Source organism: bacterium SCSIO 12827 (assembly GCA_024397995.1).
In the GTDB taxonomy this organism is placed as follows: Bacteria; Pseudomonadota; Alphaproteobacteria; order Rhodospirillales; family Casp-alpha2; genus UBA1479.
On the sequence record CP073746.1, the window covers coordinates 2,352,873 to 2,465,663 of the forward strand.

Annotated in this window: 115 protein-coding genes (1 of these 115 cut by a window edge); 51 read left to right on the forward strand and 64 right to left on the reverse strand. The window is 62.2% G+C overall.

Features of this window, described 5'->3' with window-relative positions:
• The 3 genes from KFF05_11050 (at position 1) to KFF05_11060 (ending at position 2,839) form a co-directional block, all read left to right on the forward strand.
• Positions 1–1,821 carry a gamma-glutamyltransferase family protein gene (locus tag KFF05_11050; GenBank protein UTW50494.1) on the forward strand — a complete coding sequence of 607 codons (1,821 nt, stop codon included), beginning with the start codon at positions 1–3 and terminating at the stop codon, positions 1,819–1,821.
• Positions 1,822–1,941: 120 nt separating this feature from the next.
• On the forward strand, positions 1,942–2,466 hold the full coding sequence (locus KFF05_11055) for a response regulator (GenBank protein ID UTW50495.1): 525 nt from the start codon (positions 1,942–1,944) through the stop codon (positions 2,464–2,466).
• 13 nt (positions 2,467–2,479) lie between these two features.
• A complete protein-coding gene (locus KFF05_11060; GenBank protein UTW50496.1) occupies positions 2,480–2,839 on the forward strand; it encodes an Hpt domain-containing protein in 360 nt (119 codons plus the stop codon).
• Between the two features lie 26 nt (positions 2,840–2,865).
• On the opposite strand, the gene KFF05_11065 is transcribed toward KFF05_11060, so the two are convergent.
• Both KFF05_11065 and KFF05_11070 read right to left on the reverse strand, forming a co-directional pair.
• Positions 2,866–4,326 (reverse strand): sigma-54-dependent Fis family transcriptional regulator, encoded by a 1,461-nt coding sequence (locus KFF05_11065; GenBank protein ID UTW50497.1) that lies wholly within the window; start codon positions 4,324–4,326, stop codon positions 2,866–2,868.
• A gap of 110 nt (positions 4,327–4,436) precedes the next feature.
• Positions 4,437–5,669, reverse strand: coding sequence for an MFS transporter (locus KFF05_11070; GenBank protein UTW50498.1), 1,233 nt, complete (start codon positions 5,667–5,669; stop codon positions 4,437–4,439).
• Between the two features lie 42 nt (positions 5,670–5,711).
• Between KFF05_11070 and KFF05_11075 the strand changes: the two genes are divergently transcribed.
• Genes KFF05_11075 through KFF05_11085 form a run of 3 tightly spaced genes read left to right on the forward strand, consistent with a single transcriptional unit; the run spans position 5,712 to position 7,894 of the window.
• The gene (locus KFF05_11075; GenBank protein ID UTW50499.1) at positions 5,712–6,332 is read left to right on the forward strand and encodes a glutathione S-transferase family protein; all 621 of its coding nucleotides are present in this window, start codon (positions 5,712–5,714) and stop codon (positions 6,330–6,332) included.
• A 21-nt stretch (positions 6,333–6,353) separates the two neighbouring features.
• Entirely contained in the window at positions 6,354–7,244 is an 891-nt protein-coding gene (locus KFF05_11080) for an alpha/beta hydrolase (GenBank protein UTW50500.1), read from the forward strand.
• On the forward strand, positions 7,241–7,894 hold the full coding sequence (locus KFF05_11085) for a DsbA family protein (GenBank protein UTW50501.1): 654 nt from the start codon (positions 7,241–7,243) through the stop codon (positions 7,892–7,894). The genes KFF05_11080 and KFF05_11085 overlap by 4 nt, the downstream gene beginning before the upstream one ends.
• Here KFF05_11085 and KFF05_11090 read toward each other — a convergent pair.
• The gene (locus KFF05_11090) at positions 7,877–8,479 is read right to left on the reverse strand and encodes a pyridoxamine 5'-phosphate oxidase family protein (protein ID UTW50502.1); all 603 of its coding nucleotides are present in this window, start codon (positions 8,477–8,479) and stop codon (positions 7,877–7,879) included. The two genes, KFF05_11085 and KFF05_11090, sit on opposite strands and share 18 nt — an antisense overlap.
• 304 nt (positions 8,480–8,783) lie before the next feature.
• Between KFF05_11090 and KFF05_11095 the strand changes: the two genes are divergently transcribed.
• Complete coding sequence (locus KFF05_11095; protein ID UTW50503.1) at positions 8,784–9,347, forward strand: TetR/AcrR family transcriptional regulator; 564 nt, start codon at positions 8,784–8,786, stop codon at positions 9,345–9,347.
• Between the two features lie 84 nt (positions 9,348–9,431).
• Positions 9,432–10,181 (forward strand): transporter substrate-binding domain-containing protein, encoded by a 750-nt coding sequence (locus tag KFF05_11100; GenBank protein ID UTW50504.1) that lies wholly within the window; start codon positions 9,432–9,434, stop codon positions 10,179–10,181.
• Between the two features lie 11 nt (positions 10,182–10,192).
• Here the strand turns inward: KFF05_11100 and KFF05_11105 are convergent, their stop codons facing one another.
• The gene (locus tag KFF05_11105) at positions 10,193–11,422 is read right to left on the reverse strand and encodes an MFS transporter (protein UTW50505.1); all 1,230 of its coding nucleotides are present in this window, start codon (positions 11,420–11,422) and stop codon (positions 10,193–10,195) included.
• 193 nt (positions 11,423–11,615) lie between these two features.
• On the opposite strand from KFF05_11105, the gene KFF05_11110 reads away from it, so the two are divergent.
• Genes KFF05_11110 through KFF05_11130 form a run of 5 tightly spaced genes read left to right on the forward strand, consistent with a single transcriptional unit; the run spans position 11,616 to position 15,948 of the window.
• Positions 11,616–12,410 (forward strand): enoyl-CoA hydratase/isomerase family protein, encoded by a 795-nt coding sequence (locus tag KFF05_11110; GenBank protein UTW53681.1) that lies wholly within the window; start codon positions 11,616–11,618, stop codon positions 12,408–12,410.
• A 55-nt stretch (positions 12,411–12,465) separates the two neighbouring features.
• On the forward strand, positions 12,466–13,383 hold the full coding sequence (locus KFF05_11115) for a 2-dehydropantoate 2-reductase (protein ID UTW50506.1): 918 nt from the start codon (positions 12,466–12,468) through the stop codon (positions 13,381–13,383).
• A 29-nt stretch (positions 13,384–13,412) separates the two neighbouring features.
• Complete coding sequence (locus KFF05_11120; GenBank protein ID UTW50507.1) at positions 13,413–14,807, forward strand: MmgE/PrpD family protein; 1,395 nt, start codon at positions 13,413–13,415, stop codon at positions 14,805–14,807.
• Between the two features lies 1 nt (position 14,808).
• Positions 14,809–15,690, forward strand: a complete 882-nt coding sequence (locus KFF05_11125; GenBank protein ID UTW50508.1) for an NAD(P)-dependent oxidoreductase — start codon at positions 14,809–14,811, stop codon at positions 15,688–15,690.
• Between the two features lie 6 nt (positions 15,691–15,696).
• On the forward strand, positions 15,697–15,948 hold the full coding sequence (locus KFF05_11130) for a hypothetical protein (GenBank protein ID UTW50509.1): 252 nt from the start codon (positions 15,697–15,699) through the stop codon (positions 15,946–15,948).
• Here KFF05_11130 and KFF05_11135 read toward each other — a convergent pair.
• Positions 15,945–17,000 (reverse strand): Ldh family oxidoreductase, encoded by a 1,056-nt coding sequence (locus KFF05_11135; protein UTW50510.1) that lies wholly within the window; start codon positions 16,998–17,000, stop codon positions 15,945–15,947. The two genes, KFF05_11130 and KFF05_11135, sit on opposite strands and share 4 nt — an antisense overlap.
• A gap of 318 nt (positions 17,001–17,318) precedes the next feature.
• Here KFF05_11135 and KFF05_11140 point away from each other — a divergent pair, with 318 nt between their 5' ends.
• Together KFF05_11140 and KFF05_11145 are read left to right on the forward strand one after the other, a co-directional pair.
• The gene (locus KFF05_11140) at positions 17,319–18,866 is read left to right on the forward strand and encodes an MBOAT family protein (protein UTW50511.1); all 1,548 of its coding nucleotides are present in this window, start codon (positions 17,319–17,321) and stop codon (positions 18,864–18,866) included.
• 8 nt (positions 18,867–18,874) lie between these two features.
• Positions 18,875–20,002: a hypothetical protein gene (locus KFF05_11145; GenBank protein ID UTW50512.1), complete on the forward strand. Its 1,128-nt coding sequence runs from the start codon at positions 18,875–18,877 to the stop codon at positions 20,000–20,002.
• 22 nt (positions 20,003–20,024) lie between these two features.
• Here the strand turns inward: KFF05_11145 and KFF05_11150 are convergent, their stop codons facing one another.
• From KFF05_11150 to KFF05_11185, 8 genes are read right to left on the reverse strand one after another with little or no spacing between them, the layout of a single operon-like run.
• Complete coding sequence (locus KFF05_11150) at positions 20,025–21,083, reverse strand: 2-dehydropantoate 2-reductase (protein UTW50513.1); 1,059 nt, start codon at positions 21,081–21,083, stop codon at positions 20,025–20,027.
• Between the two features lie 10 nt (positions 21,084–21,093).
• Entirely contained in the window at positions 21,094–22,158 is a 1,065-nt protein-coding gene (locus KFF05_11155) for an isocitrate/isopropylmalate dehydrogenase family protein (protein UTW50514.1), read from the reverse strand.
• Positions 22,159–22,196: 38 nt separating this feature from the next.
• Positions 22,197–23,804, reverse strand: a complete 1,608-nt coding sequence (locus KFF05_11160; GenBank protein UTW50515.1) for a thiosulfate sulfurtransferase — start codon at positions 23,802–23,804, stop codon at positions 22,197–22,199.
• A gap of 6 nt (positions 23,805–23,810) precedes the next feature.
• On the reverse strand, positions 23,811–24,308 hold the full coding sequence (leuD, locus tag KFF05_11165) for a 3-isopropylmalate dehydratase small subunit (protein UTW50516.1): 498 nt from the start codon (positions 24,306–24,308) through the stop codon (positions 23,811–23,813).
• Positions 24,309–24,325: 17 nt separating this feature from the next.
• The gene (locus KFF05_11170) at positions 24,326–25,588 is read right to left on the reverse strand and encodes a 3-isopropylmalate dehydratase large subunit (GenBank protein UTW50517.1); all 1,263 of its coding nucleotides are present in this window, start codon (positions 25,586–25,588) and stop codon (positions 24,326–24,328) included.
• 53 nt (positions 25,589–25,641) lie between these two features.
• The gene (locus KFF05_11175) at positions 25,642–26,829 is read right to left on the reverse strand and encodes a CoA transferase (GenBank protein ID UTW50518.1); all 1,188 of its coding nucleotides are present in this window, start codon (positions 26,827–26,829) and stop codon (positions 25,642–25,644) included.
• On the reverse strand, positions 26,826–27,995 hold the full coding sequence (locus KFF05_11180) for an acyl-CoA dehydrogenase family protein (protein ID UTW53682.1): 1,170 nt from the start codon (positions 27,993–27,995) through the stop codon (positions 26,826–26,828). The genes KFF05_11175 and KFF05_11180 overlap by 4 nt, the downstream gene beginning before the upstream one ends.
• Positions 27,996–28,010: 15 nt before the next feature.
• Positions 28,011–28,529, reverse strand: a complete 519-nt coding sequence (locus KFF05_11185; GenBank protein UTW50519.1) for a MaoC family dehydratase — start codon at positions 28,527–28,529, stop codon at positions 28,011–28,013.
• 103 nt (positions 28,530–28,632) lie between these two features.
• On the opposite strand from KFF05_11185, the gene KFF05_11190 reads away from it, so the two are divergent.
• The gene (locus KFF05_11190; protein UTW50520.1) at positions 28,633–29,367 is read left to right on the forward strand and encodes a hypothetical protein; all 735 of its coding nucleotides are present in this window, start codon (positions 28,633–28,635) and stop codon (positions 29,365–29,367) included.
• A 12-nt stretch (positions 29,368–29,379) separates the two neighbouring features.
• Here KFF05_11190 and KFF05_11195 read toward each other — a convergent pair whose 3' ends face one another.
• Positions 29,380–30,765 carry an MmgE/PrpD family protein gene (locus KFF05_11195; GenBank protein UTW50521.1) on the reverse strand — a complete coding sequence of 462 codons (1,386 nt, stop codon included), beginning with the start codon at positions 30,763–30,765 and terminating at the stop codon, positions 29,380–29,382.
• A gap of 138 nt (positions 30,766–30,903) precedes the next feature.
• On the opposite strand from KFF05_11195, the gene KFF05_11200 reads away from it, so the two are divergent.
• A complete protein-coding gene (locus KFF05_11200) occupies positions 30,904–31,794 on the forward strand; it encodes a LysR family transcriptional regulator (protein UTW50522.1) in 891 nt (296 codons plus the stop codon).
• 38 nt (positions 31,795–31,832) lie between these two features.
• Here KFF05_11200 and KFF05_11205 read toward each other — a convergent pair whose 3' ends face one another.
• From KFF05_11205 to KFF05_11235, 7 genes are all read right to left on the reverse strand, one after another.
• Positions 31,833–32,858: a serine/threonine protein kinase gene (locus tag KFF05_11205; protein UTW50523.1), complete on the reverse strand. Its 1,026-nt coding sequence runs from the start codon at positions 32,856–32,858 to the stop codon at positions 31,833–31,835.
• Between the two features lie 18 nt (positions 32,859–32,876).
• Complete coding sequence (locus tag KFF05_11210) at positions 32,877–33,332, reverse strand: hypothetical protein (protein UTW50524.1); 456 nt, start codon at positions 33,330–33,332, stop codon at positions 32,877–32,879.
• A 97-nt stretch (positions 33,333–33,429) separates the two neighbouring features.
• Complete coding sequence (locus KFF05_11215) at positions 33,430–34,233, reverse strand: TIM barrel protein (GenBank protein ID UTW50525.1); 804 nt, start codon at positions 34,231–34,233, stop codon at positions 33,430–33,432.
• Between the two features lie 48 nt (positions 34,234–34,281).
• Positions 34,282–34,620: a P-II family nitrogen regulator gene (locus KFF05_11220; GenBank protein UTW50526.1), complete on the reverse strand. Its 339-nt coding sequence runs from the start codon at positions 34,618–34,620 to the stop codon at positions 34,282–34,284.
• 81 nt (positions 34,621–34,701) lie between these two features.
• On the reverse strand, positions 34,702–36,024 hold the full coding sequence (locus tag KFF05_11225; protein UTW50527.1) for an ammonium transporter: 1,323 nt from the start codon (positions 36,022–36,024) through the stop codon (positions 34,702–34,704).
• 247 nt (positions 36,025–36,271) lie between these two features.
• Positions 36,272–37,051, reverse strand: a complete 780-nt coding sequence (locus KFF05_11230) for an enoyl-CoA hydratase/isomerase family protein (GenBank protein ID UTW50528.1) — start codon at positions 37,049–37,051, stop codon at positions 36,272–36,274.
• A gap of 19 nt (positions 37,052–37,070) precedes the next feature.
• The gene (locus tag KFF05_11235; protein UTW50529.1) at positions 37,071–38,033 is read right to left on the reverse strand and encodes a D-2-hydroxyacid dehydrogenase family protein; all 963 of its coding nucleotides are present in this window, start codon (positions 38,031–38,033) and stop codon (positions 37,071–37,073) included.
• Positions 38,034–38,255: 222 nt separating this feature from the next.
• On the opposite strand from KFF05_11235, the gene KFF05_11240 reads away from it, so the two are divergent.
• Positions 38,256–39,200 (forward strand): diguanylate cyclase, encoded by a 945-nt coding sequence (locus KFF05_11240; GenBank protein UTW50530.1) that lies wholly within the window; start codon positions 38,256–38,258, stop codon positions 39,198–39,200.
• 53 nt (positions 39,201–39,253) lie between these two features.
• Here KFF05_11240 and KFF05_11245 read toward each other — a convergent pair whose 3' ends face one another.
• Positions 39,254–40,285, reverse strand: a complete 1,032-nt coding sequence (locus KFF05_11245; GenBank protein UTW50531.1) for a TauD/TfdA family dioxygenase — start codon at positions 40,283–40,285, stop codon at positions 39,254–39,256.
• A 214-nt stretch (positions 40,286–40,499) separates the two neighbouring features.
• On the opposite strand from KFF05_11245, the gene prpB reads away from it, so the two are divergent.
• On the forward strand, positions 40,500–41,411 hold the full coding sequence (prpB, locus tag KFF05_11250; protein UTW50532.1) for a methylisocitrate lyase: 912 nt from the start codon (positions 40,500–40,502) through the stop codon (positions 41,409–41,411).
• A gap of 15 nt (positions 41,412–41,426) precedes the next feature.
• Here the strand turns inward: prpB and KFF05_11255 are convergent, their stop codons facing one another.
• Both KFF05_11255 and KFF05_11260 read right to left on the reverse strand, forming a co-directional pair.
• Positions 41,427–41,990 (reverse strand): hypothetical protein, encoded by a 564-nt coding sequence (locus tag KFF05_11255; GenBank protein UTW50533.1) that lies wholly within the window; start codon positions 41,988–41,990, stop codon positions 41,427–41,429.
• A gap of 100 nt (positions 41,991–42,090) precedes the next feature.
• A complete protein-coding gene (locus KFF05_11260) occupies positions 42,091–42,807 on the reverse strand; it encodes a haloacid dehalogenase type II (protein UTW50534.1) in 717 nt (238 codons plus the stop codon).
• 96 nt (positions 42,808–42,903) lie between these two features.
• Between KFF05_11260 and KFF05_11265 the strand changes: the two genes are divergently transcribed.
• The 5 genes from KFF05_11265 (at position 42,904) to KFF05_11285 (ending at position 46,885) form a co-directional block, all read left to right on the forward strand.
• Positions 42,904–43,365: a GNAT family N-acetyltransferase gene (locus KFF05_11265; GenBank protein UTW50535.1), complete on the forward strand. Its 462-nt coding sequence runs from the start codon at positions 42,904–42,906 to the stop codon at positions 43,363–43,365.
• Positions 43,366–43,391: 26 nt separating this feature from the next.
• On the forward strand, positions 43,392–44,207 hold the full coding sequence (locus tag KFF05_11270; GenBank protein ID UTW50536.1) for an enoyl-CoA hydratase/isomerase family protein: 816 nt from the start codon (positions 43,392–43,394) through the stop codon (positions 44,205–44,207).
• A gap of 81 nt (positions 44,208–44,288) precedes the next feature.
• The gene (locus tag KFF05_11275; protein ID UTW50537.1) at positions 44,289–45,302 is read left to right on the forward strand and encodes an amidohydrolase; all 1,014 of its coding nucleotides are present in this window, start codon (positions 44,289–44,291) and stop codon (positions 45,300–45,302) included.
• Positions 45,303–45,339: 37 nt separating this feature from the next.
• Complete coding sequence (locus KFF05_11280; GenBank protein UTW50538.1) at positions 45,340–46,017, forward strand: RraA family protein; 678 nt, start codon at positions 45,340–45,342, stop codon at positions 46,015–46,017.
• Positions 46,018–46,129: 112 nt separating this feature from the next.
• The gene (locus tag KFF05_11285; protein UTW50539.1) at positions 46,130–46,885 is read left to right on the forward strand and encodes an SDR family oxidoreductase; all 756 of its coding nucleotides are present in this window, start codon (positions 46,130–46,132) and stop codon (positions 46,883–46,885) included.
• A 36-nt stretch (positions 46,886–46,921) separates the two neighbouring features.
• On the opposite strand, the gene KFF05_11290 is transcribed toward KFF05_11285, so the two are convergent.
• The 7 genes from KFF05_11290 to KFF05_11320 all read right to left on the reverse strand — a co-directional run bounded on the left by KFF05_11290 (position 46,922) and on the right by KFF05_11320 (position 55,244).
• Positions 46,922–47,791, reverse strand: coding sequence for a CoA ester lyase (locus KFF05_11290; protein UTW50540.1), 870 nt, complete (start codon positions 47,789–47,791; stop codon positions 46,922–46,924).
• A 137-nt stretch (positions 47,792–47,928) separates the two neighbouring features.
• Positions 47,929–49,464, reverse strand: a complete 1,536-nt coding sequence (locus tag KFF05_11295; protein ID UTW50541.1) for a M81 family metallopeptidase — start codon at positions 49,462–49,464, stop codon at positions 47,929–47,931.
• 84 nt (positions 49,465–49,548) lie between these two features.
• Positions 49,549–50,448, reverse strand: a complete 900-nt coding sequence (locus tag KFF05_11300) for an ABC transporter permease (GenBank protein ID UTW50542.1) — start codon at positions 50,446–50,448, stop codon at positions 49,549–49,551.
• Between the two features lie 12 nt (positions 50,449–50,460).
• Positions 50,461–51,432: an ABC transporter permease gene (locus KFF05_11305; GenBank protein UTW50543.1), complete on the reverse strand. Its 972-nt coding sequence runs from the start codon at positions 51,430–51,432 to the stop codon at positions 50,461–50,463.
• 86 nt (positions 51,433–51,518) lie between these two features.
• On the reverse strand, positions 51,519–53,135 hold the full coding sequence (locus tag KFF05_11310) for an ABC transporter substrate-binding protein (GenBank protein ID UTW50544.1): 1,617 nt from the start codon (positions 53,133–53,135) through the stop codon (positions 51,519–51,521).
• Positions 53,136–53,217: 82 nt separating this feature from the next.
• Entirely contained in the window at positions 53,218–54,255 is a 1,038-nt protein-coding gene (locus tag KFF05_11315) for an ATP-binding cassette domain-containing protein (GenBank protein UTW50545.1), read from the reverse strand.
• Positions 54,252–55,244 (reverse strand): ABC transporter ATP-binding protein, encoded by a 993-nt coding sequence (locus KFF05_11320; GenBank protein ID UTW50546.1) that lies wholly within the window; start codon positions 55,242–55,244, stop codon positions 54,252–54,254. The genes KFF05_11315 and KFF05_11320 overlap by 4 nt, the downstream gene beginning before the upstream one ends.
• Positions 55,245–55,502: 258 nt before the next feature.
• Between KFF05_11320 and KFF05_11325 the strand changes: the two genes are divergently transcribed.
• On the forward strand, positions 55,503–55,925 hold the full coding sequence (locus KFF05_11325; protein UTW50547.1) for a carboxymuconolactone decarboxylase family protein: 423 nt from the start codon (positions 55,503–55,505) through the stop codon (positions 55,923–55,925).
• 3 nt (positions 55,926–55,928) lie between these two features.
• Positions 55,929–56,813: an NAD(P)-dependent oxidoreductase gene (locus KFF05_11330; GenBank protein ID UTW50548.1), complete on the forward strand. Its 885-nt coding sequence runs from the start codon at positions 55,929–55,931 to the stop codon at positions 56,811–56,813.
• A 96-nt stretch (positions 56,814–56,909) separates the two neighbouring features.
• Here the strand turns inward: KFF05_11330 and KFF05_11335 are convergent, their stop codons facing one another.
• Together KFF05_11335 and rraA are read right to left on the reverse strand one after the other, a co-directional pair.
• A complete protein-coding gene (locus KFF05_11335) occupies positions 56,910–58,016 on the reverse strand; it encodes an alpha-hydroxy-acid oxidizing protein (protein ID UTW50549.1) in 1,107 nt (368 codons plus the stop codon).
• Positions 58,009–58,497 carry a ribonuclease E activity regulator RraA gene (gene rraA, locus KFF05_11340; GenBank protein UTW50550.1) on the reverse strand — a complete coding sequence of 163 codons (489 nt, stop codon included), beginning with the start codon at positions 58,495–58,497 and terminating at the stop codon, positions 58,009–58,011. The genes KFF05_11335 and rraA overlap by 8 nt, the downstream gene beginning before the upstream one ends.
• A gap of 158 nt (positions 58,498–58,655) precedes the next feature.
• Between rraA and KFF05_11345 the strand changes: the two genes are divergently transcribed.
• From KFF05_11345 to KFF05_11355, 3 genes are all read left to right on the forward strand, one after another.
• On the forward strand, positions 58,656–58,952 hold the full coding sequence (locus KFF05_11345; GenBank protein ID UTW50551.1) for an antibiotic biosynthesis monooxygenase: 297 nt from the start codon (positions 58,656–58,658) through the stop codon (positions 58,950–58,952).
• Between the two features lie 260 nt (positions 58,953–59,212).
• Complete coding sequence (locus KFF05_11350; protein ID UTW50552.1) at positions 59,213–60,901, forward strand: cache domain-containing protein; 1,689 nt, start codon at positions 59,213–59,215, stop codon at positions 60,899–60,901.
• 317 nt (positions 60,902–61,218) lie between these two features.
• A complete protein-coding gene (locus tag KFF05_11355) occupies positions 61,219–61,596 on the forward strand; it encodes a PAS domain-containing protein (GenBank protein ID UTW50553.1) in 378 nt (125 codons plus the stop codon).
• Positions 61,597–61,619: 23 nt separating this feature from the next.
• Here KFF05_11355 and KFF05_11360 read toward each other — a convergent pair whose 3' ends face one another.
• From KFF05_11360 to KFF05_11385, 6 genes are all read right to left on the reverse strand, one after another.
• Positions 61,620–62,864, reverse strand: coding sequence for an MFS transporter (locus tag KFF05_11360; protein ID UTW50554.1), 1,245 nt, complete (start codon positions 62,862–62,864; stop codon positions 61,620–61,622).
• Positions 62,865–62,886: 22 nt separating this feature from the next.
• Positions 62,887–63,774: an ABC transporter substrate-binding protein gene (locus KFF05_11365; protein UTW50555.1), complete on the reverse strand. Its 888-nt coding sequence runs from the start codon at positions 63,772–63,774 to the stop codon at positions 62,887–62,889.
• A gap of 24 nt (positions 63,775–63,798) precedes the next feature.
• On the reverse strand, positions 63,799–65,064 hold the full coding sequence (locus KFF05_11370) for an alkaline phosphatase family protein (GenBank protein ID UTW50556.1): 1,266 nt from the start codon (positions 65,062–65,064) through the stop codon (positions 63,799–63,801).
• A gap of 34 nt (positions 65,065–65,098) precedes the next feature.
• Positions 65,099–65,467 carry a RidA family protein gene (locus KFF05_11375; protein UTW50557.1) on the reverse strand — a complete coding sequence of 123 codons (369 nt, stop codon included), beginning with the start codon at positions 65,465–65,467 and terminating at the stop codon, positions 65,099–65,101.
• Positions 65,468–65,577: 110 nt separating this feature from the next.
• Positions 65,578–67,653, reverse strand: coding sequence for an acetate--CoA ligase family protein (locus KFF05_11380; GenBank protein UTW50558.1), 2,076 nt, complete (start codon positions 67,651–67,653; stop codon positions 65,578–65,580).
• Positions 67,650–68,807 carry an acyl-CoA dehydrogenase gene (locus KFF05_11385; GenBank protein ID UTW50559.1) on the reverse strand — a complete coding sequence of 386 codons (1,158 nt, stop codon included), beginning with the start codon at positions 68,805–68,807 and terminating at the stop codon, positions 67,650–67,652. The genes KFF05_11380 and KFF05_11385 overlap by 4 nt, the downstream gene beginning before the upstream one ends.
• Positions 68,808–69,306: 499 nt before the next feature.
• Here KFF05_11385 and ectA point away from each other — a divergent pair, with 499 nt between their 5' ends.
• From ectA to KFF05_11400, 3 genes are read left to right on the forward strand one after another with little or no spacing between them, the layout of a single operon-like run.
• Positions 69,307–69,915: a diaminobutyrate acetyltransferase gene (gene ectA, locus KFF05_11390; GenBank protein ID UTW50560.1), complete on the forward strand. Its 609-nt coding sequence runs from the start codon at positions 69,307–69,309 to the stop codon at positions 69,913–69,915.
• Positions 69,916–69,928: 13 nt separating this feature from the next.
• Positions 69,929–71,221: a diaminobutyrate--2-oxoglutarate transaminase gene (gene ectB, locus KFF05_11395; GenBank protein ID UTW50561.1), complete on the forward strand. Its 1,293-nt coding sequence runs from the start codon at positions 69,929–69,931 to the stop codon at positions 71,219–71,221.
• Positions 71,222–71,238: 17 nt separating this feature from the next.
• Entirely contained in the window at positions 71,239–71,625 is a 387-nt protein-coding gene (locus tag KFF05_11400) for an ectoine synthase (protein ID UTW50562.1), read from the forward strand.
• A gap of 63 nt (positions 71,626–71,688) precedes the next feature.
• Here the strand turns inward: KFF05_11400 and KFF05_11405 are convergent, their stop codons facing one another.
• From KFF05_11405 to hemA, 4 genes are read right to left on the reverse strand one after another with little or no spacing between them, the layout of a single operon-like run.
• Positions 71,689–72,171, reverse strand: a complete 483-nt coding sequence (locus KFF05_11405; protein UTW50563.1) for a DM13 domain-containing protein — start codon at positions 72,169–72,171, stop codon at positions 71,689–71,691.
• 28 nt (positions 72,172–72,199) lie between these two features.
• Positions 72,200–72,982, reverse strand: a complete 783-nt coding sequence (locus KFF05_11410; protein ID UTW50564.1) for a metallophosphoesterase — start codon at positions 72,980–72,982, stop codon at positions 72,200–72,202.
• Positions 72,983–73,000: 18 nt separating this feature from the next.
• On the reverse strand, positions 73,001–73,774 hold the full coding sequence (locus KFF05_11415; GenBank protein UTW50565.1) for a creatininase family protein: 774 nt from the start codon (positions 73,772–73,774) through the stop codon (positions 73,001–73,003).
• Positions 73,775–73,784: 10 nt separating this feature from the next.
• The gene (gene hemA, locus KFF05_11420; protein ID UTW50566.1) at positions 73,785–74,999 is read right to left on the reverse strand and encodes a 5-aminolevulinate synthase; all 1,215 of its coding nucleotides are present in this window, start codon (positions 74,997–74,999) and stop codon (positions 73,785–73,787) included.
• A gap of 314 nt (positions 75,000–75,313) precedes the next feature.
• Here hemA and KFF05_11425 point away from each other — a divergent pair, with 314 nt between their 5' ends.
• Both KFF05_11425 and rimO read left to right on the forward strand, forming a co-directional pair.
• Positions 75,314–76,696 carry a sodium:proline symporter gene (locus KFF05_11425; GenBank protein UTW50567.1) on the forward strand — a complete coding sequence of 461 codons (1,383 nt, stop codon included), beginning with the start codon at positions 75,314–75,316 and terminating at the stop codon, positions 76,694–76,696.
• Between the two features lie 116 nt (positions 76,697–76,812).
• Positions 76,813–78,138: a 30S ribosomal protein S12 methylthiotransferase RimO gene (rimO, locus tag KFF05_11430; protein UTW53683.1), complete on the forward strand. Its 1,326-nt coding sequence runs from the start codon at positions 76,813–76,815 to the stop codon at positions 78,136–78,138.
• A gap of 12 nt (positions 78,139–78,150) precedes the next feature.
• Here the strand turns inward: rimO and KFF05_11435 are convergent, their stop codons facing one another.
• On the reverse strand, positions 78,151–78,522 hold the full coding sequence (locus tag KFF05_11435) for a hypothetical protein (protein UTW50568.1): 372 nt from the start codon (positions 78,520–78,522) through the stop codon (positions 78,151–78,153).
• Positions 78,523–78,677: 155 nt separating this feature from the next.
• Complete coding sequence (locus KFF05_11440) at positions 78,678–79,085, reverse strand: hypothetical protein (protein UTW50569.1); 408 nt, start codon at positions 79,083–79,085, stop codon at positions 78,678–78,680.
• 159 nt (positions 79,086–79,244) lie between these two features.
• On the opposite strand from KFF05_11440, the gene KFF05_11445 reads away from it, so the two are divergent.
• The 3 genes from KFF05_11445 (at position 79,245) to KFF05_11455 (ending at position 81,260) form a co-directional block, all read left to right on the forward strand.
• Positions 79,245–79,901, forward strand: coding sequence for an MBL fold metallo-hydrolase (locus KFF05_11445; protein UTW50570.1), 657 nt, complete (start codon positions 79,245–79,247; stop codon positions 79,899–79,901).
• A gap of 19 nt (positions 79,902–79,920) precedes the next feature.
• Positions 79,921–80,625, forward strand: coding sequence for a hypothetical protein (locus KFF05_11450; protein ID UTW50571.1), 705 nt, complete (start codon positions 79,921–79,923; stop codon positions 80,623–80,625).
• Between the two features lie 206 nt (positions 80,626–80,831).
• Positions 80,832–81,260, forward strand: coding sequence for a peptidylprolyl isomerase (locus tag KFF05_11455; GenBank protein UTW50572.1), 429 nt, complete (start codon positions 80,832–80,834; stop codon positions 81,258–81,260).
• A 31-nt stretch (positions 81,261–81,291) separates the two neighbouring features.
• Here KFF05_11455 and KFF05_11460 read toward each other — a convergent pair whose 3' ends face one another.
• From KFF05_11460 to KFF05_11480, 5 genes are all read right to left on the reverse strand, one after another.
• Positions 81,292–81,876: a YeeE/YedE family protein gene (locus KFF05_11460; GenBank protein UTW50573.1), complete on the reverse strand. Its 585-nt coding sequence runs from the start codon at positions 81,874–81,876 to the stop codon at positions 81,292–81,294.
• 3 nt (positions 81,877–81,879) lie between these two features.
• Complete coding sequence (locus KFF05_11465; GenBank protein ID UTW50574.1) at positions 81,880–82,440, reverse strand: YeeE/YedE family protein; 561 nt, start codon at positions 82,438–82,440, stop codon at positions 81,880–81,882.
• A 57-nt stretch (positions 82,441–82,497) separates the two neighbouring features.
• Positions 82,498–82,707 (reverse strand): DUF2892 domain-containing protein, encoded by a 210-nt coding sequence (locus KFF05_11470; protein ID UTW50575.1) that lies wholly within the window; start codon positions 82,705–82,707, stop codon positions 82,498–82,500.
• Between the two features lie 131 nt (positions 82,708–82,838).
• Entirely contained in the window at positions 82,839–83,498 is a 660-nt protein-coding gene (locus tag KFF05_11475; GenBank protein UTW50576.1) for a Crp/Fnr family transcriptional regulator, read from the reverse strand.
• Positions 83,495–84,778, reverse strand: a complete 1,284-nt coding sequence (locus tag KFF05_11480) for an MFS transporter (protein ID UTW50577.1) — start codon at positions 84,776–84,778, stop codon at positions 83,495–83,497. Before KFF05_11480 ends, KFF05_11475 begins: the two co-directional genes overlap by 4 nt.
• Positions 84,779–84,909: 131 nt before the next feature.
• Here KFF05_11480 and KFF05_11485 point away from each other — a divergent pair, with 131 nt between their 5' ends.
• The gene (locus tag KFF05_11485; protein UTW50578.1) at positions 84,910–85,809 is read left to right on the forward strand and encodes a histone deacetylase; all 900 of its coding nucleotides are present in this window, start codon (positions 84,910–84,912) and stop codon (positions 85,807–85,809) included.
• Between the two features lie 12 nt (positions 85,810–85,821).
• Here the strand turns inward: KFF05_11485 and KFF05_11490 are convergent, their stop codons facing one another.
• Both KFF05_11490 and KFF05_11495 read right to left on the reverse strand, forming a co-directional pair.
• A complete protein-coding gene (locus KFF05_11490) occupies positions 85,822–86,628 on the reverse strand; it encodes a hypothetical protein (GenBank protein ID UTW50579.1) in 807 nt (268 codons plus the stop codon).
• On the reverse strand, positions 86,625–87,233 hold the full coding sequence (locus KFF05_11495) for a UbiX family flavin prenyltransferase (protein ID UTW50580.1): 609 nt from the start codon (positions 87,231–87,233) through the stop codon (positions 86,625–86,627). Before KFF05_11495 ends, KFF05_11490 begins: the two co-directional genes overlap by 4 nt.
• 136 nt (positions 87,234–87,369) lie before the next feature.
• Between KFF05_11495 and KFF05_11500 the strand changes: the two genes are divergently transcribed.
• A complete protein-coding gene (locus KFF05_11500) occupies positions 87,370–89,046 on the forward strand; it encodes a thiamine pyrophosphate-binding protein (protein ID UTW50581.1) in 1,677 nt (558 codons plus the stop codon).
• A gap of 11 nt (positions 89,047–89,057) precedes the next feature.
• On the opposite strand, the gene KFF05_11505 is transcribed toward KFF05_11500, so the two are convergent.
• The 4 genes from KFF05_11505 to KFF05_11520 form a co-directional block, all read right to left on the reverse strand.
• On the reverse strand, positions 89,058–89,858 hold the full coding sequence (locus tag KFF05_11505; GenBank protein ID UTW50582.1) for an SDR family oxidoreductase: 801 nt from the start codon (positions 89,856–89,858) through the stop codon (positions 89,058–89,060).
• A gap of 35 nt (positions 89,859–89,893) precedes the next feature.
• Positions 89,894–91,051: a CoA transferase gene (locus tag KFF05_11510; GenBank protein UTW50583.1), complete on the reverse strand. Its 1,158-nt coding sequence runs from the start codon at positions 91,049–91,051 to the stop codon at positions 89,894–89,896.
• Positions 91,052–91,173: 122 nt separating this feature from the next.
• Positions 91,174–91,797 carry a DsbA family protein gene (locus KFF05_11515; protein ID UTW50584.1) on the reverse strand — a complete coding sequence of 208 codons (624 nt, stop codon included), beginning with the start codon at positions 91,795–91,797 and terminating at the stop codon, positions 91,174–91,176.
• 57 nt (positions 91,798–91,854) lie between these two features.
• The gene (locus KFF05_11520) at positions 91,855–92,154 is read right to left on the reverse strand and encodes a helix-turn-helix transcriptional regulator (protein ID UTW50585.1); all 300 of its coding nucleotides are present in this window, start codon (positions 92,152–92,154) and stop codon (positions 91,855–91,857) included.
• Positions 92,155–92,262: 108 nt separating this feature from the next.
• Between KFF05_11520 and KFF05_11525 the strand changes: the two genes are divergently transcribed.
• Positions 92,263–93,363, forward strand: a complete 1,101-nt coding sequence (locus KFF05_11525; GenBank protein UTW50586.1) for an NADH:flavin oxidoreductase/NADH oxidase — start codon at positions 92,263–92,265, stop codon at positions 93,361–93,363.
• On the opposite strand, the gene KFF05_11530 is transcribed toward KFF05_11525, so the two are convergent.
• Together KFF05_11530 and KFF05_11535 are read right to left on the reverse strand one after the other, a co-directional pair.
• The gene (locus KFF05_11530; protein ID UTW50587.1) at positions 93,348–94,442 is read right to left on the reverse strand and encodes a nitronate monooxygenase; all 1,095 of its coding nucleotides are present in this window, start codon (positions 94,440–94,442) and stop codon (positions 93,348–93,350) included. The genes KFF05_11525 and KFF05_11530 overlap by 16 nt on opposite strands.
• Before the next feature lie 101 nt (positions 94,443–94,543).
• Complete coding sequence (locus tag KFF05_11535; GenBank protein ID UTW50588.1) at positions 94,544–95,422, reverse strand: LysR family transcriptional regulator; 879 nt, start codon at positions 95,420–95,422, stop codon at positions 94,544–94,546.
• Positions 95,423–95,666: 244 nt separating this feature from the next.
• Here KFF05_11535 and KFF05_11540 point away from each other — a divergent pair, with 244 nt between their 5' ends.
• From KFF05_11540 to KFF05_11575, 8 genes are all read left to right on the forward strand, one after another.
• On the forward strand, positions 95,667–96,878 hold the full coding sequence (locus KFF05_11540) for a DUF2325 domain-containing protein (protein ID UTW50589.1): 1,212 nt from the start codon (positions 95,667–95,669) through the stop codon (positions 96,876–96,878).
• Positions 96,879–96,883: 5 nt separating this feature from the next.
• A complete protein-coding gene (locus KFF05_11545) occupies positions 96,884–97,342 on the forward strand; it encodes a hypothetical protein (GenBank protein UTW50590.1) in 459 nt (152 codons plus the stop codon).
• A 97-nt stretch (positions 97,343–97,439) separates the two neighbouring features.
• Positions 97,440–98,717 (forward strand): peptidase, encoded by a 1,278-nt coding sequence (locus KFF05_11550; GenBank protein UTW50591.1) that lies wholly within the window; start codon positions 97,440–97,442, stop codon positions 98,715–98,717.
• Positions 98,718–98,823: 106 nt separating this feature from the next.
• Positions 98,824–100,332, forward strand: a complete 1,509-nt coding sequence (locus tag KFF05_11555; protein ID UTW50592.1) for a c-type cytochrome — start codon at positions 98,824–98,826, stop codon at positions 100,330–100,332.
• Positions 100,329–101,396, forward strand: a complete 1,068-nt coding sequence (locus KFF05_11560; protein ID UTW50593.1) for an imelysin family protein — start codon at positions 100,329–100,331, stop codon at positions 101,394–101,396. Before KFF05_11555 ends, KFF05_11560 begins: the two co-directional genes overlap by 4 nt.
• A gap of 2 nt (positions 101,397–101,398) precedes the next feature.
• Entirely contained in the window at positions 101,399–102,532 is a 1,134-nt protein-coding gene (locus KFF05_11565; GenBank protein UTW50594.1) for a DUF1513 domain-containing protein, read from the forward strand.
• Positions 102,533–102,666: 134 nt separating this feature from the next.
• The gene (locus KFF05_11570; GenBank protein ID UTW50595.1) at positions 102,667–102,891 is read left to right on the forward strand and encodes a (2Fe-2S)-binding protein; all 225 of its coding nucleotides are present in this window, start codon (positions 102,667–102,669) and stop codon (positions 102,889–102,891) included.
• Position 102,892: 1 nt separating this feature from the next.
• Positions 102,893–103,063: a hypothetical protein gene (locus KFF05_11575; protein ID UTW50596.1), complete on the forward strand. Its 171-nt coding sequence runs from the start codon at positions 102,893–102,895 to the stop codon at positions 103,061–103,063.
• A 12-nt stretch (positions 103,064–103,075) separates the two neighbouring features.
• Here KFF05_11575 and KFF05_11580 read toward each other — a convergent pair whose 3' ends face one another.
• From KFF05_11580 to KFF05_11600, 5 genes are all read right to left on the reverse strand, one after another.
• Positions 103,076–103,870: an ABC transporter ATP-binding protein gene (locus KFF05_11580; GenBank protein ID UTW50597.1), complete on the reverse strand. Its 795-nt coding sequence runs from the start codon at positions 103,868–103,870 to the stop codon at positions 103,076–103,078.
• Positions 103,861–104,895, reverse strand: coding sequence for an iron ABC transporter permease (locus KFF05_11585; protein ID UTW50598.1), 1,035 nt, complete (start codon positions 104,893–104,895; stop codon positions 103,861–103,863). The genes KFF05_11580 and KFF05_11585 overlap by 10 nt, the downstream gene beginning before the upstream one ends.
• 2 nt (positions 104,896–104,897) lie before the next feature.
• Positions 104,898–105,965, reverse strand: a complete 1,068-nt coding sequence (locus KFF05_11590; GenBank protein ID UTW50599.1) for an iron ABC transporter substrate-binding protein — start codon at positions 105,963–105,965, stop codon at positions 104,898–104,900.
• A gap of 116 nt (positions 105,966–106,081) precedes the next feature.
• Positions 106,082–106,516: a Tat pathway signal sequence domain protein gene (locus KFF05_11595; protein UTW50600.1), complete on the reverse strand. Its 435-nt coding sequence runs from the start codon at positions 106,514–106,516 to the stop codon at positions 106,082–106,084.
• Positions 106,517–106,633: 117 nt separating this feature from the next.
• Complete coding sequence (locus tag KFF05_11600) at positions 106,634–107,500, reverse strand: fumarylacetoacetate hydrolase family protein (protein UTW50601.1); 867 nt, start codon at positions 107,498–107,500, stop codon at positions 106,634–106,636.
• 148 nt (positions 107,501–107,648) lie between these two features.
• Here KFF05_11600 and KFF05_11605 point away from each other — a divergent pair, with 148 nt between their 5' ends.
• Together KFF05_11605 and KFF05_11610 are read left to right on the forward strand one after the other, a co-directional pair.
• The gene (locus KFF05_11605) at positions 107,649–108,323 is read left to right on the forward strand and encodes a TetR family transcriptional regulator (GenBank protein UTW50602.1); all 675 of its coding nucleotides are present in this window, start codon (positions 107,649–107,651) and stop codon (positions 108,321–108,323) included.
• An 18-nt stretch (positions 108,324–108,341) separates the two neighbouring features.
• On the forward strand, positions 108,342–109,247 hold the full coding sequence (locus tag KFF05_11610) for a TauD/TfdA family dioxygenase (protein ID UTW50603.1): 906 nt from the start codon (positions 108,342–108,344) through the stop codon (positions 109,245–109,247).
• 63 nt (positions 109,248–109,310) lie between these two features.
• On the opposite strand, the gene KFF05_11615 is transcribed toward KFF05_11610, so the two are convergent.
• A complete protein-coding gene (locus KFF05_11615) occupies positions 109,311–110,267 on the reverse strand; it encodes a helix-turn-helix transcriptional regulator (protein ID UTW50604.1) in 957 nt (318 codons plus the stop codon).
• Positions 110,268–110,617: 350 nt separating this feature from the next.
• Here KFF05_11615 and KFF05_11620 point away from each other — a divergent pair, with 350 nt between their 5' ends.
• Positions 110,618–112,791, forward strand: partial view of a hypothetical protein gene (locus KFF05_11620; GenBank protein ID UTW50605.1) — the 5' portion only. It continues 784 nt past the right edge of the window; only the first 2,174 of its 2,958 coding nucleotides appear in the window; it begins with the start codon at positions 110,618–110,620; its stop codon lies off the right edge, out of view.

The following is a 112,791-nucleotide window of genomic DNA, read 5'->3' on the forward strand; positions in this document are numbered from 1 at the left end:
ATGCCCGCGACACAGCCCTTCACAACCCGACCCGAAATTCTTGGCACCTTCGGCGTGGTCACATCGACCCATTGGCTGGCGACCGCCGTCGGCATGGCGATCCTGGAAAAGGGCGGCAACGCCTTCGACGCGGGCGTGGCGACGGGCTTCGCCCTGCAAGTGGTCGAACCACACCTGAACGGCCCTGGCGGCGACGTGCCGATCATCACCTATACGGCCAGCGACGAGAAAGTGAACGTGATCTGCGGACAGGGCGTTTCCGCCGCCGCCGCGACGATCGACAAGTACCGCGCCATGGGCCACAAGATCATGCCGGGCACGGGCCACCTGTCCGCCGTGGTGCCGGGGGCGTTCAGCGCCTGGGCCACTCTGCTTCGCGATTTCGGCACCATGCGCCTGCGCGAGGTGCTGGAACCGGCGATCAACTTCGCATCGGGTGGCTATGCCCTGGTCCCCAACATCTGCAACACCATCGCGACCATCAAGCCGATGTTCGAGGACGAATGGCACACGTCCCGCGATATCTGGCTGAAGAACGGCCAAGTGCCCCAGGCTGGCACCTTGTTCAAGAACGAGGTCATGGCCGACATGTACCGCCGGGTGCTGAAGGAAGCCGAAGCCGCCGGCGGCGGCCGCGAGGCGGAAATCAACGCCGCCCACGACGTCTGGTACAAGGGCTTCGTCGCGGAAGCCATCGACACCTTCATGCGCACGCCGGTCATGGACACCACGGGTGAGCGCCATGCCGGGCTGCTGACGGGCGACGACCTGGCAGACTGGAAAGCCACCATCGAAGCCCCGCTGACTTATGACTATCTGAATTACACCGTGTGCAAGACCGGCCCCTGGGGCCAGGGGCCCGCCCTGCTGCAGCAGCTTGCCTTGCTCAAGGGCTTCGACCTGTCGTCCATGCCCTTCACCGGACCGGACTTCGTCCATATCGTCACCGAATGCACCAAGCTGGCCTTCGCTGATCGGGAAAAGTTCTACGGCGATCCGGACTTCATCGACATCCCCATGGATGTGCTGCTGTCCGATGCATACAACGACGCACGCCGGAAGCTCATCACCGACAAGGCGTCGCTGGAACTGCTGCCCGGCGACGTGCCCGGCTTCGGCGCCGACCCGATCCTGCGCATGCCCACGGCGGACGAAATCGGCCAGCCCAGCGCGCTGGGCATCGGCGAACCGACGGTGGCCCGCTTTGACGATATGGAGGTCGCCCACGACGGCCATACCGCCGGCGATACCTGCCATTTCGACATCATCGACAAAGACGGCAACATGATTTCCGCGACGCCGTCCGGCGGCTGGCTACAGAGCAACCCGGCCATTCCCGGCCTGGGCTTCTGCCTGACCAACCGGGGCCAGATGTACTGGCTCGATGACAAGAAGCAGGACCGCCTGCAGCCCAAGATGCGACCTCGGACGACGCTCAGCCCCGGCTTCGCCCTGCGTGACGGCAAGGCCTGGATGCCCTTCGGCACGCCGGGTGGCGATTCCCAGGATCAATGGGCGCTCGGCTACTTCGTGCGCAAGGTCCATTATGGCCTGAACATGCAGGAAGCCATCGACGCGCCGGCATTCCATACCAAGCATTTTCCATCGTCGTTCTACCCGCGCCATTGGGTGCCGGGCCATCTGGTCATCGAAGGCCGCTTCCCGGCCGAGACCCAGAAGGAATTGGTGCGCCGCGGCCACAACCTGGAGGTCGACGACGACTGGTGTATCGGCCGCATGACCGCCGCCTGCAAGGAAGATGGCCTGCTTAAGGCTGCCGCCAATCCGCGCTTCATGCAGGGATACGCCGCCGGGCGCTGATCCCAACGGCGGCCTGCGCACCGCGCTTACGGCTTGGAATGAGCAATATCATATGCAAACTGGCATGGATGTTGCGTCCTGACTTTCTGTCATTCTGTGGACAGAAAGAAGCGAACCTGTATGCCAGACATTCAAGGCCTCACGGCCTTTCACAAGGGAACGAAGGCCTTGCCGCTCAGCGGCCGTTTCCAAAGTGACACCGATTTCGAGAATTTGAGCCGCTGGATCGACAGCCGCCTCGCCGGCAATGATGAAGACGTTTTGGAATGGCATGTGGTGCTTGCTGACGACGATGCGTCAAATCGCTTTGTTCTCGGCAGCTTGCTTGAATCCTCAGGCGTTACAGTGACGACCGTGGAGAATGGCCGCCTGGCGCTCGACGTCATCGGCAGCAAGCCGGTTGACCTGTTCCTGCTCGACATCAACATGCCGGAAATGGACGGCCTGCAGACCGCGCGTGCAATCCGCGCCTTGCCCGATGCCAATGCCGACCTGCCATTGATCGCGATCACCAGCGACGTGTCACCGAAACGCCTTGCCGAAATGCGGGATGCCGGGTTTGATGTCTGCATGGAAAAGCCCGTGCGCCGAGACACCCTATTCCACGTCATACTGGGCACGCTGTCACGCCGCGTCGCTGTCTGAGCGGCGGATCGTCATGCCTCTATCAAACCCGATCGACCGCCAGATTCTTATCGCACTTGAAGCCGACACAAGCCGCGAACTGATCCCCGAACTGATCCAGGTTTTCATCAAATCCGCCGACAACCGGATTTCCCAGATCACCGCCCATTTGGCGGCGGGCGATCTTGCGGGCATCGCCGCCGAAGCCCACGCCCTAAAAAGTAGTTCCGCAACCTTCGGCGCCGGTGAGGTTCGCCAGTTTTGCGCCGAACTGGAGGCGGCGGGTAAAAGCGGCGATGCCGTTGCCGCCGAACACCTTGTGGCTGGGCTAACCCTTGCCCTAGATGCTGCGAAGGCAGACCTTACGACCTACGTGAAGGATATCGCCGACTAGACGACGGGGGCTTCCGCGCTGCCGGTTTATTCCCCGATGTCACCACCCCCGCCCTCGGCCTTTTCCTCGGCCTCACGCAGCCGTCGGTATACCGTTGACGGGCTCAACTCCAGAAGTGCAGCCGCCCGCGACACGTTGCCGTCGCATTGGCTGATCGCCGCAGTGATCAGTTCCTGTTCAACCTGCCACAAGGGCCGGATGGCGATGTTGCCCTGTCCACTTCCCTTGCTTGCCGATTGGGTCTCTGTTGGTTTCTCCGGTGCCGGGGCGGGCCTGACCGCTGCGGTCGGTCTCGACTGCCCCACCCTCGCACCCAACGGCGGTGGCAACATGTCCGCGGTTACCGTCTCGCCATCGTGCAGCACGACGACATTGCGGATCACATTCTGAAGCTGGCGTACATTACCGGGCCAGGAAAACCCTGCGATGAGGGCGGCCACTTCGTCATCGAAGACCTGAAACCCTTTGCCTTCCTCTGCCGCGAATTCAGTCAGGAACTTGCCTGCGATATCCAAGATATCGTCCCCCCGATCGCGCAACGGTCGTAGGTGAATGGGAATGACGTGGAGGCGGAAATACAGATCCTCACGGAAATTGCCTTTTTCGACCTCTTCCCAAGGATCCTTGTTGGTGGCGCAGACGAAGCGGACATCGACCTTTTCCACCGTCGAATTGCCGACCTTCTGAAACCCACCGGTCTGGATGAAGCGCAGCAGCTTGACCTGCAACGACAGGTCCATCTCGCAGATTTCATCAAGAAACAGGGTGCCGCCGTCGGCCAGCGTCGCCGCTCCGTCCCGATTGGCATGGGCGCCGGTGAACGCCCCCTTCACATGACCGAAAATTTCGCTTTCCATCAATTCCTGAGGAATGGCGCCGCAGTTCAATGCGATGAACGACTTGTCCGCGCGCGGACTTTGGCCGTGCACGGCCTCGGCACAGACTTCCTTACCAGTGCCTGATTCCCCGGTGATGAACACGGTGGCCTTCGATGGCGCCGCCGCATCGACGATGCGGTAGACGGCCTGCATCGGCAGCGATTTGCCGATGAATCCGCAATAGGTATCGCGGTTGAAGTCCTTCTTCAGGATTTGGACGATGCCCTTCAGTTCCTGACGCTCCAGCGCGTTGCGCAGGGTGAAGATCAGGCGTTCGGCATTGAACGGCTTCATCAGGAAGTCGGCCGCTCCCTCGCGCATGGCGTCCACGGCCATGTTGATCGAGCCATGGGCGGTGATAACGACAACCGCCGTGCGGGAATTTTCCTGAGAAACCTTCTTCAGGATTTCCAAGCCGCTCATGTCGGGCAATTGAACGTCCAGAACAAGCGCATCAAACGAACCTTCGCCCAACGCTTTCAAGGCATCCTTGCCGGTTTCGGCATGGATGACCTCATAGGGCTCCGACTTCAGGTATTCCTGGTAAACACGCGCCAGCGGCGGGTCGTCTTCGACCAGAAGCAGGCGCTGTGTCTTCGAACTGGTCATTGGAACAGAATCCCCATCGGCGGCTGATTGTTCTTTTTTCGATTATAAGGCGAAGAACGGCGCCGATACCATAGGTCGCCGCCGATAACCCGTTGCTATACAATAAACAATTAATTGGTCGCTGATTTTGCACGCAACGCCAATGCCATGTAGATGGCCACGGCAAAGACAAACACGCCCGACGCCACGAAGGGCGCCACATAACTGCCGGTTCCATCGATCAGGACGCCGAAGATCGGCGGCATCACCGTCACGCCACCGAACATGATGAACTGGGCACCCCCGGTGGCATCGCCGATATGGGCTTTCGGGGCGATATCCGCAACCTCCGACAGCCACACCCCGTTCCAACCGTAACTGCAAAGTCCCAACACCAATGATAGAGCGCCGATGGTCCAGCTCGGCCAGGCGGGTGAAATAAATGCGGTTACGCTAAACAGACCGCAGACCAGAATGCTGACGCCGATCAGAACGGCCGTCGGCGAGAACACCTGCTTGGCCACGTAGCCCCAGGCCAGGCGCCCGCCGATGCCCCCGGCCTGCACCAGGGCATAAGAGAAACCGGCGTCGATCAGGGACCAATCCAGGGTATGGATCAGGAACAGGACGTAGAACGACCCCAGGCTGATCTGCGATCCCGCGAGGGCGAAGCCCACCAGGGATAGGGCGCGCAAGGCCGGATCGCCGAGGACCAGTTTCAGCGGCCCCCAAATCTTGATTTTCGGCCGGCCGCCGTCGCGACGCCGGTCATGGTCGAAGGTTTCGCGCACCGGTTGAATGGCAAGGGCCACCAGAATCGCCGCCACGGCGAACACCCCGAAGGCCCAGCGCCAGCCGAACAGCACCGTCAGTGCCGGCAAGGACATGCCGACAATGACACCCGCCACGGGCACGCCCGTCTGTTTGACGGAAAAGATCAAGGGCTGCCTGTTGTCCGCGCCCAGGCCACGCAGGATTTTCGAACTCGTCGGGTTCAGCGGGCCGTAGCACGATCCCATCAGAAGCGCCGCCACCGGTGCCAACCAGATCTGCGCGGGAAACAGCATGAGGATTCCCAGGGCCGCGAACAGGCAGCTGATCTGCGACATGCGCAGCGCGCCATACCGGTCCATGAAGCCCCCGGACATCAGGCCCGTGACTTGCCCCACAAGATAGGCGGTGGCGACATAGACACCGACCAGCGTCGGATCGACGCCCATTTCCGGTGCGATCACCGGGGCCAGAACAGGCACGCCGAATACCGCCGCCGTGCCCACCACCTGCACCGCCCAGGTCGCCGCCAGCCCCCACACGAGACGTTTGCCCGGCGGCATGCTTTCGCCCGCGACAGAATTTTCGCTCATGTGGTACCGTGCTTTCGGATTTAGACCAAGGGAGGATCCAGAATGCTCAGAGTGCTGGGACGTGCCACGTCCGTCAACGTACAAAAAGTCATGTGGCTGATAGACGAGCTTGGCCTTGAGGCCGAACGCGTCGACGTCGGCGGAAAATACGGCGGCAACCAGGACCCGGCTTACCTTGCCAAAAACCCCATGGGGTTGATCCCAGTTCTTGAAGACGGCGACTACGTGGTTTGGGAAAGCCAGGCCATCATGCGCTACATCCTGGAAGCCTACGGCGGCGATCCCTGGCTGCCGACCGACCTGAAGGTGCGCGGCCAGGCCCATCAGTGGATGGACTGGTATCTCACCGTCATGCACCCGCCGATGACCGTGATCTATTTCCAGATGATCCGCGCGACGGACGCCAACCGCAATGAAAAGGCCCTGGCCGACGCCAAGGAAAAAGCCGGCGAATTGTGGACCGTGCTCGACAAGCATCTCGCCGACAAGCCGTTCCTGACTGGCGACACGCTGAACATGGGCGACATTCCCTGCGGCTGCTCCGCCTACCGCTGGCACACGCTGGTGCCGGAGGGCCCGGACCTGCCGCATCTGAAAGCCTGGTGGGACCGTCTTAACGTCCGCCCGGCCTACAAGAAAAACGTGATGCTTCCCTTCGAATAAGAACAAGGCCTTTCCATTACCATGACTAAGCAGACCGTCTACCTGGGCATGACCCGGGCCGATCTTGATTTCCAGTACAACAACCGCGCACGCGTCCCCAACCATGCCGAAATCTATGCGGGTTGGGCCCCGGCCTGTGTCTCCGTGACCAAGGAGTTCGATTGCAAGCTCGACGTCGCCTATGGCGACCACACGCGCGAGAAGCTGGACATCTTCCTGCCGGACCGGACCACCCACGGTGACGGCCCCCACCCCATTCGCCTATTCTTCCACGGCGGATTCTGGATGAGCCGCGACAAGGAGGATTCCCGCTTCGTCGTGCGCGGCCAGGTCGAGGCCGGAGCCATCGTGATCTCCGCCGAATACGCCCTGATCCCGTCGGTCGACATGACCGAACTGCTGCGCCAGTGCCGTGTCGCCGTGGCCTGGGCCTGGAACAATGCGGATTCTTTCAACGGCGACCGTGACCGGCTGTTCGTTTCCGGCCATTCGGCGGGCGGGCATATCGCGGCCATGCTGCAGACCACCAACTGGACCGAATGGGGCCTGCCGGCGGATGCCGTCAAGGGAGCGGCCGCGCTGTCAGGTATCTTCGACCTGACGCCCATGCGCCATTGCTACATCGACGACACGCTGCACCTTAGCGAAGACGACGTGCGCCAATATTCGCCGGAACATTTGCCGCCCCTTGGCGGCGGATCGACCTTGATCGCCGTCGGCGGGGTGGAAACAGCGGAATTTCTGCGCCAATCGCAGGCCCTGGCCGCCGCCTGGGCCGGCAAGACGTCAGAGGTCGAATTGATCGAAGTGCCGGACGCCAACCATTTCACGATCATGAACCATTACGCGGGACCGGACAGTAACCTGTGCCGCGCCATGGTTCGCCAGATGGGATTGGGAGACGCATCATGACACATTCCGTCGACGTCTTCTGGTCCTACCGCAGTCCCTATTGCTATCTGACCCTGGACCGTTTCCGGGACTGGCAGGAAACCTATGACCTGACCGTGGAAATCCGTCCGGTCTATCCCATGGCCGTGCGCAACCCGGACTTCTTCGCCCAGGTGAACCGCAAGTACCGGACCTATCACACGCCGGATTATCACCGCGTTGGCGAATACCTGGGCATGCCCGTGCGCAAGCCCGTGCCCGACCCCATCGTCATGGACAACGAAAACTACATCATCGCCCCCGAACAACCGCACATTGGTAAGTTCACACGCGTCGGTGCCGCCGCGCAGAAACGCGGCAAGTGCTTTGCCTTCACGGACGCCATGATGCGGATCGTCTGGGACGGTCTAACCGACAATTGGAACACGGACAGTCATTATACCGCCGCCCTGACCAAGGCCGGCCTGGATGCTGCCGAAATCCTGCGCGAGGAAACGGAAGATCGTGACGGCCTCGAGGCCATCATCGCGGACAACCAAGCCGCCTTCGACACCTCTGATCACTGGGGGGTGCCCTGCATGATGTTCGACGGTGAAACCTTCTACGGGCAGGACCGCATGGACATCCTGCTGTGGCGCATGAAGCAGAAAGGCCTAGCCGCGCGCGGCTAGTTCCGCCTCCAACTCACGGATGCGGTCATACAGCGGCTGCACGGCGCGGGCGACATCGGCTTCCGTGAAGCGCGGCGTAATGTGCTGCGGACAGTTCACGTCCCAGGCCGCGATCTCGAACACCACCGCCCGCTCTGGCCTGCCCTCCGTATAATCGGCGTCGGCCAGGCGGGCGATCAGGTCCGGATCGTCCTCGACCACGTGCGCGGTGCCCCAGATCTTGATCCGCCGGCGGTTGGGATAATCCATCAGGAACAGGAAGGCCTTGGGATTATCCTCCAGGTTGCCCTGGGTAAGATATTGCCGGTTGCCGGCAAAATCGGCGAAGGCGAGAGTCTTATCGTCCAGAACTTTGAGAAACCCCGTCTTGCCGCCCCGATGTTGGATATAGGGCTGACCGTCGGCAGTTGCCGTTGCCATGTAGAAGGAATCACGGGCGGCGATGAAGGCCGCCAAGTCGTCCGTCACCCGGTCGGCCCATCCGCCCTTGTCCTCCATCCGCGCGTACCCCTTGCGCGATCCCTTGCGTTCCTGGATCGCCTTCACGGTTTCGGTGAAGGCGACGTTACTTGTGGGCTTGGTCATCTTGACCTCCGAAGAAGCAGGACCGGCGAGGACCCGAAAAGGCATAATAGGAGATGAGCATGGAACCCTCACGCAGGTCTGGATTTGGCCATCATTTGCCACATTAATAGACCGATCGGTCTATATTGTCAATTATCCACATCACCTCACAGAAACCTTCGAGAGTTAATTTATTAAATTGATTTAAATGATATTTTTTCTGACCAGAAAGAGATTGAAGACCTGGGCGTAAGGATCTCCTTGCAGAAAAACCGACAGTTGAGTACATATACTTAGACAAATCGTTCTATTTCATTGAGACACCATGGCATCGGCGAAACGTGACCACCTGATCGACACGGCGCTGCGTCTGTTCGGCCGCGACGGTTATCACGCCGTGGGCATCGATCGGGTAATCGCCGAAGCGGGGGTCGCGCGCATGACCCTCTATAATCACTTCAAGTCAAAGGATGAACTGATCCTGGCGGTCCTGCACCGGCGCGACGAACGGTTCCGCAATTCGTTCATGCGCCAGGTCGAACGCGCCGCCCCCGATCCCAAGGGGCGGATCCTCGCCACCTTCGATGCCTTGGACACGTGGTTCGCCTCCGACGATTTCACCGGCTGCATGTTCATCAATGCCGCCGCCGAATATTCCGATAAGAACGACCCGATCCACCGCACCGCCCGCGAACACAAGGACCTGGTCGTCGATTACCTTCGCGACCTGGCATCCAAGGCCGGAGCCGCCGACCCGGACGGTCTCGCCACCGGACTGGCCCTGCTGACCGAAGGCGCCATCGTCTTGGCCCATGTGGCAGGCCATAAGGACGCCGCCCGCAAGGCCAAGAAGGCGGCCGAGGTCTTGATCCGCGACGCCGGGCTTTAGGGCGACACCCAGACCCCGGACAACGAACAGATGCCCCGGCAACGCGGGCTTGCTACCATCCTCGATCACCAAAGGGGAAATTCCATGCGCCGTTTCACGTTCCTGTCCGTTCTGGCCGCCCTCCTGGCCCTATCCATATCTTCTGCCCGCGCGGCCGAATTGACCGTGGCCTTCGCCATCGCCAAGCCGCCCTTCGTCTATGCCACGCAGACCGGCCCGGCGCAGGCCGACGACAAAGGCGGGATCGAGCTTGATATCATGAAGGCGGCCCTGGCGCCCCGCGGGCACAGCTTCCAGGCGGTCTATTCGACCTATGACGCACTGACTGCCCTGGTGCTGGAAGGCCGCGCCGACGCCGCCGCCACCGTGCGCCCGGAAAACCCCAACCTGTTCTATTCCAACGAATTCGTCAGCTTCCACAATGTCGCGGTCACGCGCGCGAATGGCCCCGCCCCCACTGCCGTCGCCGATCTGGCGGGACTCAGCATGGTTGCCTGGGAAGGGGCCACGAAAGACCTGGGCCCAGCATTCGCCGAAACGACGGGCAAATCCCCGAACTATACGGAAATCGGTGACCAGAAGGCCCAGGTAAAGGCCTTTCTCGACGGCAGGTTCCAGGCCCTCATCATTGACGGCACGATCTTCCGCTATTGGAAAAAGGTCCTCGGCGGCAAGGCTGCCGATTTCCAGTTTCACTCCCTGTTCGGCGGGCACACGCCCTTCGTCGTCGGCTTCGCGGACGAGACCATCCGCAACGACTTCAATGCAGGCCTAAAGGAAATCCGGCAGAACGGCGTTTACGACGTTCTGTTCAACCACCACATCGCCGAGTAGGGCCGGCGGCCTCAGTCCTTGACCGCGTTGGGTTCCGAATTGGGGATCGCCAGCACCATCAGGTTGGCGATCAGGATCGTCCCCGCCAGCAGATAGAACACGGCGGTCAGCCCCCAGGTATCGGCGATCAGGCCGCACAAGGGCGGCAGCGCGAAGTTGAAGGCCGACTGGGTGCCGAACAACAGGCTCATGGAGCTGCCGGACAGATGCGGCGGCGTGATGTCCATCATCCAGCTGTGCATCACCGGCCGCGCGGCATACAACGAAAAGCCCAAGATCGACACGCCGACGATCAGCATCATCTGGTTGTCCAGCAGGGTGATGATCGCGAGCACGATGGTCGTGCCCGTAAAGCCCGCCATCACCACGGGCCGCCGGCCAGAACGGTCGGACCAAATGCCCGCCAGAGGTGTGGCGATCAGGCCACCGATCTGCATGGCCATGAGCGTCGCCCCCACCGCCGTCGGCGCCAGATGCATTTCGTCTGCCAGGTAAAGCGGCAGGAACATCAATAGGCCCATAAGCGTCACCGTGCGGAACCCGGACATGACGCAGAGCGCGACCACCCAGCGGTTCTTCAGCAGCAGCCGCACCCCGGCCAGGTAATCCTTGCCGGTCATCTTTTCCTTGCCCGGCGCGTCGTTGGTCGCCTTGTCGCGGGCGTTGAGGGTCAGCAGCAGCAGAAGCGCAATGACGAACACAGGAATCGAAGCCACGGTCGAGGCATCGCGCCAGCCGAGCCAGACCAGAAGGAACCCGGCGGCCAAGGGTGCGATGGCGTCACCGACGCTGGCGCCCAGGGCATGCAGGGACAGGGCATAGCCCTTCTTGTCCGGATAGGCTGACGACAGGTAGGAAATCGCCGGCGGATGCCACAGGTTGTTGGTCGCCCCGATGAAGGCCAGCAGCACGAACACGGACCAGAATCCACCGGCCCATTTCATGGCGGCCAGGGCCATGGCGCCGATGACCAGGGCGATGACCTGCAGGAACACCCGCCGGCCGACTAGATCGACCGCCGCACCCGACCCGAAATTGGCGATGAAGCTGAACAGATGGAACGAGGTCAGGATCAGGCCGGCCTCGGTATAGCTGATACCCAGATCCTGGCGCAGCCAGGGAACCATCAGGTAATAAACCGCGATAATCCAGTGGGTCCCGCCATGGCCCAGGCCGATCATCCAGGCCGGCCATTGCTGGCGCAGGGGAATACCGGTCAATCTCTCGATCGCTGCACCCAATATTCATCCTCCCCGACGAAACCGCATTCTATCCGAAGACCGACGGCGGTTAGTGATTGTATACAAAGGCCGGTCAATTTACGCTGTCGCCTCGCGCATTAGCAAGCTGGACCATGGCCCGCAAAGATCGGCCGCCTGGCCCGCCAATGAAAACCAAGAGGACTTAGAGGAACCATCCATGGACGGATTTACGATGGACGGCGTAACGGATCAGTTGGTCGTCGAGAAAAAGGACGGTGTCGGCTACGTCCGATTCGATAACCAGGCCAGAAAGAACGCCATGACGTTCGAAATGTGGCGCGATCTGCCGACCGTTCTGGATGATTTCCTGGCCGACGACGCCGTGCGCGTGGTCGTTGTTTCCGGTGAAGGCGGTGGTGCCTTCTGCGCCGGTGCCGACATCTCCCAGTTCGAAAAAAACCGGTCGTCCGAGGACAGCGTGAAAATCTACAACGCCGCCACGGAAAAGGCGTCGGAGCGCCTGCGCGAGTTTCCCAAGCCGACCATCGCCAAGATCGAAGGCCCCTGCGTCGGCGGCGGCGTCGGCCTGGCCACCTGCTGCGACATCCGCATCGCCGAGGAAGATGCCATCTTCGCCGTGCCCGCCGCCAAGCTGGGCCTGGGCTACCGCGTCGATGGGCTGAAGCCCTTCGTCGACCTGATCGGCCCGTCCTACGCCAAGGAAATTTTCTACACCGCCCGCAAGTTCACGGCGGCGGAGATGAAGGAGATCGGCTTCGTCAACCGGATCGTGCCCAAGGCGGAATTGAACGACTATGTCGCGGATTACACCCGCCGCATCGTCGAGAACGCGCCGCTGACCATCAAGGCCGTGAAGGTGGTTGTCGCGGAGTGCCTGAAGGACGATACGCTCCGCGATCACGACCTCTGCGCCAGCATCGTCAAGGATTGCTTCGATTCCGAGGACTACAAGGAAGGCCGCCGCGCCTTCATGGAAAAGCGTAAGCCGCAGTTCAAGGGTAAGTAAGCCCGGGGGCATACCCCCAAGCGACTAAGACCAAAAAGACAAAGGCAGATTTACTATGCGCATTGCAATCATGGCCGCCGGCGGTGTCGGCGGGTATTTCGGCGCCCGTCTGGCCGCCGCCGGACACGACATTCATTTCCTGGCGCGGGGCGCCCACCTGAAGGCGATCCGTGAGGGCGGCCTGCGCGTGTCCAGCGACAAGGGCGATCTTCACCTGAAAGACGTCTCCGTCACCGACAATCCCGCCGACATCGGCCCGGTCGATGCGGTCCTGTTCGCGGTCAAGCTGTGGGATACGGAAGCCAGCGCCGACCAGTGCAAACCGCTTTTGGGCCCCGATACCCTGGTCGTCCCGTTCCAGAACGGAGTCCGCAGCATGGACGTTCTGTCGGAACGCCTGGGGGCGGCGCATGTCGCCGGCGGTGTTGCTCATATCGCCGCGGTGATTGGAGAGCCGGGCCTGATCAAGCACACGGGCACCATGGCACGCATGACCATCGGCGAGCGTGACGGCACCGTCACCCCGCGCATTGAGGCGCTTAAGGCCGCGTTCGCGGACGGCGGTTTCGACCATGCCGTGTCGCCCGACATTACCCGCTCCATCTGGGAGAAATTCATCTTCCTGTCCTGCCTCAGCGGCCTGACGTCCTTGTGCCGCCAGCCGGCGGGCCCGATCCGGGAAAACCCTGAGTCCCGCGCCCTGTTCGAGGCCGCGATCTACGAAACCGCCGCCGTCGGCCGCGCCGAAGGCGTGCCCCTACCGGACGGAACGGAAGCCAAGACCATCGGTTTTCTCGACGGCCTGCCCGCCGTCATGAAGGCTTCCATGTTCCACGACCTGGAGGCCGGACGGCGACTTGAGTTGCCGTGGCTGAGCGGTGAAGTGGTGCGGCTTGGCCGCAAGCACGGCATTCCGACGCCCGTCCATGCCGCTGTCCTGGGCGCCCTGACCTTCTACGCCGACGGCGCCTGAACACGACCAACTCTGGGAGGAGAACCGCCATGTCCACCCTCGAAACCTCGGCCCTGTGGCCGTTCGCGAAATACGCCGCCGACCTGTCCTCGGACGATCTGCCGGCGGATGCCCTGCACGCCGCCAAGCGCTGCCTGCTCGATTGGTTCGCAGCCGCCCTGCCCGGCACGGTGATTGAACCGGCAACCTCGCTGACGGCAGCATTCAAAGACTGTATCGGGCGCGGCGGGGCCAGGCTCTATCCCTCGGGCGACACGACCGATGCGCGCACGGCGGCCTTCATCAACGGCGCGGCCTCCCACACCGTTGAATTCGACGACATCTACCGCAATGCCCTCTACCATCCGGGCGTTCCAGTGATCTCGGCGGCGCTCGCCATCGCCCAGGCACGGGGCGTCAGCGGCGCCCGGCTGCTGACCGGCATCGTCGCCGGTTACGAGGTCTCCAACCGTCTCGGGGCCGCCGCCAATCCGGCCCATTACGAATTCTGGCACACCACCGGCACGATCGGCACTTTCGGCGCCGCCGCCGCCTCGGCCAATATCCTGGGCCTCACCCCTGAACAGACTCTGCACGCGCTGGCCAATGCCGGCACCCTGGCGGCGGGCCTGCAACAGGCTTTCCGCGCCGACGCCATGGCCAAGCCGCTGCACGGATCGCATGCGGCGGAACGCGGCGTCACGGTGGCGCTCGCCGCCGAACAGGGCGTCACCGGTGCGCCGGACATCCTTGAAGGGCCGCGCGGCTTCGGCAACGCCATGTGCCTGAACGGTTTGGCCGACACGCAACCCGATTGGGCCCGCGCGGCGGAAACGCTGGGCCGGGACTATCTGATCAAGCAGACCACGACGAAGAACCATTCCGCCTGCGGCCATGTCCATGCCGCCGTCGACAGCGTGCTGCTGCTGGCCCGCGAGTACGGCCTGACAGCTGACCAGGTAAAAGAAATCCGCGTCGACAGCTATCAGAAGGCCGAGGAAATTTGCGGCAACACCAACCCGCAGACGGCATTCGAGGCGAAGTTCTCCCTGGTCTACTGCTGCGCCGCCGCGCTGCTGTGGGGCAGCGTGCGCATGGCCGCCTTCACGCCGGAGCGATTGCAGGACACGGCGGCACGCGACCTGATGACCCGCATCACCCTGACCACGGCCCCGGAATGCCAGGGCAATTTCCCGGCCCTGCGCTCCGCCAAGGTGGAGATCGAAACCACAGACGGCCGCGTTGTCAGTCATTACGCGCCGACCCGCAAGGGCGACCCGGACGCGCCCCTGAGCGATATGGAGCTTGAAGACAAGTACCGCGACCTGGCCTCGGCCGTGTTGGGGTCGGACGGGGCGGAAAACCTGCTTGCCGCCATCTGGTCCATCGACACCATGGACAGCGCCCGCGATCTGATCGCCGCCCCCGCTCAGGCCGCGCAATAGCATGGCACGGGCCAACACGCCGCGCCTGGGCTTCATCGGCTTCGGCGAGGCCGGGCCCCTGATCGCCAAGGGCCTGTTGGCAGCGGGCCTGCCTGCCCCCATCACGGCCCGCGATCTGCGGGAACGCCCCCCGGTCGGGGGCGTCGAGATGGCGGCCAGCATCGCCGACCTGGTCGCCACGTCGGACATCATCCTGTCCACGGTCACCGCGACGGAAGCGTTGGAAGTTGCCCAGGAAGCGGCCCGGGCCCTCAAGCCCGGCCAGATTTACATGGACCTCAACTCGACCTCGCCCATGGTCAAGCAGCAGATCGCCGAGGTCGTCAATCCGACCGGTGCGCGCTTTGTCGAGGTCGCGGTCATGGACGGTGTGCCCGGCAAGAATCAGAAAGTCCCGATGCTGCTGGTCGGCACGGCAGCGAAAGACGTGATCGAAGCCTTCACCCCTTACGGCGTCAACATGCGCGAGTTCGGCACGGAATACGGCCGGGCGGCAGCGACCAAGATGTTTCGCTCCGTCCTGGTCAAGGGGATGGAGGCGTTGCTGCAGGAATGCGTCCTGGGGGCCGAGACCTATGGCGTGGCCGACGAGGTCTTCGCCTCCATGAACCGCAGCTATGCGGGTAAGAATTTCGACGACCTGGCGCACTTCCTGATCGGCCGCACGGCGATCCATGGTGCGCGCCGGGGCCATGAACTGGAAGAAGCAGCCGACACCCTCCGCGCCTTGGGCTATGACGCCTTCATGTGCGACGGCGGTGCCAAGCGCCTGAAGTGGCTGTCCGAATTTGGGTTCAAGGAAGACTATGGCGATGATGCGCCCGAGGATTACCGCGAGGTCTTCGCCGAATTGCAGAAGCGGCGCGCGTCTGCCGGACCGTAACCCGGCATGGACCCCATCAGCCTGATGATCGTGATCAGCATCGGCAACGTGGTCGCCTGGCTTGCGGCGATCTACACCAAGAACGGCACCCGCGCCCTGTTACGGAACGTCATCACCTGCTCGGCCGGCGCCATTGCGGTCAGCTATCTGGCGTCGTTCCTGATCCCCGACTTCCAGGCGGTCTGGCTGATCCTCAGCGCCTTCGCGGGGGCCGTCGGGGTGCTGTTCATCCGGCGGCGGCCATCTCCGTCGCCCTAGGCGAGCGGGGCCGGAACGGGAATTCCGTATTTTTCCAACAAGGGCCGCATGCGGTCCATGATTTCAGGATGTAGGACGACACCCGCCTTACTCTGTTCCGCGTACACCGCTGCCGCCCGGTCGCCGGGAACCCGCACCGGCTTGGCCGGATCGCAGGGCACCGCACCTCGACACAGGTCGGCCAGCACGCCGGTTTCCCGGGTGAAGGCATCCGCACCTGCGAAGCCTCTGGGGTCGATCAGTTGCAGGTAGACCGCGTTTCCGGCGGGCGGCTTGTCCGAGGAGCGACCGAGCCCGGCCAGGCCCGAGGTCAGGGCCTCGACCAACAATCCCATCGCAAAGCCCTTGTGTCCGGCTTCATCGCCGCCTGCGGGACGGATCGCCCCCGGCGGATCGGTCTTGAGAACCGCCGGATCGTCGCTCGACCTGCCGTCGGCGGCGACCAGGGCCGGGAACGGCAGGTTTTCACCCAGGCGCTGAGCGCGTTCGATCGCGCGGTTGGTGACGGCGGCGGCACTAGTGTCGATCAAAATGGGATGATCCTGGCCCGGCATGCCGACGGCGAAGGGGTTGGTGCCGATCACCGGCGACGCGCCGCCGAAGGGGGCCACGGCCTTAGTCGTCGGGGCCGAGGCCGCGACGACGGCGAAATAACCCTTCAGCGCCGCCCGCCGGGCGTAGGTCGCGAGGCAGGAAATATTCGCTGAATTGCGAATCGCGATCCCGATCATGGGCGTATTCTTGACGCGCTCGAATGCGAGGTCGAGGGCGCGCACCATGACCCACTGCCCGGGAAGCCCCTTGCCGTCGAGCACCAGGGCCGCGCCGTTGTCGATGATGATTTCAGGCTCCCCTTCCGGGGTCGTCTTGCCCCCTTCCATGGCCGCCAGATAGGCAGGCACGAACTGCAAGCCATGGGTGCCGTAACCCAACAAATCGGCCTCAACCAAAATATCGGCGATGGCCTGGGCCACGGGTGCGGCGGCGCCCGCCTTTTCGAACAGCATCTTGGCGGCGAAGATCAGGTCTTGGGCTGCGTAGCAATGGGCCATTGGAAAAACATCTCAAATCGGTTCAATTAATAAAACCGAAGTACAGTCAAACTCGGAGCGATTGACCGTTTCCTTCGGAAGATTCATAAACTTAATGCACCAGAGCAAAATTATTCTCATACAATTCAAAGCCAAAAGCATGGAGATACAGCAATACCCTCGGCCTATACGTGCGCCCCGTTCACCCTCGAAAAAACACTGATAAAATTGTCGCGGAAAAAATCTTCGAACTGGGACGTTGTATCGTGACGAACAACCACCGCAGCACCCGAAATAATAATTATTGAAAATATAAATTTTTAACAACGGCGATAAATTATGAAATTTAATTCACTAGAATTTATATTTATATTCCTACCAATCGTCTGCACTGTATTCTATATTATCTTAAAATTAAGAAATAAAAATGATGCTATAATATTTCTTACAATTTCATCTTTTCTTTTTTATGGGTATTGGAATTTTTATTATATTTTTCTGATTGGCGGCTCGATCATCGTTAATTTTTTCCTTGGTAAATACATTTCAGCCTCCAGCCGTCGGCATTCAAAAACACTTTTGTTGATCATAGGCGTCGGATTCAATCTAGGTCTCCTTGGATATTTCAAGTATGCAAATTTTTTCGTAGAAACCATAAGTGCGCTGATCGGAAATACGTCTCAAATGGAGACGGTGATCTTGCCGCTCGCGATCTCATTTTTCACTTTTCAGCAAATCGCTTATCTCGTTGATGCCAAGAGCGGTGCCATCAGGGAGTCCAGCTTCCTGCACTATTGTCTCTTCGTTACGTTTTTCCCCCAGCTTATAGCCGGACCGATCGTACATCACCGTGAGATGATGCCTCAGTTCGCATCCCTAGACTCGATTCGGCCGTGGACGGAGAACATTACAGTCGGCGCAACTGTCTTTTGCATCGGATTGGCCAAGAAAACACTGATTGCCGACAGTCTTGCCGGTTACGCGGACCCAGTTTTCGCCGCTGCTGATGCAGGCACATCAGTCAGCATGCTCGAAGCCTGGGGCGGCATCCTGGCATATTCTTTTCAGATATATTTCGATTTTTCCGGTTATTCAGATATGGCGATCGGGCTTGGAAAGCTGTTTGGAATCAATCTTCCTTTAAATTTCATGTCACCGTATCGCGCATCCAGCATTACAGATTTTTGGCGTAGATGGCACATCACCCTCAGCCGCTTTCTTAAAAACTATTTATACATCCCGCTAGGCGGAAACCGCTGCGGTGCAACCCGCACGATCATCAGTGTCATGGGGACCATGTTGTTGGGCGGGCTTTGGCACGGGGCCGCCTGGACATTCGTAATTTGGGGAGGAATGCATGGCTGTTTCTTGCTCATCAATCGGTTGTGGCGACACATGCTCCCCGGCCTGAATCCTCATTTAGGTTGGCGTGCCGCAGGCTGGATAATGACATTCTTCTGCGTTTCGATTGCCTGGGTTTTCTTTCGTGCTAAATCCGTTGCCGGCGCTGGATCATTGCTCTCAGCCTTGTTCGGACAACAGGCGGTCATACTTCCCGAGTCCTATCTCCGGTTTTTCCACCCGTTCCAAGGCCTAGCAGAAAAACTGAATGTGCAATGGGGAGTGCTGCCGCTTTACGGCGGCAAAGAACAATTGGCCCTTCTCGCGGTCTCGGCTTTCATTGCGTTCTGCCTTCCGAACACATATCAAATTATGAATGGCTACCTTTCAGTAACGGGCTCCAGGCTGCAGCTTCCTTTCCCAGCCTTTACAGGAGCAATCCGGTGGCAGCCAATGCTCTTCCCCGCCCTACTGTTCGGTGGCGTTGCGGCCTTGGCCGTGTCAGCAATCTCTCGCACCAGCCCTTTTATCTATTTTAATTTCTGAAACACCGCATGCCTGAACACTTCACAAAAGATAATCACAGTGCCTCGTTTGCTCGTTACCTAGCTGGGCTCTGTACTGCGTTCTTCTTCGTTTTATCATCGATTGCCGCAATCAACCTGACAATCGATCCCGCCAATATCTTGCTTGAGAATGAAATTCAGAAAATTGCAGACCAATTGGAACGCGGGAATTACATATCAGGCATTTCAAACCTTAATGAGACGACGCTTCAACTAAACCGAATTGCATTGATCAAGACCCCCCCAGAAACTGTCGTGATGGGGTCCAGCCGAGCCATGGGGATCAGTCGAGCGATCTGGCCTGGAAATTTAAAGAATCACGCGATCAGCGGGGCCGGCATATTCCAGTTCTGTCGCATTATTGAGGCTTATGCCGCGCGTGCAATACTCCCTCGACGTATGATCCTGGTGATCGATCCCTGGTACTTCAACGCAAGCGGACAACGGGCAGAAGATACCAGCCTCGATGAATCCTGCGCTCGATTTGCGCCACCAAACGTACGGTTGGTTTCCCGCCCGAACATAAGGGGGCAGTCGATCAAGGCTCTTGAGTTCATCTCTTTCGGATACCTCAAAGAAAGTATCCGACGACTTCGAACCAACGGCACTGATGCCGTTGCACCTTTCTGGCATCGCCTTGGCGTGAATTCTCTTGCGACCAGAAAACCGCCATTAATCAAAGGCGGCCTGGCTCCAGACGGCTCTCGTATTTATCCGCTCAAGGAAAGGAACATTACCGCGGAAGAATTAAGAGCCGATTCTGAAACCTATGGAAAAGGCGACAATGCTTATAATCTCGGGAGATTTGATGAACTATCTCCTGTATTCGCCAGGACGTTGGAAAACACATTGGATTTTCTGACCGACGCAAATGTGACAGTCATCATCGCTCTCGCGCCTTATCACCCTGTGGCCGCAAGAAACTTAAGAAACAACCCTGCCTATGGGCCGATAATTCAGGAGACCGAATCCTATTTACGGTCGATTGCGTCACATCGCGATATTGAGATTTGGGGGGGATATTTCTCTACGATTTGTGACGAAAATGAATTTTTTGACCCCGTTCATCCACGCCCATCTTGCATGGCGAAGGTCTTCAACACCAACCTCCCATAGATTTGCCCGAAACAATCGTAGATTAGATTTCTGCCAGGGCTTCTGGGCTGGGTTTGATCTCGCCCGCCTCGATGCGTTTGATGGCCACGACGATGCCTTCGTTGGCGGGCACGGTGATGCCGTGAGCCTTAGCCGTCGCCACGACGAAACCGTTGAGGAAATCAATCTCCGTCGGCCGGCCCTTGACCATGTCCTGGGCCATCGACGGGCGCTGTTCGTCCGAGCGCTTGGCCCGCCCATCCAGCAGCGACTTGTCGCAGGCCGCCATGGCCGTCGCATCCCCCTTGCCGGCGGCCAGCACCTGTTCCGGCGCCATGCCGAGAAGCTTTTCGAGCGGATGGCCTTCAGCCATCGCCACCTCGATCGCTTCCGCGCCGATGCGGATACCGAGACGGCGAATATGATCGTCCGTGTCGCAGGCGTTGGACGCCATGCCGGACGCGGCGGAAATGGGATTGCGCATACAGTTGACGATCAGCTTGGACCAGCGCTCACCCATCAGCGTCGTCGTCACCTTGGAACTGTCGACGCTGGACAGGATTTCGGCAATCCGCTCGACTCGTGGCGTGACACTACCGTCCAGTTCACCGGCGCGGAACACGACGTGCTCCTTGCCTCCCAGTTTCACATTGCGGCGCACGGCCCCCGGCTCCCACATGGAGACGGAGATCGAGGACGCGATGCAGCCGACGGTACGGTCCCGGCCAATAACCCCGGCGATGGTGCCTTCGTTGATGCCGTTCTGCAGGGACACCATGAAGCCGCCTTCGGCGAGATAAGGCTGCATGCGCTTGGCGGCGGCCTCCGTGTCGAATGACTTCACGCAGATGAAAATCACATCGAACGGGCCGATATCGCCCGGCGGCGGCAGATCGCGGTCGAGCACGGCGTTGCAGGTAACGGTGAAGTTTTCCGGCTCCGTCAGGCCCGACAGCTTCAGCCCCGGATCGCGCATCAGTTTGACGTGCTCTTCCCAGGGGTCGATCAGGGTGACGTCCCGCCCGTCGCGGGTCATGTAGCCGCCCACGTAAGCACCAACCGCGCCGGCCCCGTAGACCGCAATGCGTTCCGTTCCCGCCATGACGCCCCCCCTATTCCTTGTCGAGGGCGGCGAGCACGGCCTTGCCGAAACCCTCCGTCGAGTTCTTGCCGCCCAGGTCGGGCGTATGGCTGGCGGGATCGTTGAGCGCCAGTTCTACGGCCTTGAACATGGAGGCTGAGGCCTGCGCCAGATCGTTGCGGGATGTGCGCCGGCCCAATTCCTCCAGCAGCATGGCCGTGGACAGCATCAGCGCCGTCGGATTGGCGACGCCCTTACCCGCGAGGTCGGGGGCCGAGCCGTGCTGCGCCTGGGCGAACACATGGCCCTTGCCGGCGTTGATGGACCCGGCGAGGCCAAGGCTGCCCGACAGTTCCGAGCACAGGTCCGACAGGATGTCGCCGAAGGCGTTGGTGGTGACGATGACGTCGAAATCCTGCGGCCGCTTGACCAGATGGGCGGTCGCGGCATCGATGATCAACTCCTCGACCTCGACGCTGGGATAATCCTTGGCCACCTCCATCACGGTCTTGAGAAACAGGCCGTCGGTCACCCGCAGCACGTTAGCCTTGTGCACGGCGGTCACCTTCTTGCGCCGTTCCATGGCCATTTCGAAAGCCTGCTTGGCAATGCGCTCACAGCCCTGACGGGTGATCTTGCGCACGCTCAGCGCCACGTCCTCGGTCGGCATGAATTCGCCGGAGCCCATGAACATATTGCGGTCGGCGTAGAGACCTTCCGTGTTCTCGCGCACGATGACCAAATCCATCTGCTTGATCACCGAGGGCACGCCCGGCCGGGTCCGTGCCGGGCGGATGTTGGCGAACAGGTCAAACACCTTGCGGAAGGATTTGGACGGGTTGACGCCGCCTTCGGCCTCCGACGGATATTCGAATGACGACACCGGCCCCAGGATGACGCCGTCGGCGGCGTCGCAGGCGTCATAGACGGCCTGGGGGATGGTCTTCCCCTCGGCCTTCAAGGCCCGCATGCCAGAGACCATGGGCACCAGTTCGATGTTTAGGCCGAACCGTTCGTCGAGTTTCTGCAACACTGGCAGGGTCGCGGCCATGATTTCCGGCCCGATGCCGTCGTTTTCCAGAACGATGAATTTCATGCGTGGTGTTTCCTTCGTGTTTTCTTATGCCCGGCGTTTTACGCCTGAGGGAATTTTTTGAACCGGGTTGTGCCGTCGCGGTCCAATTGATTGACCAGATTGATCTCCCAGCTCAGGTACTGCTTCATGGCCCCTTCCTGGGCATCGTCCATGTCATAGGGGCGGTACCAGACGTCGTTGGTTTCGTCGGCCATGTTGGTGAAGCCGGTCTGCATTTCCTTGCGGGCCGCTTTCCAAGCCTCCGTGCCGTCGACAAGCACGGCGACATGCCGCCCCATGGCCCGCAGTTCGGGTGCCGCCAGTTGCGCCAGCACGCCGTCGGGCGAGGTCAGGACGGTGTAGCGGGCATCGGGGATCTTCTTGATGCTGTCCTTCAAACGCGCGCGCACGGCAAACCAAGCATCCGGGATGTGCCCGTCGCGATAGGTCAGGCTATCGGCCAAATCGATGATGACGCAGACCTTGTCGGCGATCATGCGTACCAGCCCTTCCACCGTCACCGTTTCGGCGGCGGCGGCGTCAAGGCCATAGGTTTTCGGCTTATGCGCACCGCGCACCAAAGGCTGCCCGTCGAGGGCATTCTCCAGCACGTAGACCTCGGGCCAGCCCATCTGAACCAACCAGCTTGCCGTCATGGTCGCGCGCACACCGTCGTCGTCGACCAGGACGATGCGGCTCCCCAGCACCGCGACGTAGCGATCCCAAGCCTGAACCAACTGCCCGCCGGGCGCATGACGGCTGCCTTCCAGATGCCCGCCGGTGAATTCTTCCGGATTGCGGACGTCGAGAACGTAGGTCGTGCGGCCTTTCTCGGCCCGCCAGGCGGCAAGTTGATCGTGATCGCAGGTCGGCACGCCGAACCGCTTGGCGACGCGTTCGCGCACGGCCTTGGCCTTGGCCTTGCCTTCATCGGAAAGGTCGGGGAACCGGCGGTCGTTGCCGTATTCCAATTGAAAGCCCGCCAGATGCCAGCCCATGGTGCCGTTTTCCAGCGCCACAACCTTGTTGGGAATGCCGGCGTTGATTAGCGACTGCGCGCCGATGATGGAACGCGTGCGTCCGGCGCAGTTGACGACCACGGTGGTGTTGGGATCGGGCGCCAGATCGTGGACCCGATAGGCCAACTCCGCCCCCGGACAGTCAATGCCCATGGGGATGTTCATCTTGTGATATTCGGACATTGGGCGGGAATCGAGAACCACCATGTTCTCGCCCCGATCCATCATGGCCTTCACTTCCTCGGGCGGGATTCGCGGCGTGTCATAGGTATGTTCGACGAATTCACCGAATGCCTTGGACGGCACGTTGACGCCGGAGAACACTTCGAACCCGGCCTTGCGCCAAGCCTCGAGCCCGTCACCGAGGATATTCACGTCCGTATACCCCCAGGCAACCAGGCGTTCCGCCCCCAGGTCGACCAAGTGCTTGTCGGCCTTGCCTTCGGAACACAGCACGATGGGCGTGTCCTTCCTGGGCACGAAATCATCGATCCGGGTTTCCAGATGGCTCAGCGGACAGCTGATGGCGAACAGCAGGTGGCCGTCACCGAACACGCCCCATTCGCGCACATCCAAAATGGCAACTTCGTCGCCGGACAAAATCCGGTCGCGGACGTCTTCGGCTTCCAACAAAGTAACTTCGGTCATTCTTACTTAGCTCGCTTTCTTGAACTTCTTTTTCAGATGCGGCATCAGCCCGCCGTCGGCGACGATCTGCATCAGGTGCGCCGGCACCGTGTCGCATTTGTAGCTTTCGCCCTTGGTCAGGTTGCGGACCTCACCCTTTTCCATGTCGATTTCCAACTGATCGTCCGTCGCGATCTTGTGGGTTTCGGCACAGACCAGGGCAGGCACCGCCAGGTTGAAGCAATTGCGGTAGAAGATGCGCGCGAAGGATTTCGCCAGGATGACGCGGATGCCGCAGGACCGCATGTATTGCGGCGCCCATTCGCGGGATGACCCGATGCCCAGGTTTTCGTCGGCAACGAAGATGTCGCCTTCCTTGCAGTTGGCGGAGAAGGTCGGATCGACGTCCTTCAGACATTCGGTATAGGCCTCTTCCGGCTTTGCACTGGTCAGCGCAGAAATGGGAGCCAGCAGGTCGGTGTCGATATTGGCCCCGAATTTCCAGGCCTTGCCTTTATGTATCATCTTGCAGGTCCTTCTGATCAGAGCATGTCACGGGGATCGGCGATCTGCCCGGCGACGGCCGAGGCCGCCACCGTGTAGGGCGATGCCAGATAGAGCTTCGACGATTTGGGCCCGGCCCGGCCGACGAAGTTGCGGTTGGTCGACGAGATGCCGACGGCATCTTCGGCCAACCGCGCGTCACCCAGCCCGATGCAGCCGCCGCAGCCCGACGGCAGGACGATCGCGCCTGCGTCTTCGAGGATTTTCATGGTGCCTTCGGCGGCGGCGATTTCGCGCATCTTAATGGTCGAGGGCGCGACCAGGAACCGCGTACCGGCGGCGACCTTTTTGCCCTTCAGGACCTCGGCCGCCATGCGCAGGTCTTCCAGCTTGGCGCCCGTGCAAGCGCCCAGATAGGCCTGGTCCAGCTTCACGTTCCGGTAGTTGTCGACGTCGTCGGCGTTTTCCGGGCTGGAGGGGGCCGCGACCTGCGGCGCCAAGGTGCTGCCGTCGACGGTGATGCGCTTGGCATAGACGGCATCGGCGTCGGATTGCCAGTCATCCGCATTCACGCTGCTCACACCCCAGGCCTTAAGCAGTTCCACGGTCTTGGCATCGGGGGCGATGATGCCGGTCTTGGCGCCGATCTCGGCCGCCATGTTGGTCAGGGTCATGCGGTCCTGGGCGGACATGGCGGCAACACCGTCACCGCAGAATTCCACGACCTGATAGCCGAAGCCCATGATGCCGTGATCGCCGCAGATTTTCAGGATCACGTCCTTGGCGACAACACCCGGCTTCAACGCTCCGGTCACTTCCATGCGCACGTTTTCCGGCACGCGGACCCAGATGTCGCCCGTCGCCATGACGCCGGTGATCTCGGTCGCCCCGACGCCGACCATGAAGGCCCCGAAGGCGCCGGCGGTGGTTGAGTGGCTGTCGGCGCCGACGCAGAACATGCCCGGACGGATATGGCCTTCCTGGGGCAGAACGATGTGGCAGATGCCCTGGTTGCGGATGAAGTGCTTGACCTTGTGGGCTTCGCACCAGGCATCGCAGATGTCCTGGACATTCTTGCTTTCCGGCGTATCCAGGTTGACGTAGTGGTCGGCGATCACCACCAACTTGTCCATGTCCCAGACAGGCACGCCCAACTCATCCAGCTTTTTCCCGGATGTACGCGGTCCCGACGAATCATGGACCATGGCCAGATCGACATTGCAGGTCACAATATCGCCAGGCTTTACCGTTTCCTTGCCCGAGGCGCGGGCGAGGATCTTTTCACTAATCGTTTGGCCCAAGGTGGCATCCTCCCAATGGCATTTTTATTAAAAGCAATGCCCCCCTTCTGCCGCTAGATTACCCTTCCTTTGCGCAGTTGGGCGAGCCGATTCTGATCATAACCCAGGTCGGAGAGGATTTTTTCCGTATCTTCGCCCAGTGGCGAGGCCGGGCGGGCCGGCGTCGGAGTGGCCGAGCGCACGGGCGTGTCGATCATTCGAATCGGGCCGTGGCCCTCCAGTTCCAGTTCCTGAACGATGCCCTGTTCGGCGACGAAAGGATTGTCCAGCGCCTGCGCCAGGTCGTAGACCGGCGCCGACGGCACGACACCGGAAAACGCCTCCAGCCAATCCGCCGTGGTGCGCTCGCTCAACCGTTCGTCCAGCAGTTCCTGAACCAATTCTCGATTGGCGAGGCGTTCCTTGAAGGTTTTGAACCGGGGGTCTGAACCCCAGTCCGGCTCGCCAATCGCCTTGCATAGGGCCGGCCAGAACTTTTCCTTGTTGCACATGATGTAGATCCAGCCGTCCTGCGTCCGGTACAGCTGACAAGGCACCAACGACGCATGGCCCGAACGCGCCGTGCGGCCCTGCACATGGCCCGAATTCAAATACCAGGTGGACGTATAGACGTTCAGCATATGCGCCATGTGGAACAGGGACGTATCCAGGTCCTGGCCCTGGCCCGTGGCGCGCGCGTTGACGATCCCGGACGAGACGGCAAAGGCGAGTGCGAGCCCCGTTGCCAGATCGACCACCGACAAGCCCATGCGGGTCGGCGGGCTGCCCGGCTCGCCGGTGACGGAGAAATGGCCCGCTTCCGCCTGCATCAGGAAATCGAAGCCCGGCCAAGCTGCCCGCGACCCTGTGCGCCCATAGGCCGACAGATGGGCGCAGACGATCTTGGGATTGGCCGCCTTCAGATGTTCATAGGTAATGCCCAGCCGTTCCGCCACATCGCCCCGCGAATTGCTGGCCACCGCATCGGCGGTCTTCACCAAGTCCAGGAATACGGCCTTACCCTCGGGTTTCTTAAGGTCGAGGCTGAGGCTCTTCTTGTTGCGGTTGAAGGAATGAAAGAACTGGCTTTCGCCGTTCTCGAAAAAATGCGGCCCCAAGGCGCGAGCATAATCCCCTTCACCGGGAGCCTCGATCTTAATGACCTCGGCGCCCTGGTCGGCCAGGAACTGCGTGCCGAAGGGACCGGCGCCGTACTGTTCGACGGCGAGGATGCGCACGCCTTCGAGCGGCAGGCCGCTCATCCCTGGGCCCGTTCCGTCAACTGCCGGGCAATGATGATGCGCTGCAGTTCGTTGGTGCCTTCGCCGATGCACAGCAAAGGCGCATCGCGGAAATAGCGTTCCACGTTGTATTCCTTGGAATAGCCGTAGGCACCGTGGATGCGCATAGCCTCGATGGCGTTTTCCAGCGCCGCTTCGGTGGCGAACAGCTTGGCCATGCCGGCTTCCATATCGCAGCGCAGTCCCTTGTCATAGGCGCGGGCGGCGCTTTCCACCAGCAGGCGCGCGGCCTCGACCCTGGTCGCCATGTCCGCCAGCTTGATCTGAATCGACTGATGTTCGGCGATGGGCTTGCCGAAGGTCTTGCGGTCCAGGGCATAGGCCACGGCATCGGTCAACGCCGCCCGGGCGACGCCGACGCCGCGCGCGGCGACGTTGATGCGGCCCAGTTCCAGTCCGCCCAGAATCTGCTGCAGGCCCCTGCCCTCGTCCGGGCCGATCAGGTTGGTCAGCGGCACGCGGGTGTTGTCGAACACGACCTCGCCCGTGTCGATGCCCTTGTAACCGAGCTTATGCAGTTTTGACGTTTTGTAACCGGCGTCCTTCTCGACCAAAATCAGGCTCATGCCCTTGTGCTTGGGCTCCGTCTCCGGATCGGTCTTGGCCAGAACGGCCAGGAAGTTGCCCTGGATACAGTTCGTGATCCACATCTTGTTGCCGTTGAGGACGTATTCGTTGCCGTCCTTCTTCGCCGTCGTGCGCACGGCCTGCAGGTCAGTGCCGCAATCGGGTTCGGTTAACGCGATGCCGCCCCGCATTTCGCCCGACGCCATCTTGGGCAGCCAGTATCGCTTCTGGTCCTCCGTCCCGAAGCGTTCGACCGCCGCCGCGGCGATCAGGTGCGAATTGAAGATGCCCGACACGGACATCCAACACGACGCCACCTTCTCAACGATCTTGGAATAGGTCGAGGCCGACAGGCCCAGGCCGCCGTATTCCTCGCCGATGGTGGCTCCCATCAGGCCCAGTTCGGCCAGCTTGTCGGCGATCTCGCGGGGGTATTCGTCCGCCGCTTCCAGCTTGTGGGCGTGGGGTCGCACGTCCTGTTCGATGAACTTGTCGACGGAATCGAGGATAAGGCGTTCTTCCTCGCTCAGGTCCTGGGCAGATGCCGCGTCGGGGGCCATGGTCATCACTTCCTACTAGTAGTTTGCTTTGTCGTCGACCGCGTGGCCGCGCTTGGGAATGAGCATGGTGCGCTCGTAGCTCATGACGACCGAACCGTCCTGCTTGGTCGCCGTTGTGCGGATGGTGACGATGCCCTGGGTCGGACGCGACTTGCTTTCGCGGATCGCCAGCACCTCGCTTTCCGCATAAAGCGTATCACCGACGAACACCGGGTTCGGCATCTTGATGTCGTTCCAGCCCAGATTGCCGATCGCTTTCTGGCTGACGTCGGACACGCTCATTCCGGCGACGATCGACAGGGTCAGGCAGGAATTCACCAACGGTTTTCCGAATTCGCTCTTGGCGGCGTATTCCTTGTCGAAGTGCAGCGGGTGCTGGTTCATGGTCAGCAAGGTGAACCAGGTGTTGTCGCTTTCCGTGATGCTGCGGCCGGGGCGGTGTTCGTACACATCGCCAATCTTGAAGTCCTCAAGATAGCGGCCATAGGACTCGCGATATCGGTTGGGTCCGACCTGTTTTGCTTCAGCAACCATTTAGTGCTCCAGTTATTTTTATTTCGACAAACGAATGTAAGGGTCGCCGAAAAATACGTGTAAAATCCAAATCCACCATTTTGAGGTTCTGGAAATGCCTAGCGTGCTTGATTTTATTACCGAGGAACAACTTAGCGAAGCGCCCGACGACCCTGCACTTGCCTTCACACAACTTGTTGGCCACGCGCAAAAGCGATTGGACGACCATCTTAATGCAGCAGATGAAATGCAAAGTGGGGGCATGTACAAAGAGGCTCAATACGGCTTCATGAACGTCATTATCGCGCTTGCAAAAGCGTATAAAATCAATCCGTTCGCAACTATGGACGTTCCAAGACACCAACACTTTCAGGATCGAGATTATGACCAATTCAAAGCCGATCTTGACCACTACATAACGCAGCTTTTGGTAGCCAATTCGATTAAAGCAAAAAGCGACTCGGTTAAGCTGCCCCCAAAAGCCAAGGATACAATTAGAAGTTACGTTCATGGTCTAAAACAGGCGATCGATAATTCAGAGTTCTCTGATGCAAAACGAGAAAAATTACATGACAAGTTGAGAGAGTTTGAAGATGCCTTAGATAAGAACAGGCTATCATTTCTCGCAGTCACTAAACTTACATTTGTCATTTTGGCAGTTCCAGGAAGCCTTTGGGCTTCATACGATGTCGTTAGCAAACTGACGCACAACATTCTCCAAGTCGTTGGAGAAGCGAAAGCTGTTGAAGATGAAGACAGAAAGCTGCCTGACAATCGGCCAATGCCAATTCTGCTGCCTCCCCGAAAAGAAGAAGAAAAGCCAAAAAACCAGGGCTTAGATGACGAAATCCCCTTCTAGTTGCTTCCACCTTTAGGCGTCTCCGTGACTGAGGGCGAGGACCGAACGCAGGCTGTTCGCTTCCTCCAGGTTTAACAGGGCGCATGAGAACCGTTCCATGCCCGCCTCGGACAGATAGGGCGCGCAAAGGCCATCGAACTTGGCACGGAATTCCGCTTGGTTCATGAAGTTGGCGGGTTCGCCCTTGGGGATCTCGACGAAGCGCTCATATACCTCGCCGGACTTCATGCGGATCGTCGCCTTGCCCGCCATGTTGTCGGGAAAAGCCGCTTCGGCATCGGGATCGACGACCGTGGAGACGCGCTTGGCCAGGGCCAGGGTGTCCGCATCGTTGAGGTGTGTCTTGTAGTCATCCCACACCATATTGCCCGTGCGCAGCACCACGGCGGCGCAGAACGGCATGGAGAACTGGCCGTCGACGATGGATTTCGGGTTCTGCTTTTCCGCATCCGAATTGCCGACGATCTTCCAGCCCGTTTCCGGCACGCCGATGGTCGCACTGTCCACGTTGTCGGCGGTAATCCCGTGTTCGCCGGCCAGCTGGCGGATGGCGTCCATGGCCGCATGGGTATAACGGCAGCTGGGATAGGGTTTCACGCCGAGCGCCATGGTTTCCCAATAATCGCCCAGGTTCGCCGCCGCCTTGTCCAGGTCGGCCTTGGGCGACAGGGAATGCAGGAAGCCCCATTTGCCTTCGATGGCTTCCTTCGGGCCCTTGAAGCCTTCTGCCGCCATGGTGGCGCAGGTCAGACCGTTCTGCGCCGCCTGCCCAACGTGGGAGCGCTTGGTCCAGGCGCCATCGGCCAGGAACTGCATGGAACCCGCCGCTTGGCTGAGCGCGATGCCGAGGGCGCTTTCGATGCCGTCGGCATCAAGGCCCAGAATTTTGCCCGCCGCCGCCGCCGCCGCCATGACACCAGTGGTCGCCGTTGGGTGATAACCGCGATCGTAATGGGCGGTCGGCACCAGCGCCTTGGCCAGGCGGATCTGAATTTCATAGCCGACGACACAGGCGGTAATGACATCCTTGCCGGACGCATCGGTCATTTCCGCCGCCGCCAGAACCGCCGGCACGATGGGGGCCGAGGAATGCAGCGAGGCTTCCGCATGGGTGTCGTCAAAATCCAGAGAATGCGCCAGCGAGCCGTTGACCAGGGCCGCCGCCATGGGCGTGTAACCGCGCCCATCGCCGAGCACCGAACAATTGCCCGCGACCTGGCCCAGGCGTTCGACCGCGCTGACCAGGCTTGCCGTGCTTTCCGCGTCGTGTCGCGCACGCACCATGATCCCGGCGATGTCGAGGATCAGAAGCTTGGTGCGGGCCGCAATTCCGGCCGGCAGCTTGTCGTAGGTCAGGCCGGCCGCGAATTCAGCCAATTGGCGGGTAGTGCCCGTCATCGTTCGGTTTCCTCCATGCGTTAATACCGCGCCTGTTTTCGGCGCGGTTGCCATTTCGAAGGGCGACTACACCACAAGATTTGTGATAGGGCTAATAGCAATATATGCATTATTAATCTGGATAAGAGATCAATCGTCATGCTGCCCATGACCCTGAAACAGCTGGAGATTTTCGTCGCCGTGGCAGAGCAGAACGGCTTTCGCCGGGCGTCGGAACGCCTCAACCTGAGCCAGTCCGCCGTAACGGCCCATATCAAGCTGCTGGAATCCCATCTGGGTGTGCCGCTGTTCCACCGCACCACGCGGTCCGTCCGCATGACCGAAGCCGGGGAAAACCTGTACCGCCGCGCGGGCCGCGTGCTTGAAGGGCTGGAGGACATCGTCCGCATCTTTCACGACGAGGCCGCCATGGGCCGGGGCCGCGTGTTGCTGACCTCCGCGCCCAGCTTCGCCGCGACACGCCTGCCCGCGATCCTGGCCCGCTTCCGCGACCGCAATCCCAACATCACGGTCCACGTACGAGAGGCCTATGCCACGGATATGCTGGACATCCTACGCCGGGGCGACGCCGATTTCGCCATCGGGCCCGTGGAAAAAGTGCCCAGGGAATTCGAATTTCGCCAATTTCTGGCCGACGGCTATTGCGCCGTCGTCACCGCGAGCCACCCGCTTGCCGGGCAGACGGACATTCCCCTGGGAGCCCTCACGGACGAAACGATTCTGGCCCTGCCGTTGCCGTCACGCACCCGCATCCAGGTCGAAAGCGCATTCCAGTCCGTCGGCATGACCCTGGTGCCGCATTTCGAAATGCTGCATCACCAGACCCTGATCTCCATGGCGGAACAGGGTCTGGGCGTGGCGATCCTGCCGGAAACGGCCGTGCCGCCTGCCAAGGACGGATCCTATTGGGCTGCCCGCATCAAGCACCCGCAACTAACCCGGCGCATCGGCATCATCACCCTGCGCGGCCAGACCCTGGCGCCGGGGGCCAGCGAGCTTGCCAATCTTATTTCTGGAGGTAACGCTTGAGATCACTAAACAACTAGACACACAAATGTTAGATTAAGTTAGCGCCCAGCTTTTGTTATGCGCGACAGGGTTTTTCGCGTATGGCGATCCATTTCAGCCTTATTCCTAGTAACCAAACAATCTTCTTTGCTTGTTCTCTTACTTTTTCCGGCGCGCCCTTTTTTAACTGTGAACCGGTGCAGACCTGAAGAGGATGTGGTTTTTCGAACGACAAACTCCATGTCGCCCGCTAGGCCGTTCCACCTTGTTCCCTCGCTGATAGGTTTCTCAATCCACTCACAAGAAACTTCTACGGCTTCTAATGCATGACGCAATTCTGCCGCCGATTGGAATCGATTTAGTGGGTCAATATTTATTGCTTTATTGATTATCTTTTTAACTTGAGTAGGAAGGCAATCCCTCCAACGGTTTCTGTTGGGAAATTTACCATCTAGGATTAAATCCTCTACATCTTCACCCTTTTTCAAAACAGGCAGGTAGGCGTCCCCATTAACGAGACGATATAAAGTGATTCCAACCGCATAAATATCAGTGGCGATGCTGGTTTCTTCCTTCAAAATAATTTCAGGTGCTAGGTGCGCGATATATCCATAACCGGACGCCGTGCCAACTTCTGATACCCTTGTGGCCAATCCAAAATCTGATAATTTGGCGCTCCCGTTGGCGGGGAGAAGAATATTGGCGGGTTTAATGTCTCTGTGGATGTACCCCATGTCGTGTGCGTGTTCTACACCACGACATGCATCACAAATGATGCGAATTGCTTCCCGCAAGGGCACCACACCGCCTTTGAATTGGTCTTCCAAACTCCCTTCGGAGATGTACTCCATCGCGACATATATTCCGCCATCCCTGGTTGGGCCCGCGTCTTCAACTGCCACAATGTTCGGATGCTGCAGAGCCTTCAATGTTTGTGGCTCGGAATAAAAATTCGTCGGGTCTTTAATTTTATCAGACCGAATGAATTTTACCGCCCTTTCAGCTCCAAGGGCGCGATCAATAGCCAACCAGACCTCGCCAAATGCACCGGAACCAAGTCGGTGTTGTTGATCATAATCTGGCATCCTGGACGCCAATCCTCCTCAGTCTGGTAGAGAACAATACGCGACAAGAGCGGCTTCTTTAAAATTTGGCTTGTTCATCGCCTCAAGACCATTCCCAGATAACACTGGTTCTAGCTGATCGACTTTGCCCTTAAGCCCCAGGCTGCTGAGAAGTTGCCTTTTCACCTTGCGATCAAGATTCTTTCCAATCGCAAAGGAGTGAAATGCTTCTTGCATGACCCCCTCAAATTCGGATCGTCCTAAATCTTTTCTTTGCGCTGCTGGTTCCGCTGCTTTGAAAACAACGGCTTGAAATTTATGCTTGTTTACTAGCCCCCTAATTTCCTCTCGGAGCCAAGCCAACTCCTCAGGTCTTGTATAGTTTTTGGGCGCAGAACAATGTCCGAAATCAATAACTTCAGGGCCAGATTTTGTGCCCTCTAACAACACATAACAATAACGGTCACCCCAGCATCTAAACCCCAAAATTGCCACTGCCGCCTCCCCAAATTAAGCTGAACTGAACACTTGCGGGAAGTTTACCGCGTCTAGGGACATTGGGATTTTAAAAATAAACCCTGTTAAAAGTTTTTCAACCGATACCGTAGGCCTCGGCCCATTTCAGCGACGCCTTGGTCGCCCCTGGCTTGGCCTTGTTATGGGGGGCGTATTCGCAGCCGAGCCAGCCCTTGAATCCCAGGCGATCGCACAGGTCGAACACGAAGGGGAAGTGGATTTCCCCCTCGTCCGGCGGGGTGCGGCCCGGGTTGCCCGCGATCTGCACATGCAGGATCGACGGCAGGTGAGCCTCGAAGGTCCGCGCCAGGTCGCCTTCCATGATCTGGGCATTGTGGAAATCGTACTGGATACCGATGTTGGGAGAGCCCGCCGCCTTGACGGCGTCGACCACGCGCTGGGCCTCCTTGGTCGTCTGCACCAGATAGCCCGGGCGCGCGACCGTGTTGATCGGCTCGATCAGGGCGGTCAGACCGGCGTCGGCCAACACGGGACAGGCCCATTTCAGGTTGTCGATGAACACCTTGAATCCCGCCTCGCGGTCCCAGTTATCCATCTGCCAGCCCGCCAGCACGTGCAGATAGCGGGTGCCCAGCACCTTGGCGTAGTCAATGGCCTTGCCGATGGTGTCCTGGAATTCACCCTTGCGGCCTTTCAGCCCGGCGATCCCGTATTCGCCTTCGTGCTTTCCGGGCGGCGAATTGAACATCAGGAACTCGATCCCCGCCGCCTTGCAGGCGTCGGCCATCGCATTGGCGTCGTGGCCGTAGAGCAGCGGGCATTCCACGGCGGTGAAGCCCAGGTCGCGAACCAGTTGGAAGCGATCCAGCATGGGCACTTCCTGGGCCATCCAACCGATATTGGCGGCGAAACGGGGCATGCCTGCCCTCCCAAACCTGGGCGCACCCGGGCGCGCCGATTTTAGACGTTACAGCGCGTCGTTGTCCTGTTCGCCGGTGCGGATGCGCACGGCGCTTTCCAGATCATAAACAAAAACCTTCCCGTCGCCGATCTTGCCGGTGTTGGCGGCCCCTTTGATGGCCTCGACCACCTCGGCCGCCTTGTCGTCGGTCACCGCGATCTCAATCTTCACCTTGGGTAGGAAATGGACCTGGTATTCAGCCCCGCGGTAGATTTCCGTCTGTCCGCGCTGCCGGCCATATCCCTTCACTTCCGAGACGGTCATCCCCTCGACACCGGTCGTGGCCAACGCCTCGCGAACGGCGTCCAGCTTGTGCGGTTTGATCACCGCCATGACGAACTTCATGTTGCCTCTCCTAATGTCCTTGTATTTGCCGTTGTTCGCGGCTTGCGGGCAGAGCACCGCTGCTCCGCCCTTTATAGCACGTCAGTCGAGCCTGTACGCGGTCTCACCGTGGTTGGTGATGTCCAGGCCTTCCAGTTCATCATCCTCGCGAACGCGGATGCCATTGGTCAGCCCGGCCGTGATCTTAACCAGAATGAAGGTGGCAAGGGCCGACCACGCCACGGTGACCACCAATCCCAACGTCTGCACGCCGAGCGCGTCAAACATGGTCTTGCCTTCGGGCAGGCCCAGGCCGCCGAACATGGGCGCGCATAAGAACGCGACCAGGATGGTGCCGAGCGAGCCGCCGACGCCGTGGACGGCGAACACGTCCAAGGAATCATCCAGCTTCCAGGCGGTCTTCACGATCTGCACCATCTTGAAGCAGACAAGCCCGGCGGCGACGCCGATGATCAGGGCGCCAATGGGGCCGACAAAGCCCGACGCCGGGGTGATCGTGGCCAAACCCGCGATGGTGCCGGTAACAAGGCCGACCAGGGACGGCTTGCCGTACTTCTTCCATTCAATCAGCATCCACACCAGCGACGCCGTGGCGGCGGCGATATGGGTGACCGTCAGCGCCATTCCGGCCGACCCGTTGGCCGCCAGGGCGGAACCGCCGTTGAAACCGAACCAGCCGACCCACAGCATGCAGGCCCCCATGGCGACCATGCCCGGGTTGTGCGGCGGCGCGACGTCGTTCGGGAATCCGTGCCTGGCCCCCAGAGCCTTAACGATAACCAGCGATGAAATACCCGCCGTGGCGTGCACGACCAAGCCACCGGCGAAATCCATGACGCCCATCTGCGCAAGCCAGCCGCCGCCCCAGACCCAATGGGTCACTGGGGCGTAGACGACGATCAGCCACAGCGACGACAGGATCAGCACGGCGGAGAACTTGATGCGCTCTACATAGGCGCCGACCATGAGCGCCGGCGTGATGATCGCGAAGGTCATCTGGAACGAGAAGAACACGTTTTCGGGGATCGTACCCGACAATGCTTCCGTACCGACGCCGGCCAGGAACATGCGGGATAGACCACCGATCAGGTCGTTGGCCCCGGCCCCATCCGTGAACGACAGGCTGTAGCCGATGATCAGCCACAACACACTCATCAAACAGGCGATCGCGACGCAATGCATGAGCACGCTCAGCACGTTACGTGACCGCACCAGCCCGCCATAGAACAGAGCCAGCCCCGGCAGGGTCATGAACAGGACCAGGGCGGTTGCCGTGATGATCCAGGCCGTGTCGCCGGAATTAAGCTGATCGGCGGCAAAGGCCGCATCAGGCGTGAAAATTGTCAGAAGAACGGCCGCAAGCGAAAATGCCGGCACGGCCTGCCGGCGCAAGAACTTGAACATGACACTCCCCGTCGTTGGGTTAGGGTTTGCTTCAATGCAATTTTTTACGCGCCTAACCGGACCGGTGTGGTGAACCTGACGGGGCGGGTTGATCCCTCCTCGCGCCGGTCCCCGGCCTCTCGTTCTTAAGACATTGATCGCCCGATAATGCCCGACGGCCTAGACGATGCAAGACCTAATTCCGGCCCCGGTATCATCCCGGTATACGATCAATTCGAGATCGCGGCCGTTTTCCGCAGCAGGCAGATCAGCAAGCCTTGAAGGCCGGCTTTTCCTTGGCCAGAAAGGCGCGCACGCCTTCCTTGTAATCTTCGGAATCACACAGCGCATAGCTTGATTTCAGTTCTTCCGGGCTGATCTGCGTGGACTGCAGCAGGCGGCGCAGGATCTTTTTTGAACCGCGCGCGGCCAAGGGCGCCCCCTGGGCGACACGCCAGGCAACGGTTTCCGCCTCGTCGTCCAACTGGTCCGCCGGCACGACCCGGGTCAACAGGCCCTTGGCATAGGCCTCGTCGGTCTCCAGAATCCGGCCTTCCAACAACAGTTCCATGATCACCGCCGGCGGCACCACGACCAACGCCGCCACCATTTCCGGATAGGCGAAGGCATGGCCCAGGCGATTGATGGGAATGCCGAAACGCGATCCTTCAGCGGCAAGGCGCATATCGCAGCAGCAGGCGATCTCGAACCCACCGCCGGTGCAGGCCCCTCGGATCACCGCGATCGTCGGATGCTTCAGGTTCGAAAACGCATGCAGCGCATCAGCGACGACCTTGCCGTAGGTTTCGGCCTGATCAGCACTCATGCGCTTTTCCGGGAATTCAGAGATATCCGCCCCGGCGGCGAAATGATCGCCCATTCCCGTGACCAGCACGCAGCGCAAATCATCGTCGGCTTCCAGTTCCGCCGCCACCTCGCCCAGCCGCCGCCAGGCGGCCAGGTTCATCGCGTTGCGCTTGTCCGGGTTGTTGATGATCAGGGTCGCGATGGCGCCCTTGCGTTCGAGGCGGATAATGTCGTCGGTCATGGCTTGGTCTTCTTGTGTCTTAGTCTTCGGCGTTCAGGACCCGGACCGGCGAACCGGCCATCCAGGATTTGATGCATTCCACGGCTTCCGGGTACATCACTTCGTAGTTTTCCCGGATCACGTAGCCCGTGTGGCCGGTCAGCACGGCGTTGTCGAGCTTACGCAGGTCGTGGTCGGCAGGCAGTGGTTCGACATCATAAACGTCGATACCGGCGCCTTTGATCTTGTTCGCCTTGAGCGCCGCGATCAGCGCCGCTTCATCGATGATCGGCCCGCGCGAGGTGTTGACGATGTAGGCCGAGGGCTTCATCAGCGCCAACTCATCCGCGCCGACCAGACCCGTGGTCCGTTCCGACAGCAGGACATGGATGGTCACCACATCGGACTGTTTGAACAGCTCTTCCTTGGAAACGCGGGTCGCATTGCATTCGGCCGCACGCGCGTCCGTCAGGTTTTCCGACCAGGCGACGACCTTCATGCCCAACGCGTTGCCAAGTGCGGCCGACTGCGCCCCCAGCTTGCCCAGGCCGATGACGCCGAGCGTCTTGCCGCGCAGACCGACCGGGAAACTTTCCTGCCAACCACCGGCCTTCATGCAACGGTCTTCCTTGGGAATCTCCTTGGTCACGGCGAAGATCAGGGCCCAGGTCTGTTCGAACGCCGGATAGGGCAGGATCGCCGTACCGCAGACGGTGATGCCCATGGACCGCGCCTTTTTCATGTCCCAGGCCAGGTTGCGCATGCCCGTGGTCACCATCATCTTCAGGTCCGGCAGCTTTTCCAGCTGCGACGCCGGGAAGCGGGTGCGCTCGCGCATGCCGACCACGATGTCATACCCAGCCAGCGCCTTGGCGACCCGGTCTTCGTCGGTCTGCAGGAATTCGTTGAAGGACGTGACCTCCACGTCCGGGCCGAGACTGTCCCAGTCGGCAAGCTCCAGGGCCACATTCTGGTAGTCATCCAGGATGGCGATGCGGGTCATGATTTCGTCTCCCTTGGGTTTCTTGATGCCGGCCCTGCCGGATTCGTTAAGGCCAGGATATGGCCCAACCGGGGGCGGGGCGGCAAGTCTTTATAATCACGCGACACCGCGTCAGGTTCACATAAGCTCTGGCATTTATGGTATGTTTGATGCACATATTGCGCCCGGCAAAGGTGCCAAAGACCCATAAAACACCCCACTGGGGCCAGGCCGAGAACATCCATGCGGACCGACACCGAATTTTCCTTCTCCGACATCGTCGCCAAGGCGAACGATGCGGTCGTTGTTACCAAGGCCGCGACGGGAAAATCGACGACGCCAAAAATCATTTACGTAAATGCGGCCTTTTGCCATCTGTCCGGCTATTCGGAACAGGAAGCGATGGGCAAGACGCCCTGGTTCCTGGACGGCCCCGATACGGATGCGGAAGTCCGAGCCAAGGTCGAGGATGCCGTCAAGGCCGGGCGGCACATGCGCACCCGCCTACTGCAATACGCCAAGGACGGCACGACCTATTGGGTCGACGTCAACATCATGCCGCTGTTCGGCAGCAACGGCGAGATCACCCATGTCGCCGCCATCCAGCGCGACGTGACCGAGGACGTAAAGCGGGAAGAAGAGCTTTTGTCCCTTGCAACGACCGACGATCTGACCGGCGCCAAGAACCGCCGCCATTTCATGGAGCGGGCGGAACTTGAAGTCCACCGCCTGCGCCGCCACCGGGTACCGTTTTCCGTGGCCCTGCTGGACCTGGACCACTTCAAGCTGGTCAATGACACCCATGGTCATCAGGCCGGCGACGATGTGCTGAAGGAAGCCGTCCGACGCTGGCAATTGGGCCGCCGTCCGTTCGACACCCTGGGCCGCCTTGGCGGTGAGGAATTCGCCATTCTGCTGCCCGGTGCCGATGCCGAGGCCGCAATGACCGTGGCCGAACGCCTGCGCGCCGTCATCGCCGATACGCCTTTCGACACCATCGCCGGCCCCATCGATGTCACGGTTTCCATCGGCATCGCCGAAGCGGAAGACACGGACCAGACCATCGAAGGCACGCTGGGCCGTGCGGACGCGGCGCTCTACCTGTCCAAGCACGCCGGGCGGAATCGGGTAACCAAGGCGTCGCCGATCCCGATTGCCAAGCGCAAAGCGTCCGGCAAGAAGGGCTGATCGCCCTTCCCGCTTCTTTTCACAGCAAGGTTTTTTGAAATCGGGGCGGCGGTTTAGGCCGCACGTTCGCCCTTCAGGCGCATGGGCGTACGCGGGCCCATGTTGTAGCGGTCGGCAAATTTGGGATCGAGTTTACGCCCCCCCCGCGCGTTGAACCAGATACGCAACAGATTGCGCTTACGCGTGCCGTCGGGCCAATCCTCGAACGCGGCGCGGGAATGCAGCGTCACGTAGTTGTTAAGGATCTGGATGTCTCCCTGCTCGAATGTCATGTCATAGCGGAACCGGTCGCTGACGCAGAGTTCTTGCATGTAATCGAGCGCTTCCCGGGCAAGGTCGGAAATCGGCTCGCCGATGAATTCCTGACCTTCGATGATCGCCTTGCGCAGGTAACGGCAACTCAGCCGCCCGTCGCACCAACTGTAGACCGGCACCTTGTGGCGGGTGACGGGATGGGTTTCCCCGGCCTCGCCCTCGCCCCGCAGGTTGAAGTGAAACCCTTCGTACAGCACCGGCAGGTATTCCGGGCGGGTCATCAGAATTTCATTGTACACCGCCATGCTTGAGGCGATCTGGCTTTCCCCGCCGGACATGGACGGCTGCAGGCAAAGCAGGCTGACCATATCCAGGCCGTCGCAATGGAAATACAATTTCTGACGCGTCTTATAGCCGCGAATCAGCGGATCGTTGTAATCGAGCCCCTTGTCCGTGACCTCGCCGATCACGTCACCGTCCGGGTTGTGGTGCATGGGTTGGCCCATCAGAACAGTCAGCGCCCAGTACATGGCCTCGATCCGGGAGCGGTCATAGCGCTCGACCTCCAGCCCCTTGATCAGCACGCAACCGCGCCCGTTTTCCAATTCCTTGGCCGCCCAATCGGCCAGCGCGTTCAACACCGGGGCGTCGATATCCTCGAGCCCGAATTGCTGTGCCCCTCGGCCCTGGGCCGCCAAGTCGGCGGTTACGCTTTCGAGCGCACTCAGTTCCTCGGTGCTCAGGCGGCGGATCCAGTGGGAATCGCCGGCCAGTTCTGCGGCAGTCCAGGCGGATTTTTCGGTAATGGGGGTCAGGATCGTGTCGGTCATGGCGGTCAACATTTCGTACTAAAGGATGAGCAGGCAAGCCACCGGCGCGGCACACGCCAGGGTCGGATTGTCGATATTCGACTGTCTAGCACGCAACCACCGTTGCGTCGGCGGCAAAATAACCGTTAAGTGTGCTCCAATGACAGCGTGAAATTGTATACAGTTTGCGCGCATGATTCACAAACGACGCCCACATTTGACGGAGGATATCCCCATGACCTGGCTTGAAGGCAACGGACGCGACAAACGCCCTGCGGGCGAACGGCTGCGCGAGCTTTTGGACCGCGACGAAATCCTGCGCGTGCCCGGCGCGCACAACGCCTTTGCCGGCATGATCGCCAAGCAGGCGGGATTTGAAACACTCTATATCTCGGGCGGTGCCGTCACGGCTTCGCTCGGCCTGCCCGACCTCGGCATCATGACCCTGGACGAAATGTGCAACGTCGTGCGCAGCGTGTCGCGCACCACGGACCTGCCGCTGATCGTCGACGGCGACACGGGCTACGGCGGCGTGCTGAACGCCATGCGCGTGGTCAAGGAACTGGAATTGTCCGGCGCCGGCGCGGTCCATATCGAGGACCAGCTTCTGCCCAAGAAATGTGGCCACCTGAACGACAAACGTCTGGTCGAACCCGAAGAAGCCGCCGCCAAGATCGCCGCCGCCAAGGCAGCGTCATCGCATCTGGTCATCATCGCGCGCACGGACGCCGCCGGGGTCGAGGGGCTGGACGCGGCCATCAAGCGCGCCAACCTGTACCGCGAAGCCGGTGCCGACGTGACTTTCCCCGACGGCCTGCCGTCGGCCGAGGATCATATTGAATTCGCCAAGAAGGTGCCGGGCAAGAAGATGGCCAACATGACCGAATACGGCCGTACCCCCTTCTTCACGGGCCAGCAGTTCCAGGACATGGGCTTCGACATCGTGATCTGGCCGGCGACCTCCATCCGCGCCGCCGCCAAGCTGTTCCAGGACTTGTACGGCCATATGCGCGACCATGACGGCACCGAAGGCTTCATGGACAAGGTGATGAGCCGCGCCGAACAATACGACACGCTGGCCTATTACGATTACGAAGCACTGGACGCTTCGGTCGCCCGGACAGTTGTCCCTGAATACGGCAAATAAGCCGCGTTCACGGCGTCAATGACGTTTGACGCCGTGAATGTGGACGTCGTGGGCGGAATGTTTGGCCAGGACCGCCTTTGCCCGGTCTTCCTTGTTCTTGGTGGGCGTCAGCACCCATAGCAGCAGGCCACCGCGTTCCATCTGGTCGCGCAGAAACTTGGCATGGCTTTCGCCAATTCCGACGGCAAGAAGAACACCGATCATAGCACCGGCACCACCGGCAATGGCCGTCGCCGCAGCGGCGGCGGCCAACGTTCCCCCCGAGGCGACGATCGCGCCCGCGGTCAGGGTCGCCGGGATATAGGTCAAGATACCGATTATGCCGCCTTCCGCGTCGCCGATGCTTTCCGGCGATACATAGGCCGTACGTGGAGCATCGAGGTCGTCCTCGGCCGCAGCGGCCGCTTCGTATATATGCCCCAGTTTTTCCTGCACCGCGCCTTCCCCCGCGAGGAGGCTGATCTCCGCCCGATTAAATCCGGAGCTCAGCAACTCATCAATCGCAGCTTGCAGAGAATCGGCGGTTTCAAATACGCCGACGGCTTCTCGAGAAAATTCCGTTGCGGCATCGTTTGGCATGGAATGGACTCCTTAGGGCATGACGAGACAAGTCCTAGTATCGCGATTTACCACCCATCGGCCTTGACCTCTGTCAATCCCCTGCCCGCGCCAGCAGCGCCTAGCACCCCATCGCCTCAGCGACGCCGATCAGGTCCTTGGCGACGACCTCCCAGTCGCTTTCCGCCGCCTGGTCCACTTCCTGGTCAGGGCCGTATTCCTTACGCGGCAGGAAGGCCGTCTTCATGCCGTGACTGCGGGCGGCCGCCAGATCGTAATTGTGACAGGCCGTCAGCATGCAGCGCTCCGGCGTGGCCTTCATGCCCATCAGTTCGATGGCCGTCAGATAGGCGCGTGGGTGCGGCTTGTAGACCTGGGCGTTTTCCGCCGTCAGGATCGCATCGAACGGCAGATGCCCGTGCTTCGCAATGCCCGTCAGCCAGGCGAAGGAGCCGTTGGACAGGGTGACCAGGGTGTATTTCTTGGCCAAGCGGGTCAGCCCCTCGACCGCGTCGGGCCAGGGGTCTATCTTCAGCCACAGATGTAGAATTTCCTGCTTCTGGACCTCGGAGAGCCCCTCCAGGCCGAAATCGCCGATCACTTGGTTCATGCGTTCCAGATACATTTCATCCAGGTTGAAATAGGGCCGTTCCCCCGAGATCACGGCATCCATGGCCGGGCGGTATCCGGCTTTCCAGGCGACGAGGAAGCCGGGCCAGTCGGCGTCGATCCCTTCGCGTGCGCCGTATTCCGCCAGCAGGCGCAGCAGGCTGGCGCGCCAATTGGTGACGGTGCCGAAGACATCGAAAAAGATCACCTTCACGTCGGGTGTGGTCATGGCGGTTTCCTCGTTTCATGGATTTGTCGGGCGGATGGGCATAGGCTAATCTCGCTACGCATGCCCCGCAATCCCAAACCGCCTCGGAACTCCGCCATGCCCCAAGACGTCACCGTCCGCGCGCCGACGCGCGATGATTTCGATGCCTGGTCCCATTTGTGGGCCGGCTACAACGCCTTTTACGAACGCAAGGGCCCGACCGCCGTGCCGACGGAGATCACCTTCCTGACCTGGGACCGATTTTTCGACGCCTACGAGCCCATGCACTGCCTGGTCGCCGAACACGGCGGCAAGCTGGTCGGCTTGGTCCATTACATCTATCACCGCAACACAGTGATGCGCGGGCCGACCTGTTACCTGCAGGATCTGTTCACCGACGCAGGCCTGCGCGGCCAGGGGGTTGGCCGTGCGTTGATCCAAGCCGTCTACGACCGCGCCCGGGCTGCCGGATCGCCCCGCGTCTACTGGCAGACCCACGAAACCAACACCACGGCCATGACGCTGTATGACAAGGTCGCCACGAAGTCCGGCTTTGTCGTATACCGGCACGACCTTTAGACAACGAAAAACCAGGGAGAACCCCCATGATCACCTCGCCCAATGAAACGGTCCTGGCCGACGTCCGCGACGGCGTCTGCCGCGTTACCTTCAACCGCCCGCAGGCCTTGAACGCCATCACCATCGACGTGATGACGGCCCTGAAGGAAATCACTGGCCAGTTGCGCGAGAGCAAGGACGTCCGCGTGGTGATCATGCAGGGCCAGGGTGACCACTTCATGGCCGGCGGCGACGTGAAGGCCTTCAAGACCATGCTGGACGAGGAGCCGGACCGCGACAAGACGGCCGAACAATTCGACGCCCGCCTGTCACGCGTCCATGCGACCATCGAAAACATGCGCGCCATGCCGCAACCGATCATCGCCTCTGTGCGGGGGGCCGCCGCGGGTGCGGGGGTCAGCCTGATGCTGGCCTGCGACCTGGCCCTGGCCGCCGATGATGCGTTCTTCACCCTGGCCTACTGTCACATCGGGACCAGCCCGGATGGTGGGTCGACCTATGCCCTGCCGCGCACCGTGGGCCTGAAGAAGGCCATGGAGATCGCGCTGCTGGGCGACCGTTTCACGGCCCAGGACGCGCTTGACTGGGGCATGGTCAACCGGATCGTTCCGGCTGCCGATCTGGACGCTGAGACGGACAAACTCGCGGCCCGCCTGGCCAAGGCCGCTGGTCATGCCAACGCCGAGGCCAAGGCGTTGCTCAACGCCTCGTTCCACAACAGCCTCACCGACCAACTGGACGCGGAAAAAGCCGCCTTCATCCGCAATACGCGGACCGGCGACTTCTACGAAGGCGTCACCGCCTTCGCGGAAAAGCGCAAACCAGGTTTTACCGGGGGATAAGGCTTACCCACTCCGGCGCCCACCCACCGCCGACCGCATCACGTTGCCCGGACACCTCTGAGAACACGGAAAGAACTGACGATGATTATCGATTGCCACGGCCATTACACCACCGCCCCTGACCAGCACGCCGCATGGCGCAAGGAACAGATCGACGCCAAGGGTGACCTGTCCAAGATGAGCGCCAAGGAGCCCATCATTTCCGATGACGAACTGCGTGACAGCGTGGCCAACACGCAGCTGCGCCTGCAGCAGGAACGCGGCACGGACATGACGGTCTTTTCGCCCCGCGCCGGCGGCATGGGCCATCACATCGGCGACGAGAAGATGAGCATCCAGTGGTCGCGCATCTGCAACGACCAGATCAAGCGCATCTGCGACATGTTCTCCAACAACTTCGCGCCTGTGGGCCAGCTGCCGCAATCGCCGGGCTGCTCACCGTCCAATTCCATTCCGGAGCTGGAACGCCTGGTCAACGACCTGGGCTTCATCGGCGTCAACCTGAACCCGGATCCGTCGGGCGGCCATTGGACGGACCCGCCCCTGACCGATCCCTGGTGGTTCGACCTTTACGCCAAGCTGGAGGAACTGCAGGTTCCGGCAATGATCCACGTCAGCCAATCCTGCAACCCCAACTTCCATTTCACCGGGGCCCATTACATCAATGCCGACACGGCGGCCTTCATGCAACTTTTGGAATCGGACCTGTTCGAACGGTTCCCGAAGCTTAAGCTGATCATCCCCCACGGCGGCGGTGCCGTGCCCTATCACTGGGGCCGCTACCGGGGCATCGCCATGGGCATGAACCGGCCCGAGCCCAAGGACATGATGGGCGAAAACCTGTACTTCGACACCTGCGTCTACCATCAGCCAGGCATCAACCTGATGACCGAGGTCGTTCCCGTGGACAACATCTTGTTCGCCTCCGAACTGCACGGCGCCGTGCGCTGCAAGGACCCGGACACGGGCGAATGGTTCGACGACACGCGCCGCTATATCGACGCGACGGCGAACCTGACATCTGAAGAAAAGAAAAAAGTGTTCTATAAGAACGCGTTGAAGGTATTCTCGCGGCTCAAGCTGCCGGCCGCCTGACCGCCTGCCGAACAAAAAACCATACGGAGACATATCCATGACCGTCGGATTTCGCATCAAGAAGACCTGGGAGCGCATTTCGCCCGACCTGGTCGCCGCGTTCAAACCCCTGCCCGTCGCCAACGTCGGCGACTGCATGTCACGCATGTTCGCGGGCGGCAACGCGCTGCGCCCCATGCACAAGGACGGCGTTCTGGCTGGCCCCGCCTTCACCGTACTGACCCGGCCGGGCGACAACCTGATGCTGCACAAGGCAATCGACATCGCCGCCCCCGGCGACGTCATCGTGGTCGACGGCGGCGGCGACCTGACCAATTCCCTGTTCGGCGAAATGATGCTGATGCAGGCGATCAAGCGCGGCGTCGCCGGCCTGGTCCTCAACGGTGCCGTACGGGACCGCGATGCCTTCCTGGATCACAACCTGCCGGTCTTCGCCGCCGGTGTGTCCCACCGCGGCCCCTACAAGGACGGCCCCGGGGAAATCGGCTTCCCCATCTCGCTCTACGGCATGCGCATCAACCCGGGCGATCTGATCCTGGGTGACGGTGACGGCGTGCTTTGCGTGCCCAAGGAAGAGGCCGAGACCGTTCTCGAAGCCTCCCGGCAAAAGAAGGCCGCCGAGGACAAGCAGATGGCCGCCATCGCCGACGGCTCCATCGACCGCAGCTGGGTCGACAAGGCGCTGACCGACAAAGGCTGCGAATTCATCGACTGAACGTTTCTTCACTGCGAGACAAAGCCCGCTGCCCCCCATAAGATGGCGGGCAATGGAGGGCGCTTGCGCCCTCCCATAACCGCAACCCGTCCATATGGGAGAAACTTCAAGAATGTCCAACGGAACACTGGCGGGCAAGACCGCCGTCATCACTGGATCGTCACGTAACATCGGTAAGGCCACGGCCCTGGCGCTCGCCGCCGACGGCGCCAGTATCGTCGTCAACGGCGTGCAGGATCAGGCCGCCGCAGATTCTGTGGTCAAGGAAATCGAAGCCATGGGCGGCAAGGCCGTCGCCAAGCTGGCCGACGTCGCCACCAAGGAAGGTGCGGATGCCCTGGTGCAGGCCGCCGTGGACGCATTCGGCGGGGTCGACATCATGGTGGTCAACGCCTCGACCCGCGGCCAGAAGGCGTTCCTGGAAATGCCGCATGAAGATTTCCGCCGCGTCGTCGACACCACCATCGACAGCGCCTTTCATCTCTGTCAGGCGGCGATCCCGCATATGCAGAAGGCTGGGTGGGGCCGGGTCATTACCATCGGCGGCGTCAGCTGGTACATCGGCATGCCCAACCGCATCCACAACCTAACCGGCAAGTCGGCCATCGTCGGCTTCACCCACGGCATCGCGTCCGAATTCGCGACCCAGGGCATCACCGCCAACTGCGTGTCGCCGGGGGCGACGGAAACCGTGCGCCCGGCATCGGCCGGAACCGGCAATCCGCGCAACGCCATGAACATACCGATGGAACGTCAGGGCGACGTGAAGGAAATGGCGGCCACCGTGCGCTTTCTGTGCCAGCCCGACGCCGCCTACATCACCGGACAGACCATCCACGTCAACGGCGGCCTGTTCCTCGGCACCTGACGCCCAGACACGGCACAAATACCGGCGGCGGGACGTTCATCGGTTCTGGATGTCCCGCCACTGGTCCAGCGTGCGACGGGCCTGATCGACAATCGGATAGTCGATGAAATAGCCGTCCATCTGGATGGAGGCGAGTCCCCGTGCCTCGGCTTCCTCGAAGGCGGCGACGACCTTTTCGGCGAAGGTAATTTGTTCTTCCGTCGGCGTGAACACACCGTTCGTGGGGCCGATCTGATCCGGATGGATGCAGAGCTTACCCTGATAGCCCATGTCGCGGACGTTTTCCGCCGAGCGGACAAGACCGTCCGTGTCCTTGATATGGATCCACACGGAATCGATGGGCGGCTCCAGCCCCTCGGCGCGGGACGCCAGGGCGATCTCGGCCCGGGCATGGTCGATTTCCGTTTCTGCCAGGGTCCAGCGCATGGACATGTCCTTGGTGTAGTCGCCGGCGCCGAAGCTGAGCCGCCGCACCCGGGTTCCTGCCGCCGCGATGGCGCGCACGTTGGCGACGCCCTTGCCGGTTTCGATGATCGGCACAAGGTCGATGGCGCCGACTTCCATGCCCTTGTCCCGTTCGATGTTCGCCAAAATCCAATCGACGGCGATGACCTGGGCGGCTTCCTCGACCTTGGGCAGGATCAGGCCCGTCAGCCAGGGGCCGGTCACGGCCAGGATGTCGTTGAAGCAGAATTCCGTATCCCAGGCGTTGACCCGCACGTATCCGCGCTTCCCCGGATTCTGTTTGAGGGTTTCGACGACCAGGGCGCGGGTCGCTGGTTTTTCAGCGACGGCGACGGCGTCTTCCAGATCCAGAATGACGGCGTCGCAATCAAGGGTGAACGCCTTTTCAGCGCGGCGCGCGTGGTTACCGGGGGCAAACAGATAGGTACGATGAACGGCCATGAGTCAGATATTCCGTGATGATGAGTGGAAAGGGTGGGTGTTGGATCTCAGATAAGGTTGGGGAACTGCCGCCGGGCAGAGGCCTCGCCCCCGCCGCGCGGATTGCCCCGGAATGATAGGCATCGGGATGCGCGCTGTCACCACGCCGGCGGGGTCCAGGTCGTGTCCTGGTCGAGCGGGAACACCGGGCGGCACAAATCCCCCCAGGTGAAGTTGGTGAACACGGGCGAGGTCAGGCCCGGGCAATCGGCTTCATAGACGTTTTCCGGCGGGAAGAATTCATCGAACCCCGCCCGGAAATGGCCGCGTGATTTGACGATGACCGTGCGCGCCTGGGCGATGTCGACACCGAACATTTCCAGCATGGCCGGATCGGCGCATTGCTTACGGTGCGTGGCCACGGCGACGCGGATGCCGCCGATCTCCAACAAAGCCGCGGGGCCGACGGAAAGGGACCGGCCACGCAGGATGCCGCGGCGCCCGACGAAGGCGCCGTCGGTCAGCTTCAGCACCTTGGCCTTGACCTCATAGGCCTGCTCAAAGGCGGTCTTGGGGGCGCGGTTGAAGCGGGCCGTGATCTCAGCCCCCTCACCAGCCGCATGGGCATCACCGGCCACGCCGCCGTCGATCACCACACCCATAACCACGCCTTCGGCCCCGGCCTCGACCAACCCCTTCAGCAAATAGATGGTGCTGCCCGTGCCGCCGCCACCCGGATTGTCGGCAACGTCGGCGATAATCTGTGCCGGCCGCCCGGCGTTACGGCCGTTGGCGACCGCCATGGCGATGGCCTCGGGCAAGGGCGTCAGGGTTTTCTGATAACGCTCATGATCCGCCCATAGGCGGCGCGCGAGTTCACCCGCCAATTTACGCGCCGGCGCGATGTCGTTCCGTGCAGTGACGATCACCGACATGCCGCATTTGGGACTGTCCGAATAGATAAACCCGGCCGCGACGGAGACGTTGAGGATCGCGCCGTCGGACGCTGCCTGAGCTTCCTGGCCCATGTTGATGATATCGGCATAGGGGCCGGTCGCCGTCAGCAGAACCACCGAAGGGGCGGCGATCGGCACCTTCACGAAGGCCGTCTTCGGACGCATGCCCTGGAACATCTCATCCATGGTGCGGGCAGCCTCGCCGGCGCGCTCTCGTTGATCCACATGCGGATTGGTCAGATAGGCGATCAGCACATCCGCATGATCGGCCATGGCCTGCGAGACGTTTGTGTGCAGGTCCAAGGTTGCAATCACCGGCACGTCCGGCCCGACGGTGTTCCGTACCCGGCCATACAACAGCCCATCGGGGTCAGTTTCATGTTCCGCCCGCATGGCGCCATGGCTGACGATGTAAACCCCATCGAGAGGCCCTGCCGCCTTCAGCCGGGTTTCGGCCTCGGCAACGAACCAGTCAAAGAACTCTTTCTCAACCGGGCCACCCGGTTCCGCATCGCCGACCAGGATCGGAACCATTTCCCAGGTATCGGGATGCAGTTTTTCCATCTGCTGGCAAAAGGCATTGACCTCCACCGGCAAGCGCGGATTGGGCGCCGCCAGTTCGGCCAGGATGTCTTCGCCGGCAAGCAGGCAGCGCCGTTCGTAATCGGCTCGCGTGGTCACCGGCGCGAACGCATTGGTTTCCAGAAGGAAGCCGAGAATGGCAATTCGTTTGGTCATACTCTGTGGTCCTTATGCGGGGGCCCCAATAGAAAGGGCGGCCGAAGCCGCCCTTTCCGTATACTTAAGATACGTTTCCGCCCTTTAGCGCGAACGCATTTTCGGGTCGAGAACGTCGCGCACGGAGTCCCCGAACAGGTTGAATCCGAACACGCTGAGGGAAATCGCGACACCGGGATAAACGGCAACCCAGGGCGCACCCTCGAAGAACTCGGACGCGTTGCTGAGCATCAGGCCCCAAGCCGGGGTCGGATCCTGCACGCCCAGGCCCAGGAACGACAGGGAGGCTTCCAGCAGGATCGCCTGACCGAGGAACGTGGTCAGCATGATCAGGTAGGGTGCCATGACGTTCGGCACCATGTGCCGCAGGATGATACGGGCATCGCTGAAGCCCAAGGCACGGGCCGCATCCACATAGGGAATTTCGCGGATGGCCAAGGCATTTGATCGCACCACGCGTGCGCATTGCGGCACAAATGGCAGGATGATCGCGATCATCACGTTCTCGATCCCCGGCCCGAGGGTGGCGACGACCGCCAGGGCCAGAATGATCAGCGGGAACGCCATGAACACATCCAGGATGCGCTGGAGGATCAGATCGAACAGACCGCCGAAGTAGGCGCTGGCGACCCCAAGGACGAGACCACCCGTCGCACCCACGATGGCGCAAACGAAGCCGACAAGAAGAGCCGTCCGCGACCCGTAGATGAGCCGGGTCAGGATGTCGCGGCCGAATTCATCCGTGCCGAGCAGGTATTCGGCACTCGGCGCGGCCAGCATGGCGTCGAAATGTTCCTGGAGAGGATCATTCGGGGCGACGACTTCGGCCAAGATCGCGGCAATGATCATCACAAAGACGATCGCCAGACCGAACACGCCAAGGGGTTGCTTACGGCACAGTTCGATCGCGACTTGCGTCCACGGCTTTTTCGGCGCGACTTCCTCGAACTGGGCTTCGGTTTGTATTTCAGAAACGGTAACCATCGTTATATCCCGTCACGAGTAGCGAATGCGCGGATCAAGCCACGCATAGGCCAAGTCGGTAATAAGGTTGGTGATGACGAACACGATGACGACGAGCATCACCAAGTTCTGGGTCATCGTGAAGTCATGGTGTTCGACGCCGTCGACCATCAAGTTGCCCAAACCGTTCAGGTTGAACACCTGTTCGGTCACGACCAACCCGCCCATCAGGAACGCGAACTCAAGCGCCAGGATAGTAACCACGGGCAACAATGCGTTCTTCAGCGCGTGGCGGTTGATGACGATCTTCTCGACCATTCCCTTGGCCCGTGCGGTGCGGACATAGTCCTCGCGCAGAACCTCAAGCATGGCCGAACGCGTCATACGGGCCGCGACGGCGGAATAACGGTAGCCGGTCGCAACGGCGGGCCACATCAACTGGGACAGGTTGTGTGCAGGGTCTTCCCAGATCGATTTGAACATGATTGGAGGCATCCAAGGTTCGCCGAACCAAGCCTGGCTGAAGACCAGAAGCCCGAGAATGATCATCAGGCCGAGCCAGAATGACGGAATGGCGATACCGGCAATGGCAAACCCGCGCACGAAGTAATCGATGAGCGTGTTCTGCTTCACGGCCGAGATGATGCCCAGCGGAATGGCGATAATCGTCGCGACGATGGTCGCCATGACAGCCAACTGCAGAGACAATTCGAAACGGATGGCGATTTCATGGGTAACCGGCTGGCCCGTCCACATGGAAGTGCCAAGATCGAAGATGAAATAGCCCCAGACGAAATCAAAGAACTGTGCAATCTGCGGCTTGTCTAGTCCCAGGCTCTCGCGGCAGATGTCGATCTGTTCCTGGGCCACCGTAGCGCCGGTACCAAGCAGACGCACCTCACAGATGTCGCCGGGCGCCAAGCGCAGCAAAAAGAAAACCAGAACCGCGGCCCCGAGCAGGGTCGGAATCATCGCGATCAGACGCTTAAGGATATACTTACCCATGTCTTCCTCTATCGGGGTTGATCGCCCGCCGCCGATCCGGCGGCGGGCGATCCCCGGTTTTTGTTAAGGCTGCGTCAAGCGCAACTCTACTTGTCGAGCCAGACCTGATCGAGGCTCTGGTTCAGGTAGTGAGACGGCGCGATCTTCCAGCCCTTCACATAGGAACGGTGCGGGTTGATCTTGTACCACCACAGGGTGACACCCATGTGCGCCTGGTCGGACAGAGCCCGCTTTTCCATGACGCGCATCAGCTCACGCTGCTTGGCTTCTTCCGGCGCCTGCAGCATCTGCTCGTAGATTTCTTCGAGCTGCTGGTCCTGGCCCTTCATGTTGGCGTAGTTGTTGCCGGCAGAGCCAATGAACTTGGAGGTATCGACAAGCGGGTTAACGACCGACTGACAGTTGAAGTCCAGCGACACGTCGAAGTTCTTCGTGTTGCGGAGTTCGTTGTAGAAGGTCTTGGTCGGCTCGACCCGCTGGGACACTTCCAGACCGATCTGACGCCACTGGCCGATCAGCCAGGTGCCGACGATCTTGTACGGCTGGTCGGTACCGCGGTTCATCAGTTCGAACTTGAGGTCCGACTTGCCGGCTTCGGCAAGCAGCTTCTTGGCTTCTGCACGAGCAGCCTTCAGGTCCGTGCCGTAGCCCTTCAGGGGAACCAGTTCAGCTTTGGTGGCCGACAGGGGGTGCCCCGGGAAGCCGACGCCGCCAACGGTCTTGACGATGGCGATACGGCTCAGGTGCTGGGAGCCGCCCCACCGGTCAACGGCGAGGGTCAAAGCCTGACGGACGCGCGGGTCCTGCATGATCGGACGGCCATGGTTCGGCGTGTAAAGAAGCACGCAGTTCCAATCGCTTTCCTGGACCGTGATGTCTTTGCCGAGCGCCTTGACAAGGTCGTCACGCTGCTTCGGCGGGAAACCACGGAATTCGATGGCCGCGCGGTCGCCACGGATGGCCTGAACGCGGATGGCCATTTTGCGCGAGATCAGCGCCCGGAAACCATCCAGGTAAGGCTTGCCAGCCATGTGGAAGTCCTCGAACCGCACGCCATCGACGTGCGAACCCGCAACGGCTTCCTTGAACTTGAAGGCGCCAGTGCCGTTCACGTTCTTTTCATGCCAGTCGTAGCCGTGCTCCTTGAGATCCTTGGCGGAATAGATCGGGCTCATGGGGTTGGCCAGAACCGGCAGGAACGAGCCGGTCGCGAATTTCAGCTTGAAGACGACCGTTTCGTCGTCCGGCGCGGAAACGCTGTCGAGCATCTTGAAGAAGGCTTTACGCACGGAAGCGACACCTTCCGGCGGAAACGCGATCTTGTTGTAGGTGGCGACCACGTCGTGGGCCGTCATAACCTGACCGTCGTGGAACTTGACACCTTTCTTGATCTTGAAGGTGTAGGTCTTGCCGCCATCGGTCGGCTTCGGAACTTCGCCGACGCAAATGTCGCACTGGAAGTCCGTCGGGGACTGCGGGTTCTCAGGATTGACCCGGATCAGCAGGCTGTAGAACGGCCGGATCGGGTGAACCGCCGCGAAGGTCGATTCCTTATGCAAATCGTAGGACGGCGCTTCAGCAGCGACGATGTAAGAGAGGGTCCCCCCCTTCTTCGGCGTCTCTGCCTTTGCCGGTCCGGTCGCACCCATGGCGAGCCCAGTGCCCACCGCGAGTGCCAACGCGAAACGCGCGTATTTACTCATGTGAAGTCTCCTTACCCATTTATGGTTCGAGGAATGTTCGATCACTCCCCACTCTTTTGTGTCCTCCCTGAAAAGGGGGAGATCACACCTCCGTGCAGGCCACCCAATCGCCAGGTCGCACTTCTCTGAAGTCTGGAATATTTTGGCTACACGAGTCCACAGCTAAAGGACAGCGGGGATGGAAAACGCAGCCCGACGGAGGGTTAATCGGGCTAGGAATTTCTCCCTTGATGATCGTGTGTGCGCGGGTCTTTTCCAGGTCTGGATCGGGAATCGGCACCGCGGCCAATAGCGCCTGCGAATAGGGATGCAGGGGATGGTCGAACAGTTCATCGCAGTCGGCCAGCTCCACCATGTGGCCCAGGTACATGACAGCGACCCGGTGGCAGATATGGCGAACGACGGAGAGATCATGACTGATGAACAGATACGTCAGATTGAACTCTTCGCGCAGCTCTTCCAGAAGGTTGATCACCTGGGCCTGGATCGACACGTCGAGCGCCGACACAGCTTCGTCACAGATGATGAACTCCGGCTCCATCGCGAGCGCCCGGGCGATGCCCACACGCTGGCGCTGGCCACCCGACATTTCGTGCGGATAACGGTCCGCGAAATCCGGATGCAGACCGCAACGGCCCAGCAGATAGCCGATGCGCTCGCGGCGCTTGGCTTCATCAGGGATGATGCCGTGAACCTTCAGCGGCTCCCCGATGATCTCGCCGATCTTCATGCGCGGAGTCAACGAGCTGTACGGATCCTGGAAAATGACCTGGATCTTCTTGCGGACGTCGATCAGATCTTTGTTGTTGAGCTGACAGATGTCCTTACCGTCGTACATAATTTCGCCGGCGGTCGGCGTTTCGAGACGCAAGATGCAACGTCCCGTCGTCGTCTTGCCGCAGCCGGATTCACCGACGAGACCCAGGGTCTCGCCCTTGCGGATGTAAAAGTCGACACCGTCGACGGCCTTCACATCGGCCACCTTGCGCGGAACGATGATGCCTTCCGTGATCGGGAAGTGCATCTTCAGGTTCTTCACTGTGATCAGGACCTCGTCGGAAACCTGACCGCGGAACTGAGAGCCGTAATCCGCGCCGGCCTGTGTCTGGGCTTCACTCATAGTTCGATCTCCGCCAAACTTTCTTTAGACCGGAAACATGCGCTGTAGTGCTGGTCGCCCATTTCCTCGAGCGGCGGGTACGATTCCTTGCACTTGTCGATGGCAAACTTGCAACGCGGCCGGAATGAACAACCGCCGTCCAGGCGGGTGAGATCCGGCGGCTGGCCATCGACGGGATCAAGCTTGGCCTGACGCGGGCGGTCCATGCGCGGCACGGACTTGAGCAACGCAAGGGTGTAGGGATGACGCGGACGGTGATAGATGTCCGATGCATTGCCCGTTTCGACGATGCGCCCCGCATACATGACGTTGACCCGATCCGCATAACGCGCAACCACACCCAGATTATGGGTGATGATGATCATCGCCACGTTCATTTCGCGGGTCAGGTTCTTCATCAGCTCCAGGATCTGCGCCTGAATGGTCACGTCGAGAGCTGTCGTCGGCTCATCGGCGATGATCAACTTCGGCTCACACGCCAACGACATGGCGATCATGACGCGTTGACGCATGCCGCCCGACAGATGGTGCGGATACTGTTCGATACGCCGGCGCGGTTCGTTGATGCCGACCAGTTCCAGAAGCTTGACCGCACGCTCCTTAGCCTCGGCTTCGGACATGTTCAAATGCGCCATCATAGGCTCGGTCAGCTGCAAGCCGATCGACAGAACCGGGTTCAGCGACGTCATCGGTTCTTGGAAGATCATGGAAATATCGCGGCCGCGAATTTCCCGAATCTCGTCCTCGGTACAGAACGCCAGGTTCTTGCCTTGGAAGCGGATTTCACCGCCGACGATCTCGCCGGGCGGCTTCGGGATCAGACGCAGAATGCTGAGCGCGGTAACGGATTTCCCCGAACCGGACTCGCCCACGACGGCGACGGTTTCACCGGCGTTGACGTCGTACGATACGCCGTCAACAGCTTTAACGGTTCCCCCAGACGTAAAGAAATGCGTCTGGAGATTATCAATCTCGAGGAGTGCCCCCACAGAATGTTTCCTTCCCACTGTTTTTGATGCGGGAGTTTCTTATTTTTCTCCCTGGGTTAGGGGGGAAACCTAGAAGCCCCCCATGCCGTTGTCAACGGGTTCACAACTCAATTTTAGTTTTTCACACGAAGATTTTCTGCGGCCGTTTTTTGACTGAATCAAAAAATTTGCCTTGCCCGGCAGCCGTTCTGGTGTATGCCCCCTCCTCAGGAATGTATACAAAGCGACACTTTCAACACCCGAGGGAGACCATCCAAAATGGCCAATTCAACGAAAATGCATGACATGGGCATGAAATACCGGCGCGAGGTGCTGGGCGACGCTTATGTGGATAAGTCCATGGGCGGCGCCGACGACTTCAACCGCGGCTTCCAGGAGTTCGTCACCGAATATTGCTGGGGCGGCAGCTGGGGCCGAGGCATCCTGTCCAAGCGCGACCGCTCGATCCTCAACCTCGGCATGCTGGCGGCCCTGAACCGGCCCCATGAATTCAAGCTGCATTTCCGGGGCGCCATCACCAACGGCCTGACCGTCGCCGATCTTCGTGAGATCTGCACCCAGGTCGCTATCTATTGCGGCATTCCCGCCGGCATTGAGGCCTTCCGTTTGGCCCGCGAGGTGTTCAACGAACAAGGCATCGACATCTCCAAGATCGACGTCAAAACCGATCTGGAGGACTGACGCATGACCGACCAACGCACCTACGGTTTCATCGGCCTGGGCCAGATGGGTGGCCCCATGGCCGACAACATCGCCAAGGCCGGACTTCCGGTCCACGTTTACGACGCCGCAGGCACCAAGGACCGCGCCCACGAAAAGGCCATCGCCCACGACAGCCTGGCCGGTGTGCTGGCCAATGCGGACACCGTTTTTCTGTCCCTGCCCGACGGCCCGATCTGCACAACGGTCGCCAAGGAAATCGTTCAGGTCAACGACCGCAAGACCTCGGTCGTGATTGACCTCTCGACCATCGGTCTGGCCGCCGCCCAGGACATCGACAAAATCTTCACGGACGCCGAGATCACTTATATTGATGCCCCCGTGTCGGGCGGTCGCAAAGGGGCCATCGCCGGCACCATCGCGATCATGGGCTCGGGCCCCAAGGATGTGTTCGACGCCCATATGGATGTGTTCAAGGCTTTCGCCAAGAATCCCTTCCATGTCGGTGCAACGCCGGGCCAGGGCCAGGTGGTGAAGATGCTCAACAACTTCCTGTCGGCCACGGCGACGACGGCGACCACCGAAGCGGTCCTGTTCGGCCTGTCCCAGGGGGTCGAGATGAAGGCGATTCTCGACGTCGTCAACGTGTCCACCGGCATGAACACGGCCAGCCTCGACAAGTTCCCCAATCAGATCATGACGGAGAACTTCAACGCCGGCTTCTTCACCAAGCTGTTGGCCAAGGACGTGCGCCTGTTCCGCGAAAATTCGGACAAGGCCGGTACGCCCAACGCCATCGCCACGCTGGTCTCGAAAATTTTCGACGGCTGCGAGAAGGACATGCCGGGCTCCGACTTCACCGTCGTCTACAAGTACATCCGTGACGGCGGGGAAAAGAAGGTCGGCTGACCCAGCCCCCCTTCCCGCCCCTGCGGCGGAATCAGAAAGGCCGGCCTCGATTCCGAGGCCGGCCTTTTTATGATCCGATCGAAGCCGGTTATCAGTTTAATAGCCGTCTTCCAGCAACGGAAAGGCGGAGAACTGATGCGGCGGGTAGGCCGGGTATTCCTTGTGCACGTATTCCGGCCCCAGTTCGTCGTAGCCGGTAACGCCGGACAGCATCAGCGCGATCTTCACTTCATGCTCCAGAATATCCAGCATGCGGACCAGGGCATCCTCGCCACCGGCCGCAAGGGCCAGAGCCTGCAGACGACCGAGACCGACCATGTCGGCGCCAAGTGCCATCGCCTTGACCACGTCCGTGCCGCGCATGAAACCGCCGTCGACCCAAACCTTGGCCTTGCCGGCCACGGCATCGACGCATTCCGGCAGAACGTCGAGGGAGCCGCGCCCGTGGTCGAGCTGCCGCCCGCCATGGTTGGACACGTAAACAACGTCGACTCCATGCTCGACCGCCAGCTTGGAATCCTCCGCTGTGGCGATGCCCTTCAGGATGAACGGAATCTTGCAGATTTTCTTGATCCGATCCACGTCGGACCAGTTGAACCGGGCCTGATGGGTCTCTCCCACGGCGGACTGGCGGCCGGCGGTGACAAAGCGCTTGGATAGATCGCGTTCGCGCCGGGAATAGGCGTCCAGATCAATGGTCACGGCGAAGGCCTTGTAGCCCAAGTCCTGTGCCTGGCGAACCTTATCGTCGACCCAGTCTTCGTCGCCCCGCACATACAGCTGAAACACACGGCAGGCATCGGGCGCCGCCTTGGCAACCTCGTCCATGCCCGGCTCGCACACACTGGACAGCATGTGGGCGCAGCCGAACCGTCCGGCGGCCTTGGCCGCCGAGGCCCCGCCACCGGCCGAGATTTGCTGCAGCGAACCGATAGGCGCCAGACAGACCGGCAGTTTCAAGCGCATACCGAACAGATCCTTGCCCGCGTCCATTTTCGAAACGTCGCGCATGACGCGGGGACGCAGGGTATAGGTCTCGATGGCCATGCGGTTGCGCTTGACCGTGGTTTCGGTCTCGGCCCCGCCGAACACATAATCAAAGATGTTCTTGTTCAGATTGTTCTTCGCTGCCTTGGCGAACTCATGCATCACCTGAAATTTTTCGATGACGGCGTCCGGCAGTTCTTTCGATTGGTCAGTCATGTAGTTTCTTCTCCGATACGATAACGCCGTCTTTATCGGCGTAAAGGAATTCTCCGGGGCGAATGACGATGCCGCCGAAATTCAGGTCGACATCACGCAGTCCGATTCCGTCAACGCGCGGACGCATGGGGGTTGTGGCGATGGCCTTGACGCCCAGGTCCAGATCGACGAACTCATGCTGGTCACGGATACATCCGTTGTAGACCAGCCCTTCCCAGCCGTACTGCTCGGCCTCGGCGGCGATGTTACCGCCGGTCAGGGCGCGGCGGCGCGAGGCGCGGCCGTCAACCACCAGCACCCGGCCTTTGCCACCTTCGGCCAGAATCTCGCGGATGCCCTGGTTGTCTTCAAAGGTGGAAAATGTCGTGATCTGGCCGTGGAAATGACTGCGCTTGGCGAAATCAATGAACGTCAACTGACAGACGCGGACGTCCGGATGGTCGTCGCACAGGTCCGCCGTATAGAGCGGCTTGTCGCTCATGCTTGGGTGTCCTCCGGGTGGAATGCGTTATTGTTATTTGTGTGCTTATGTCTTGTGTTACGGCGCGCATATTGGGAAATTGTACACAATCTGTCACCCACTAATGGGCGCTGCCCGTCTAATTTATCAAACAACATTCCAAGGGAGTATCCCCCGACATGGCCTCGAAATTCGCCATCATCGTCACCATCAAATGCAAGCCCGGCAAGGGCAAGGAGTTCATGCCGATCATCATGGAGAACGCCGTCGCCGCCATGCGGGACGAGCCCAATTGCCACGAATTCCGGGTCATGACGTCCAAGGACGATCCCGACACCTTCTTTTTTTACGAGGTCTACACCAACGAGGCGGCGCTCGATTCCCACCGCCAGGAGCCCCATTACATCAAGTTCCGTGACGCCGGCGCCGACCTGATCGCCGATCGCCACATCGAAATGACGACCGTCCATATCTGACGCCGAACAACACACCGCCAATCAAAAGCCCGCCGAAACGGCGGGCTTTTTTTGTGATCCAAGCGCCCTTCCGAAAGGGACACTTGGTCCGGGCCGTCATGAAAATTACGCATTTGCAAAATAAATTGTGCAACGCAACATGATCTTGAATATTCTGCGGTACATTCCCCCGCATCAAACACGCAACGCAAATTATCCCCTCAAGATCGCCTCACTTGGTTTCGCCGTAATCGGCGCAAAAAAACACCGGAGACAACAACATGGCACGTCTAACCAGCCTCACCATCGGTGCAAAACTTGCCTTAATCATCCCCCTGCTCATCGTCGGCTCGGTCGCCTTGTTCGCCTTCAATCTGATCGAGTTCCGTGAAAAGCTCTACGAATCCCGCGCTCAAGACATCCAGCACGCCGTCGAATTGGCAAACGGCATCGCACAAAGCTTCGAGGAACGCAGCAGAAAGGGCGACCTGACCGACGCAGAGGCCAGAGCCGGCGCCATGGCCGAAATCAAGAAACTGCGCTACGGCGGCGACGAGTATTTCTGGATCAACGACATGGCCGGCGTGATGCTGATGCATCCCATCAATCCGAAGCTCGACGGCAAGAACTTGATCGACTTCAAGGACCCGAACGGTGTCGCCCTATTCCGCGAAATGGTCAATGTCGTGACGTCCAAAGACAGCGGCACGGTCCATTACCATTGGCCGAAACCTGGCTTTGACGAGCCTGTGGCAAAGATATCCTTCGTCACCGGGTTTAAGCCCTGGGGATGGATCATCGGTTCCGGGGTCTATGTTGACGATGTCGAGGCCGCGTTCCACCAACAGGTTGTAACCCTGGGACTCGCAGGCGCCGTGGTGATCGCACTCATGACCGGTCTTATCCTGATGGTGTCGCGCTCCATCACCCGCCCGATCGGCGCGATGACGGAATTCATGGGGGTGTTGGCGGCTGGCGACATGACCAAACCCGTGCCGGCAACCGACCGAGGCGACGAGATCGGTCGTATGGCCATCGCCGTACAAGTGTTCAAGGATGCCATGGTCAAGGCCGATCATTTGGCCAAAGAGCAACGCCGCGAACAACAGGCGCGAGAACAACGCACCCAGCGTGTCGACCAGTTGACCCGTGATTTCGATGCGTCCGTTTCGGAAGTTCTGGCCGTCGTCACCAATTCGACGGCCGATATGGAGCATACGGCCCAGGCGATGTCGACGACCGCCGAGAACACGGCCCATCAGGCGGGTACTGTTGCCATGGCATCTGAACAGACGTCAAACAACGTCACCACCGTCGCCAGCGCGACCGAAGAACTGACCAGTTCGATCCAGGAGATCAGCAGACAGGTCTCGCGGTCGAGCCAAATCACGCGTGAAGCTGTTGACCAAACCCGAGCAACCCGTGAAACGGTCTCCAAGCTTGCCGCCTCGGCGCAGCGGATCGGCGAAGTTCTGGCCCTCATCACCGACATCGCGGAAAAGACCAATCTTTTGGCTTTGAACGCGACAATCGAAGCGGCCCGCGCCGGCGAGGCCGGCAAGGGCTTTGCCGTGGTCGCCAGCGAGGTCAAGAATTTGGCCAATCAAACCGCGCGGGCAACCGACGAAATCGCCCAACAGATCGGCGGTATCCAGAACTCGACGCAACAGGCCGTCACCGCAACGGAAGGGATCACATCCGTGATCTCGGAGATTAACGACATTGCCACCGGCATCGCTGCCGCAATCGAGGAACAACAGGCGGCGACCCAGGAAATCGCTCGCAATGTCGAAGAAGCTGCCTTGGGCACGCAGGAAATGACATCGACAATTGTCTCGGTCAACGAGGCCGCCAACGATACCGGCCAAGCCTCGGAGAAAGTGCTCGGCGTATCCCGCAGTCTCAGCGAAAAAGCGGCGAACCTCCGCGTCGTCGTGGAGCGGTTCCTGACCGATGTCCGGGCCGCCTAGAACAACACGGTCATCGAATTGGAAAAGGCCCGGGTTACCGGGCCTTTTCTTTTACCCGTATCGTGGAAATCCCGGCCGGCGCGCCCGCGCTAAATCAGCGCTTGGCACGGTCCTTGCTGTGTTCTATGTCAACGTGCCCTAGAATTCAGGGCTGGAGAAGGAGGAGCGACATTCGAAATCCAACGCCGACATATAAGCTCGTTCATCATCAGCTTGCGGCATCCGAACTGGGCGGCCCGCTGTTTCAGCCGGTTCTCCAGGTTTGGAATGAACTAAAGAATGATGCCTTCGCTCCCTCCTGGGCCGTTGCCGATATTTTGAAATACCCGGCGGCTGCCGTCCCCTATTTCACCGTCGTCGAAGTCATCGAGAACCCGCAAAAATTCAAGTACCTATTCTGGGGGACGGGGCTGGCCGACGTGAAGGGGTTCGATTACACGGGCCGCTCTCCTTTGGACCATTTACCCGAGGAACACGGCCGTACGATCGACCGGGAATACCGCATGGTCGTCGCGGAACGCCGGGCCATGGCCTTCGTCCATGATCTGCGGCCGCGAACCGACCAGCCATCGCGATTTCAGGAATGCCTGCGCCTGCCCATGTCGAACGACGGCGAGACGGTCACCCACGTCATTTCCTATTCTGACTGGCAGACCGAAAACGAAAAATGGAAACGGTTCTTTGAAACGCAGTGACGGGTTCCTACGGCGCGGCATCTTCAACGCCCATAGATCCGCCGACGCGGCCCTGTCCTGACCAACACATAGATGACCAGCGTGCCGGCGGCGACACAGCCCGCCGTGACCAGCCACCCGCTGGAAAATCCACCGAAATGATCGACGGCATAACCGAACACGATCGGTGCCAGAGTCGCACAGCCATGCGTCCACAGCATGTTGTAGCCAACGGCGGAGCCGGCCAAATGCGGGTCGACCATTTCCACCTGAATGGCCTGGGCCACAGGCGGGAAGGACGCAATGGTCAGGCCCAGGCATAACGCCAGCCCAAACCCCATGACCATGCCCCAGGATTCGGTCACCAAGGGCATCATGACAAAAAAACCGACAGCCGCCGCGCAGATCACCGTCATGGTTACGATGCGACGGCCGCCGAAGGCCTTGTCGGAAATCGCCCCCCACCCCATGCGCCCGACGGCGCTTGACGCCTGGGCCACGGCCATGGCCGTGGAGACGGTCTGCTGCCCCATGCGCGCGGCCTCGGCCAGGAACAGGGTCAGGAAGGCGAAGAAATTGGTCTGGCCCATGTTGATGACGCCGCCGCCGATGGCAAAAGCGTTCACCCGCCCGTCCTTGACCACGGCGGCGATGTTCTTGCGCGCCCCCCCGCCCTTGGTTGAAACGGGCACCAGGGTCAGGCAGGCCACGCCGTTCAAGATGATGATCCCGGCCACGCCCAGCATCAGCATCTGCCAGTCATAACTGGCCGCGAGGAAGCCGCAGGCCGCCCCGACCAACCCGCCGATGGGCACGCCGACCTGTTTGATGCCCATGGCCGCCCCCCGGCGATGGGCGGGGAACCACTCGAACACACCCTTGGCGGTCGACGGGTTCAGCATGGAATAACCGACGCCCATGAAGAAGGCCGCGACCATGCAGATGTCGACCGTCGGCGCCTGACTGATCAATAGCGCCGCCAAAGCCATGATGGCGTGGCCGATGACCAGGCTCCATCCCACACCCAGGCGGTCGGTCACGCCGCCGGCGGGCACGGAAAAGATCGCCTGGCCCGCGTAGTAGCAGGAAATGAAGATACCGAACTGGGTCGCCGTCAGGCCGAAGGCAGCCGAGATCACCGGCGCCATGGACAGCACGGCGACACAGTTGGAGGTCCCGACCGCATGGGCGCCGACCAGGATGGGCAAGCGTGTCTTCCACGGGTTGGCGCCGCTTGTGTCGGGCGCCGGGGGGGGCGGCGCGCCGCTCAGATCTGATGTGTTGGGCATGGGCGGGTGGACAATCCCAGGGTCAGACGGCGGGGGGATGGGCACAAAGAACATCGTAGGGATAATGCGCCTTGATATGCCCGGCAAACTGAAACACGTCCTGGGCCACCGCAAGCGAGGCTTCGGTGATTTCGACACGCGGCACCCAGTTGCCGAGCCCCTGATAGGTGGCGATGCATTCGGCCAGAACCGAGGCATGGGTTTCAGGGAAGAATTCCGCCACCTTGCGGGCAACCTCGTCGGCCGGGACCTCGTTGATCCAGACCCGTGTTCTTGTATAGGCCCGGGTGAAGGCCTTGGCTGCGTCCGTCGCCAGCCACACGGGCGTGGCGGCAAGGGACGAGAACGCGCAGGGCCCAATGGGCTTGCCGACCGCGGCCACGGGGTAGCCGACGCCTTCGTATTCCATGTTCTGCGGCGCTGGTCCCTGCAGGTGGATATAGTCGCCCGTCCCGGCGCGGAAGGCCTTTTCCATATCGGCCCCGCCGCCCGCGTCGATCACGTTCAGTTTGTCGAAATCGATGCCCGCCTTCAGGCAGGCGTATTTGAACATCGCCATGGGCTGCAGCCCGTGATCGACCAGCACGTCCGAGCCCTCGAGCTGCGCCCATTGGAAATTGGGATCGACATGGCGGCCGGCAAGAAAGAAGCCGTCCAGTTCGTTGATCTGGGCGAAATGGCGGGCCACCGGCTGGTCGCCCCGGGCCAGTTGGATCAGGCTGACGCCCACCGCCGACTGGGCGACGTCGACCGTGCCGTCGGCCAGGTTCTGCAGCGCCGCATCGTTGTTCGCCGCCTTGGACCATTCATACTCCAGCCCCTCGTCCGTCAAGAAGCCGCCGGCCATGGTCGCGATCAGCGGCGTGTAAAAAGCCGAAAAGCGGGAGAACTGGATGTTGATCTTGGTCACCTGGACGTTCCTTTGACTCTGCGGTCAGGGCAGCGGCGCGCCATCCATGTCGGCGTGGTCCAGACCCAGGTGGCGCAGGATCGACGGCGCCAAATCGACCGTGCTGGTCGGATCGCCGCTTTCCGTGCCGCCCGCATAGAGCGGCCCCCGCGCCATCGCGAAGGGACTTTGTTCATAGGTGCCCAGGCCGCCGTGCTGACCGCAGCCCTGGTTGTTGGAAATCTTCAGCGTGCCCTGGAACGCGACGGACCCGCCCTTGACCCCGAATTCGTTCGGCGCGTCGGTCACCCTTCCGGTCACGGCGATGCGCGGCACGCCTTCGCCCACGGGCATGCCCAGCTTGGCCAGGTCGGCACCGTGAATAACGCCGCCGACCGCCGGATGCGTCATCAGGAAGGCAACGATCGCCCCTTCCCGCTCCATGGCTTCGGGCGCCAGATAGATCGTCACCGAGGTGCCTTGGGGTGCGAGGGCGACCTCGCGGCTGTCCGGCCCGTCCTTCAGGCCGGCCGCGACCAGCACCTCGTCCAAGTCGACGATTTCGGTCGTCGTCTCATGACCATGGTCGGAACCCACCAGCAGCAGGATATTTTCCCCGGTCGGGTCCAGTTCCTCAACGCGGTCGGCGATGCGCCCGGCGTTGGCATCGGCGGCGGCGATGACCGCCAGATGCTCGGGCGAGCCCAGCACAACCGAGTGCTGGGTATGGTCGGGCTCGCACTGCCAGATCAGGGCGTATTCCGGCCCACCGGGAATCAGCACTTCTTCGAGGAACCGGTCTGTCATGGCCGTATCACCGGCCGCCGTATGCTCGACACCCAACGGGTCCAGCGTTGCACGGCCGGGGCCTTGCGAGAACGAACGATGATAGATGAAGCCATGGCCGTCCGGATCATGGAACATGGCCGCACCCGGCGACACGTTGGAATAGACCACCGCCCGACCGCCGGCACCGATTACTCGTTCGGCCAGGGTCGGCATGGTCAAGGTCCGTCCCCGCGCCTTTTCCAGACGGTCGCGAAACCCGGGAGGGCCGACACTCAGCACCTCGAACCGACCGTCCTCTTCCAGGGCCATGGCGTTGCCTTCCAGGCCGTGACGGGCCGGATAACAGCCAGTGGCAAGCGACGCCGCATTGGTTCGCGTGGTCGAAGGAAAGACGCTGCGGTGATTGGCGAAGGTGCGGAAACGCGCCTTCAGCCGCCACAGGTTGGGGGTCCAGTCGGGGGTGATCATGTCGGCCCGCAGGCCATCGCAGATCACGACAATCGCGCGTTTCGTTGTGGTCATGGGGGGCTTCGTCTTTCCTGCTTGATTGGTGTTCTTAGCGTGCCGCCGTCACCATGATCTCGACCTTCCAGTCAGGCGAGGCCAGGGCCGCTTGTACGCAGGCGCGGACGGGTGTCGCCTTCGGGTCGACCCAGGCATCCCACACCTCGTTCATCTCGGCGAAACAGGCCATGTCGCTGAGCCAGATCTGCGCCTGCAGTATCCGCGATTTATTGGTGCCCATCTCGGCCAAATAGCCATCGATGTTGCCCAGGATTTCCCGCGTCTGATCCGCGACGCCGGCGCCCCGGGCATCACCCGTGGCGACCTGCCCCGCCAGATAAACGGTATCGGCGGTGGCGGCGATCTGGCTCATGCGGGCACTCGCGTGGCGGCGTTCGATGTCGTTCTGTTGGCTGGTCATGGGGTGCCTCCCTGCACCTGCTTTTCCCAATCGGCCTTATCGGCACTTTATTGCCGCCAAGGATACGCCGATCCCGTGGCGGTTCAAAGCAAGGTTAACTAAAGCCAGACTTAGCGGGATTTGAGCCGCAGCAGCGCGTCGACGGCGACCACGCCCTGCCCCTCGCCCCGCACCATCAAGGGATTGATCTCTGCCTCCAGAACCGGCGTCTCCAGAACCGCCAGATTGGACAGGGCCGCGACAGCCTTGGCCAAAGCCTTCAAGTCTCCCGCCGGCTTGCCCCGGAATCCCCGGATCGGCGCCAATCCCTTGACCTCCTGGATCATGGCCATGGCCTCGGCCTCGTCCACCGGGGCCGTGCGCACGGCGGCATCGTCATAGACCTCGGCCATCACCCCGCCGGGGCCGACCAGCACGATGGGTCCGGCTTCCTGGTCCAGGCGGTATCCGGCGATGACTTCACCGATCACGCCCTGGGCCATGGATTGGACCAGAATACCCTCGGCCTCCGGAACCTCGGCCAGCAATTGTTCGGCCGCGTCCCACACCCCTTCGGGCGCGTCGATGCCAAGGCGCACCAGGCCTCGCTCCGTCTTGTGTTGAATGTCGCGGGCCAGCACCTTGACCGCGACCGGGAACGGCACGGCGATGGGCTCTCCCGGGGACATGATGACCTGAGCCGGCGCAATGGGCAGGCCCAGGGCCTCGAACACCAAAGACGCCTCGCGCTCGTTCAGCAGCGCCGCCGGGGCGCGGGACGCCAAGGCGTCGGCGCGGTCCTTGGCATGGCTATCGACCGCAGGCAACGGGCGCGAGGCGGATCGGTTGAGAAAGGCCATGACCGCATCGGCGCAGGCTTCGGGCGTGCGGAAGTTGGCGATGCCTGCAGCCTGCAACAGGGCCAGGGACTTGTCCGCCTGGGGGGCGATGAAGGCGGCCACGGGTTTGCTTGAACCCGCCGCATGTTCGACGATGGGGGCGACGGCCAGTTCCGGCTTGAATTGACCGGAGGAGCCGACGACCGTGACCACGGCGTCGATCTCGTCCGCCGCCAGAAGCTGTTCCAGCGCCGCGCCGTAAACCCCTTCCCGCGTACCCGCCATGGTCAGATCGACCAGGGGCCCGCGGCCGATTTCCAGGCCATGGCTGCGCAGGGCTTCGCGCACACTGTCGGGTGCCGGCACCAGGGTGGCCCCCAGCAAGCCCAGGCGGTCGGCGACCGAAGCCGCCCCCCCGCCCGTGGTGGTGACCACGGCGACACGTTTTCCTTTCGCGGGCCGGTGGCCCAAGAACAAGGGTGGGGATTCCAGCAAGCCTTCCAGCATTTCGACCCGGGCAATGGCATGAGCCTTGAAATAAGCATCCGCCGCCTTGGCCGGACCGGCGATTGCGCCGGAATGGCTGAGCGCCAGTTCGCGCCCGGCGTCGGAGCGGCCGAGCTTGTAGGCGATCACCGGCTTGCCGGCTGCAAACGCGCGGCGCGAGGCGGCGGCCAGAACGTCCCCGTCGCGCACGGCTTCGATGAACAGCAGGATCGCCTTGGTCTCGGGATCATCGACCAGGAGATCGACCAGTTCGCCCACGCCCAGATCGCTTTCATTGCCGACGCCGATCATGCGGGCGAAGCTGATGCCGCGCGCCGCCCCCCGGCTCAATAACGTGCCCAGGATGGTGCCGCTCTGGGAGATCAGCGACAGGCCGCCCGGCTTGATGCCTTCCATTTCCAACACGGCATTGACGGAAAGCGTCAGCGAGGAGGCCGGATGGATGACGCCCATGGAATTGGGGCCGATCAGGCGCACACCGGCCTTGCGCGCCGCGGCGACCAGGCGTTCCTGCATCTTGCGGCCTTCGTCGCCCGTTTCGGCGAAGCCGTCGGAATAGATCGTTGCCACGGGCACGCCCTTGGCCCCGCAGTCGCGGATGGCGTCCTCGACATGCTTGGCCGGTACCATGACGAAAGCGTGGTCGACCGGGCCCGGCACGTCAGCGACGGACTTGAACGCGGGCACGCCCTGAACCTCGTCCCGGCCCGGGTTGATCGGATAGACGTCGCCGGTATAGCCGTGGGCTTTCAGAAACCGCTGCGGCCGGCCGGAGTTTTTCGTGGGGTCCGCCGAGGCGCCGATCAGGGCCACGGCCCGGGGCGTGAACAGGGCCCGGACCAGGGTCGCGTGGTCGCTCATTTGGCTTTTGGGGGACGCTGCGAGAACCGGGTGTCGAACACCCCTTCGGCGATGCGGTTCTTGAGGATTTCAATGGACCCGCCGGCGATCATCCAGCCCCGCGTGCGGCGGAAGCAATATTCGACGATCGAGTCCTGGCTATATCCCATGCCGCCCATGACCTGCAGCGCCTCCGACGAGATCCAATGCCCGGCCTCGTTGCAGAAGGCCTTGGCGATGGCCGTTTCCTGGGCCGAAGGAAAGCCGTTGTCGGCATTCACCGCCGCGCGGTACAGCAGCAGTTGCCCGGCGTCGAGCTTGATCTGCATTTCCGCGAACTTCCATTGCAGGCCCTGGAACTCGGCCAAGGGCCGGTCGAACTGCTTGCGGGTCTTGGCGTGTTCCTTCGCCGTCTCGAACGCCAGGCGGCCGAGGGCCAGCGAGCGCGCCGTGTTGCCGATGCGCTCCACGTTGAAGCCCGCGATCTGTTTCTTGAAGCCGCCTTCGCGCAGCAGGATGTTTTCCGGCGGCACATACAGGTCGGTGAAGAACATGGGCGCCCAATCGTCGCCGCCCAGGAACGGCGTCGGCTTGCCGAATTCCAGGCCCTCCGCGTCGCGCGGGATCAGCACCGATCCGATGCCGCCCACCCCCGGGCCAAAGCGCACGTAAACCAGAAACACGTCGGCCTCCGGCGAATGGCTGGTGAAGCATTTCTGGCCGTTGATGCGCAGCCCCTCGCCGTCCGGCGTCGCCGTGGTGCGCAGCTCGGTCACGGCGGACCCGGCGTCGGGCTCCGTCATGCCGACGGCGATCAGGGTTTCCCCCGCCAGCAGCGGCTTCAGATAACGTTCCTTCTGATCCGGCGTGCCATAGGCCGCCAGAACCCGGATCGCGCCGAAGCTGCCCGCCTGGATCACGTCGGCGGAGCGCGGACAATGCATCGCCACTTCTTGAATGGCGATGACCGCGTCCATCAGGCTGCCGCCTTGGCCGCCGTCCTCTTCCGCGATGGTGATGCCCAACAGGCCGTTTTCAGCCATGAGCTTTGCCACGTCACGCGGGTATTCCCCCGCATGCGCGCGTTCAAGGGCGCCCTCGGCCAGGTGATCCCGGGCGAAGGCGCCGACCGCGTCCTGGAACAGACGCTGTTCTTCGGTGAGTTCGAAATTCATGGCCGATTGTATACAATTCTGTTTTCAAGATTGGAAGCGTCGCTTTGCCCGTGGAAGGCACTTTACCCTGAAATCAGCAGAACCATTCGTCAGGCCCCGAATACAGCCGATTATAGCCGGAAACAGCGATTTAATAGATGCCGACGGCCCATGTCACGGGGCCGTCATTTGACATTTCCGATAAAATCAGTAGGGTTTGGCCCGATGTTTGAAAACGATTTCAGCACCCACAGTGATTGAGCTTATCGCTAAAAATGAGGTTAACGCCCTGCGCAAACAAGCCGCAGAGGCGCCTCAGTGCGTCCGCAGCACCGTTGCTCCAACCTGGGTGTTCATTGGCAAATACGCCATGCCGGATTCCGAACATCTGATCCCCTTCCAAGTCTAGTACCGAACACCAGCCGGCCCTTTGGGCCGGCAACCGAACCGGCGTGCCCACGTTCGTGAGCACGGTTCTTTTTGTACGTTCATATCGCCAGCAAAATAACAGGAAAAATTCATGCCCGACCAAGCACTGACACCGGAACCCTCGGATCCTTCAACTCGCAACGGCGGGGGCTCCCTTGCGCCATATCAGGCCAAAGTCGCCGCCACTGAAGCCCTGCTTGACGTCGATGGTGTTGGTATACGTGCGCCGTCCTTGGACGAGGGTGCGTTGATGTGGGAACTGGCGCGCGACGCGGACGGCTTGGACCTGAATTCCCCTTACGCATACATGATGGCGGGACGCCACTTCCAAAGCACCTGCGCGATTGCCGAGGTTTATGGAAAACCCGCCGGATTCGTCATGGCCCACCGCATTCCGTCGCGCCCGGATGTCCTGTTTGTCTGGCAAGTGGCCGTGTTGTCGGATTTTCGCGGCCTCGGCATCGCAAAACGGATGTTCGACAATCTGCTCGCGCGAGAAGAAAACGCAGGCGTGCGCACCATGGAAGCCACGGTGACCCCGTCAAACAAGGCCTCCGCCGCGCTGTTCGCGGCTTTCGCCAAAAGCCGTAATGCCGAATTGGACGTTCGCACCGGCTTCACCGCCGCCGATTTCCCCGATGGTCATGGTCACGAGGCGGAAGACCTCTACGTGATTGCCCCCATCTCTGACATTACCTAACGAGGATTATCCGATGAAAACCTTCGAAAAACATGAATCCAATGTCCGTGGCTATATTCGCAGTTTCCCCACGGTTTTCGCCAAGGCCAAGGACGCCAACCTGATTGCCAAGGACGGCACGCAATACATCGACTTTTTCGCCGGTGCCGGCGTGTTGAATTACGGCCATAACAATGCCGACCTCAAAGAGGCCGTCATGGATTACATGGCCGAAGACGGCATCCTGCACGGCCTTGATATGGGAACCGAAGCCAAGGAAACGTTCCTGAAGACCTTCCACGAGGTAATCTTGAAGCCGCGCGGGATGGACTACAAAATCCAGTTCCCCGGCCCCACCGGCACCAACGCGGTGGAAAGCGCACTTAAGCTTGCGCGCAAGGTCACGGGCCGCACCAACGTGGTGAGCTTCACCAATGCCTTTCACGGCATGACAGCGGGGGCGCTGGCCTTGACCGGCAACGCATCCAAGCGTGCGGGTGCGGGCGTGCCGCTGAACAACGTCACCACCATGCCTTTTGACGGCTATATGGGCAAAGACGTCGATACGCTCGATTACTTTGAAAAGACGTTGAAGGACGCAGGCAGCGGCATCGACAAGCCCGCCGCCGTAATCGTCGAAACAGTCCAGGGCGAAGGCGGCATCAACCTCGCCGGTTGGAAATGGCTGCGCAGGCTGCGCGCCATCTGTACCCAGCACGACATCTTGATGATCGTTGACGACATCCAGATGGGATGCGGGCGGACCGGTCCGTTCTTCAGCTTCGAGCCCGCGGCCGTCATGCCGGACCTGATCTGCCTGTCCAAGGCCATCAGCGGATTGGGCCTGCCGATGGCGCTGGTTCTGATCCGTCCGGACCTGGATATCTGGAAGCCAGGCGAACACAACGGTACGTTCCGGGGGAATAACCTGGCCTTCGTATCGGCGGCCAAGGCCCTCGATTACTGGCGTGACGGCGTGTTGGAAGAAGACGTCGCCATCAAAGGGCGGCGCATCCGCGAACGACTTTCCGAAATCGTCGATGCCCATCCGGAAGCCAACCTGCGCGTTCGCGGACGTGGGATGATCCAGGGGCTGGTCAGCGAAGACGAAGGCCTTGCCGTCGACATTTGCCAAGAAGCGTTTGAAAACGGCCTGGTGATGGAAACAGCCGGTGTTGACGATCAGGTCGCCAAGATCATGCCGCCGCTGACGATCGATGACCTTACCCTTGAAAAGGGGCTGCAAACGCTGGTTGAAGCCGCGGCACGTGTCATCAAAAAGCGTGCTACTGAAGACTCGACTGAAAACGCAACAGACGCGGCCTAAAGAAAGATCAATAAAACATGATTGTGAAGAAACTCGACGACGTGCTCGGCACCGAGCACGAAGTCAAAGGCGGCACTTGGACCAGCCGCCGCCTGATCCTGCGCGACGCCGGCATGGGCTTTTCCATGCATGACACCTTGATCCACGCCGGAACGGAAACGCTGATCTGGTACAAAAACCACCTGGAAGCCGTTTATTGCATTGAAGGCAAAGGCGAGATCGAGGTGCTGCCCGATGGCCCCACCTACCCCATCGAAGCAGGTACGCTCTACGCCCTCAACGGCAATGAAAAGCACTTACTGCGCGCCGAAGAAGAGATGCGCATGATCTGCACCTTCAACCCGCCCTTGACGGGCTTGGAGGTGCATGATGAGGACGGTGTATACCCAGCCCTTACCGAATGACGTCTCCTGCCCCAAGGGCTGTCATGGAATCAAAGCGGGGCTCCCCCGCCCGACCATGCGCCTCTAGAAACTCAACTTCGCCGGTGAGATCAAAACACCGAACTGTTCGCACCAAATGACCACATGGCCGTAAGCCTTGAGGTCCAGGCCCTTGGGGATGTTGAAGTTCTGGCTGCCTTTGAAGGCGCGGAGGCGGCCTAAGTCGACGAACATGGTCTTATCGATCTCGGTGTCCGGCGTCACCGTATCGAGGGGCACCAGATAGACGTGGTACTTGGGGCCGGGGCCGACCTCGAAATCCGGTTCCAGGCGCACGGCGCGGTGGTAGACCGTGACCCCGCCTTTTCCGTAGTGGATGGGATCGGACGGGTTGGCGTGAATGAACGTGCCCGTGGCGACCTTGGCGCTGACCGCGTCCGCGGGGGCCGCTTCCTGGGCCACGACATCGGCCAGGAAAATATAAGGGTAGGCGAAAATGCCGAGGGCGACCCCGGCGAAAACGCCTAAAAATCCGCCGGTGAAGAAGATGATGATCGCTTTTTTCATGGGACGTCCTCCGTTCGACTGACCCGGATCAGCCATTGTCCATGCTGTGGTCCTCGATGCCAAGCACTCCCGACGGGTCGACATCGACCAAGCGGAAGGGATGTGGCGCCGAACAGAAGGCCGGCGGCACGGAATAATGCACGCCCGTGTCCGACACCAGATGGCTGCCGGGGTGGTAATGGCCGGACAGCACCGCACGCACGCAGCCTGAGGCATTGATGCGGTCCCGGTATCCGTCCGCATCCGTGTAGTGATAGCGCCATTGCGCGAAGGTCGGCGGGTCGATCATGTAATGCTGCACATGGATCTGCGGCGGGCCGTCCGCGCCGTCGGCCAGCGCCGTTTCGAACAGGGTGCGGTTTTCGGCCCCGCGCACCGGCGCCCGGTCGCCGTTCAGATCATCGCGAAAACAGACAAAGCGCAGGCCCGCGACGTCGCGCAGCGGGGTCTGGTCGGCGAAGGCTGTGTCGAACAGTTCCGGCACGTCGTGGTTACCGGGCACGACGACAAAGGGCCGCCCGAGGTTTTCCAACAGATCGCGAAACAGGCGATAATCGGCGACCGAGGCCGCCGCCGTCTCCGCCCGCCAGTCCGGGTCCGCATTCGTGCCGTCGATGTATTCGTCCGGGATATCCAACAGGTCGCCCGAGATCACCACGACATCAGCGCCCAGGGCGTCGATCCGTCCGGCGAGGCGGCCGAGCACGGCGGGCATGTCGCGGGACAGGCGTTCCGGCCGGTTCGCCGTGCCCGCCAAGGCGTGGTGCAGGTGCAGATCTGTCAAATGGAGAATGCGGGTACGGTCCTGCATGATGCGGACCGGGTTGCGTCAGGCCGCGCCGACGAAGGTGTCGTAGCGCTGGCCGATCTCGTCGATGGCGGCGTTGTACAGGGCCTCCCCGGCTTCGATGGTGGCCTTCCTGGGGTCCGATCCGATACGCCCGTCGGGAAAGCGGCGGCGGTAGTCGTCGCAATCGAAGATCGGGCCGTCACCGGCACGGCCGGGGGTCATCTCGACCCCCTGCACGCGGGCGGCGTCCTTCTGGAATCCGAAATAGGTCAGCGAGACCTCGCCACAGGTCGCGTGGGCGCCGTCGTCGTCACCGAAGGTATCGGCGGAAATCTTCACCACGCTGTCGCAGTCGAACCAGTTGACCAGGGTGCAGCGCAAGGGCGGGCGGTTGTCCCCGGCCCGGCCCAGGGAATGCTCGGCATAGATTTCCGAGAACGCGGCGTTCAGGGTCGCGATGTTGCCGCCGTGGCCGTTGAGGAAAAAGAACCGTTCGAACCCGTGCTTGGCGAGCGAATTCACGATGTCCTGCACCATGGCGATCATGGTCGAGGGGCGCAACGTGACCGAGCCCGCGAAGCCCAAGTGGTGCTGCGCCATGCCGATGGACAGCGTCGGGGCGATCATCACGGGTTTGCCCGCCGCCTGCCGCTGTTCCGACAGGCCGTAGGCGAGGATTTCCGGACACAGCGCATCCGTTCCGATGAAGCCCGTGGGGCCGTGCTGTTCCGTCGAGCCGACGGGAATGATCACGCCCTTGGACTGGGTCAGATAGGTTTCGACCTCGGGCCAGGTGGAGAGTTGCAGGCGCATGATCGCGCCCCTACGCCGCGTTCTGTAGCTGCAGACGCATCCATACGTCCTTCAGCGCCGTGACCAGTTCGTCCATCACGTCGTCATCGTGGAACGGCGACGGCGTGATGCGCAGGCGCTCCGTCCCTACCGGCACGGTCGGATAGTTGATGGGCTGGATATAGACGCCGTATTCATCGAGCAGCATGTCCGTCGCCTGCTTGCAGCGCACGGCATCGCCCACCATCAGCGGCACGATATGGGTGACCGACGGCATGACCGGCAGGCCCGCCGCGGTCAGCAGGTCCTTCAGGCGCTGGGCCCGCTCCTGATGCTGCACACGCAGCTCGTTGGTCGCCCGCACGTGGCGGATCGAGGTGATGGCCCCCGCCACCAAGGGCGGCGGCAGGGTGGTGGTGAAGATGAAGCCGGGCGCAGCGCAGCGCACGGCATCAACCATGGCTTCGGAACCCGCAATATAGCCGCCCATCAGGCCGAAGGCCTTGGCCAGGGTGCCTTCGATCACCGTGATGCGGTCGGCCACGCCTTCGCGTTCGGAAATGCCGCCGCCGTTCTCGCCGTACAGGCCCACGGCATGGACTTCGTCGAGATAGGTCATGGCGCCGTACTTGTCGGCCAGATCGCAGATCTGCTTCATGGGCGAAATATCACCGTCCATGGAATAGACGCTTTCGAAGGCGATCAGCTTAGGTGCCGCCTTGGGCAGGGATTTGAGGATTTCTTCGAGATGCGCCATGTCGTTGTGGCGGTAGATCTTCTTGGCGCAGCCCGAATGGCGGATGCCGGCGATCATCGACGCGTGGTTCAAGGCGTCCGACACGATGATACAGTCGGGCATCAACTGGGCGATGGTCGAAATCGCCGCGTCGTTGGACACGTAGCCGGAGGTGAACAGCAGGGCCGCTTCCTTGCCGTGCAGGTCGGCCAGTTCCTTTTCCAGTTCGGCATGCAGATAAGTCGTGCCGGCGATGTTGCGGGTGCCGCCCGAACCGACGCCCATGCGCGCCCCTGCTTCCGACAAGGCGGCCAGGACGTCCTGGTTCTGGCCCTGCCCCAAATAGTCGTTGGAACACCAGACGACGACGTCCGAGGTCGTGCCGTCGGGATGGTGGCGGGTCGCGTGGGGGAAGTTACCAGCCTGGCGCTCCAGGTGCGCGAAGACGCGGTAGCGGCCCTCGCCCTTCACCTTGTCGACGGCGTCCTGGAATACCTTTTCATAGTTCATCGTGCGTTCTCCTGCGCACCGCCTTGCCGGCGGGCGAATGCAATCCGGCCCGGAATACCTTTGATTCCGCGCACTTTTAGGCGGTTTCAGGGCAACCGTCCTTGACTGATGTCAATATTGTAAGACGCGGAACAGACAAAGGGAATTCCCGATAACACCGATATTTTTTTCACGACGTGGGTCCGCTGCATCCCCGGCGGCGGATCCAGGGCTGTCCGGCGCACACGAAGCCCTCAAGAAAACGTGCGTTCTCCGGCCCCGCCGCTTCGGTTATGGATTAGAACAACATTGATCAGCCGGAGCCCCCTCCCTCCATGACATCCTTCCTTATCGGCGCCATCGCCGTGGTTGCCATCGCCAGCTATTTTCTGTCGCCCAAGGTGCGCACCGCCGAGGGCTTCTTCCGTGGCGCCAATGACGACGGCAGCGCTCCCGGCCTGCTGACCCTGACCTTGTCTCAAGTCACGACCTGGATTTTCGCGCGCTCCCTGATGAACGCGGCGATCCTGGGGTTTTATTACGGGATCGCGGGGGCCCTTGCCTATGCGGCCTATTACCTGAGCTTCCTGACTGGCGGCGTGATCGTCAACCGCATCCGCTTCCACCACGGGGCGGGCAGCGTACAGGAATTCCTGACGGACCATTACGGCGTCATGGGCCGCTGGACCTACAATCTGGTGGTCGGGGTGCGACTGCTGAGCGAAGTATTCGCCAACCTACTGGTCATCGGCATCATCTTCGGCGCGGCGGGCACGACCGGCTACACGCTCGCCATCGTCGGCATCGCCGTACTGACCTTGGGCTATTCCATGATGGGTGGCCTGCGCGCGGCGCTGCGCACGGACGTGATGCAGACGGCCCTGCTCTATGTCGGGTTGGCGGTTTTGCTGACCCTGACCGTGACGCGGCCGGAATTCGACCTGCCCGCCATCGTCGGCTCCAGCCCCGACGCGGGCGGCCCCGGTTGGGTCCTGCTGTCCGTCGCCTTGTTGCAGATTTGGAGCTATCCCCTCCACGATCCGGTGATGATGGACCGCGGCTTCTTGGCCGACCGGGCGACGACCCGCAAAAGCTTCCTCCACGCGGCCTGGATTTCCATCGCCGGCATCCTGGTGTTCGGCGTCATCGGCGTCTATGCGGGCCTGAACAAGGGCGAGGGCGAGGCCATGGTGGCCGTCCTGACCCGATTGCTGGGCGCGCCGGCCATGCTGGTGTTCAACCTGGCGCTGGTGGTCTCGGCGGTTTCGACCCTTGATTCAACCTTCGCCAGCGCGTCCAAGCTGGTCGTCGCCGACATGCGGGTGATGGCGCCCTCCGTGCGCAACGGGCGGCTGGCTATGGCCGGGTTCCTTCTGGGCGGGCTGGGGTTCCTGTTCCTCGGCAACAAGGACCTGTTCGCCGCCGTCGCCGTATCGGGCACGGCGTCCATGTTCCTGGCCCCTGTGGTGCTGTTCAACGTCATGGGCGGCCTGCGGATCCAGGCCTGGGCCTACGGTTTCGCCTTTGCCTTGGCCATCGCCGGGGGTGCCCTTTACATGCTGGAAGCGGGTGGCCATGTGGCGCTGATCGAACCCCTGTTCGGGCTGGGGCACAAATACACCAAGCTGCTGGTGATCTGCGCCACGGTGCTGGCGGGCGGATGCGGGGCCTTTGCCCTGTCCCTGGCGGTTGCGGGCCGGCGCCGGGCGGCAACCTGAGCCCTTAAAATTTCCAGACAGGAACCGCGTTTTGGGATAATAGAGGCGCCATGAGCACCTCCCCATCGAACGCCGTGGGCAAAACCGCCGCCAAACCGCGCCGGAAGCCGCCCGCAATGGCCGCCCCCAAGGTCGGTCTGGTCAGCCTTGGGTGTCCCAAGGCGTTGGTCGATTCCGAACGCATCATGACGCGCCTGCGCGCCGAGGGCTACGACCTGGTCGACAGCTACGACGGCGCCGATCTGGTGATCGTCAATACCTGCGCGTTCCTGGAAACGGCCCGCGACGAATCCCTGGAAGCCATCGGCGAGGCCATGGCGGAAAACGGCAAGGTCGTGGTCACCGGCTGCCTCGGCGTGCATGAAAACCTGATCCGGGAAATCCATCCGGGCGTGCTCGCCGTGACCGGCCCGCACCAATATGAATCGGTGATGACCGCCGTCCATCAGGCCCTGCCCCCGGCCCATGATCCCTACGTGGACCTGCTGCCGCCCGAGGGCATCAAGCTGACGCCCCGCCACTATGCCTATCTGAAGATTTCCGAAGGCTGCAACAACAAGTGCACCTTCTGCATCATCCCGAGCCTGCGCGGCCCCCTGACCAGCCGTCCCATCAGCGACGTGCTGAAGGAGGCCGAGGGTTTGGCCGAAGCCGGCGTCAAGGAACTGCTGGTGATCTCACAGGACACCAGTGCCTACGGCATCGACACCAAGTTCCCCCGCCAGGAATGGCGCGGCCGCGAATATCGCACTCGGTTTCTCGACCTCTGTCAGGGCCTGGCGGAACTGGGTTTGTGGACCCGGCTTCACTACGTCTATCCTTACCCTCATGTCGATGAGGTCATCCCCATGATGGCCGAGGGCAAGATCCTGCCCTATCTGGACATCCCGTTTCAGCACGCCAGCCCCAACGTTCTCAAGGCCATGCGCCGTCCCGCTCATCAGGAACAGACGCTGGAGCGCATCAAGGGTTGGCGCCGCGACTGTCCGGACCTTGTCCTGCGCTCGACCTTCATCGTCGGCTTTCCCGGCGAGACCGAGGACGATTTCGACTTCCTGCTCGACTGGCTGCAGGAGGCCGAGCTCGACCGCGTCGGCTGCTTCAAATACGAAAACGTCGCGGGGGCACGCGCCCAGGCGCTCGGCGATCATCTGGACGAGGATGAAAAGCAGGACCGCTGGGAGCGCCTGATGGAGGTTCAGCAGGACATCAGCGCCAAGCGTCTTGCGCGGCTGGTCGGGCGCGATCTGGACGTGCTGATCGACGAAGCCGGCGACGCGGGCGGCCCGGCCGTCGGGCGCTGTTACGCGGACGCGCCGGAAATCGACGGCGCCGTGCGCGTTTCGGGTGGGAAGAACCTGCGCCCGGGCGACCTGGTCAAGGTCCGGATCACGGGCGCGGATGAATACGACCTGACCGGCGACGTGACGTCCCGGGGCTAACCGCGCTGCGGACTATCCGTTCGACGCCCGGCGGTGACGCGGGGCGTTGGGATCGTGGGCATTGCGGGTGTCCATACGATCCAGGATTTCGCGCATCAGGCCGACGCACTCCTTAAGTTCCTTGATATCCTGACGCATGGTGCGGATCGCCGTTTCCTGGTCTTCGGCGTTCTGCGACATGATCTGGCGCAGGGTCGTCATCCGCTGGTCCTGCTGCTGCAGAGCCACGGCCAGTTTGACTTCGTTATCCGCAAGTTTCTGATTAACCAGAGCCTGGAGGCGCTTGGCCACCTCGGCCGAGGTCAGCAAGGCGACGACGCCGATAATCACCGCGATTCCGGCAGCTATGGTCGCCAAATCGGCGAAAGACGAGGCTTCACCCATTCCATCACCCCGAACATTTATCTTCCACGCCTGATTTTATGACGGCGGGATAGATCGTTACGGCCATTCTGGCCCCGAACCCGGCCGTTTAAGAGCCAGGCGTGCACCACGTAACCCGCTGCCGGGACAAGGCAACGGATTAGCGTCCACACATATTAGTCCGCGAAAGGCGATGCTGAAACAAAACTTTCTTTAGGCTTCACTTTTGCCGTGAATCCGCGTTCCTCGTCCGTCGGAATGACCCGGCGCACGTTGCGCACATCATCGAGGGTATCGCTGAAGGCGTTCAAACGTTGGCGCAGATCATCCGCCCCCGCGGACGTGGCCTTGAACCGCTCCTCCATCTCGCTCAGGGCATCCCCCAGGACACGGCGCTGTCGTTTCAATTCGCGGTCCTGCTTGTCGAGACTTTTGAGAAGTTCCAGTTCGGATTGTTCGAACCGGGCGTCGATCAACGCCGTCACCCTTCGGGACATTTCCGTGGAAACCATCAACGCGATGACCCCGAATACGATACCGGCGGCGCCCAGGATTATGCCCAAATAGGCCGTCATGCCGCTCATGTTTATCACCCTTTCAATATGCAGGCCGCCCAGGGTTGTTGTAGGGTCTGTGCCGGCATATGCATGCTTCACCGGTCTGAATTTTATCCAGTTTTCAGCCCTGGCCGCTGTGATCGACCTCACTTGGTTAAATTAATTAAATAAATTCAATAGGTTAATATGAGAGCCGCCGTCATTCCCGTCACCCCGTTGCAGCAGAATTGTTCCCTGGTATGGTGCGAAAACACCCTGAAGGCGGCCTTGGTCGATCCCGGCGGCGAGATCGATCGCCTGAAGGACGCCGTGGACGAAGCAGGCGTGACGCTGGAGAAGATTCTCGTCACCCATGGCCATCTCGACCATGCGGGCGCCGTTGCCGACCTGGCCGAGGAATTCGGCCTGCCCATCGAAGGACCGCATCCCGAGGACAAGTTCTGGATCGACCAATTGCCGACCCAGGGCCGGGAATACGGGTTCGGTGAATTGCGGGCCTTCACGCCCGACCGCTGGCTGGACCAGGGCGACACCTGCACGGTCGGCGAGCAGACCTTCGACGTGCTGCATTGCCCGGGGCACACACCCGGCCATGTCGTGTTCTTTCATGCGGGCGAGCGCGTCGCCTTCGTCGGTGACGTATTGTTCCAAGGCTCTATCGGTCGTTCCGACTTTCCGCGGGGCGATTTCGACACCCTGATCAAGTCCATCCGCGAAAACCTGTTCCCCCTTGGCGACGACGTCACTTTCGTGCCCGGCCATGGGTCGCTGTCGACCTTCGGACATGAACGGGAAAGCAACCCCTACGTCGCCGACCGCCTGTTCGCGCGGAACACGGGCTGAGCCCGAGAGATCGGCTGATATGAAGCACATCCTGCTGCTGGCCGACGCCGACGAACTGCCGGGCCTGACGCGGATATTCTGGGACGCCGCACCTGACGCACGCATCCAGGGCGTCAGCAGCCGCGACGAACTGGAACAGGCCACGGCGACCCCCGCCGCCGACCTGCGCCTGATCGCCTTCTGCACGGACGTGATCGTGCCCGAGGCGGTGCTGGGCCGCCTGCCCGGCCCGGCCTACAACGTCCATCCCGGCCCGCCCTGGGTGCGCGGGATCTATCCTTCGGTATTCGCCTTGTATGAAGGGTTGGACCGCTTCGGGGCGACCCTGCACGAACTGACCATGGAAATCGACAAGGGCCCCATCGTCGCCGTGGACGAGGCCGCCATTACGCCCGCCATGGACCGCCTGGCCCTGGAAACCCTGGCCCGCGATCTGGTCACGGAATTACTTACACGCATGGCCAAAGATCTGTTGACGGTCGACGCCCCCCTGCCCCATCTCGATGCTGAGTGGTCGGGGCCCGCCTGGTCGAAGAAGGATTTCGACGCCCTTTGCCGCCTGCCCGACGGCATCGACGAGGCCGAGTTCCGCCGCCGCCTGCGCGCCGTCGGGGAAGGCCCCAACCATGCGCTCTATTTCGAGACATTCGGGCGCCGCTTCTCCCTGGCGCCACCGGCCCGGATCGGCCCCGTGGTCAAAGGCGGCCGCCCCGTCGCCCCCTGACCCCCTTCAACCCACGGAAATTCCTTTCAATTGTTGGTCCTTTTTCCTGGGTTAAGGGTTTCCCTCTTGGGCCTCCCCTTGTACCCTTCCGCGGATTCTTCAATTGGTCCGCTCTGAGTACGCGTGGCTTGTCCACCGTCGTCTCGAAGTCTCGTTGCTTGGTGACGTTCTGTTGAAGCCGATGACAACGAAAAGGAAGCGAACAGATGAAGCAAGCAGCGACCGGGGATACCCTGCGTGTCCACTACACGGGAACCCTGGATGACGGCACGACCTTCGACACCTCGAAAGACCGCGCCCCCATGGAAGTCACTTTGGGCGGCGGGCAGATCCTTCCCGGGGTAGAGGCTGCCTTGGCCGGCATGGCTGAGGGCGATACGAAAAAAGTCACCCTGGAACCCGACGACGCCTTCGGCGACCACAACCCGGACCTGGTCCAAACCGTGGCGCGCGGCACCATTCCGGCGGAAATTCCGTTGGAAGTCGGCGCCGTCCTGGAAGCGACAAACGAGACCGGAAATCCAATGCACTTGGTCGTGCTCGAATTCAACGACGAGGACGTGACGCTGGACGCCAACCATCCCCTGGCGGGCAAAGCGTTGACGTTCGAGCTGACCCTGGTCGAATTCGCCTAATCCAAATCTGCCGCCTTCGGGAGCCCCCGCGTCAGTCCGCCTGCGGCGGGCCGGCGCGCAGGCGCCCGGGCAGAAGTGCCGCAACGGCGATGAAGAAGGCCCCCAAGGCAAGACCGATCCATTCGCCGGGGATACTGTCCAGCACGGCCGGATAGTTGGTGCCGGAAAGCGGCCCCAGGGTCGCTTTTCCGCCCAACACGTTGTCCAGCACACCGGTCGATTTGACCCAGGCGTAGGTCGCCATGTAGGCACCCGCACCGAACAGTCCGCCAAGGACGAAGACAACCCCGTCCCACCGGCCCGTGGCAGCGGCGGCAAGACCGGTACCGGGACAATACCCGGATACGGCGAAGCCAAGCCCCAGTAACAGACCGCCGATGAACACGCCCCAATAGGCATCCTTGACGTCAAGGTGTCCGGGATCGACAAAGCCCAAAATCAGTCCAACGTAAAGCAGGACCGAGGCCGTACCGATGGCCAGGAAGATGGTCTTCATCAAGTGCAGATTTCTGAGCCGCAGCATGCCGATGATGAAGTTCGGGTTGGTCGCGCCGATACGATCAAGCACGAAACCGAAGGCACCGCCGATAACGATGGCGAGGATCAGGGTGGTCATGGTTCAGCCCTCCTTCCGGTAGGTCAGGATCGCCGCCGGTAAGGCAGCCAGGAACACACCGGCGGTGAAGATGTAGGCCGACATGGCAGTCTGCATCATGCCGCTCATCATATGGCCGGAGGTACATCCGCCGGCCATGCGCGCGCCGTACAACACGATGAACCCGGCGGCGAAGACGGCAACCTGGCGTTTCCAGGCCGCATCGCCGAAGTTGGCCCGCCAGATGGCCGGTGCCACGCGTTCCTCACGAGACACGCCGCCCCGCAGCAGCGCCGACAGCGCCGCCCCACCCATCACCGCGAGCACGAACACGAAGCTGTAGTTCCAGGGATTGGCCACGTTCTTGGCGTACTTGCCGCCCGATTTATTCAGATAGGCGTTGGGGCTGGCATAGCCGCTTTTGGCGTCCTTGGACGCAACCACGGCGGTGTCATCGACAGCATCCCACAGGATGCCGTCGAAGATCACGAACTGGGTCGAAACGCCGACAGGCTTGACCAGCAAGACGGCCGCAAAGAACACGGCACCCAGCAGGATGCCGCCGGTTTTCCAGGATAAAATCATCCCGCAATCCTCCGTACGATGGGTAAAAGGCCCCACTATGGGTAAGAAGACGTGGCCTTAGGGCGCCTTCTTGACCGGGCAGGATGAAATCCCGAACAGGGAATAGGCCGGGCAGGTCGAAAACAGGCCGGTCGCCAAGGGCACGACGCCGATCAAGGTCCATACGCGCCAGGGCTCTTCCGGAAACAGGAAAAACAGGGCAAGCAGGGCGACGCCCGCAACGATCCGCAACAGGCGATCAATACCGCCGACATTTTTCTTGAACATGAACGGAACTCCTTCTCGTTCGAATGGCATGAAATCAAGCTTACGCTCCGCACGGAACGCCGCATTGACCCCAGTTAATCAGAACAAAGGGAATTCGTCGGTGACTTGGTCACATAGGCCGCAAGCGGCGCTCAGGTCAGCAACGCCGCCAGCCCCGTGCGGTTGACAACCTGGATCGTGCCCCGGTCGAGCGAAACCAGCCCCTTCTTGGACAGGATTTCGAGCCGCCGCGAGATCACCTCCCGCACGGAGCCGATCGCCGTCGCCAGTTCCTGATGAGTAGCACGAACCAGGCCGCTGTCATCGGCACGCTCCAACAGGGCGGCGGCCAGGCGTGCTTCGATCCGGATGAACGCGACCCGCTCCAGCACCTGCATGACCGATTGCAGACGCTTTGCGAAGGCCTGGAAAACAAAGGTGCGGAAGGCTTCGGACGTTCCCAGAAGGCTCAGGAACAGGGACCTGGGAATCATGACCGCTTCGACGTCCGTTTCGGCGACCGCTTCGGCGGAATAGTCGTCCTCGCCCAACAGGCCCAATGTGCTCTGCACACAGGATTCGCCCGGGGTGATGCTGTACAGCAGGATTTCGCGCCCGGTGGCACCCGTCAGGTAGACGTCAACCCGGCCGCCGATCAGCACCCCGAAACAGGTCACCTCGTCCCCGGGACGAAACATCACGTGGCCCTTGGGGATGGTTATCGGGTGGATGGCCTCCAGCTGTCGGCGCGTATCCGCATCCAGGCCGCCCAGTCCCGGCGCACGGTCAACCCAATGGGGCGCGGCAGTCATTTCATATCTTCCTTGGTCGGCGCCGTATCGTCTGCTGGGCGCAATCCATTCACCGTCCGGTCGCCCGGTAGGTCGCGGGGACGCAGATACAGGAACGCGGCGATGCCCAGCGGCGTGATGATGGCCAGATGCCCGAATGCCAGCACCCAGCCGGTGACCCCGCTGCCGCCCGCGAGATCAAGCACGATGCCGAACACCAACGGCCCGAAGAACCCGCCGATGTAGCCGATCGTCGAATGCACGGCCAGGGTGGCCCCCCGGCGGCTTGGCTCGGCGCTACCCGAGGTGCCGGCCGTGAGGGCCGAGGAATCGGCATAGACCGCGATGTTGTACATAAGGCAGAGGGCGACCGCGAGACCATAGCCCACGGCCGCCGCCCAACCGATGCTGAGGGCGAACACCATGGCCACCGCCATCACCGCCATGACCACCCGCTGGCGGCCGAAGCGGATGCACATCTCGTTGCCGCCGACGCTCGACCAGGTGCCCAGCACGCCCATGACGAAGGCGATGGAGGTCGGGGCGATCAGCCCCTCGCCGCCGCCCCAGGCCGCCGCCGTGAAGGTCAGGAACGTCACCCCCCAGGAGCGCAGGGTGAACAACTCCCAACAATGAACGCCGTAACCGATGGAATAGGCCAAGGCCGAGCGGTTGCGCAGCACCGGGCGAAAATCGAACAGAGCCGGGCGGGCCGATACGGAGCCCCCGGCAGAGGCCGGCTTCGCAGGCTGGCCAGGCACGGCGAAGGCCATGATCAGGAATGCCGCCACGGTGCACAGGCTGGCCCCGCCGAACACCCAGGGCCAAGGCGCGAAGCTGGAGATCGTGCCCGCGAACAGAAACGACAGGGCCCCGCTGAACCCGACCCCGGCGGCATGCCAGGACACACCCCGAGTCTGGGCTGTCCCCTCCAGCCGGTCGGACAGTACCTTGAGCCCCGGCATGTAGCAGCCGGCCCAGGCCATCCCGGCAAGGGCGCGCAGAATAAGCGCCGACCAGAAACCGTCGGCCAGGAAGGCATAGCCCAGATGGGTCAGCGTCGTCAGGGTGACGCAGGCCAGATAGAGGCGCCGGGGATCGATGCGGTCGGTCAGGCTGACCAGGATCGGCACGGCGCAGACATAGGCCGCCGCCCACATACCCGTCAGCCAGCCGGCCTCCGTATTGGTCAGGTTCCATTCGGTGATGAAGATGGGCAGCAGCGCCGGCACCGTATAGGCCCCGATCTGCGCCAAAAGCTGCGCCATGAAGACAGCGAAGATAAGCCGGGTCGCCGACATCGCGTGGTCCTTGGTCTCTGCGTCGGGGTCGCCGGGTGGTCGGCCGTGACGGAATAATTAGTGGTAGAATGTCTTTCTCACCGCGTCAAAGCGGTTTCTCGCCGCGACCCCGGCGGCTAGACTCCGGCGCCATGCGCTTTTTCACCTCCGACCGCTTTGTCATTCCCCTGCCCGACGGCCACAGCTTTCCGGGGCGGAAATACATTCTGCTGCGCGAACACTTGATCCGCGAAGGCATTTTGGCAGCAGACAGCATCCTCCCCTCGCCCCTGGCCGAGGCCGACGACATCGCCCGCGCCCATGACGCCGATTACATGGCGGCGGTGCGTGACGGCCACCTGGACGCCCAGGCGCAGCGCCGCATCGGCCTGCCGTGGAGCCGCAACCTGGTCGACCGCGTGACCGCGACCATGGGCGGTGCCGTGGCGGCGGCGGAAGCGGCCTTGGAATTCGGCCTGTCGGGCCAGCTTGCCGGCGGCACCCATCACGCCCATCGCGGTTTCGGCGCGGGCTACTGCATTTTCAACGATTTCGCGATCGCGGCGCTGAAGATCCTGGCCGAGGGATGGGCCGCGCGGGTCGCCATCATCGACCTGGACGTGCATCAGGGCGACGGCAACGCCGCCATCCTGACCGGCCATCCCGACGTCTTTGTGTTTTCCGTGCAGGGGGAAAAGAACTTCCCCCATCACCGCGTGGCGTCGGACCTGGATGTGGACCTGCCCGACGGCACGGAGGACGCGGCCTATCTTAGGGCCCTCGCTGAGCACCTGCCCGCCGTGTTCGATTTCCGCCCGGACCTGGTGCTCTATCAGGCCGGCGTCGATCCCTTGGCCGAAGATCGGCTCGGTCGCCTCGCCCTGACGCTCGACGGACTCGCCAAGCGCGACCGCCTGGTGCTTACGGAATGCCGTTCGCGCGGCATTCCCGTTTCACTGGGATTGGGCGGCGGCTACGCAAACCCCATCGACCTGTCGGTCCAGGCCTACGTCAATACCTACGCCGTGGCGAAGGATGTCTATCGATTCTAAAGGGGGGACGGCTTACTTCCCGTCCCGCTTGGCGATGCAGGCACGCACGGAACTGGAGCGGCAGGACTGGATGCAGCCCTGGCGCTTGTTGGCGCTGCCCGACGGTCCCGCGAGGCAGCCCCGCGTGCAGTCCTGCAGCAAGTCCTGGAAATGGCCACCCGAATGATCGCGGCACCAGTTGTAGTCGGCGTCGAAACCGTCCGTGATGCCCTCGTTGAAACCCTTGGCGATGCGGGTGAAGAAACCTTCGCGTTTGCCTTCACCTTCGGGCGTTTGGGCAGGTGCCGCGTTGGGGGCGGCCTCGGCCTGCGGGGCAGCCGGCTGATCCGGCTCACCGCCAAAGCCGCTGAGCAAGCGGGTGAAGAAGCCCGCCCGTTCGGCTGTTTCCGGCGGCGCGTTTTCGGCCGGCGCCGCCGGCACCGTCGCGACGCTTTCGGGGGCGACGGCATTTGAGGGAACAGTGGACGCACTGCCCTGCCCCACCGGCTCGGCGGGCGCCGCCTTCGCGGCCGTCGTTATAGCCTTGGGGGCCGGGCCCTGGGCCCGCTGAGACAGGCAGGCGTCCACGGCCTCGCCCTTGCAGGTCTGATAACAGCCCCGTTTCCGGGACACCTTCTTGTTGCTGATGCGCGTGCAATTGGCATCGACGCAGGAATCGAACGCCCGATCATAGACCTTGGGCATGTTGTTGAAGCACCAGTCGAAGTCGCCCAGGTCGTAGGCCGCCGCCCGCGAAGGGCTGAGGTGCAGGCAGGCCATGAATCCGACAAGCGCCAGGAGTATCCGCAAGGTCGTCCGTCCTTCTGAAATTTTCGTCACGGCTTGTCGCCGCCGATCGCTGCGATGCCCCCGGCCTCGCCCCAGCGGGGGGCGGTGTCCAGATGCACCCCCGCCTGATCCAACAGGCGCATGCAGGTCTGATCCACAAGGTCGCTGATCGCCTGGGGCTTTTGATAAAACGCCGGCACGGGCGGGAAGATCACGGCGCCCAAGGTCGCCAGCTTGGTCAGGGTTTCCAGATGCCCGGCATGCAGCGGCGTTTCGCGCACGGCCAGCACCAATGTCCGGCGTTCCTTCAGCATCACATCGGCGGCGCGGGTAATCAGGTCGCCCGTGTTGCCATAGGCGATGTTGGATGCTGTTTTCACGGAACAGGGGGCGACGATCATGGCGTCCAGGCGGAACGAGCCCGAGGACACGGGAGCGCCCACGTTGCCCGCCAGATGCACGACATCGGCCAGGGCCTCGATCTCGGCGGCGTCGCGGTCAAGCTCGGCGGAAATGGTCAGCCGCCCGGCCTTGGAAATCACCAGATGGCTTTCGACGTCCGGCGTTTCCGCCAGCATTTCCAGCAGGCGACAGCCATAAACCGCGCCGGAGGCGCCGGTGATGGCGATGAGGATGCGTTTGCGTTCATTGGACATCGGGGCAATTTGGGGTTCACCGCTGCATTTGTCCATATTTAGCGCAAATCCCGATTGACCGTCCGGCCCGGCGCGTTACTTTGTGCACAGACCGGATTGTATACATTTTCACCCTCCAGCCGAGGCAGAGACCACCATGACCAACACGACCAGCGCCAACAAAATCTGGGGCCGTTCGGCCTTTATCGAACTGCTGAAGCAGGAAGGCGTGACCCACATGTTCGGCAATCCGGGGACCACGGAACTGCCGATTATGCACGCGCTGGCCGACCATCCGGACATGACCTATGTCCTGGGCCTGCAGGAGGCGCTCGTCGTCGCCATGGCCGACGGCTATTCCCGCGCCTCGGGCAAGCTGGTCGCCTGCAACGTCCATGTGGCGCCCGGCCTGGGCAATGCCATGGGTTCGCTGTTCAACGCCAAATTCACCAACACGCCGATGATCCTGACCGCCGGGCAGCAGGAACAGGGCCACGGCCTGACCGAACCGGTGTTGTACGGCGATCTGGTGTCCATGGCCCGGCCGCTGGTGAAATGGGCGGTCGAAGTAACGCAGTTGGAAGACCTTCCCCGCATCATCCACCGCGCCGCCAAGGTCGCCATGACGCCGCCGATGGGGCCCGTGTTCCTGTCCCTGCCGGGCGACATCCTGAACGACGAGGCGGGCCTGGACCTGGGATCGGCAACCCGCATCGACACCCGCGTGCGCCCGTCGGACGAGGTGCTGGAAACCCTGGCCAAACGGATCCTGGCGGCCGAGAACCCGGTGGTCGTGGTCGGCGACGAGATGGTGAAAAGCGACGCACTCGCCGAGGCCGCGGCCTTCGCCACAACGCTGGGCGCACCCGTGTATCAATCATCCGCCCCCTACGGCGCCCAGTTCCTCAACGAGCATCCCTGCTTCATGGGCGCGCTGGAACGCAGCCAGAAACAGGCCCGCGCCGCGCTGGAGCCCTATGACCTGATGATCGCCCTCGGCACCGATCCTCTGGTTATGTCGGTCTACAGCCCCATCGACCCGCTGCCGGACGGCATGAAAATCGTGCAGATCGGCCTCAACGAATGGGACATCGCCAAGAACTATCCGGTCGAAGTCGCGGCCCTGGGTGATCTGAAGACCACCCTGCCCGCGCTCGCCGACATGCTGGCCAAGATCGGCGGCGACACCCAGGCCGCCCGCGCCAAGGCCTCCATCGAGGCCCTGGCCGCGACCAACTGGTCGGCCCGTCGGACCCGAATTCTTACCGAACTGTCGGACAATGACGGGCCGCAGCCCATCGACCCCCGCCACATGGCCAAGATGATCACCGACGTCCTGCCCGAGAACGCGATCATCGTGAACGAAGGCCTGACCTCGGCCCGGCTGCTGGACCAGTTGTTCCCGTTCCGCGACCGCTTCGCCTATCACGGCCTGGCGTCGGGGGGCATCGGCTGGGGCCTGCCGGCCGCCGTCGGCGTGCAGATCGCCCAGCCCGACCGACCCGTGGTCGCGGTGATTGGCGACGGCAGTGCGATGTATTCGATCCAGGCCCTGTGGACGGCGGCGGCCATGAAACTGCCGCTGACCTACGTGATCGCCAACAACGGCGGCTACCGCATCATCAAGCAGCGCCTGAAATCCTTCCACGGCTCGGAAAACTACATCGCCATGGATTTCGTCGACCCGCCCATCGATTTCGTCGCCGTGGCGTCGGGCATGGGCCTGACGGCGGAACGCATCACCGATCCCGCCCGCGTGCGGACGGCGCTGAACGAGGCCATCGCCAATCCGGGGCCGAACCTGCTGGAAATCGTGGTCGACGGGACGGTCTGACCCGCCCCCGGTCAGTGAAAGGTCAAACCGCCGGTCGGGCTGATGGTCGATCCGGTGAGGAACGCCGAATCCTCCGACGCCAGGAAGGTGGCGACGCCGCCGATGTCCTCGGGATTGGCGATCCCTAACGGTGCCCGCTGCTGAATGCGGGCGTATTGCGCCCGGTGCAGGTCGGTCATTTCGATCTTGCCCTCGAAGCCGTCCCACGACGGCGATTCCCCGATCAGGGTCACGGCGATGCAGTTGACCCGCACCTTATGGCGGGCCATCTCCTTGCCGATCACTTTGGTCGTCATCACCAGCCCGCCGGCATAAAGCGCCACGGTGGTCTGACCCGCCGTCGGCACCCGTCCGCCTTCCGACGTGACGAACATGCAACTGCCGCTTTCACGCTCGATCATATAGGGCAGGACCGCGTGCAGCGGCAGCAGCTTCGCCGCCGTCGCGCGGGACATGACCTCGGTCACCGCGGCGACGTCGATCTCGTTGAAGATGCCGCGAACGCTGGGGTCGTTGGTGTCCTGCGACGGCACGCCGGAGGCGCTGGCGACCAGCACGTCGATTTGGCCATGCGCCCGCACCGTATGGGCCGCCAGGGCATCCATATCGGTCTTCGACTGCACGTCGGCGGCGACAAAATCGGCCGACCCGCCATCCTTCCGCAGGGCCTCGACGACCATCCGGCCCTTTTCTTCCGACCGGCCGGAGACGACGACCGTCGCCCCCTCGGCTGCGAAGCGGCGGGCGACGCCCAGACCGATGCCGCCGGTCGATCCGGTAATGATCGCCACTTTTCCTTGAAGTTTACCCATCTGTTCCTCGTCTGCTGTGCGTATGCCGGGCGCGCTCAATCCTCACGGCGGGGCCAGCCCGGCTGCTTCAGGTCATCCGTATGCTGGCCCAGGGTCGGCGCGGGATGCTTCACCCGGCCCGGCGTGGCGCTCAGTTTCGGCACGATGCCCGGGGTCTTCATGGGTTTGCCATGGGAGGTCACCGTATCCAGGATCATCTCGCGCGCCTGGTACTGGGGGTCCTCGACGATGTCGGCGATGGTATAGGTCTTGCCGACGGGGACGGAGACGGCGTCGAGCCGCGCGATAACCTCGTCGCAGGTCATGGTTGCCGCCCATTCCTGGATCGCCGCGTCGATCCGCTCCACATGCCGCGAGCGGCCATCGTTATGTTTCAACTCCGGGTCGTCGGCCAGGTCCTGGCGTCCCATCTCGGTCATCAGGCGCTGGAAGATGCTGTCGCCGTTTCCGGCGATCAGAACGTATTGGTCATCCTTGCACAGATAGGCGTTGGTCGGCACGATGCCCGGCAGGGCGCTGCCCGTGCGCTCACGCACGACCCCGGCGGAGGTATATTCCGTCAGGGTACTTTCCATCACGTTGAACACGGATTCATAAAGGGCGACATCGACCACCTGACCCTCACCGCCGTTCACGTTGACATGGTGCAGGGCGAACATCAGGCCCATCACCCCGTGCATCGACGCCAAGGTGTCACCGATGGAAATGCCGACCCGCACCGGCACGCGGCCCGGCTCGCCGGTGATATAGCGCAGCCCGCCCATGGATTCCCCCAAAACGCCGAATCCCGGCTTGTCCTTGTAGGGGCCCGTCTGGCCGAAGCCGGAGATCCGCAGCATGACCAGCTTGGGATTGATGGCGTGAAGCTGCTCCCAGCCCAGGCCCCATTTCTCCAGGGTGCCCGGCTTAAAGTTCTCGATCACCACATCGGCTTCCTGGGCCAGGGCCAGAACCACGTCACGGCCTTCCGGGGACTTCAGGTCAAGACAGACCGAACGCTTGTTGCGCGACTGGATCTCCCACCAAAGCGAGGTGCCGTCCTGCACGATGCGCCATTTTCGCAAGCCGTCGCCGGCACCCGCCGCCTCGACCTTGATCACGTCGGCGCCGAAATCGGCCAGCGTCTTGGCCGCGAAGGGCCCAGCCACGAATTGGCCCAGTTCAATCACTTTCAATCCTTGAAGAGCTTCCATGTCCCGCATTCCGTATTATTGATGGTCATCGCGGCGCGACCTTTTGCGCACGCCGGAACGGCAGCATCGACAAGGGGGCGCGGAAAAGCAACCCGGAGCGCACAGAGGGGGAAATGAAGCGCCTAGGCCGCAACCCAGCCGGCCAGCGGCTCCGCCAGATTTTCCCAAGGCAGATACCCCGCCGTGACCAGCATGGCCTTCTGGTCCTCGACGGCGAGCAGGGTCGGAAACCCGGTGATGCCGGAGCTTTGCGCGAACCAGAAATCGCCCTGGGTTTCTTCACGCATGTCGGGGGAGGTCAGCAGGGCGAAGAATTTGTCGCGGTCGAAACCGAAATCCCCGGCAATATCGGCCAGCACCGCTTCCTTCGCCGTGTCGCGGTTGTCGACATAGAAGGCATGGTGGAGATGGGCCAGGAACGGCAACGCCTTGGCCTCGTCCAGCTTGCGCGCCGTGACCACGGCGCGGCAGGCCGGTTCCGTGTCGTAGACGAAATTGTCCTGATCAAAAAAGGCGAAATCGAAGGGCTGGCCGGTGGCATCCTGCACATGATGCCAATGGTCGCGGATGTAGTCCTTGTCCTTGCCGCGCATGGGATGGACCGTGCCGGGACGCAACCCGCCGACCATGACCCGCACGGGTGCGGCGTCACCGAAGGATTGCGCGACCTTGTCGATGACCGGGGAAAAACCCCAGCACCAGGAACACATGGGGTCGGCGACATAGAGGAAATGCTTGCTCATCATCCCGAAGTCTAACGCCCGCCGCCGTCCGCGCCAATCAGGCGATCAGGGAAGGCCTGCTCACTTCGCCGTGAGCACCGCCTTCAATAGGCCGGGAAAGCGCTTGTCCAGTTCCTTGTGGCGCAGGGAGTTCATATGCACGGTGCCGTCGTTGCGCGTCCACACCAGGCCTGCCTCGCGCAACACCCGGAAGTGATGGGACATGCTCGATTTCGGGCGGCCGCCGTCCAGCGCGTTGCAGCTGGCCTCGCCCTCATCCGCCAGGCGGCGGACGATGTCCATGCGCACCGGATCGCTGAGAGCATGCAGCAGATGCTCCAACGAGACGGCGTCAATCTCCGGGTGTTTGAACGGTCGCATGGTCGATTATCTAGCACATAAAATTTGATATTGCTATTGTTCGAAATATATCGAACTATAGAACTAATGGCGATACAGCCACCCCCACTTAATTTACGGAGTTTCCCCATGTCGACCCTGTTCGATCCCTTTACCCTGAAAGACGTCACCTTGCGCAACCGCATCGCGGCGTCGCCCATGTGCCAATATTCCGCCGTGGACGGCATGCCCAACGACTGGCACCGCATCCATGTACCCGCCCTGGCCCGGGGCGGCGCCGGACTGGTCATCGTCGAGGCCACCGCCGTCTCGCCCGAAGGCCGCATCACCCCCGGCTGCACGGGCCTGTGGAACGATGATCAGGCCGAGGCCCTGGCCGTCGTCGCCCGCGAGATCGAAGCGGCGGGGTCCGTGCCCGGCATCCAGATCGGACACGCCGGTCGCAAGGCCAGCGCCAACCGCCCGTGGGAAGGCGATGACCATATCGCCCCGGACGATCCGCGCGGCTGGGAAACCATTGCCCCTTCGGCCATCGCCTACGGCGGGGGCCTGCCCAAGGTGCCCCGCGCCATGACCAAAGCCGACATCGACCGCGTGCGGGGCGATTTCGCCGCCGCCGCCAAACGCGCCCACGACGCCGGGTTCAAGTGGCTGACCCTGCATTTCGCCCATGGCTATCTGGCGCAAAGCTTCTTTTCCGCCCATTCCAATCAGCGCGACGACGAATACGGCGGCAGCGCCGAAAACCGGGGCCGGTTCCTGATCGAAACCCTGGCCGCCGTGCGCGAAGTCTGGCCGGAAAACCTGCCGCTGACGGCGCGGTTCGGGGTCATCGAATTCGACGGCCGGGACGAGGAAACCCTTACCGAATCCATCGCCCTGGTGAACCGCTTCAAGGAAGCGGGCCTGGATTTCATCGACGTCAGCATGGGGTTTTCAACGCCGGAGGCGAACATTCCCTGGGGCCCGGCCTTCCTGGCACCGGTCGCCGAACGGGTGCGCCGGGAAACCGGCCTGCCCGCCGCGACCAGCTGGTACATCAGCCAGCCGGCCCAGGCGGACCAGATGATCCGTGACGGCCAGGTCGACCTCGTGATGCTGGGGCGGCCGCTGCTGGCCAATCCGCATTGGCCCTACATGGCGGCGCAGGAACTGGGCGTGGACAATCCGGCCTGGGCCACCCTGCCCCCGCCCTACGCCCATTGGCTGGCCCGCTACCGGGCAGCCTGACCGGCGGTTAATCGGCTGATGGCCGCGTCTGTTTCTTCCGCCAGCCGCGCCATCAGCTCCGCTGCCGTCTGGCGCCGGGACAACCCCACCCCCTGCCCCACCCAAAGGGACAGCAAACCCGGGTCGCCGGCCTTTGCCGCCGCCGTGCGCATGGGCCGGGTCAGGGCGTTCTGCCATGGAAAGGGCAGCGGCGCGGCCTCGGCCCCGTCGCCTTCCATCATCGCCATGAAGCGGTTTTCAATGCCGCGGGCGAAGCGGCCGGAAAAGGCCTGGGTGATTCGCGTCTGTTCGGGCTGGGCGGACAGCATGGCCGCCTTGTAGCATTCAGGCGTGCCGGCCTCGTCACAGGTCAGGAAGGCCGTACCCATCTGCACCGCCTGGGCGCCAAGCGCCAGGGCGGCAGCGATGCCCCGCCCGTCCATGATTCCGCCGGACGCAACCACGGGCACGGAGACGGCGTCCACGACTTGCGGCACCAGGGCCAGGGTGCCGATCATCGCCGCCTCGAACGATCCAACGAACGTGCCCCGATGGCCGCCGGCTTCCGCCCCCTGGGCGACCACGGCGTCGACCCCCAGCCGTTCCATCGCGACGGCCTCCGCCGGCGTGGTCACGGTGCCCATGACGAAGGTGCCGCGGGCCTGGAGCGCCGCGACCGCCTCAGACGAAATCAGACCAAAGGTGAAGCTGAACACCTTGGCGCCGCTTTCAAGTGCCACGGGAAAGGTTTTTTCGAACGGATCCGTCATGGCGTCGGGCAGGGCCGCTTGCGGCGCGCCCACATCCGCACCCGCGCGCTGGACGGCGGCGACCGTGGTCTCCGCATCGGCGGGAAGCGGCGGCACCGGCTGCGGCGCGAACAGGTTGACTCCGAAGGATCGGTTGGTCTGGCTCCTGACCTTCTCGACCGCCCCCCGGAACGCCTCCGGCGTCAGATAGGTCGCGCCCATGGACCCCAGACCGCCCGCCTCGGATACGGCAACCACCAGTTCCGGCGTATCGCTGCCGCCGGCCATGGGGGCCTGGATCACCGGCAATGTCATCCCCAAGCGGGTCATCAGTGCGGTCTGGGCAGGCATGGCGGTCCTCCGGCGGTGGATAGGGGTGACCAAGATTACCCCCGCATCCCGCCAGGTGAAAAACGGTTTCCCGCGATAGGCGCTATCTGGCCGGCAGATACCTATTCGGCCGCAGCGCGGACCGGATACAAATGATTCATGAAGGCCACCATCGCCGCCGACCGGTAACCGTCTTTGCGGTGGATGAACAAAGTCGTCACGCGGCCTTCGCGGACGGGCAGCGCGTGCAGGCGCACGCGACCCCGCTCCGCCGCATCGCGGGCGATACCGCGCGGCAGCAGGGTCACGCCCAGGCCGGCGGCGGCGCAGCCCATAATGGTTTCGATGGTACCGAACTCCAGAATCCGTAAGCCGGTCACGCCGCGCGCGGCCAGGATTTCCTCCAGCTTGCGTCGGTAAGAGCATCCGGCGCGCAAGACCACGATCTTGACCTCACCCTGGGCCGTCAGGTCGCGCAAGTCGGCGACCCCTGGCGCGGTAACCGCGACCAAATCCTCGTGAAACGCCGTCTCCGCAACAAGATCCGGGTGATCGACCGGCCCGCAGACGAAGGCTCCTTCAACCCGGCCTTCCAGAACGTCGTCGATCAGTTCCGCCGTGGTGCCCGTGCGGATCGCCAGGTCGACGCCAGGATGCCCCCCTGCGAAGCCAGTCAGAATCGGCGATAGATGCAAGGCCGCCGTGGTTTCCAGTGACCCAATGACCAAGTCGCCCTGCGGCACGCCGTCGTCGGCAACCGCGCGCCGGGCATCGGCTACCAGCCGCGCCGCCGCTTTGGCGAAGGGCAGCAGGCGTTCCCCAGCCGGAGTTAAGCGTACGCCCCGGGAATGGCGTTCGAACAGGCCCATCCCCAAATCGTCCTCCAACAGGCGCACGCGCGCGGTCACGTTGGATTGTACGGTGTGCAGTTCCGATGCCGCGCGATTCATTGCACCGGTGCGGGCGACCGCCTCGAAAATACGGAGATCAGAAAGCTCCATGGCAATACACTCACAAATTATGATGTCTATTTAACTTTAATATCTCTATTAGAGATAACAAGAGAATTCCATCACACTGTCCTTCGTCAACGGCGTCCGCTGACATCAAGCGAAAGTTTTCACTTGTGCAACTGATAATCATTTGCATATTGTGTCGTCCTTGATCCCTGAGGCAGGGAGCAGTGCCAACCAGCAACTGGTAATCGCTCGCAACCTGCCCGGCATACCGGAGACACAGGCACCGATGTGCGACCTTTGCGGCGACGACGATCTCCACCTGCACGCCACGGCGCGGCGCAAGCGGCTGTGGGAAATGACCGCCGGATGGCATTGCTCCATCCTGGGCACATGCCTGACCCTGGCCGACCTGCGCGCCCTGGCCCGCAAGCTGCCCCTGAAGATCCGCCAAGGCTTCCCCGTCGACTATCAGCTCCACGGTTTCTTCGTGAAGGAAGCCGATCAGCCGGGCCGCGCGGCCAAGATGCTGACCAAGCTGTTGGACCGCAAGCATGCGGCGGCAATCCGCCGCCTGCGCGGGGTCAAAGATGCCAAGGGCCTGGAGGGCGCCTGGGTCGAGGCCATGGCCGCCGGCGACATCCCCGGTCCCTACTGGGCGATTCTCAGCCATCCCGCCGCGACCACGGACCTATCGGAACGCATGTTCGCCGACGTGCACATGCTGTCCCATCTGGTCGGCGCCTCCAACCGGGGCGACATCCGCCGCCTGACGGATCTGGAAGAGGAAAACGCCGGCCTGCGCGACAAGCTCGCCAAGCAGCAGAACCATCACCGCCAGCGCCTGGACGAAAAGGAAAAGCAGATCAACGCGCTGCGCGACCAGCTGCACCACGATCCCGACCGCGCCATCCGCATCGCCGCCCCGCAAACGCTGGACGGTGACGGCGCCTGTGCCTCCGTCCCGGCCCTGCAGGGCGAACTTCGCCATATGGAAATCCGTGCCGCCCAAACCGATGCCACCCTGCGCGGTCAGCGCAGCCGCATCGAGGAACTGTCGCGCCTCGTCGACAGCCTGCTCGACGAGAACCGGTCCCTGGAAACGGCCCTGGTCCGCGAACGAGGCACCGGCCCCGCCGGCAGTGACTGCGACACCTCCTGCCCCTTCGATCTCGGCGGGCGTAGCCTGCTTTACGTCGGGGGCCGGCAGCAGACCGTGCATCGCCTGAAATCCCTGGTCGAAGCATGGAACGGCCATTTCCTGCACCATGACGGCGGCCTGGAAAAATCCATCAATGAATTGGCGGGTGCGGTGGTCAAGGCCGACGCCGTGGTGTTCCCCACGGACTGCGTCAGCCATGATGCGGCCCTTCAGGTCAAACGCCTGTGCCGCCAGACCATGAAGCCGTTCGTGCCGCTGCGCAGTTCCGGCGTCGCCTCTTTCGTCGCCGGACTGCGTCACGGATTGGAAAGTTTCGACGCCGCCGCCGGCGCCGACTAAGCCCCATGCGCGCCTTCGCCGCCCCATCCACCTTCATCGAACTGCCGTTCGGCGAGCAACTGATGCTCTGGGCCGTGCGGCTTTGGATGCGCGGCCTTAGGGACGGCATGCCCGATCAGACGATCCTCCGCACCGGTTTCAAGCTGGCCGGGGTTCCCGCCGCACATGCGCCTCTCGATGGCCTGATGACCGTCCTGACAACCGCGGCAACCGATACCATTGATATTCGCTGCCCACATTGCGCCGACATCAGCGCGGATGAACACCTGTTGATGGACGTCATCGCCGGCCTGCAGTCCCCGGGCCGCGGCTGCAGCACCCTGTTCGCCTGTCGCCTGCCCCCGACCGCGCGGCGCACCGGGATGGAGTTGGCAGGGCATCTGGCAGCCGTGTTTTCCGACGCGGGGCTGATGATCCGTCCGCGCGGACCGGTCTTCGGCCCCGAAAAATCCACGATTCATTGACCGGTTTTCGTCGCCTCATTCGTCTTATTCACAACCCCCCTCGCGGGACCAAGCCGCCAAGGCGGCCCAGAAACGCAAAATATCAAAGGAGAAACTCATGAAACGCCTCATAACCGCATTCGCCGTCGGCTGCATGCTGACCGCCACCGCATCCGGCGCGGCGCCCGCCCGGACGGCGGATCCGGCAAAGGTGCTCGACACCTATGCCGATATCGCCCATGCCATGTACGAAGACGCCCTGATTACCGCTGAAACCCTCCAGTCCGCCGTCATGCAACTGGTCGCGTCGCCCTCGCGCGCAACGCTGCTGCGCGCCCGCGCCGCCTGGATCGATGCCCGCCGACCCTACCAGCAGACGGAAGGCTTCCGCTTCGGCAATGCCGCCGTCGACGACTGGGAAGGCAAGGTCAACGCCTGGCCGCTGGACGAAGGGCTGATCGACTACGTCGACACCTCCTACGGCAAAGAGTCCAAGGACAACCCCTTCTACACCGCCAACGTCATCGCCAACCCGTCCCTGCGCCTGGGCGGCAAGACCATCGACGCGTCCAAGATTACGCCCGAGTTGATTTCCGGCACGCTGCACGAGGTCGACGGCGTTGAAGCCAATGTCGCGTCCGGTTATCACGCCATCGAATTCCTGCTGTGGGGCCAGGATCTGAACGGCACGGGCCCGGGCGCCGGCAACCGGCCGCACACGGATTTCGACACCAAGAACTGCACCCACGGCAATTGCGACCGCCGGGCCCAGTACCTGACGGCGGCGACGGAGCTCCTGATTTCGGACCTCAAGGACATGGTCGGCCAATGGGCCTCGGGCGGGGCGGCGCGTGCCGCCGTGACCGCCGACAAAGCCAAGGGTATCGGCGCCATCATCAAGGGCCTGGGCAGCCTGTCCTATGGTGAGCTGGCCGGTGAGCGCATCAAGCTCGGCCTCATGCTCCACGATCCCGAGGAAGAGCACGATTGCTTCGCCGACAACACCCACAACTCTCACTACTTCGACCAGGTCGGCATGATGTCCATCTACGCCGGCCGCTATGCCCGCATCGATGGCTCCGTCGTCCAGGGCCCGAGCCTGGCCGACCTGATCACCGCCAAGGACGCCAAGCTGGCGGCCAAGATCGACGCGGCCTTAAGCGCCACCCTGGCCCGCATGCAGGTCATGAAGGACACGGCCGACCGCCGTGTCATGGCCTATGATCAGATGATCGGCGAAGGCAACGCCGCCGGGAACAAGATCATCCAGGACGTAGTTGATGGTCTGGTCGCCCAGGCCAAGGCGATCGAGAGCGCGATGGCGCCGCTGGGCCTCTCCGGCGTGTCCTTCGAAGGCTCCGACAGCCTTGACAATCCGTCCGCCGTGTTCAAATAGCAGGGGGAGAACGGGCGGCGGTTTCCGCCCTCCACCGGAAACCGCCGCCTGCTCCGACCCGGCCACAGATGGCCACCCGTAGCCTGATCAAGGATACCTGCCCAAGATGTTTCCGGCCGCCCGTTGGGCCAGCGTTGCCGCCATGGTGGTCTTAACCGCCGGCGCCCCCGCTGCGTCCGGAGACAGGGAACGGGCGGTCGTCAAGCCGACCACGGACTTCACCAAGGCCGAGACCTACGAGGCCATGTCGGGCGGGGCCGCGACCTCGCAAAAGTCCGCCAACGCCGACGCTTTTTCCCATTCGTCGGCCAATCTGCCTTTTTCCCAGGAATTGGATTTCAAGGTCGGCAACGGATTCTTCCGCCGGCTCTGGGTGTCCTCCCCGGCGTCGACAAGATCCGCCGACGGCCTGGGCCCCCTGTTCAACGCCCGGTCCTGCCAGCGCTGCCACCTGAAGGACGGACGCGGCCATCCGCCAAAGGCCAACTGGCCCGACGACAGCGCCGTGTCCATGTTCCTGCGCCTGTCGATCCCGCCCGAGACCGAAGCACAAAAGAAACTGCTGGCCGAGCTGCGCGCACCCGTCATCGCCGAGCCGACCTATGGCACCCAGTTGCAGGATTTCGCGGTCCAGGGCATTGATCCCGAAGGCCGTATGCACATCACCTATACCGAGGAGCCGGTCAGCCTAAGCGACGGCACGGTGGTCCACCTGCGCCGCCCGGCCTACAAAATCACCGACCTGGCCTATGGCCCCCTGCATCCCCAGGCTCTGCTGTCCCCCCGCGTCGCCACGCCGATGATCGGCCTGGGCCTTCTGGAAATGATCGACGAAGCCGACATCGTCCAGGGTGCCGACCCGGATGATGCCGACGGCGACGGCATTTCCGGCCGCGTCCAGCGGGTCTGGGACCAAGACGCCGGCAAACCCGCCCTCGGTCGGTTCGGCTGGAAGGCCGGCGATCCGACCGTGCGCCAGCAATCGGGCCATGCCTTCGCCGGCGACATCGGCATTTCCAATCCGGTCGTGTCCGCCCATTGGGGCGACTGCACGGCGGCGCAGACCGCCTGCCGCAACGCCCCCGACGGCGGCACCACGCCCGACGCCGACAACCCGACCGCCGACGGCATGGAGGCCTCGGAAAAAATTCTCGCCCTGGTTACCTTCTATGCCCGCAATCTGGCCGTGCCCAAGCGCCGTGACGTCGAAGCCCCCCAGGTTCTGGCCGGCAAGAAAGTGTTCTACGATAGTGGCTGCGCCGCCTGCCACCGGCCCAAGTTCGTGACCCGCACGGACCCTGCCCGGCCAGAACATTCCCACCAATTGATTTGGCCCTATACGGACCTGCTGCTGCACGACATGGGCGCGGGCTTGGCCGACGGCCGGCCGGAAGGCCTGGCCGATGGTCGTGAATGGCGGACGGCGCCGCTCTGGGGCATCGGTTTGACCGAGACCGTCAGCGGCCATACCTTTTTTCTGCACGACGGTCGCGCCCGCAACCTTTTGGAAGCCATCCTGTGGCACGGCGGCGAAGCCGAGGCCGCCCGGGAAGCCGTTCGAAAATTACCCACAAAGGAGCGGGAGGCCCTGCTCGCCTTCCTGAATTCGCTATGATCCGTTACCGCATTCTGCTGCGTCCGACCACGGTCCTGACCGCCCTTCTGCTGGCCGTCACTCTGGCATCACCGGCGCGGGCCGCCACCGACACCATTGACTACGGCGCGGTCAACGCCGCCATCGTCAAGGATCACCTGCTGCCCCGCTACCATGCCTTCACTGAAAAAACGGCAGCGCTTGTCGACGCCGCCGGGAACCTGTGCCCCGCCCCAGAGCCGGCCGCATTAGCCGCCGCCCGCGACGCCTTCCATGGTGCTCTGGATGCCTGGCAGGAAGTCGAACACCTGCGCCAGGGCCCTGCGGCAATGGCCGACACCCATATCCGCGTCAAGTTCTGGCCCGACCGCAAAAGCCTGGTCGACAAGCATCTGGCGCGGCTGATGGCCAACAAGAATGGCGACATTCTGAAAGCGGATAGCTTCGCCCATGTGTCCATCGCCGTGCAGGGTTTTCCCGCCCTGGAACGCCTGCTGTTCGCCAAGGACGCCCCCGCATCCCTGAAAACCGGCGACGGGCCGGTGACGCCCTGTGGCGTGGTCCGGGCCATCGCGGTCAATCTGCACGCCATCGCCGCGGACCTGGAAGCGCGCTGGACCAAGGACCCGGCGGCGGGCCGCCCGGCCAAGCGCGTGACCACGGACCTGTTCAACGATCTGGCCACGGGTCTGGGCGCCGTCGCCGAATTGAAGCTGGGCGCCCCTTTGGGATCCGACGGCAAGTCCCGGCCGCGCCGGGCGGAAAACTGGATGAGCGGCCGCGCCCTGCGCAACGTGATGCACAATTTGGTCGCGCTCCAGGACCTATACGACGGCCTCGCCACGGCCAAGGGTGCTCATATCGGCAAGGGCGAGGACGACTTGATCCGCCGCCAGTTCGCCTACCTGATCAAGACCACGCGCGCCCTGGGCCCCTCAATCACGGCGGTGCTCGGGACCGAGAAAGGGCCGCTACGCCTCAAGGTGCTGAAAAGCGACCTCCAGGACCTGCACGAACTGGTCGTCATCAATGTTTCCGAGGCCCTCGACCTCGTCCTTGGTTTTAACTCCCTGGACGGAGACTGATCATGGATATGACACGGCGAACTGTGCTCGGCTTTGGCGCCGGCGGTCTGGTCTACCTCACGGTGCCCGGTGTCTGGGCCGCCCCAGGCGGCCCGCGTTATCTGGGCGTGCGGCGGTTGGGCGACGGGCGGAGCGCCCCCTTCCGTTTCGCGGCCTGCGTCGCCGATGCCAACGGCCGCATCCTGCGCCAGGTCGACCTGCCTGCGCGCGGCCATGGCTTCGCCGTCCGTCCCGACGGCAAGACCGCCGTCGCCTTGGCGCGGCGGCCCGGCACCTTTGCCGCGGCCTTCGCCATCGACGGTGACGGCCCTGCCCGGGTGTTCCACGCCCCCGCCGGGCGCCACTTTCAAGGCCATGCGGTGTTCGAGCCCACGGGCCGCCACCTGTTCGCCACGGAAAACGATTTCGACAACGCGCGCGGCTGCATCGGGGTTTATGACGCCGCCGACGGGTTCAAGCGCGTGGCGGAACTGCCGAGCCATGGCATCGGCTGCCACGAACTGGTTTTGATGCCGGATGGCCAGACCGCCGCCGTCGCCAACGGCGGTATTCTGACCCATCCGGACAGTGGCCGCGCCAAACTGAACCTGGGCACCATGCGCCCGAACCTGGCCTACGTGGACCTGCGATCCGGCAAATTGCAGGACACCATCGACTATCCCGACGACCGCCGCCACAAGCTGAGCATTCGCCATCTCGCCGCCTTCGACGACGGGCGCGTGGTGTTCGCCTGCCAGGACCAGGGCCCGGCCGCCGACGGCCTAACCCTGGTCGGTCAGCACCGCCCGGGGTCGGGGAGGATCGAAGATCTGGAAGCGCCCGAGGCGACGATCCTGAACCTGAACGGATATTGCGGGTCCGTCGCCGTGGACCGGGGCGGGAAGCTGGCGGCGGTCAGCGCGCCGCGCGGCAACCGGGTTCTGTTCTGGAACACCCTGACGGGCGATCTGGCCGGCAGCGTGGCGATCGCCGATGGCTGCGGCCTGGCGGCCGGCCCGGCCAAGGGCAGCTTCGTGTTGACCAGCGGGATGGGGGCCTTCGTGGTTGGCGGGCCGGATCTACCCACCCCCGCCGCATCCGAAGACGGCGCCCCCTGGGACAACCACCTATTGGCCGTGCCGGACATCCGCGCATAGGGCGGCAAAAAAGAAATCTCGTCAAACGGCCTTGCGTGCCTTGAAATTCCCGAACGGCATTCCGATATTGACAATCATTCGCAGAACGAATGATACTCATTATCAAGAACAAATCGCCATCGGGAATAACCTCCATGTACGTCTGCAATTGCAACGGAATCACCGAAACGGAAGTCAAGGAAGCGGTGCGTTCCGGCGCCGAAAAGTGGGATGACGTGCATACCTATTTCGATTGCGCGCCCTGCTGCGGCAAATGCGAATGCGAGATTTCCGAAGCCATCTGCCAAGCGCGCCGTGACACCGCCACCGACGACGCCCCATTATTCGCGGCACCGGCCGCGCTGGCGACGGCAGGCTGACATGTTCCTCTGGCAAGCCCTCAATCCGAAGGCCGTTGTCGCGGCTTTTGCCGCCCTTTCGAAGGAACCGCGGGACCAGCCAAAGAGCGCCCCTGCCGTGGAAGACCGCCCGCCCGCGAACACGCCGACGCTGGGCCTCGTCAATCCCTACGACCCCAACAGCCTGACGTAGAACTCCGGCGCGCTAGTTCGCGCCCGGACCGGGCACGCAGACGCGCACGGTATCCCCTGCCCCCGACGGAACCTCGGCAATGCACACGGACATGCCGTAGACGTTGCTGAGCGCAGTACCGGTCAGCACCGCCGCCGTCGGTCCGTCCGCCAGGATGCCGCCTGCCTTCATCAGCACGGCTCGGTCAGCGAACCGCAGGGCATGGTCCGGATGATGGGAGGATATGACGATCGTCCGCCCCGCCCCGGCCAGCCGCCGCACGCAGTCCAGAACATGAAACTGGTTGGCGAAATCCAGGCTTGCCGTGGGCTCGTCCATGAAGATCACCGGGGCCTGTTGGGCGAGCGCGCGGGCGATCAGGGCCAGTTGCCGTTGACCGCCGCTGATGGCGGTAAAGGGCCGCGTCGCCAAATGGGCGATGCGCAGTTCGTCCAGCGCCCCTTGGGCGACCCAACGGTCTTCCGGCCCCGGAGCCGCGAACATGCCGAGATGGGGTGCCCGACCCATGAGCACGACATCCAGGACCGTGAACGGGAAATAACCCTCGACCACCTGGGGCACGTAGGCGACGCGCTTGGCGACCGCGCCTCGGGACAGTTGGGCAAGATCCTCGCCGCCGATCAGAATGCGGCCGCCCTGGGGCTTGAGCAGGCCCAGCAAGGTCCGGAACAAGGTCGTCTTACCGCAGCCATTGGGGCCGAGCAGCGCCGTCACCTGCCCGCCCGCGATGGTCAGGTCCATGTCGCGCCCCACGGGATGGCCGGGGTAGCCGGTGGCGAGCGCCCGGGTTTCGATTTCTAACGCCATGACAACCTCGCCCGGGCCAGCACCCAGAGAAACAAGGGTGCCCCGACAAAGGCGTTGAGCACGCCCAGGGGGATTTCCACGGTCGTCGCGGCGCGGGCAATGGTATCGACGCCCAGCAGGTAGACGGACCCCATCAGGATCGTCGCCGGCAGCAGGCGCGAGAATTCCGGCCCGACCACAAAGCGCGCCATATGGGGGATGATCAGGCCGACCCAGCCGATGGTCCCGGCGATGGCGACGACAGAGGACGTCGCCAGGGTCGCGCAGACCACCAGGATCAGGCGCAGACGTTCCGTGTCGACCCCCAGCGCCCGCGCCTCGTCATCGCCGAGCGACATCAAATTCACCCGCCAGCGCAGGAACAGAAGCGGCCCCAGCCCCAGGGCCACGGCGGGCCAGGCATTGCCCAGATCGGAAAAGGTCACGCCCGCGAGCGAGCCCATGAGCCAGAAGGTGATGGCTGGCAACTGGTCGTAAGGATCGGCCAGATAGGTCAGCACGGCGATCCCGGCCCCCATCACGGCGCCGATCACCACCCCGGCCAGGACCAGCACCAGGATCGGGTCGTGGGCGCCCTTAACCGCACGGGACACGGCGTAAACCAGCGTCACAGCCCCCAGGCCGAACACGAAGGCCATGCCCTGGATCGCCGCCACGGGCAGGCTGAGGAAGATGGCCAGAACGGCGCCCAGACCCGCACCCGAGGTCACGCCCAGGATGTCCGGGGCGACGAGCGGATTGCGGAACACGGCCTGATAGGTCGCCCCCGCCGCCGACAGGGCCAGCCCGACCAGCAGGGCCGAAGCCAGGCGCGGCACGCGGATGTCCATGACCACGGCGCGGGCCCTGTCCGACACATCCTGGGGCAGGCCCGTCAGGCCTTCCCACAAAATACGGGCGACGTCGCTTAAGGAAACGGGAAATTGGCCGACCGTGGCGGCGGCGAAGAACAGCAGCGCGACCGCGCCCAGGCCCAGCATAGCCAGCACGCCCCGGCGCGCCCAGATCACCAATGCCGGTTCCATGGTCATGGTTTCCGGGGATTGCCGGGATGGCTGCCCGGCCCCAGGATCATGGCCAAGCGGTCGGCGTCCAGATCAAGGTGGTAAAAGAAGGAATAGAAATCCCGCGCCCGATCGGCCAGACCCTGAAGGAAGCGGTCAGGATAGAGCACAGCGAGCAGCCAGTGCAGGCCGATCAGCCGGTTGGCCGAGGGCGGACGGTCGAACCAGCCCCAGGGTACGGTCGGTGACAGATACACCCGCCCGGCCTTGACCGCCGGCAGCGTCTTCCAAACGTCGTGGGTCCAGATCAGATCGAAGAAATTGGGGTCGGTGGTCAGCACCACGTCCGGATCCCAGCCGAGAATCTGTTCAAGCGAGACCTTGGTCAGGCCACCCTCGCCCGCCTGATCGGCGACGTTGACCGCCCCCGCATGGCCCAGAAGTTCCACATTGATGGCGCCCTTGGCCCCCGTCTGCAGGCCGTCGGCGCCGCGCCCGTAATAGACGCGCGGGCGGTCAGCCGTCGGGATCGCCGCGCGCGCGGCGGCCAGACCGTCGATGATCGTCTGGGCCTTGGCGGCGCAAGCGCGGCCCCGCTCCGGGCGGCCGATCAGGTCGCCCAGGGTCAGGAAGGATTTGGCGATGTTGTCGAACCGTCCGTCGATCAAGGCATAGGGAATGCCGGTCTGCGCCTGCACCCGATCGGCCAGGGAAATGTACGTCGGCTTGACCGACCCGTAATCCAAGATCAGATCCGGCTTCATGACCATGACGGTTTCCAGGTTGGCGCTGCCGCCGCGCCCGGTCAGGCGGCCGATTTCCGGCAGGCCGTGATATGTTTCGGCGATGCCCGCCCGTTCCTTGCCGCGCAGGACCCGCGACCAGCCCGCCAACAGGTCCGGCGCCATCATGTAGAGGAAGATCGAGGCCGGCGGCCCGGCGGGAAACACCTTGGTCACCCGGTCCGGCACGGCGACCGCGCGGCCCGCGGAATCGGTGATCCGCCGCCCCGCCGCGCGCAAGACGCCCGGCACCGCCGCAAACGGCAAGCCGCCAAACAATCCCAGCAGCTGGCGTCGATGAAGGGGCATCGTCGATCCTCCCGAAAACTCAGCACCCACTGGACAAGTCTATGAGATCGCCTCCCACCTCGGAAGGAGGATATGCATCATTCTGCAGGATGGGACGACCCCCGCCCCGAAGGGCGTCATTTAATGAGGGATGCTGCCGCACGCGACGTCGTGTCGATCAGCCCGACGCAGTCGCCGGGTTTGCCGTCCTGGGTGTCGCAGGTCATGACGCCGTTCAGAAGAAAGCGACTGATCTTGGGGCATTGCACGCCGTCGATGTCGAACACCTTGAGCGACGTCTTGCCGTCGGGGATCGGCCCGCCCTGCACCGCCACGCGGCGGGCGACGATGCCGTCCGTATCGAAGATCACCAGATCCAGTTTGAGATCGCGGAACGCCATGCCCGCCTTGTTCGTCAGCACCAGATAAGCGCGGCAGGCGCTGGCCAGCGGTTCCAACTTGTTCAATTCCACCCCGATGCGCCCATCCGCCGCCCGGGCTGGGCCCGCGACGGCGATCATGGCGCCAAGGACGAGGATAGCGGCGGCGGTCGTCAGGCGGCAGGCTGTCATGGCGGTCTCTCCCCTTCGCGGCGCCCCAGAGGTGCGCCGATGGCCAATCATAGCCGCCAGAACCGCCCTGTCACGGGTCAAGGGGCGGCAAACGCCGCCCCTCCCCGATCATTCTGCTTAGGATTCGGCGACGATGGGATTGCCGAGAATGCCGATGCCCTCGACCTCGACCTCGACCCGGTCGCCGGCTTTCATCCAGCCCGGCGGTTTCATGGCATGGGCAACACCGGATGGTGTCCCGGTGGCGACCACGTCGCCCGGCTCCAGCGTCATGAATTCAGACAGGATTTCAACCAGTCGCGCGACGCCGAAGATCAGGTCCCCGGTGTTGGAATCCTGGCGTGTTTCGCCGTTGACCCGTGATGTGATGCGCAGGCCCGACGCCCCCGGCGGCAATTCGTCCGGCGTCACCACGACGGGGCCGAGCGGCCCGGTGCCGTCGAAGTTCTTGCCTTGGGTCCATTGCGAGGTATAGCGCTGCCAGGCACGGACAGAGACGTCGTTGAACAGGGTGTAACCGAACACATGGTCCAGGCCCTTGTCTTCCGGGATCGCACGGCCGCCCTTGCCGATGACGAAGGTCAGCTCGGCCTCGTAATCCAGTTGGTCGCAGACCTTGGGCAGGATCACCGGTGCTTCGGCGGCGACCAGCGACGACGGCCAGCGCACGAACAGGGACGGATACTTGGGCGGCTCATGCCCGCCTTCGCGCGCGTGGGCGGCGTAATTCAGGCCGACACAGATGAATTTTCCAGGCTTCTCGATGGGCAGCGCCGGCGTGACGTCCTTGAGCGCCAGGGTCGCTTTGGCACCGGCTCCCTTGACGGCCGCGGCAACGCGGGTAAGGGCCTCCGGGCCGGCCTCGATCAGGGCCAGCATCGTTTTCGGCAGCGCCGAACCGGCTGCGGCGACGTCAATCACCTTGTCGCCGTCGACCACGCCCAGGCGCGGTCCGCCGGACGCTTCGAACATCATAAGTCTCATGAATGGTTCCTTTTGGTATGGTCTTGTCTGCCTTTGAAAAGGCCTTCTCACAGGGGCGTTTGTCAACATTTCGCTGCATCCGGCACCGCTCTTAACGAATACATTTAAATCACTTGGATTAATTCAAGTGATTTAATACAGTCACTTCATGGAACCTGCCGATACCCGCGAAAACCTTATTCTCGCCGCCGAACGCCTGTTCGCCGAAAAAGGCATCGATAACGTCTCGCTGCGCGAGATCAATCGCGCCGCCGGCCAGAAGAACGTGGCCGCGCTGCATTATCATTTCGGCACCCGCGAGATGCTGCTCGAAGCGATCTTCGAACACCGCATGGCCGGCATCAACCGGCGCCGCGTCGCCATGTTGGACGCGCTGGAAGCCGCCGGCCCGATAACGCAAGTGCGCCCCGTCGTCACCGCCATGGTCGCGCCGCTGGCGGAACAACTCGACCCCACCGTGCGCGGCCATCATTACGTGCGCTTTCTGGCGCAGGTGATCAGCGATCCCGGGATCGATCTGGGCGGTCTGGTGCGTGACAAGTTCGACCACGGCATGGCGCGCACCCGCGACCTGCTACGTGGCCTGCTTTCGGACCTGCCCGCGACCGTGATCGAACAGCGCATCCGCCAGGCCGTCGCCCATTTCGTCCATGCCCTCGCCGACAAGGCCCGACGCGATGCCGGCGGCCGTACCACCGGCCGAAGCGGCGGCACCCAACTGTTCATCGCCAACCTGATCGACAGCATCGCCGGCGCCCTGACGGCGCCCGTATCCGACGAAACGATGGCCCTACTTGCCGAGGCGCCGCGCAAAACAGCCTGAACATGGGAGGCCCACCCGATGACCGCACAACCGCAACCCGACTTTCGCCACATCACCGTCAGCCCGATCTCGGGTGCCCTCGGCGCGGAGATCGGCGGCGTTGACCTGTCCCGGCCGCTGGCCCCGGACGTGGTTGCGGAAATCCGCCGCGCCCTGGTCGACAACCTGGTCATTTTCTTCCGCGACCAGGACTTGACGCCGGACCAGCACAAGGCCTTCGGTCGCCTGTTCGGCGACCTGCACATCAACGCCTTCTTCCCTCAGGTGCCCGACCACGAAGATGTGCAGCTTCTGCTCAAGGAACCGCAGCACAAGAACAATATCGGCGACCGCTGGCATACGGATGTCAGCTACACCAAGCGGCCGGCCCTCGGCTCCATCCTCTACGCCAAGGAAGTTCCGCCCTACGGCGGCGACACCATGTTCGCCAACATGTACCTGGCCTATGAAACCCTGTCGGACGGCATGAAGACCGTGCTGCGCGGGATGCGCGCCTTCCACAGCGCGCGGGAAAATTTCGCCAAGCGCGCGGCCGAGGCAGAATTGCCGCAAAGTGCCTCCGGCGGCTTCAAGCATTCAGAGGACGTGGAACAGGAAGCGACCCATCCGGTGATCCGCACCCATCCGGAATCGGGCCGCGATGCGCTTTACGTGAACAGCGTGTTCACCAAGAACTTCGAAGGCATGACGCGCGAGGAAAGCGCGCCGCTGCTGCAATACCTGTTTGCCCACCTCTGCAAGCCGGAACTCGTCTGCCGCTTCCGCTGGCAGCCCGGCTCTCTCGCCTTCTGGGACAACCGCTGCACCCAGCATTTCGCCATCAACGACTATCACGGCTTCCGCCGCCACATGAACCGGGTGACGCTGCTGGGGGACGCACCCTTCCTGACCGAACGGGCAGACCCCGCACACGCGGCAGCCTGACACCCGCGTCGGATTTCGCCAGCACCCATAAGCCCGACTCTTTGCCAGGGCGGCGTTCTGTATCTAGCCGCCTTGCCGGGTGTGACGCCCCGGCGGATTCCCGTAGCGCGCGGTATAGGCATTGATGAAATTGGTGACGTGATTGTACCCAACCCGGTAGGCGATGACCTTCATCGGAGTGGCTTCCATCGTCAACGCGATGCGCGCATGTTCAAGGCGATGGTTTCGCAACACTTCAAAGACCGTCGCACCGAAAGCCATGCGGAATCCGGCGTTCAACCGCTTTTCCGTCAACCCGACCGCGCTGGCAAGTTCCCCCAAACTCGGCGGGTTCCGCATATCCTTAAGCAAGATGTCCCGTGCAGCATGAACGCTGTCACGCTCACTCCTGGACAACTCGTTCCTCGCCTCCTTGCCGCTGGGTCGCCCGACGGCCTGGACGGCCAGCAACTGCAAAACGGTCCCTTCCATGAACAGGGTGCGCAGCGGGCCGTTCAAGCCCGGGGCAAACAGGTTTTGCGCCAGATTGCGGAGCTGGCGTGTGCTCTTCATGGTGAAGACCTTGCTTTCGCTGATGTCCGGTTCCAGCAGCGGGTGCAGTTCCGGTGGCACATCGTCATCGAACAACCGCGCAATCCGGTCACCATGCAGGCCATAACCGGCCAGCTTGATCTGTTGCCCGGCCATGAGATGAAAATCGACGGTACGGACGAGCGGCCGGAACAACACCGCGTGGTTCGGGCCGACCTGGAACCGGGGGCCATCCGTCAGTTCGATATCCAACAGTCCAGAGACCGCGACGTCGCTGCTCAGCCAAACGTCCTTCTCGCTGTCCGAAGGCTGAACCGTCAGATCCTTGCGCACATCCGCAGTAGCCAGAAAGACCCTGAGCCCGGGCCCGATCTCCAGCCGCTCAATCACGGCCTTCCAATGATCATCATCAATTTCAGTCCGCTCGCTGACCTGAAGGCTGCGATCACCGGTCGCCTCTTGCAGGAGCCATTCCACGTTGTTTGGCATGGGAGGAAATCAACACTGTTTCTACAAGTTCGGCATGTAGTCTGATGCGAATGCCCGTGTCTTGAGCTTATCTGAATTCACCTTCGATCAGACACACCAAAGACTAGCACTGATCATTATTGAACCATTGTTCATAGTGAAGCCTTTTATCATATAACGCGCATCTTGCACGCTCATCCCTTCGTAGGAAAAGTAACTCCAGCCGCGCAATCACCGCACAAGACGGTGACGGTACCGTGCGCGCTGTGGCGGTTCTGGCGCGCCTCAGCGGGCATTGAACCTGCGGCTGCTCTCGAAGGAAATGCGCGGACTGAAAAACGGGTGAACGCCCGCATCAGGGGGAGAGAATTATGGTTGAAGTCGGCTTCGCCACGGTTACGTTGATTCTAGTTCTGGTCCCGGTCTTGGCCGGTCTTGTTGGCATCGGCGAGACAATGCGCTCATCATTCCGCGCCTTGATCATGGTTCCTGTTGCCCTTGCGGTCGGATGCGCTCTCGCCTCTGCCATCCCGTCACCGGCCGTCGCGCAGGTCATCCTCCTCGACACCACCAAGGCGCCGAAGCAGTCCGCCCCGATCTGCGGCGCCATCGTCAACGGAAAGGAGTTCCCTGCCTGCGGCGGCACCTGGGCCAAATACGAAGGAGCGGCCGTGGCCGAATGCAAGCCCGGCGCATTCTTCGACGTCGGCAAATGGGAATGCTGGCGCTGTCCGCCGGGATATTACCGCACCGGCGTCGCCGTCACGGAACCCCGTGCCTGCGCGCGCAAGAACCCGGAAGCCCGCGGCGCATTCGGCCCCGCATCGTTCCGTGGCACGCGCTGCCCGGCGGGATCGTTCTACGACCGCGTGCGCGGCGGCGAATGCTGGAAATGCCCCGCCGGTTTCAGACGGTCCGCGGCGCATATCGACGCCGGCAATGCCTGTTACGTGCCCGCGTCTGAACAATTCCGCTACGCAATCCGCAACAATCCCGCTGTTGGCCTGTCTTGCCCCGGCGGTCAATTTTGGGACAGCGTCGATGGCCATTGCTGGAGTTGTCCTGCCGGTTATGCCCGCACTGGCACCCATGTCCACGATGCCAAGGCCTGCCGACAGGTCATTGCCGAAAAGCAAGCCTCCGCAACCCGTGTCGGCCTCGCCAAATGCGAAGCTGGTGAATTCCATCATGACCGCATCCCGGGGGTACAGAACCCCGATACCGGTGGCGGCTGTTGGAAATGCCCCGCGGAATGGGACCGCACGACCTTCCCTGTCGATGGCCAAGCCGCCTGCGAAAAGGACGGCGGGCTGGAATTTTTCAAGGCGAGCCTCGACTCCGCGGTGTCTTGCCCGGCCGATCAATTTTTCGATTTCATCGGCGTAAACGACCAGGAATTGCGCAATCTGAAAGGCGCCAACCTGGCGCCATCGACAGCGAAACCGGCCGCCAGCGGCACCTGCTGGTCATGCCCGGCCAATCACAAACGAACCACAAGCCACGTGAAGGCTGGAAATGCCTGCGCCCGCCCGTCCATGGATTGGTATACGGCCCCCTACAACGAACCCGGACTGTTTGGCATCGAGGGCGCCGAAGCTGCGGTCCTTGAATTGGTGCGTGACCGGCAGGCCGTCGAGATTGCCATCCAGGCGCTTGCCGACGACACCAAGACGCCCGTCGCGCAACTGCGCAAAAATCTGTGGGAAGAAATCGGTGCCGAGCCGGAAAAAAGCGCGGTCCTGATGGCGATCACCCAGGCCGCCTTGATGGCGGCGATTGAAAGCCCGCAAAGGGCGACGCCGGGCCAAAAGGCCCTGGTCGCCGGGTTTTCCAAATACATGATCGCCCGTCGAACCTATATCGCCCAAGATGCTCTCAACGCCTATGACACCTGGGCGCGCTCGGAACAACACCGCCGCACGGGGTCGCGGGCGCAGCATAGCGGCCTTTTCGCCACCTTGGATACAGGCATAGCACCACCCGATTTCTACGACGTCATCCATGCCGGGGTATTCGTCGGCTTGGGTGCCGGCATCGGTGTCAGCGCCGGGTACACCGCAGCCATAGCCAACCCCGCCGTTTTCAAAAAGGTGTTTCCCTATAGCAGAAGTCTTGTGAAAGCGGCCCTGAAGAAGGCGCAAATGGCGGCAGAACAAGGAACCGGAAAGGTCGCGCAGAAGGTCGTTGAAAAAGGGCTCCAAGCCACATCAAAAGCAATTCAGCGCATGGCGTCGGTGATGAAGGCGATGGGTTCGATTGGCCCGCAACTCATCATCACCCTCGCCATCGAAATCGCGTCTCATCAATTCGAAAAGCTGATCGCCATCGAGGAAGCCCGCCCCAAACTGTTGGCCCTTCTGGCCGACGCCAAGCAGCCGCCGCAATTGGCGCGCATGATCGATTCCGATTCTGGATACGGTATGCTCGCGGGATTTTGGGGACTCGCCGTCTCCGGCTCTGCACGGCCATCGACGGCCGTGACCGCGGAATTGAAAGCCATTGCCGCCGATGCGCTCGGCCATAACACTGGTCCTGCGACCAACAT

Excerpts from the sequence above, each read along its gene's own strand:
- KFF05_11050 (UTW50494.1), top strand. The coding sequence starts at position 1 with ATGCCCGCGACACAGCCCTTCACAACCCGACCCGAAATTCTTGGCACC.
- KFF05_11055 (UTW50495.1), top strand. The coding sequence starts at position 1,942 with ATGCCAGACATTCAAGGCCTCACGGCCTTTCACAAGGGAACGAAGGCC.
- KFF05_11060 (UTW50496.1), top strand. The coding sequence starts at position 2,480 with ATGCCTCTATCAAACCCGATCGACCGCCAGATTCTTATCGCACTTGAA.
- KFF05_11065 (UTW50497.1), bottom strand. The coding sequence starts at position 4,326 with ATGACCAGTTCGAAGACACAGCGCCTGCTTCTGGTCGAAGACGACCCG.
- KFF05_11070 (UTW50498.1), bottom strand. The coding sequence starts at position 5,669 with ATGAGCGAAAATTCTGTCGCGGGCGAAAGCATGCCGCCGGGCAAACGT.
- KFF05_11075 (UTW50499.1), top strand. The coding sequence starts at position 5,712 with ATGCTCAGAGTGCTGGGACGTGCCACGTCCGTCAACGTACAAAAAGTC.
- KFF05_11080 (UTW50500.1), top strand. The coding sequence starts at position 6,354 with ATGACTAAGCAGACCGTCTACCTGGGCATGACCCGGGCCGATCTTGAT.
- KFF05_11085 (UTW50501.1), top strand. The coding sequence starts at position 7,241 with ATGACACATTCCGTCGACGTCTTCTGGTCCTACCGCAGTCCCTATTGC.
- KFF05_11090 (UTW50502.1), bottom strand. The coding sequence starts at position 8,479 with ATGACCAAGCCCACAAGTAACGTCGCCTTCACCGAAACCGTGAAGGCG.
- KFF05_11095 (UTW50503.1), top strand. The coding sequence starts at position 8,784 with ATGGCATCGGCGAAACGTGACCACCTGATCGACACGGCGCTGCGTCTG.
- KFF05_11100 (UTW50504.1), top strand. The coding sequence starts at position 9,432 with ATGCGCCGTTTCACGTTCCTGTCCGTTCTGGCCGCCCTCCTGGCCCTA.
- KFF05_11110 (UTW53681.1), top strand. The coding sequence starts at position 11,616 with ATGGACGGCGTAACGGATCAGTTGGTCGTCGAGAAAAAGGACGGTGTC.
- KFF05_11115 (UTW50506.1), top strand. The coding sequence starts at position 12,466 with ATGCGCATTGCAATCATGGCCGCCGGCGGTGTCGGCGGGTATTTCGGC.
- KFF05_11120 (UTW50507.1), top strand. The coding sequence starts at position 13,413 with ATGTCCACCCTCGAAACCTCGGCCCTGTGGCCGTTCGCGAAATACGCC.
- KFF05_11125 (UTW50508.1), top strand. The coding sequence starts at position 14,809 with ATGGCACGGGCCAACACGCCGCGCCTGGGCTTCATCGGCTTCGGCGAG.
- KFF05_11130 (UTW50509.1), top strand. The coding sequence starts at position 15,697 with ATGGACCCCATCAGCCTGATGATCGTGATCAGCATCGGCAACGTGGTC.
- KFF05_11135 (UTW50510.1), bottom strand. The coding sequence starts at position 17,000 with ATGGCCCATTGCTACGCAGCCCAAGACCTGATCTTCGCCGCCAAGATG.
- KFF05_11140 (UTW50511.1), top strand. The coding sequence starts at position 17,319 with ATGAAATTTAATTCACTAGAATTTATATTTATATTCCTACCAATCGTC.
- KFF05_11145 (UTW50512.1), top strand. The coding sequence starts at position 18,875 with ATGCCTGAACACTTCACAAAAGATAATCACAGTGCCTCGTTTGCTCGT.
- KFF05_11150 (UTW50513.1), bottom strand. The coding sequence starts at position 21,083 with ATGGCGGGAACGGAACGCATTGCGGTCTACGGGGCCGGCGCGGTTGGT.
- KFF05_11155 (UTW50514.1), bottom strand. The coding sequence starts at position 22,158 with ATGAAATTCATCGTTCTGGAAAACGACGGCATCGGGCCGGAAATCATG.
- KFF05_11160 (UTW50515.1), bottom strand. The coding sequence starts at position 23,804 with ATGACCGAAGTTACTTTGTTGGAAGCCGAAGACGTCCGCGACCGGATT.
- leuD (UTW50516.1), bottom strand. The coding sequence starts at position 24,308 with ATGATACATAAAGGCAAGGCCTGGAAATTCGGGGCCAATATCGACACC.
- KFF05_11175 (UTW50518.1), bottom strand. The coding sequence starts at position 26,829 with ATGAGCGGCCTGCCGCTCGAAGGCGTGCGCATCCTCGCCGTCGAACAG.
- KFF05_11180 (UTW53682.1), bottom strand. The coding sequence starts at position 27,995 with ATGGCCCCCGACGCGGCATCTGCCCAGGACCTGAGCGAGGAAGAACGC.
- KFF05_11185 (UTW50519.1), bottom strand. The coding sequence starts at position 28,529 with ATGGTTGCTGAAGCAAAACAGGTCGGACCCAACCGATATCGCGAGTCC.
- KFF05_11195 (UTW50521.1), bottom strand. The coding sequence starts at position 30,765 with ATGACGGGCACTACCCGCCAATTGGCTGAATTCGCGGCCGGCCTGACC.
- KFF05_11200 (UTW50522.1), top strand. The coding sequence starts at position 30,904 with ATGCTGCCCATGACCCTGAAACAGCTGGAGATTTTCGTCGCCGTGGCA.
- KFF05_11205 (UTW50523.1), bottom strand. The coding sequence starts at position 32,858 with ATGCCAGATTATGATCAACAACACCGACTTGGTTCCGGTGCATTTGGC.
- KFF05_11215 (UTW50525.1), bottom strand. The coding sequence starts at position 34,233 with ATGCCCCGTTTCGCCGCCAATATCGGTTGGATGGCCCAGGAAGTGCCC.
- KFF05_11220 (UTW50526.1), bottom strand. The coding sequence starts at position 34,620 with ATGAAGTTCGTCATGGCGGTGATCAAACCGCACAAGCTGGACGCCGTT.
- KFF05_11225 (UTW50527.1), bottom strand. The coding sequence starts at position 36,024 with ATGTTCAAGTTCTTGCGCCGGCAGGCCGTGCCGGCATTTTCGCTTGCG.
- KFF05_11230 (UTW50528.1), bottom strand. The coding sequence starts at position 37,051 with ATGACCGACGACATTATCCGCCTCGAACGCAAGGGCGCCATCGCGACC.
- KFF05_11235 (UTW50529.1), bottom strand. The coding sequence starts at position 38,033 with ATGACCCGCATCGCCATCCTGGATGACTACCAGAATGTGGCCCTGGAG.
- KFF05_11240 (UTW50530.1), top strand. The coding sequence starts at position 38,256 with ATGCGGACCGACACCGAATTTTCCTTCTCCGACATCGTCGCCAAGGCG.
- KFF05_11245 (UTW50531.1), bottom strand. The coding sequence starts at position 40,285 with ATGACCGACACGATCCTGACCCCCATTACCGAAAAATCCGCCTGGACT.
- prpB (UTW50532.1), top strand. The coding sequence starts at position 40,500 with ATGACCTGGCTTGAAGGCAACGGACGCGACAAACGCCCTGCGGGCGAA.
- KFF05_11255 (UTW50533.1), bottom strand. The coding sequence starts at position 41,990 with ATGCCAAACGATGCCGCAACGGAATTTTCTCGAGAAGCCGTCGGCGTA.
- KFF05_11260 (UTW50534.1), bottom strand. The coding sequence starts at position 42,807 with ATGACCACACCCGACGTGAAGGTGATCTTTTTCGATGTCTTCGGCACC.
- KFF05_11265 (UTW50535.1), top strand. The coding sequence starts at position 42,904 with ATGCCCCAAGACGTCACCGTCCGCGCGCCGACGCGCGATGATTTCGAT.
- KFF05_11270 (UTW50536.1), top strand. The coding sequence starts at position 43,392 with ATGATCACCTCGCCCAATGAAACGGTCCTGGCCGACGTCCGCGACGGC.
- KFF05_11275 (UTW50537.1), top strand. The coding sequence starts at position 44,289 with ATGATTATCGATTGCCACGGCCATTACACCACCGCCCCTGACCAGCAC.
- KFF05_11280 (UTW50538.1), top strand. The coding sequence starts at position 45,340 with ATGACCGTCGGATTTCGCATCAAGAAGACCTGGGAGCGCATTTCGCCC.
- KFF05_11285 (UTW50539.1), top strand. The coding sequence starts at position 46,130 with ATGTCCAACGGAACACTGGCGGGCAAGACCGCCGTCATCACTGGATCG.
- KFF05_11290 (UTW50540.1), bottom strand. The coding sequence starts at position 47,791 with ATGGCCGTTCATCGTACCTATCTGTTTGCCCCCGGTAACCACGCGCGC.
- KFF05_11295 (UTW50541.1), bottom strand. The coding sequence starts at position 49,464 with ATGACCAAACGAATTGCCATTCTCGGCTTCCTTCTGGAAACCAATGCG.
- KFF05_11300 (UTW50542.1), bottom strand. The coding sequence starts at position 50,448 with ATGGTTACCGTTTCTGAAATACAAACCGAAGCCCAGTTCGAGGAAGTC.
- KFF05_11305 (UTW50543.1), bottom strand. The coding sequence starts at position 51,432 with ATGGGTAAGTATATCCTTAAGCGTCTGATCGCGATGATTCCGACCCTG.
- KFF05_11310 (UTW50544.1), bottom strand. The coding sequence starts at position 53,135 with ATGAGTAAATACGCGCGTTTCGCGTTGGCACTCGCGGTGGGCACTGGG.
- KFF05_11315 (UTW50545.1), bottom strand. The coding sequence starts at position 54,255 with ATGAGTGAAGCCCAGACACAGGCCGGCGCGGATTACGGCTCTCAGTTC.
- KFF05_11325 (UTW50547.1), top strand. The coding sequence starts at position 55,503 with ATGGCCAATTCAACGAAAATGCATGACATGGGCATGAAATACCGGCGC.
- KFF05_11330 (UTW50548.1), top strand. The coding sequence starts at position 55,929 with ATGACCGACCAACGCACCTACGGTTTCATCGGCCTGGGCCAGATGGGT.
- KFF05_11335 (UTW50549.1), bottom strand. The coding sequence starts at position 58,016 with ATGACTGACCAATCGAAAGAACTGCCGGACGCCGTCATCGAAAAATTT.
- rraA (UTW50550.1), bottom strand. The coding sequence starts at position 58,497 with ATGAGCGACAAGCCGCTCTATACGGCGGACCTGTGCGACGACCATCCG.
- KFF05_11345 (UTW50551.1), top strand. The coding sequence starts at position 58,656 with ATGGCCTCGAAATTCGCCATCATCGTCACCATCAAATGCAAGCCCGGC.
- KFF05_11350 (UTW50552.1), top strand. The coding sequence starts at position 59,213 with ATGGCACGTCTAACCAGCCTCACCATCGGTGCAAAACTTGCCTTAATC.
- KFF05_11360 (UTW50554.1), bottom strand. The coding sequence starts at position 62,864 with ATGCCCAACACATCAGATCTGAGCGGCGCGCCGCCCCCCCCGGCGCCC.
- KFF05_11370 (UTW50556.1), bottom strand. The coding sequence starts at position 65,064 with ATGACCACAACGAAACGCGCGATTGTCGTGATCTGCGATGGCCTGCGG.
- KFF05_11375 (UTW50557.1), bottom strand. The coding sequence starts at position 65,467 with ATGACCAGCCAACAGAACGACATCGAACGCCGCCACGCGAGTGCCCGC.
- KFF05_11380 (UTW50558.1), bottom strand. The coding sequence starts at position 67,653 with ATGAGCGACCACGCGACCCTGGTCCGGGCCCTGTTCACGCCCCGGGCC.
- KFF05_11385 (UTW50559.1), bottom strand. The coding sequence starts at position 68,807 with ATGAATTTCGAACTCACCGAAGAACAGCGTCTGTTCCAGGACGCGGTC.
- ectA (UTW50560.1), top strand. The coding sequence starts at position 69,307 with ATGCCCGACCAAGCACTGACACCGGAACCCTCGGATCCTTCAACTCGC.
- ectB (UTW50561.1), top strand. The coding sequence starts at position 69,929 with ATGAAAACCTTCGAAAAACATGAATCCAATGTCCGTGGCTATATTCGC.
- KFF05_11400 (UTW50562.1), top strand. The coding sequence starts at position 71,239 with ATGATTGTGAAGAAACTCGACGACGTGCTCGGCACCGAGCACGAAGTC.
- KFF05_11405 (UTW50563.1), bottom strand. The coding sequence starts at position 72,171 with ATGAAAAAAGCGATCATCATCTTCTTCACCGGCGGATTTTTAGGCGTT.
- KFF05_11410 (UTW50564.1), bottom strand. The coding sequence starts at position 72,982 with ATGCAGGACCGTACCCGCATTCTCCATTTGACAGATCTGCACCTGCAC.
- KFF05_11415 (UTW50565.1), bottom strand. The coding sequence starts at position 73,774 with ATGCGCCTGCAACTCTCCACCTGGCCCGAGGTCGAAACCTATCTGACC.
- hemA (UTW50566.1), bottom strand. The coding sequence starts at position 74,999 with ATGAACTATGAAAAGGTATTCCAGGACGCCGTCGACAAGGTGAAGGGC.
- KFF05_11425 (UTW50567.1), top strand. The coding sequence starts at position 75,314 with ATGACATCCTTCCTTATCGGCGCCATCGCCGTGGTTGCCATCGCCAGC.
- rimO (UTW53683.1), top strand. The coding sequence starts at position 76,813 with ATGGCCGCCCCCAAGGTCGGTCTGGTCAGCCTTGGGTGTCCCAAGGCG.
- KFF05_11435 (UTW50568.1), bottom strand. The coding sequence starts at position 78,522 with ATGGGTGAAGCCTCGTCTTTCGCCGATTTGGCGACCATAGCTGCCGGA.
- KFF05_11440 (UTW50569.1), bottom strand. The coding sequence starts at position 79,085 with ATGAGCGGCATGACGGCCTATTTGGGCATAATCCTGGGCGCCGCCGGT.
- KFF05_11445 (UTW50570.1), top strand. The coding sequence starts at position 79,245 with ATGAGAGCCGCCGTCATTCCCGTCACCCCGTTGCAGCAGAATTGTTCC.
- KFF05_11450 (UTW50571.1), top strand. The coding sequence starts at position 79,921 with ATGAAGCACATCCTGCTGCTGGCCGACGCCGACGAACTGCCGGGCCTG.
- KFF05_11455 (UTW50572.1), top strand. The coding sequence starts at position 80,832 with ATGAAGCAAGCAGCGACCGGGGATACCCTGCGTGTCCACTACACGGGA.
- KFF05_11460 (UTW50573.1), bottom strand. The coding sequence starts at position 81,876 with ATGACCACCCTGATCCTCGCCATCGTTATCGGCGGTGCCTTCGGTTTC.
- KFF05_11465 (UTW50574.1), bottom strand. The coding sequence starts at position 82,440 with ATGATTTTATCCTGGAAAACCGGCGGCATCCTGCTGGGTGCCGTGTTC.
- KFF05_11470 (UTW50575.1), bottom strand. The coding sequence starts at position 82,707 with ATGTTCAAGAAAAATGTCGGCGGTATTGATCGCCTGTTGCGGATCGTT.
- KFF05_11475 (UTW50576.1), bottom strand. The coding sequence starts at position 83,498 with ATGACTGCCGCGCCCCATTGGGTTGACCGTGCGCCGGGACTGGGCGGC.
- KFF05_11480 (UTW50577.1), bottom strand. The coding sequence starts at position 84,778 with ATGTCGGCGACCCGGCTTATCTTCGCTGTCTTCATGGCGCAGCTTTTG.
- KFF05_11485 (UTW50578.1), top strand. The coding sequence starts at position 84,910 with ATGCGCTTTTTCACCTCCGACCGCTTTGTCATTCCCCTGCCCGACGGC.
- KFF05_11495 (UTW50580.1), bottom strand. The coding sequence starts at position 87,233 with ATGTCCAATGAACGCAAACGCATCCTCATCGCCATCACCGGCGCCTCC.
- KFF05_11500 (UTW50581.1), top strand. The coding sequence starts at position 87,370 with ATGACCAACACGACCAGCGCCAACAAAATCTGGGGCCGTTCGGCCTTT.
- KFF05_11505 (UTW50582.1), bottom strand. The coding sequence starts at position 89,858 with ATGGGTAAACTTCAAGGAAAAGTGGCGATCATTACCGGATCGACCGGC.
- KFF05_11510 (UTW50583.1), bottom strand. The coding sequence starts at position 91,051 with ATGGAAGCTCTTCAAGGATTGAAAGTGATTGAACTGGGCCAATTCGTG.
- KFF05_11515 (UTW50584.1), bottom strand. The coding sequence starts at position 91,797 with ATGATGAGCAAGCATTTCCTCTATGTCGCCGACCCCATGTGTTCCTGG.
- KFF05_11520 (UTW50585.1), bottom strand. The coding sequence starts at position 92,154 with ATGCGACCGTTCAAACACCCGGAGATTGACGCCGTCTCGTTGGAGCAT.
- KFF05_11525 (UTW50586.1), top strand. The coding sequence starts at position 92,263 with ATGTCGACCCTGTTCGATCCCTTTACCCTGAAAGACGTCACCTTGCGC.
- KFF05_11530 (UTW50587.1), bottom strand. The coding sequence starts at position 94,442 with ATGCCTGCCCAGACCGCACTGATGACCCGCTTGGGGATGACATTGCCG.
- KFF05_11535 (UTW50588.1), bottom strand. The coding sequence starts at position 95,422 with ATGGAGCTTTCTGATCTCCGTATTTTCGAGGCGGTCGCCCGCACCGGT.
- KFF05_11540 (UTW50589.1), top strand. The coding sequence starts at position 95,667 with ATGTGCGACCTTTGCGGCGACGACGATCTCCACCTGCACGCCACGGCG.
- KFF05_11545 (UTW50590.1), top strand. The coding sequence starts at position 96,884 with ATGCGCGCCTTCGCCGCCCCATCCACCTTCATCGAACTGCCGTTCGGC.
- KFF05_11550 (UTW50591.1), top strand. The coding sequence starts at position 97,440 with ATGAAACGCCTCATAACCGCATTCGCCGTCGGCTGCATGCTGACCGCC.
- KFF05_11555 (UTW50592.1), top strand. The coding sequence starts at position 98,824 with ATGTTTCCGGCCGCCCGTTGGGCCAGCGTTGCCGCCATGGTGGTCTTA.
- KFF05_11560 (UTW50593.1), top strand. The coding sequence starts at position 100,329 with ATGATCCGTTACCGCATTCTGCTGCGTCCGACCACGGTCCTGACCGCC.
- KFF05_11565 (UTW50594.1), top strand. The coding sequence starts at position 101,399 with ATGGATATGACACGGCGAACTGTGCTCGGCTTTGGCGCCGGCGGTCTG.
- KFF05_11570 (UTW50595.1), top strand. The coding sequence starts at position 102,667 with ATGTACGTCTGCAATTGCAACGGAATCACCGAAACGGAAGTCAAGGAA.
- KFF05_11575 (UTW50596.1), top strand. The coding sequence starts at position 102,893 with ATGTTCCTCTGGCAAGCCCTCAATCCGAAGGCCGTTGTCGCGGCTTTT.
- KFF05_11580 (UTW50597.1), bottom strand. The coding sequence starts at position 103,870 with ATGGCGTTAGAAATCGAAACCCGGGCGCTCGCCACCGGCTACCCCGGC.
- KFF05_11585 (UTW50598.1), bottom strand. The coding sequence starts at position 104,895 with ATGGAACCGGCATTGGTGATCTGGGCGCGCCGGGGCGTGCTGGCTATG.
- KFF05_11590 (UTW50599.1), bottom strand. The coding sequence starts at position 105,965 with ATGCCCCTTCATCGACGCCAGCTGCTGGGATTGTTTGGCGGCTTGCCG.
- KFF05_11595 (UTW50600.1), bottom strand. The coding sequence starts at position 106,516 with ATGACAGCCTGCCGCCTGACGACCGCCGCCGCTATCCTCGTCCTTGGC.
- KFF05_11600 (UTW50601.1), bottom strand. The coding sequence starts at position 107,500 with ATGAGACTTATGATGTTCGAAGCGTCCGGCGGACCGCGCCTGGGCGTG.
- KFF05_11605 (UTW50602.1), top strand. The coding sequence starts at position 107,649 with ATGGAACCTGCCGATACCCGCGAAAACCTTATTCTCGCCGCCGAACGC.
- KFF05_11610 (UTW50603.1), top strand. The coding sequence starts at position 108,342 with ATGACCGCACAACCGCAACCCGACTTTCGCCACATCACCGTCAGCCCG.
- KFF05_11615 (UTW50604.1), bottom strand. The coding sequence starts at position 110,267 with ATGCCAAACAACGTGGAATGGCTCCTGCAAGAGGCGACCGGTGATCGC.